Origin of the sequence: Aminobacter sp. J41, from assembly GCF_000526635.1 — a bacterium.
Classification (GTDB): Bacteria; Pseudomonadota; Alphaproteobacteria; order Rhizobiales; family Rhizobiaceae; genus Aerobium.
Genome location: NZ_JAGL01000004.1, coordinates 1 through 112,717, shown reverse-complemented (window position 1 = coordinate 112,717; position 112,717 = coordinate 1). Strand labels below are relative to the sequence as shown.

102 protein-coding genes, 3 tRNA genes, 2 pseudogenes and 1 riboswitch (1 of these 108 cut by a window edge) are annotated in these 112,717 nt (G+C 64.0%); of the genes and pseudogenes, 41 read left to right on the top strand and 66 right to left on the bottom strand.

What is annotated here, in order from left to right; genetic code table 11:
• The 4 genes in view from hisA to coaA are tightly spaced (at most 13 nt apart) and all read left to right on the top strand, a layout consistent with a single transcriptional unit that may run on beyond the window.
• Window positions 1-56 carry the final stretch of a 1-(5-phosphoribosyl)-5-[(5-phosphoribosylamino)methylideneamino]imidazole-4-carboxamide isomerase gene (hisA, locus tag L630_RS0104685; protein WP_024847121.1) on the top strand. Its footprint begins 679 nt before the window's first position, so 56 of the gene's 735 nt are visible here — the last part of the coding sequence; its start codon lies beyond the left edge, outside the window; its stop codon occupies window positions 54-56.
• A complete protein-coding gene (gene hisF / locus L630_RS0104680) occupies window positions 53-838 on the top strand; it encodes an imidazole glycerol phosphate synthase subunit HisF (RefSeq protein ID WP_024847120.1) in 786 nt (261 codons plus the stop codon). Before hisA ends, hisF begins: the two co-directional genes overlap by 4 nt.
• Before the next feature lie 12 nt (window positions 839-850).
• Window positions 851-1,174, top strand: a complete 324-nt coding sequence (locus L630_RS0104675) for a phosphoribosyl-ATP diphosphatase (protein ID WP_024847119.1) — start codon at window positions 851-853, stop codon at window positions 1,172-1,174.
• Window positions 1,175-1,187: 13 nt separating this feature from the next.
• Window positions 1,188-2,159: a type I pantothenate kinase gene (gene coaA / locus L630_RS0104670; protein ID WP_024847118.1), complete on the top strand. Its 972-nt coding sequence runs from the start codon at window positions 1,188-1,190 to the stop codon at window positions 2,157-2,159.
• On the opposite strand, the gene L630_RS21010 is transcribed toward coaA, so the two are convergent.
• The 6 genes from L630_RS21010 to L630_RS0104630 form a co-directional block, all read right to left on the bottom strand.
• On the bottom strand, window positions 2,123-3,322 hold the full coding sequence (locus L630_RS21010) for a glycosyltransferase family 87 protein (RefSeq protein ID WP_144708601.1): 1,200 nt from the start codon (window positions 3,320-3,322) through the stop codon (window positions 2,123-2,125). The genes coaA and L630_RS21010 overlap by 37 nt on opposite strands.
• Before the next feature lie 57 nt (window positions 3,323-3,379).
• Window positions 3,380-3,997 carry an alpha-ketoglutarate-dependent dioxygenase AlkB gene (locus tag L630_RS21005; protein WP_034329400.1) on the bottom strand — a complete coding sequence of 206 codons (618 nt, stop codon included), beginning with the start codon at window positions 3,995-3,997 and terminating at the stop codon, window positions 3,380-3,382.
• Between the two features lie 58 nt (window positions 3,998-4,055).
• A complete protein-coding gene (gene lysM / locus L630_RS0104650; RefSeq protein WP_024847115.1) occupies window positions 4,056-4,514 on the bottom strand; it encodes a peptidoglycan-binding protein LysM in 459 nt (152 codons plus the stop codon).
• A gap of 82 nt (window positions 4,515-4,596) precedes the next feature.
• A complete protein-coding gene (gene arfB, locus L630_RS0104645; protein WP_024847114.1) occupies window positions 4,597-5,028 on the bottom strand; it encodes an alternative ribosome rescue aminoacyl-tRNA hydrolase ArfB in 432 nt (143 codons plus the stop codon).
• A gap of 82 nt (window positions 5,029-5,110) precedes the next feature.
• Window positions 5,111-7,354, bottom strand: a complete 2,244-nt coding sequence (locus L630_RS23535; protein ID WP_024847113.1) for a methyl-accepting chemotaxis protein — start codon at window positions 7,352-7,354, stop codon at window positions 5,111-5,113.
• A 262-nt stretch (window positions 7,355-7,616) separates the two neighbouring features.
• On the bottom strand, window positions 7,617-9,227 hold the full coding sequence (locus tag L630_RS0104630; protein ID WP_024847112.1) for a phosphoenolpyruvate carboxykinase: 1,611 nt from the start codon (window positions 9,225-9,227) through the stop codon (window positions 7,617-7,619).
• Window positions 9,228-9,580: 353 nt separating this feature from the next.
• Here L630_RS0104630 and L630_RS0104625 point away from each other — a divergent pair, with 353 nt between their 5' ends.
• The 4 genes from L630_RS0104625 to L630_RS0104610 all read left to right on the top strand — a co-directional run bounded on the left by L630_RS0104625 (window position 9,581) and on the right by L630_RS0104610 (window position 12,665).
• Entirely contained in the window at window positions 9,581-10,282 is a 702-nt protein-coding gene (locus tag L630_RS0104625; RefSeq protein ID WP_144708600.1) for a response regulator transcription factor, read from the top strand.
• A gap of 16 nt (window positions 10,283-10,298) precedes the next feature.
• Window positions 10,299-12,074, top strand: coding sequence for a sensor histidine kinase (locus L630_RS0104620; protein ID WP_024847110.1), 1,776 nt, complete (start codon window positions 10,299-10,301; stop codon window positions 12,072-12,074).
• Window positions 12,074-12,499 carry an HPr kinase/phosphatase C-terminal domain-containing protein gene (locus L630_RS0104615; RefSeq protein ID WP_024847109.1) on the top strand — a complete coding sequence of 142 codons (426 nt, stop codon included), beginning with the start codon at window positions 12,074-12,076 and terminating at the stop codon, window positions 12,497-12,499. The genes L630_RS0104620 and L630_RS0104615 overlap by 1 nt, the downstream gene beginning before the upstream one ends.
• Before the next feature lie 89 nt (window positions 12,500-12,588).
• Window positions 12,589-12,665 (top strand) — tRNA-Thr (locus L630_RS0104610).
• Between the two features lie 7 nt (window positions 12,666-12,672).
• On the opposite strand, the gene L630_RS0104605 is transcribed toward L630_RS0104610, so the two are convergent.
• Complete coding sequence (locus tag L630_RS0104605; protein ID WP_024847108.1) at window positions 12,673-13,842, bottom strand: FAD-binding oxidoreductase; 1,170 nt, start codon at window positions 13,840-13,842, stop codon at window positions 12,673-12,675.
• Window positions 13,843-13,965: 123 nt separating this feature from the next.
• Here L630_RS0104605 and L630_RS0104600 point away from each other — a divergent pair, with 123 nt between their 5' ends.
• Both L630_RS0104600 and L630_RS0104595 read left to right on the top strand, forming a co-directional pair.
• Window positions 13,966-14,838, top strand: coding sequence for a CoA ester lyase (locus L630_RS0104600; protein WP_024847107.1), 873 nt, complete (start codon window positions 13,966-13,968; stop codon window positions 14,836-14,838).
• A gap of 12 nt (window positions 14,839-14,850) precedes the next feature.
• The gene (locus L630_RS0104595) at window positions 14,851-15,057 is read left to right on the top strand and encodes a DUF1737 domain-containing protein (RefSeq protein ID WP_024847106.1); all 207 of its coding nucleotides are present in this window, start codon (window positions 14,851-14,853) and stop codon (window positions 15,055-15,057) included.
• A 34-nt stretch (window positions 15,058-15,091) separates the two neighbouring features.
• Here the strand turns inward: L630_RS0104595 and L630_RS0104590 are convergent, their stop codons facing one another.
• From L630_RS0104590 to L630_RS0104575, 4 genes are all read right to left on the bottom strand, one after another.
• A complete protein-coding gene (locus L630_RS0104590; protein ID WP_024847105.1) occupies window positions 15,092-15,514 on the bottom strand; it encodes a metallopeptidase family protein in 423 nt (140 codons plus the stop codon).
• A gap of 85 nt (window positions 15,515-15,599) precedes the next feature.
• A complete protein-coding gene (locus L630_RS0104585) occupies window positions 15,600-16,013 on the bottom strand; it encodes a Fur family transcriptional regulator (RefSeq protein WP_024847104.1) in 414 nt (137 codons plus the stop codon).
• On the bottom strand, window positions 16,010-16,822 hold the full coding sequence (znuB, locus tag L630_RS0104580) for a zinc ABC transporter permease subunit ZnuB (protein WP_024847103.1): 813 nt from the start codon (window positions 16,820-16,822) through the stop codon (window positions 16,010-16,012). Before znuB ends, L630_RS0104585 begins: the two co-directional genes overlap by 4 nt.
• Window positions 16,812-17,705, bottom strand: coding sequence for a metal ABC transporter ATP-binding protein (locus L630_RS0104575; RefSeq protein WP_024847102.1), 894 nt, complete (start codon window positions 17,703-17,705; stop codon window positions 16,812-16,814). The genes znuB and L630_RS0104575 overlap by 11 nt, the downstream gene beginning before the upstream one ends.
• Before the next feature lie 95 nt (window positions 17,706-17,800).
• Here L630_RS0104575 and znuA point away from each other — a divergent pair, with 95 nt between their 5' ends.
• Window positions 17,801-18,778 (top strand): zinc ABC transporter substrate-binding protein ZnuA, encoded by a 978-nt coding sequence (znuA, locus tag L630_RS0104570; RefSeq protein WP_024847101.1) that lies wholly within the window; start codon window positions 17,801-17,803, stop codon window positions 18,776-18,778.
• A gap of 225 nt (window positions 18,779-19,003) precedes the next feature.
• Here the strand turns inward: znuA and leuB are convergent, their stop codons facing one another.
• The 3 genes from leuB to leuD all read right to left on the bottom strand — a co-directional run bounded on the left by leuB (window position 19,004) and on the right by leuD (window position 21,750).
• A complete protein-coding gene (leuB, locus tag L630_RS0104565) occupies window positions 19,004-20,110 on the bottom strand; it encodes a 3-isopropylmalate dehydrogenase (RefSeq protein ID WP_024847100.1) in 1,107 nt (368 codons plus the stop codon).
• 87 nt (window positions 20,111-20,197) lie between these two features.
• The gene (locus tag L630_RS0104560; protein ID WP_024847099.1) at window positions 20,198-21,013 is read right to left on the bottom strand and encodes a hypothetical protein; all 816 of its coding nucleotides are present in this window, start codon (window positions 21,011-21,013) and stop codon (window positions 20,198-20,200) included.
• A gap of 131 nt (window positions 21,014-21,144) precedes the next feature.
• Window positions 21,145-21,750, bottom strand: coding sequence for a 3-isopropylmalate dehydratase small subunit (gene leuD / locus L630_RS0104555; RefSeq protein ID WP_024847098.1), 606 nt, complete (start codon window positions 21,748-21,750; stop codon window positions 21,145-21,147).
• 331 nt (window positions 21,751-22,081) lie between these two features.
• Here leuD and L630_RS0104550 point away from each other — a divergent pair, with 331 nt between their 5' ends.
• Entirely contained in the window at window positions 22,082-23,068 is a 987-nt protein-coding gene (locus L630_RS0104550; protein WP_024847097.1) for an amidohydrolase family protein, read from the top strand.
• A gap of 51 nt (window positions 23,069-23,119) precedes the next feature.
• Here the strand turns inward: L630_RS0104550 and L630_RS0104545 are convergent, their stop codons facing one another.
• The 3 genes from L630_RS0104545 to L630_RS0104530 form a co-directional block, all read right to left on the bottom strand.
• Window positions 23,120-25,234, bottom strand: a complete 2,115-nt coding sequence (locus tag L630_RS0104545; protein ID WP_024847096.1) for a TonB-dependent siderophore receptor — start codon at window positions 25,232-25,234, stop codon at window positions 23,120-23,122.
• A 214-nt stretch (window positions 25,235-25,448) separates the two neighbouring features.
• Window positions 25,449-25,523: transfer RNA gene (locus tag L630_RS0104535), tRNA-Gly, on the bottom strand.
• A gap of 140 nt (window positions 25,524-25,663) precedes the next feature.
• Window positions 25,664-25,738 (bottom strand) — tRNA-Gly (locus L630_RS0104530).
• 247 nt (window positions 25,739-25,985) lie between these two features.
• Here L630_RS0104530 and L630_RS0104525 point away from each other — a divergent pair.
• From L630_RS0104525 to L630_RS0104505, 5 genes are all read left to right on the top strand, one after another.
• On the top strand, window positions 25,986-26,483 hold the full coding sequence (locus tag L630_RS0104525; RefSeq protein ID WP_024847095.1) for a prolyl-tRNA synthetase associated domain-containing protein: 498 nt from the start codon (window positions 25,986-25,988) through the stop codon (window positions 26,481-26,483).
• Between the two features lie 86 nt (window positions 26,484-26,569).
• Window positions 26,570-27,526 carry a thioredoxin gene (trxA, locus tag L630_RS0104520; RefSeq protein ID WP_024847094.1) on the top strand — a complete coding sequence of 319 codons (957 nt, stop codon included), beginning with the start codon at window positions 26,570-26,572 and terminating at the stop codon, window positions 27,524-27,526.
• A gap of 31 nt (window positions 27,527-27,557) precedes the next feature.
• Window positions 27,558-28,232, top strand: a complete 675-nt coding sequence (locus L630_RS0104515) for an LON peptidase substrate-binding domain-containing protein (RefSeq protein WP_024847093.1) — start codon at window positions 27,558-27,560, stop codon at window positions 28,230-28,232.
• Window positions 28,229-28,471: a Trm112 family protein gene (locus L630_RS0104510; protein ID WP_024847092.1), complete on the top strand. Its 243-nt coding sequence runs from the start codon at window positions 28,229-28,231 to the stop codon at window positions 28,469-28,471. The genes L630_RS0104515 and L630_RS0104510 overlap by 4 nt, the downstream gene beginning before the upstream one ends.
• A complete protein-coding gene (locus tag L630_RS0104505; RefSeq protein WP_024847091.1) occupies window positions 28,468-29,076 on the top strand; it encodes a TetR/AcrR family transcriptional regulator in 609 nt (202 codons plus the stop codon). Before L630_RS0104510 ends, L630_RS0104505 begins: the two co-directional genes overlap by 4 nt.
• Window positions 29,077-29,082: 6 nt before the next feature.
• Here the strand turns inward: L630_RS0104505 and ybaK are convergent, their stop codons facing one another.
• The 8 genes and pseudogenes from ybaK to L630_RS0104460 form a co-directional block, all read right to left on the bottom strand.
• Window positions 29,083-29,556: a Cys-tRNA(Pro) deacylase gene (gene ybaK, locus L630_RS0104500; RefSeq protein WP_024847090.1), complete on the bottom strand. Its 474-nt coding sequence runs from the start codon at window positions 29,554-29,556 to the stop codon at window positions 29,083-29,085.
• A 63-nt stretch (window positions 29,557-29,619) separates the two neighbouring features.
• Window positions 29,620-32,907, bottom strand: coding sequence for an error-prone DNA polymerase (locus L630_RS0104495; protein ID WP_024847089.1), 3,288 nt, complete (start codon window positions 32,905-32,907; stop codon window positions 29,620-29,622).
• Entirely contained in the window at window positions 32,904-34,442 is a 1,539-nt protein-coding gene (locus L630_RS0104490; protein WP_245263654.1) for a DNA polymerase Y family protein, read from the bottom strand. Before L630_RS0104490 ends, L630_RS0104495 begins: the two co-directional genes overlap by 4 nt.
• The gene (locus tag L630_RS23360; protein ID WP_024847087.1) at window positions 34,354-35,256 is read right to left on the bottom strand and encodes a hypothetical protein; all 903 of its coding nucleotides are present in this window, start codon (window positions 35,254-35,256) and stop codon (window positions 34,354-34,356) included. The genes L630_RS0104490 and L630_RS23360 overlap by 89 nt, the downstream gene beginning before the upstream one ends.
• A 235-nt stretch (window positions 35,257-35,491) precedes the next feature.
• Window positions 35,492-36,244, bottom strand: a pseudogene (locus L630_RS0104480) (D-alanyl-D-alanine carboxypeptidase family protein); the annotation flags it as partial.
• Between the two features lie 368 nt (window positions 36,245-36,612).
• Window positions 36,613-37,272, bottom strand: a complete 660-nt coding sequence (locus L630_RS0104470; RefSeq protein ID WP_024847084.1) for a peroxiredoxin — start codon at window positions 37,270-37,272, stop codon at window positions 36,613-36,615.
• 188 nt (window positions 37,273-37,460) lie between these two features.
• Window positions 37,461-39,278: a DEAD/DEAH box helicase gene (locus tag L630_RS20995; RefSeq protein WP_034329350.1), complete on the bottom strand. Its 1,818-nt coding sequence runs from the start codon at window positions 39,276-39,278 to the stop codon at window positions 37,461-37,463.
• 149 nt (window positions 39,279-39,427) lie between these two features.
• Complete coding sequence (locus tag L630_RS0104460) at window positions 39,428-41,011, bottom strand: peptide chain release factor 3 (protein ID WP_024847083.1); 1,584 nt, start codon at window positions 41,009-41,011, stop codon at window positions 39,428-39,430.
• A gap of 137 nt (window positions 41,012-41,148) precedes the next feature.
• On the opposite strand from L630_RS0104460, the gene dut reads away from it, so the two are divergent.
• The 5 genes from dut (at window position 41,149) to L630_RS0104435 (ending at window position 46,215) form a co-directional block, all read left to right on the top strand.
• Window positions 41,149-41,628, top strand: coding sequence for a dUTP diphosphatase (dut, locus tag L630_RS0104455; protein ID WP_024847082.1), 480 nt, complete (start codon window positions 41,149-41,151; stop codon window positions 41,626-41,628).
• 1 nt (window position 41,629) lies between these two features.
• A complete protein-coding gene (locus L630_RS0104450) occupies window positions 41,630-42,283 on the top strand; it encodes an HAD family phosphatase (RefSeq protein ID WP_024847081.1) in 654 nt (217 codons plus the stop codon).
• Window positions 42,284-42,667: 384 nt separating this feature from the next.
• A complete protein-coding gene (locus L630_RS0104445) occupies window positions 42,668-43,627 on the top strand; it encodes a TAXI family TRAP transporter solute-binding subunit (protein ID WP_024847080.1) in 960 nt (319 codons plus the stop codon).
• Window positions 43,628-43,726: 99 nt separating this feature from the next.
• Window positions 43,727-45,847, top strand: a complete 2,121-nt coding sequence (locus tag L630_RS0104440; protein ID WP_024847079.1) for a TRAP transporter permease — start codon at window positions 43,727-43,729, stop codon at window positions 45,845-45,847.
• A complete protein-coding gene (locus L630_RS0104435; RefSeq protein ID WP_024847078.1) occupies window positions 45,847-46,215 on the top strand; it encodes a DUF1850 domain-containing protein in 369 nt (122 codons plus the stop codon). Before L630_RS0104440 ends, L630_RS0104435 begins: the two co-directional genes overlap by 1 nt.
• On the opposite strand, the gene L630_RS23125 is transcribed toward L630_RS0104435, so the two are convergent.
• From L630_RS23125 to L630_RS23355, 11 genes are all read right to left on the bottom strand, one after another.
• Window positions 46,212-46,349, bottom strand: a complete 138-nt coding sequence (locus L630_RS23125; protein ID WP_186441296.1) for a hypothetical protein — start codon at window positions 46,347-46,349, stop codon at window positions 46,212-46,214. The genes L630_RS0104435 and L630_RS23125 overlap by 4 nt on opposite strands.
• A gap of 350 nt (window positions 46,350-46,699) precedes the next feature.
• Entirely contained in the window at window positions 46,700-48,394 is a 1,695-nt protein-coding gene (gene rpsA / locus L630_RS0104425) for a 30S ribosomal protein S1 (RefSeq protein ID WP_024847077.1), read from the bottom strand.
• 216 nt (window positions 48,395-48,610) lie between these two features.
• Window positions 48,611-49,261, bottom strand: a complete 651-nt coding sequence (cmk, locus tag L630_RS0104420; RefSeq protein WP_024847076.1) for a (d)CMP kinase — start codon at window positions 49,259-49,261, stop codon at window positions 48,611-48,613.
• Between the two features lie 6 nt (window positions 49,262-49,267).
• Window positions 49,268-49,972 carry an SDR family oxidoreductase gene (locus L630_RS0104415; RefSeq protein ID WP_024847075.1) on the bottom strand — a complete coding sequence of 235 codons (705 nt, stop codon included), beginning with the start codon at window positions 49,970-49,972 and terminating at the stop codon, window positions 49,268-49,270.
• A 23-nt stretch (window positions 49,973-49,995) separates the two neighbouring features.
• Window positions 49,996-51,336, bottom strand: coding sequence for a 3-phosphoshikimate 1-carboxyvinyltransferase (gene aroA / locus L630_RS0104410; RefSeq protein WP_024847074.1), 1,341 nt, complete (start codon window positions 51,334-51,336; stop codon window positions 49,996-49,998).
• Window positions 51,337-51,424: 88 nt separating this feature from the next.
• Window positions 51,425-52,210 (bottom strand): ABC transporter ATP-binding protein, encoded by a 786-nt coding sequence (locus L630_RS0104405; RefSeq protein WP_024847073.1) that lies wholly within the window; start codon window positions 52,208-52,210, stop codon window positions 51,425-51,427.
• Entirely contained in the window at window positions 52,207-53,208 is a 1,002-nt protein-coding gene (locus L630_RS0104400) for an iron ABC transporter permease (protein ID WP_024847072.1), read from the bottom strand. The genes L630_RS0104405 and L630_RS0104400 overlap by 4 nt, the downstream gene beginning before the upstream one ends.
• Window positions 53,205-54,086, bottom strand: a complete 882-nt coding sequence (locus L630_RS0104395; RefSeq protein WP_024847071.1) for an ABC transporter substrate-binding protein — start codon at window positions 54,084-54,086, stop codon at window positions 53,205-53,207. The genes L630_RS0104400 and L630_RS0104395 overlap by 4 nt, the downstream gene beginning before the upstream one ends.
• Window positions 54,086-55,936 carry a TonB-dependent receptor gene (locus L630_RS0104390; protein ID WP_024847070.1) on the bottom strand — a complete coding sequence of 617 codons (1,851 nt, stop codon included), beginning with the start codon at window positions 55,934-55,936 and terminating at the stop codon, window positions 54,086-54,088. Before L630_RS0104390 ends, L630_RS0104395 begins: the two co-directional genes overlap by 1 nt.
• A gap of 171 nt (window positions 55,937-56,107) precedes the next feature.
• Window positions 56,108-56,310: riboswitch (cobalamin riboswitch) on the bottom strand.
• Between the two features lie 34 nt (window positions 56,311-56,344).
• Complete coding sequence (locus L630_RS0104385; protein ID WP_024847069.1) at window positions 56,345-57,724, bottom strand: leucyl aminopeptidase family protein; 1,380 nt, start codon at window positions 57,722-57,724, stop codon at window positions 56,345-56,347.
• A gap of 42 nt (window positions 57,725-57,766) precedes the next feature.
• Window positions 57,767-57,952, bottom strand: coding sequence for a hypothetical protein (locus tag L630_RS23355; protein WP_245263665.1), 186 nt, complete (start codon window positions 57,950-57,952; stop codon window positions 57,767-57,769).
• On the opposite strand from L630_RS23355, the gene L630_RS0104380 reads away from it, so the two are divergent.
• On the top strand, window positions 57,936-58,649 hold the full coding sequence (locus L630_RS0104380; RefSeq protein WP_245263661.1) for a tetratricopeptide repeat protein: 714 nt from the start codon (window positions 57,936-57,938) through the stop codon (window positions 58,647-58,649). The genes L630_RS23355 and L630_RS0104380 overlap by 17 nt on opposite strands.
• Window positions 58,650-58,660: 11 nt before the next feature.
• Here the strand turns inward: L630_RS0104380 and L630_RS0104375 are convergent, their stop codons facing one another.
• The 9 genes from L630_RS0104375 to hpaR all read right to left on the bottom strand — a co-directional run bounded on the left by L630_RS0104375 (window position 58,661) and on the right by hpaR (window position 65,844).
• Window positions 58,661-59,944: a TRAP transporter large permease gene (locus tag L630_RS0104375; RefSeq protein ID WP_024847067.1), complete on the bottom strand. Its 1,284-nt coding sequence runs from the start codon at window positions 59,942-59,944 to the stop codon at window positions 58,661-58,663.
• Between the two features lie 20 nt (window positions 59,945-59,964).
• A complete protein-coding gene (locus tag L630_RS0104370) occupies window positions 59,965-60,480 on the bottom strand; it encodes a TRAP transporter small permease (RefSeq protein WP_024847066.1) in 516 nt (171 codons plus the stop codon).
• 73 nt (window positions 60,481-60,553) lie between these two features.
• Entirely contained in the window at window positions 60,554-61,549 is a 996-nt protein-coding gene (locus L630_RS0104365; protein ID WP_024847065.1) for a TRAP transporter substrate-binding protein, read from the bottom strand.
• Between the two features lie 242 nt (window positions 61,550-61,791).
• On the bottom strand, window positions 61,792-62,634 hold the full coding sequence (locus L630_RS0104360) for a class III extradiol dioxygenase family protein (RefSeq protein WP_024847064.1): 843 nt from the start codon (window positions 62,632-62,634) through the stop codon (window positions 61,792-61,794).
• A complete protein-coding gene (locus tag L630_RS20990) occupies window positions 62,634-63,011 on the bottom strand; it encodes a hypothetical protein (RefSeq protein WP_024847063.1) in 378 nt (125 codons plus the stop codon). The genes L630_RS0104360 and L630_RS20990 overlap by 1 nt, the downstream gene beginning before the upstream one ends.
• Window positions 63,012-63,016: 5 nt before the next feature.
• Window positions 63,017-63,817: an alpha/beta fold hydrolase gene (locus tag L630_RS0104350; protein ID WP_024847062.1), complete on the bottom strand. Its 801-nt coding sequence runs from the start codon at window positions 63,815-63,817 to the stop codon at window positions 63,017-63,019.
• Window positions 63,814-64,269 (bottom strand): nuclear transport factor 2 family protein, encoded by a 456-nt coding sequence (locus tag L630_RS0104345; protein ID WP_024847061.1) that lies wholly within the window; start codon window positions 64,267-64,269, stop codon window positions 63,814-63,816. The genes L630_RS0104350 and L630_RS0104345 overlap by 4 nt, the downstream gene beginning before the upstream one ends.
• Window positions 64,270-64,275: 6 nt before the next feature.
• A complete protein-coding gene (locus L630_RS0104340) occupies window positions 64,276-65,244 on the bottom strand; it encodes a fumarylacetoacetate hydrolase family protein (RefSeq protein WP_024847060.1) in 969 nt (322 codons plus the stop codon).
• Between the two features lie 75 nt (window positions 65,245-65,319).
• Entirely contained in the window at window positions 65,320-65,844 is a 525-nt protein-coding gene (gene hpaR, locus L630_RS0104335) for a homoprotocatechuate degradation operon regulator HpaR (protein ID WP_280940233.1), read from the bottom strand.
• Window positions 65,845-66,210: 366 nt separating this feature from the next.
• On the opposite strand from hpaR, the gene L630_RS0104330 reads away from it, so the two are divergent.
• From L630_RS0104330 to trxA (L630_RS0104290), 9 genes are all read left to right on the top strand, one after another.
• Window positions 66,211-66,612, top strand: a complete 402-nt coding sequence (locus L630_RS0104330) for a PTS sugar transporter subunit IIA (protein WP_024847058.1) — start codon at window positions 66,211-66,213, stop codon at window positions 66,610-66,612.
• Window positions 66,609-66,890: an HPr family phosphocarrier protein gene (locus L630_RS0104325; protein WP_024847057.1), complete on the top strand. Its 282-nt coding sequence runs from the start codon at window positions 66,609-66,611 to the stop codon at window positions 66,888-66,890. The genes L630_RS0104330 and L630_RS0104325 overlap by 4 nt, the downstream gene beginning before the upstream one ends.
• A 129-nt stretch (window positions 66,891-67,019) precedes the next feature.
• Window positions 67,020-68,417 (top strand): adenosylhomocysteinase, encoded by a 1,398-nt coding sequence (gene ahcY / locus L630_RS0104320; RefSeq protein ID WP_024847056.1) that lies wholly within the window; start codon window positions 67,020-67,022, stop codon window positions 68,415-68,417.
• A 204-nt stretch (window positions 68,418-68,621) separates the two neighbouring features.
• The gene (locus L630_RS0104315; RefSeq protein WP_024847055.1) at window positions 68,622-71,135 is read left to right on the top strand and encodes a PAS domain-containing sensor histidine kinase; all 2,514 of its coding nucleotides are present in this window, start codon (window positions 68,622-68,624) and stop codon (window positions 71,133-71,135) included.
• 6 nt (window positions 71,136-71,141) lie between these two features.
• Complete coding sequence (tsaE, locus tag L630_RS20985) at window positions 71,142-72,623, top strand: tRNA (adenosine(37)-N6)-threonylcarbamoyltransferase complex ATPase subunit type 1 TsaE (RefSeq protein ID WP_034329346.1); 1,482 nt, start codon at window positions 71,142-71,144, stop codon at window positions 72,621-72,623.
• A complete protein-coding gene (locus L630_RS0104305) occupies window positions 72,620-73,342 on the top strand; it encodes a nucleotidyltransferase family protein (protein ID WP_034329343.1) in 723 nt (240 codons plus the stop codon). Before tsaE ends, L630_RS0104305 begins: the two co-directional genes overlap by 4 nt.
• Window positions 73,339-76,452, top strand: a complete 3,114-nt coding sequence (addB, locus tag L630_RS0104300; protein ID WP_024847053.1) for a double-strand break repair protein AddB — start codon at window positions 73,339-73,341, stop codon at window positions 76,450-76,452. Before L630_RS0104305 ends, addB begins: the two co-directional genes overlap by 4 nt.
• Complete coding sequence (gene addA / locus L630_RS0104295) at window positions 76,449-79,964, top strand: double-strand break repair helicase AddA (protein ID WP_024847052.1); 3,516 nt, start codon at window positions 76,449-76,451, stop codon at window positions 79,962-79,964. Before addB ends, addA begins: the two co-directional genes overlap by 4 nt.
• Window positions 79,965-80,037: 73 nt before the next feature.
• Entirely contained in the window at window positions 80,038-80,361 is a 324-nt protein-coding gene (gene trxA, locus L630_RS0104290; protein ID WP_024847051.1) for a thioredoxin, read from the top strand.
• Window positions 80,362-80,583: 222 nt separating this feature from the next.
• Here the strand turns inward: trxA (L630_RS0104290) and L630_RS0104285 are convergent, their stop codons facing one another.
• The 13 genes from L630_RS0104285 to L630_RS0104220 form a co-directional block, all read right to left on the bottom strand.
• Complete coding sequence (locus L630_RS0104285) at window positions 80,584-81,171, bottom strand: urease accessory protein UreE (RefSeq protein WP_024847050.1); 588 nt, start codon at window positions 81,169-81,171, stop codon at window positions 80,584-80,586.
• 104 nt (window positions 81,172-81,275) lie between these two features.
• Window positions 81,276-81,683: a RidA family protein gene (locus L630_RS0104280; protein WP_024847049.1), complete on the bottom strand. Its 408-nt coding sequence runs from the start codon at window positions 81,681-81,683 to the stop codon at window positions 81,276-81,278.
• A gap of 47 nt (window positions 81,684-81,730) precedes the next feature.
• A complete protein-coding gene (locus L630_RS0104275; protein WP_024847048.1) occupies window positions 81,731-82,414 on the bottom strand; it encodes an ABC transporter ATP-binding protein in 684 nt (227 codons plus the stop codon).
• Between the two features lie 267 nt (window positions 82,415-82,681).
• Entirely contained in the window at window positions 82,682-83,431 is a 750-nt protein-coding gene (locus L630_RS0104270) for an ABC transporter ATP-binding protein (RefSeq protein ID WP_024847047.1), read from the bottom strand.
• Window positions 83,424-84,410: a branched-chain amino acid ABC transporter permease gene (locus L630_RS0104265; RefSeq protein ID WP_024847046.1), complete on the bottom strand. Its 987-nt coding sequence runs from the start codon at window positions 84,408-84,410 to the stop codon at window positions 83,424-83,426. Before L630_RS0104265 ends, L630_RS0104270 begins: the two co-directional genes overlap by 8 nt.
• A 4-nt stretch (window positions 84,411-84,414) precedes the next feature.
• Window positions 84,415-85,338, bottom strand: coding sequence for a branched-chain amino acid ABC transporter permease (locus tag L630_RS0104260; RefSeq protein ID WP_024847045.1), 924 nt, complete (start codon window positions 85,336-85,338; stop codon window positions 84,415-84,417).
• Between the two features lie 239 nt (window positions 85,339-85,577).
• Complete coding sequence (locus tag L630_RS0104255; RefSeq protein WP_024847044.1) at window positions 85,578-86,723, bottom strand: ABC transporter substrate-binding protein; 1,146 nt, start codon at window positions 86,721-86,723, stop codon at window positions 85,578-85,580.
• A gap of 126 nt (window positions 86,724-86,849) precedes the next feature.
• The gene (locus tag L630_RS0104250; protein WP_024847043.1) at window positions 86,850-88,478 is read right to left on the bottom strand and encodes an AMP-binding protein; all 1,629 of its coding nucleotides are present in this window, start codon (window positions 88,476-88,478) and stop codon (window positions 86,850-86,852) included.
• A gap of 249 nt (window positions 88,479-88,727) precedes the next feature.
• Window positions 88,728-89,873: an acyl-CoA dehydrogenase family protein gene (locus tag L630_RS0104245; protein ID WP_024847042.1), complete on the bottom strand. Its 1,146-nt coding sequence runs from the start codon at window positions 89,871-89,873 to the stop codon at window positions 88,728-88,730.
• 476 nt (window positions 89,874-90,349) lie between these two features.
• Window positions 90,350-91,162 carry an enoyl-CoA hydratase family protein gene (locus L630_RS0104235; RefSeq protein ID WP_024847040.1) on the bottom strand — a complete coding sequence of 271 codons (813 nt, stop codon included), beginning with the start codon at window positions 91,160-91,162 and terminating at the stop codon, window positions 90,350-90,352.
• The gene (locus L630_RS0104230) at window positions 91,159-91,632 is read right to left on the bottom strand and encodes a MarR family transcriptional regulator (RefSeq protein ID WP_024847039.1); all 474 of its coding nucleotides are present in this window, start codon (window positions 91,630-91,632) and stop codon (window positions 91,159-91,161) included. The genes L630_RS0104235 and L630_RS0104230 overlap by 4 nt, the downstream gene beginning before the upstream one ends.
• The gene (locus L630_RS0104225) at window positions 91,632-92,387 is read right to left on the bottom strand and encodes an SDR family oxidoreductase (RefSeq protein ID WP_024847038.1); all 756 of its coding nucleotides are present in this window, start codon (window positions 92,385-92,387) and stop codon (window positions 91,632-91,634) included. Before L630_RS0104225 ends, L630_RS0104230 begins: the two co-directional genes overlap by 1 nt.
• A gap of 34 nt (window positions 92,388-92,421) precedes the next feature.
• The gene (locus tag L630_RS0104220) at window positions 92,422-94,716 is read right to left on the bottom strand and encodes a bifunctional salicylyl-CoA 5-hydroxylase/oxidoreductase (RefSeq protein WP_024847037.1); all 2,295 of its coding nucleotides are present in this window, start codon (window positions 94,714-94,716) and stop codon (window positions 92,422-92,424) included.
• Between the two features lie 160 nt (window positions 94,717-94,876).
• On the opposite strand from L630_RS0104220, the gene L630_RS0104215 reads away from it, so the two are divergent.
• Together L630_RS0104215 and L630_RS0104210 are read left to right on the top strand one after the other, a co-directional pair.
• Window positions 94,877-95,707, top strand: a complete 831-nt coding sequence (locus tag L630_RS0104215; protein WP_024847036.1) for an alpha/beta hydrolase — start codon at window positions 94,877-94,879, stop codon at window positions 95,705-95,707.
• A 56-nt stretch (window positions 95,708-95,763) separates the two neighbouring features.
• Entirely contained in the window at window positions 95,764-96,000 is a 237-nt protein-coding gene (locus L630_RS0104210; RefSeq protein ID WP_024847035.1) for an Lrp/AsnC ligand binding domain-containing protein, read from the top strand.
• 4 nt (window positions 96,001-96,004) lie between these two features.
• Here the strand turns inward: L630_RS0104210 and L630_RS0104205 are convergent, their stop codons facing one another.
• From L630_RS0104205 to L630_RS0104195, 3 genes are all read right to left on the bottom strand, one after another.
• Complete coding sequence (locus L630_RS0104205) at window positions 96,005-96,823, bottom strand: 3-keto-5-aminohexanoate cleavage protein (RefSeq protein ID WP_024847034.1); 819 nt, start codon at window positions 96,821-96,823, stop codon at window positions 96,005-96,007.
• 31 nt (window positions 96,824-96,854) lie between these two features.
• Complete coding sequence (locus tag L630_RS0104200; RefSeq protein WP_034329341.1) at window positions 96,855-98,075, bottom strand: MFS transporter; 1,221 nt, start codon at window positions 98,073-98,075, stop codon at window positions 96,855-96,857.
• Window positions 98,076-98,191: 116 nt separating this feature from the next.
• Window positions 98,192-98,749, bottom strand: a complete 558-nt coding sequence (locus L630_RS0104195) for a thioredoxin family protein (RefSeq protein WP_024847032.1) — start codon at window positions 98,747-98,749, stop codon at window positions 98,192-98,194.
• Between the two features lie 212 nt (window positions 98,750-98,961).
• On the opposite strand from L630_RS0104195, the gene L630_RS0104190 reads away from it, so the two are divergent.
• The gene (locus L630_RS0104190; protein ID WP_024847031.1) at window positions 98,962-99,306 is read left to right on the top strand and encodes a septal ring lytic transglycosylase RlpA family protein; all 345 of its coding nucleotides are present in this window, start codon (window positions 98,962-98,964) and stop codon (window positions 99,304-99,306) included.
• Between the two features lie 3 nt (window positions 99,307-99,309).
• Here L630_RS0104190 and L630_RS0104185 read toward each other — a convergent pair whose 3' ends face one another.
• Both L630_RS0104185 and L630_RS0104180 read right to left on the bottom strand, forming a co-directional pair.
• A complete protein-coding gene (locus L630_RS0104185; protein WP_024847030.1) occupies window positions 99,310-100,662 on the bottom strand; it encodes an EAL domain-containing protein in 1,353 nt (450 codons plus the stop codon).
• Window positions 100,663-100,757: 95 nt separating this feature from the next.
• Window positions 100,758-102,512: a hypothetical protein gene (locus tag L630_RS0104180; RefSeq protein WP_024847029.1), complete on the bottom strand. Its 1,755-nt coding sequence runs from the start codon at window positions 102,510-102,512 to the stop codon at window positions 100,758-100,760.
• Between the two features lie 145 nt (window positions 102,513-102,657).
• Between L630_RS0104180 and gshB the strand changes: the two genes are divergently transcribed.
• The 4 genes and pseudogenes from gshB to L630_RS0104155 all read left to right on the top strand — a co-directional run bounded on the left by gshB (window position 102,658) and on the right by L630_RS0104155 (window position 107,220).
• Complete coding sequence (gene gshB / locus L630_RS0104175) at window positions 102,658-103,596, top strand: glutathione synthase (RefSeq protein WP_024847028.1); 939 nt, start codon at window positions 102,658-102,660, stop codon at window positions 103,594-103,596.
• A 294-nt stretch (window positions 103,597-103,890) separates the two neighbouring features.
• A pseudogene (locus L630_RS0104170) lies at window positions 103,891-104,538 on the top strand (magnesium chelatase domain-containing protein); the annotation flags it as partial.
• 197 nt (window positions 104,539-104,735) lie between these two features.
• Entirely contained in the window at window positions 104,736-105,086 is a 351-nt protein-coding gene (locus tag L630_RS0104165; protein WP_024847026.1) for a hypothetical protein, read from the top strand.
• Between the two features lie 454 nt (window positions 105,087-105,540).
• Window positions 105,541-107,220: a DEAD/DEAH box helicase family protein gene (locus L630_RS0104155; RefSeq protein WP_024847024.1), complete on the top strand. Its 1,680-nt coding sequence runs from the start codon at window positions 105,541-105,543 to the stop codon at window positions 107,218-107,220.
• 30 nt (window positions 107,221-107,250) lie between these two features.
• Here the strand turns inward: L630_RS0104155 and L630_RS20980 are convergent, their stop codons facing one another.
• Together L630_RS20980 and L630_RS0104145 are read right to left on the bottom strand one after the other, a co-directional pair.
• The gene (locus tag L630_RS20980) at window positions 107,251-108,921 is read right to left on the bottom strand and encodes a DNA cytosine methyltransferase (RefSeq protein ID WP_051473092.1); all 1,671 of its coding nucleotides are present in this window, start codon (window positions 108,919-108,921) and stop codon (window positions 107,251-107,253) included.
• Between the two features lie 429 nt (window positions 108,922-109,350).
• Window positions 109,351-109,983, bottom strand: coding sequence for a recombinase family protein (locus L630_RS0104145; protein WP_024847022.1), 633 nt, complete (start codon window positions 109,981-109,983; stop codon window positions 109,351-109,353).
• Between the two features lie 678 nt (window positions 109,984-110,661).
• Here L630_RS0104145 and L630_RS20975 point away from each other — a divergent pair.
• Window positions 110,662-111,881 (top strand): IS3 family transposase gene (locus L630_RS20975; RefSeq protein ID WP_144708978.1). Its coding sequence is split into 2 segments (ribosomal slippage): window positions 110,662-111,001 and window positions 111,001-111,881, totalling 1,221 coding nucleotides; the frame shifts between segments, so codons are not numbered across the junction.
• A 299-nt stretch (window positions 111,882-112,180) separates the two neighbouring features.
• Window positions 112,181-112,468, top strand: coding sequence for a hypothetical protein (locus L630_RS22755; RefSeq protein ID WP_144708976.1), 288 nt, complete (start codon window positions 112,181-112,183; stop codon window positions 112,466-112,468).
• 39 nt (window positions 112,469-112,507) lie between these two features.
• On the opposite strand, the gene L630_RS0104120 is transcribed toward L630_RS22755, so the two are convergent.
• A partial coding sequence (locus tag L630_RS0104120; RefSeq protein WP_024847018.1) for a transposase occupies window positions 112,508-112,717 on the bottom strand: 210 nt, incomplete at its 5' end.

Sequence of the window (112,717 nt, the reverse complement as noted above, 5' to 3'; positions counted from 1 at the left end):
ACGGCCGCATCGATCCGGCGAAGGCGCTCGCCGTGCTCAAGGGAGCCCGCGCATGACGCTCAAGTCCCGCATCATTCCCTGTCTCGACGTCAAGGACGGCCGCGTCGTCAAGGGCGTTAACTTCGTCGACCTGATCGACGCGGGCGACCCGGTGGAAGCTGCCCGTGCCTATGACGCTGCCGGTGCTGACGAGCTTTGCTTCCTCGACATTACCGCTTCGTCCGACAATCGCGAGACGATCTTCGATATCGTCGCGCGTACCGCCGAGCAGTGCTTCATGCCGCTCACCGTCGGCGGCGGCGTGCGCCAGGTCGCCGATATCCGCAAGCTGCTGCTTGCCGGCGCCGACAAGGTCTCGATCAACACCGCAGCGGTCAACAATCCGGACTTCGTTTCGGAAGCTTCCGACAAGTTCGGCAACCAGTGCATCGTCGTCGCCATCGACGCCAAGAAGGTGTCAGGGGCGGACGAAGCGGATCGCTGGGAAATCTTCACCCACGGCGGCCGCAACGCGACCGGCATCGATGCCGTCGAGTTCGCAGTCAACATGGTAAAGCGTGGAGCGGGCGAAATCCTGCTGACCTCGATGGACCGCGACGGCACCAAGGCCGGCTACGACATCCCGCTGACCCGCGCGATTGCCGATGCGGTCACCGTGCCGGTGATTGCCTCCGGCGGTGTCGGTAATCTCGACCATCTGGTCGAGGGCATCCGCGACGGGCATGCGACTGCGGTGCTGGCCGCGTCGATTTTCCATTTCGGCACCTACACCATTGCGCAGGCCAAGGAGCACATGGCAAAAGCGGGTCTGGCCATGCGGCTCGATCCCGTGGCCTGAGGAGGAGGAGCCATGTCCGGTTTTACGCTCTCGGAGCTTGAACGCATCGTCGCGGAGCGCGGCCGTTCGGGCGACACCAACTCCTGGACGGCGAAGCTGTTCTCTAAGGGGATCGACAAGGCCGCGCAGAAGCTGGGCGAGGAGGCGGTTGAGACCGTCATCGCCGCAGTGCGTGGCGACCGCGCCGGCGTTGTCAGCGAAAGCGCGGACCTTCTTTATCACCTCATGGTTACGCTCGCGCTCGCTGGCGTCCCTCTCGATGAGGTGTTGGCTGAGCTGCAGCGCCGCACCGGCCAGTCCGGTATTGCCGAAAAAGCGGCACGTCCCGCTGACTAGCCGCCGAGGCACCATGTCGATCGCTCTGGACCACCTCGTCGCGACCGAAAAATACTCGCCCTATCGCTTGTTCACGGCCGAGCGCTGGGCGGAATTTCGCGCCGACACGCCGCTCACGCTGACCGAGGACGAGGTTCGCCGGCTGCGCTCGCTGAACGACCCGATCGATCTCGACGAGGTGCGGCGCATCTATCTGTCGATGTCGCGCCTGCTCTACGCGCATGTCGAAGCAACTCAGCTTCTCTACCGCCAGCGGCAGCTGTTCTTCGGCGCCAACGGTTCGGTGAAGACGCCGTTCATTATCGGCATCGCGGGGTCGGTGGCGGTCGGCAAGTCGACCACCGCGCGCGTTCTGAAGGAACTGCTGCAGCGTTGGCCGACGAGCCCCAAGGTTGACCTCGTCACCACCGATGGCTTCCTGCTGCCCAACGATGTCCTGCGCCGCGAAAACTTGATGGAGCGCAAGGGCTTCCCGGAGAGCTACGACGTTGGCGCACTTCTGCGCTTCCTGTCGGCCATCAAGTCGGGCGAGCGCGACGTCAAGGCGCCGCTCTACTCGCACCTGACTTACGACGTGCTCCCCGGCGCCTATGTCACCATCGACCGGCCCGACATCCTGATCTTCGAGGGCATCAACGTCCTGCAGACGCGCGAACTGCCGAAGGACGGCAAGTTCGTGCCGTTCATCTCCGACTTCTTCGATTTCTCGATCTATATCGATGCGCCGGAGGAGCTGGTCCACCAGTGGTACATCGACCGTTTCATGCGACTGCGCGAGACGGCATTCCGCAACCCGGAATCCTTCTTCCATCGCTATTCGCAGCTGTCGGAAGACGCCGCGCTGGCAATTGCCGAGAGCCTTTGGACCAACATCAACCTCAAGAACCTGCGCGAGAACATCCTGCCCACCCGCCCGCGCGCTGACCTCGTTCTGCGCAAAGGCGCAGATCATCTGGTCGAGGAAGTGGCACTGCGGAAGTTGTAGGCAGATTCTCTCGACCTCAATGCGCTCACTGAAGTGAGCCAGGCGAGGGCGATCACCGGGAGAATGCCGATCCCGATCCCGTGCTGGCCGAACCGGTGAACGAACAGCGGGAAAAGCCAGAACAGCGCGAGCACCAGCTTTGGCACGTTGGCGTTCGAATAGACGAGCCATGCCACAGCCACGCTGGCCGGAATAAGATCGTAGGTATAGCCATATGGCGTCGCGACAATGGCGAGAGCGCCGGTTGCTGCGACTCGCGCGCGATGATCCACGTCTGATCGCCACAACCGGAAAGCCATACATAGCGCACCCAACGTCAGCGCTGCCTGCAGCAGATAGGCTGCGGTGAGATCTGCGCCCAAGGAACGGGCGAAGGCAAATCCCGTGACCGCATTTGTGTGGTAATGCTGCGGATAGGGCGCCTCCAATATGGCAGTCATCAAGGCGCGAGTTTCGGTCAGGAATAAAGGCCAGACCTCGAAGCCGAATACCGTGCCGGTGATGAAGATGAGCGCGAGCGTCACCACGGTGGCGGATGCAGCTGCGCGCCAGTGTCCGCCGGCGAGAAGGCAGCAGGGTAGCAGCAAGCCGAGATGCGGCTTGACAGTCAGAAGGCCGATCAGGATTCCCGCGGCGATTGGTTTGGCGGGCGCCAGCATCATACCGCCTAAAAGCAGTGCTGCGGTGAGAGCCCCGTTCTGACCGAATAGAGCATTCATGAACGCGGCCGGGCCGAAGATGATGGCCAGAGTTAGTTGTAGCGGAAATTTGAATGGCCGCAGGGCCAACCAGAGTATCCCCAGGATGCCCAGCGTCCAAACCGCATACGCCACCTGGATGGGCAAGAGTGAGAGCGGTACCCCGATCAGGAGGAGGCTGGGCGGATAACTCCATTCCTGATCCGGTAGCTTGGGATGCAAGATCGAACGCAGAATCGTTCGATATGCCTCTGCATCAAACAGTGCCTGAACACCGCCGTGCCGGGCGATGTAGCCTCCTGCCCAGAGGTTCGAAAAGTCCCAGTAAGGCAAGCGGTCCATAAGTAAGGAGAACCCGACATTGTCCAAATTCCAAAGTCTGAGATGGTAAGAAACGGAAACCAGAAGGCCGCATAAGAAGATAAAATAGTAGAACCGCGTGCCTTGTGCGCTTCCTGTAGTCATCGTCACACCGACCAATTTAATTGATCTAGCGTGGTCTATAATTTATTTCGAAATCGTTCATCCCACCTTCCTCACCCGCCTCAGCGTCAGATTGATCCGACCGCCGTTCTTCAAAAGCGTCGAGGTGGCGGGATAGATGCGGTCGACGCCGTGGAAGGCGAGGCGGCCCTCGCCGCCGAGGACGACGATGTCGCCGCTTTGAAGGCGAAATGACACGGTGCGGCCGGAGCGGGTGGTTTCGCCGACGCGAAACAGGCAGTCATCGCCAAGTGAAACCGACAGAACGGGTGCCGCTAGATCCTGCTCGTCGCGGTCCTGATGCAGGCCCATGCGCGCGTCGGGCTCGTAGAAGTTGACGAGGCAGGCCTCCGGCTCGTGTGGGTATTGCGCGATCTCGCGCCAGATATCGAGCAGCATGGCGGGGATCGGCGGCCAGGGAGCGCCGGTGACGGGGTGATGCGGCTGGTAGCGGTAGCCGCCTTCCTTGTCGGTGACCCAACCGAGCGCGCCGCAATTGGTCATCCGTACGCTCATCGGCTTGCCGGTGCGCGGCATGGTCGGCACGTAGAGCGGCGCGGCCTTGACGACGGCGCGGATCTCCTCGAGCAGCTTTTCCTGCTGCGGCCGGTCGAGATAGCCGGGAATGTGGCGCACGCCGCGCGGCAGAACCTGCACCATCATCGCGCCTCGGGATGGCGCCCGGCAGCGCTTTGCGCCGGGCGCATCAAGAAAATTAGTCGAGCGGCGGGATGCGCAGCACTTGACCCGGGTAGATCTTGTCCGGGTGCGTCAGCATCGGCGTGTTTGCCTCGAAGATCAGCGTGTGCTTGGCGCCCTTGCCCTTGCCGTAGTGCGCCTCGGCGATCTTCCAAAGGTTGTCGCCCTTCTTGACGGTGTAGAAGACCGGCTCCTTCTCGGCTTTATCCGGAGCTTCCTCGACCTCGACCTTGGTTTCCACCTCGGCGATGCCGATCGTGTTGCCGACAGCGACGATTGCCTTTTCCAGCGTAGCCTGATCCGCGACCTTGCCCTTCAGCACCGCCTTGTTGCCGACGATCTCGATCTTGACGTCCTCGGTGCCGAGCTTGTGCGAAGCGAGCTCCTGCTCGATCGCGTCGACCTTCGGCTCTTCCTCATCGTCACCGAAACCGAGCTTCTTGCCGATGGACTTTGCGAAACTGAACAGACCCATACCGCCTCTCCTTGCGCTGGTAGTTGATGCTTACGCCCCCATGCGAGTTGTCGCATCGGAAACTGCAAATGGGAAGCATCAATCAGTCGGCAGCAACCTTGCCGCGCATCTTCTTGATGCTGGAGCGCCCCGCCTTTTCCTTGAGACGTCTTTCGACCGCGCCCTTCGACGGCTTGGTCTTCTTGCGCGGCTTCGGTGGCGGCTCGGCGGCTTTGGCGAGAATTTCGATCAGTCGGGCGCGCGCGTCGGCGCGGTTCTGTTCCTGGGTGCGGAAGCGCGAGGCCTCGATGACGATGACGCCATCCTTGGTGGCACGATAGCCGGCGAACTTGATTGCGCGCTCGCGGACGCGCTCTGAAAGGCCGGGAGAGGAGGCGGCATCGAAGCGCAGCTGAACTGCGGTGGCCACCTTGTTGACGTTCTGGCCGCCGGGACCGGACGAGCGGATGAAGTTTTCCTCCAGCTCGTCCTCGCTGATGACGGCCCCGGGGCCGATTCTGATCGTCTTATCCATTTCGGGCCGTTCCATGCACCGGGCGAACCTCTCCTAGATAGAGTAGCCCGGTGCCGGACGAAACCCGCAGGGAAGGAGTTGCTTAGAACTCTTCCCAGTCGTCCTCCTCGCTGGCGGCGAGGAGCGCGGCAGCCGATGAACCACCGCCGGCGACCATCCGTGCAGGCTCTGCCCGCGGCTCAGCCGATGCAGCGTAGGAAGAAGGCCGCGCCGGCGCACGGGTGCGCGTAGCAACCGGCTGGACGTGTTCCCGATCGTTGCCGAGCTTGAACTGGGCGAGGAGGTCCTGAAGCGCCGATGCTTCTGCGGCGAGCTTATGGCTGGCGGCAGTGGTCTCCTCCACCATGGCCGCGTTCTGCTGCGTGCCCTGGTCGATGCGGTTGACGGCGATGTTGATCTCCGAAAGGCCGGTCGCCTGCTCGCGTGCTGCCTCGACAATCGCCGTGACGTTGGTGCTGATTTCCTGCACTTCGGCAACGATCGTCGCCAGCGCTTTCCCGGCCTCGCCGACGAGGGAGACGCCCGAGCGGACGTGTTCGCCCGACTGGCTGATCAGTGCGTTGATCTCCTTGGCGGCATTGGCCGAGCGCTGCGCAAGCTCGCGCACTTCCTGGGCGACGACCGCGAAGCCGCGGCCGGCGTCGCCCGCACGTGCGGCCTCAATGCCGGCGTTGAGGGCAAGCAGGCTGATCTGGAAGGCGATCTCGTCGATGACCCCGATGATGTTGCTGATCTCGTCGGAGGACGCGGCGATGCGGTCCATGGCGGCGATGGCATCCTGGACGATCACGCCCGAGCGCTCCGCGCCTTCGCGGGTATGGGAGACGAGCATGCCTGCCTCTTCGGCCCGGCGGCTGGAGTCCTGAACGGTTGCGACCATCTGCTCGAGTGCAGCAGCCGTTTGTTCGACCGAAGCAGCCTGCTGCTCGGTGCGGGTGGACAGATCATCGGCCGCCTGGCGGATTTCCTCGGAGCCCGCGTGGATGGCCGTGGCGTTTTCGCCAACCGCGGCAAGGGCAGCGCGCAGCTTGGCGACCGAGTTGTTGAAGTCGTGGCGCAGCTGCTCCATCGACTCCGTGAACGGCTCGTCGATGCTCTGGGTCACGTCGCCATCGGCGAGCCTGCTGAGGCCCTCTGCCAGGCGATGGACGGCATCCTGCAGCATCTGTGCCTGCTGAACCTTCTCCGCATTCTCCCGCGCCTCGCGCTCCAGGGCGGCGCGCTGGCGTGCTTCCTCGGCCTCGCGCTCCTCGCGGACGCGGCGGATGGTGTTTTCGCGGAACCGTTCGAAGGCGGTGGCGATTTCGCCGATCTCGTCGCGGCGGCCGAGGCCCGGGACCTGGATGTCGAGCGCGCCATCGGCAAGCTCACGCATCGAGCGCGCGGTCAGGGTGATCGGCCGTGCAACCGAGCGCCACGACAGGAAGCCGGCGGCCGCGATCAGGACCAGCAGGGTGCCGATGACCACGATCAACAGCTGCCGGATGGTCTCCGAGGTCGCCGCCTGCTGCTGGGCAACTTCCTCGCGGATCTTCTCGACCTCGGTGTGGATGCGGGCAAAGATCGGCTGGACCTGCGTGAAGGAACTCGCAACGTCCCTCTGCAGCACGACGCTGAGCGCTGCTTCGCGAGCGAAGTTCTGGAAGATCTTCTCGTAGGTATCGAGCGTCGACATCGCGGCGGCGTGCGCCTCGGGCGAGCCGAACAGGCTTGCGGGCCGCTTGCGCAGCTGCTCCATCGCCTTGTTGAGCAACTTCTCGTTTTCGCTGGTCGGGTTCAGGATGAAGTTGCGCTCGTTCAGGAAGATTTCCGTCGCATCGAGCTTCAGCTGGGTCAGCGGCACGCGCTGGAGCTTCTCGGCGAGGTAGCCGCCGGCGGTGCGCAGGCCGCGCTGCAGGCCCTGGTCCGGGCTGAGGCCAAGCCGCTTGTAGGTATTGGCGGCAAGCGCGAAGGCAGCCTCATAGTCCTTGAAGACATCCATCAGGCGGCCGGCCTGCGGGAAGTTACGCCCCTCATGCGTGGCGATGACAGCCTCGATCTCCTTGATCTCGCCCCTGAGCTCGTCGACCTTGCGCTTGTGCTCCTTCAGCACCTCTTCCTTCTTGTTCAGGAAGAAATCCTTTTCGAGACCCTGTAGATGGATGAAGTTCCTCTGCAGCTGGTCGGCGAGAGCCTCCATGGCGCGCGCTTCCGCTTCGGTCTGCTCGAGCGCATTCAGGGCGTAGCGCTCGTACACGAACATCCCTGTGACAGCGAGCATGCCAAGTACGCCCGCAGCCGCAATAAGCCCGATGCGATGGGAAATACGAAGTGACGGCAACTTCATGCGAGAACCCACGACGCACATCCTGCCCGGCCAAAATGGGCAAATGCGCTCTGAATGAACCTGATGGAAATGCCGGACCGGCTGAGGGAAGACGTCATGTCCCTCGCCGAAGCAAGGCCCCCGGCGCAACAGGAGCGCGAGAACTGTTAAGGCTGACTTAACGTCACCGCCTGCGTATACATTTTGCGGGATGGTCTGCGCAGAAACAAAAGAGGCCTGTGCGTGAACACGGGCCTCTCCTGATCGAATTGTGTGCGATTGCCTATTCGGCAGCCTCGACGATGCGCGGCGCAGCCTCGAGCGTGGTCGCATCGACATGGGCCTCGAACTTGGCGAAGTTGTCGATGAACATGCCGACGAGCTTACGGGCCTGCGCGTCATAGCCGGCCTTGTCGGCCCAGGTCGAACGCGGGTCGAGGATCGAGCTGTCGACGCCCGGGACCTCGACCGGAACCTCGAAGCCGAAGTTCGGGTCGATGCGGAAGTCGGCGTTGTTGAGCGAGCCGTCGAGGGCCGCGGTCAGCAGCGCGCGGGTCGCCTTGATCGGCATGCGCTTGCCAACGCCGTAGGCGCCGCCGGTCCAGCCGGTGTTGACCAACCAGCAGGTCACGCCGTGCTTGGCGATCAGCTCCTTGAGCAGGTTGCCGTATTCCGACGGATGGCGCGGCATGAAAGGCGCGCCGAAGCAGGTCGAGAATGTCGCTTCCGGCTCGGTCACGCCCTTTTCGGTGCCGGCGACCTTGGCGGTGTAGCCGGACAGGAAGTGGTACATCGCCTGCGCGGGGGTGAGGCGCGCGATCGGCGGCATCACGCCGAAGGCGTCGGCGGTCAGCATGATGATGTTCTTCGGATGACCTGCTTGGCCCGTCTCGCTCGCGTTCGGAATGAAGTCGAGCGGGTAGGCGCAGCGGGTGTTTTCGGTCAGCGAGCCGTCATCGAAGTCCGGGACGCGGTTCTCGTCGAGAACGACATTCTCGAGCACCGTGCCGAAGCGGCGGGTGGTGGCGAAGATCTCTGGCTCTGCCTCGGCCGACAGCTTGATCGTCTTGGCGTAGCAGCCGCCCTCGAAGTTGAAGATGCCGTTCTCGCCCCAGCCGTGCTCGTCGTCGCCGATGAGCGTGCGCTTCGGATCGGCGGAAAGCGTCGTCTTGCCGGTGCCCGATAGGCCGAAGAATACGGCCGCGTCGCCAGCCGGGCCGACATTGGCCGAGCAGTGCATCGGCATCACGCCTTTGGCCGGCAGCAGGTAGTTGAGCGCGGTGAAGACCGACTTCTTCATCTCGCCGGCATAGGAGGTGCCGCCGATCAGGACGAGCATGCGAGAGAAGTCGATGGCGATGACCGTTTCGGTGCGGGTGCCGTGGCGGGCCGGATCGGCCTTGAACGACGGCAGGTCGATGATGGTCATCTTCTGCTGATAGGACGCCAGCGCCTCGCGGGCGGGGCGGATCAGCAGGTTGCGGATGAACATCGAGTGCCATGCGTACTCGGTGATGACGCGGGTCGGCAGGCTGTTGGACTCGTCAGCGCCGCCAACGAGGTCCTGGACGTAAAGGTCCATGCCCTGTGCGTGCTTAAGGAAGTCCTCGTAGAGCACCTGGAAGTGTTCGGGGCTGAGCGGCTTGTTGTTGTCCCACCAGACATGCGGCTCGGTGGATGCGTCGCGCACCACGAACTTGTCCTTGGGCGAACGACCGGTGTGCTGGCCGGTATAGGCAACGAGCGCGCCATGCGCGGTCAGCTTTGCCTCGCCGCGGCGCAGCGCATGTTCGACAAGCTCGGCTGGGCCGAGACTGTAGTAGACGTTGCCCGAAGTCGTCAGACCGCAGGTCTCAATCCCATTGTTAGGATTGCGAAGGCCAGTTTCCGTCATCCTCACCACCAAAGAACGGAGCAACACAAAAGCGACGCCTGGTGATGACGTTGCGTCCCCGACCAGAAGCCTTGCTGGCCTCAAAACAGAAAAAATCAGCAATATCAAATCATTAATCGATTTAAAAAAAATTCAAAGATTTTTAAATCGGTTGTATCGGCGTGAATCCGTGGCAAGGGCGTGTCCGAATGTGGAAAAGGAAGGCGCAGCATCCCTATTTGGGAGGAGGGCGGCTTGCTGACGCAACTGGACGCGCGGGGGTGGCCGTGCCACAATTTGTACCTAATTTGTCCGCCAAGTGCCGCAACTTGCAGCAGCAGGAAGGACACCCGCTTATGAGGGAGACGCTTGATATGGCAACGATCGTGCTCGTCGACGACGACCGGAACATCCTCACTTCCGTCTCCATCGCGCTTGAGTCCGAGGGATATCGCGTAGAAACCTACACGGATGGCGCCTCCGCTCTTGAGGGTTTGATGGCCCGTCCGCCGAACCTTGCGATCTTCGATATTAAGATGCCGCGCATGGATGGCATGGAGCTGCTGCGCCGCCTGCGCCAGAAGAGTGACATTCCCGTCATCTTCCTGACGTCGAAAGACGATGAGATCGACGAACTGTTCGGTCTGAAGATGGGCGCGGACGACTTCATCCGTAAGCCGTTCTCGCAGCGCCTGCTGGTTGAGCGCGTGCGTGCCGTGCTGCGTCGGGCAAGCGCCCGGGACGTCAACGCCAAGGCGCCCGGCCAGCCGTCGCGTTCGCTCGAGCGCGGCCAGCTTGTCATGGACCAGGAGCGCCACACCTGCACCTGGAAGGGCGAGCCCGTCACGCTGACGGTGACCGAGTTCCTTATCCTGCATGCGCTGGCCCAGCGCCCGGGCGTGGTAAAGAGCCGCGACGCGCTGATGGACGCGGCCTATGACGAGCAGGTCTATGTCGACGACCGCACGATCGACAGCCACATCAAGCGCCTGCGCAAGAAATTCAAGGCGGTTGACGAAACCTTCGACATGATCGAAACGCTTTACGGGGTAGGCTACCGCTTCCGCGAGGCGTGAAAGCCCGAAGGAAAGCATGACGGATACCAGCAGAACAGGACCGGCGTCGGCGCGCGCCGGAACGACGGGCGGTTTCAGGAGATGGGGCCGGCTGCTGCTGCCCTTCCGCCGCGTGCTGGGCCACTATGTCTTTTCCAGCCTGACGCGCCGCATCCTCTTCCTCAACCTCGCCGCGCTCTGCGTGATGGTTGTGGGCATTCTCTACATCAATCAGTTCCGCGACGGCCTGGTGCAGGCGCGTATCGACAGCCTGATGACGCAGGGCGAAATCATCGCCGGCGCGATTGCCGCGTCGGCGACGGTGGAGACCGACGCGATCACCATCGACCCGGAAAAGCTGCTTGAGCTGCAGGCGGGCGAAAGCCTGCCGCCGGGCACCAACAATCTCGACCTGCAGTTTCCGATCAATCCCGAGCGTGTCGCGCCGGTCCTGCGCCGGCTGATTTCGCCGACGCTGACGCGTGCGCGCATCTTCGACCGTGACGCCTCGCTCCTCCTCGACTCCCGCCACCTTTATTCACGCGGCCAGATCCTGCGCTACAGCCTGCCGCCGGTGGCGGACGAGGAAGTTGGCGTCCTCAAGCGCATCGAAAAGTTCATCATCGGCCTGTTCCAGCGCTCCAACCTGCCCGTCTATCACGAGCAGCCGGGCGGGAGCGGCACCGCCTATCCGGAAGTGATGAGCGCGCTGCAAGGCAGTGCCGCGACCATGGTGCGCGTCAGCGAACAGGGCGAGCAGATCGTCTCGGTCGCGGTCCCTATCCAGCGCTTCCGTGCCGTCCTTGGCGCGCTGATGCTGTCGACCCAGGGCGGCGACATCGACAAGATCGTTGCGGCCGAGCGCAGCGCGATCCTGCGGGTGTTCGGCGTTGCGGCGCTGGTCGTGACCATCCTCTCGATGCTGCTCGCATCGACCATCGCCAATCCGCTGCGCCGTCTTGCGGCGGCAGCCGTTCGCGTGCGCCGCGGCGTCAAGAACCGCGAGGAAATACCGGACTTCTCCGACCGCCAGGACGAGATCGGCAATTTGTCCGTGGCGCTGCGCGACATGACCAATGCCCTCTACGCGCGCATCGAGGCGATCGAGAGCTTTGCCGCCGACGTTTCGCATGAGCTCAAGAACCCGCTGACGTCCCTGCGCAGCGCGGTCGAGACCCTGCCGCTTGCCAAGAACGAGCAATCGCGCGCCCGGCTGATGGAAGTCATCCAGCACGACGTGCGCCGCCTCGACCGGCTGATTACCGACATTTCCGACGCCTCGCGCCTTGATGCCGAGCTTGCCCGCGAGGACGCTTCGCGCGTCGACCTGCTCAAGCTGATCAACGACATCGCCAGCGCCTCGCGCGAGGCAGGCCGCAACCGCAAGGCGGTCGACATTCAGGTCAAGACGCAGAAGAAGGGCCAGAACGGCCGCGACTTCTATGTGTCCGGCCATGACCTTCGCCTTGGCCAGGTCTTCACCAACCTGATCGAGAACGCGCGCTCCTTCGTGCCGGATGATACCGGCCGCATCACGGTGACGCTTGCGCGCCATGGCCGTCACGTCGTCGTCACCGTCGACGATAACGGGCCCGGCATCCGCGCCGAGAACATCGACCGCATTTTTGAGCGCTTCTACACCGACCGACCGTCCAACGAGGCGTTCGGCCAGAATTCGGGTCTCGGCCTGTCGATCAGCCGCCAGATCATCGAGGCACATGGCGGCCGCCTGACGGCGGAGAACCGCGCCGGTTCCAAGCCCGGCGAGATTGCCGGCGCACGCTTCATCGTCACCCTGCCGGCTGAAGCCTGATGCCGGCGAAGAACCATCATGCGACGGTCGTGGTGGTGGGGTCGAAGGGGGTTTTGCTCCGGGGCCCTTCCGGTGCCGGCAAATCGGAACTGGCGCTGGCGCTTCTGAAGCAGGCGAAGGCCGAGGGAATGTTCGCCATTCTCGTGGCCGATGACCAGGTCTTTTTGAGTGAGCACGCCGGGCGTCTCGTCGCCCACGTTCCCGAGGCGATCGCGGGTCTGGTCGAAATCCGCGGGCTCGGCCCCGTCGGCATCGGCCATGAGCCTGCGGCGGTCATCGACCTGATTGCCGACCTCGTCCCCGAACCGCCGCGCTACCAGGAGCCGGCGGCCGAGACCATCGAAGGGGTGACCCTGCCGCGGTTCGAGGTTGCCGGGCGCAACCTTCCGCAGGCGACCCACGTCCTGCTTTCGCTGCTGCGCTGAGTTACCGACGGATATCCACAACCGAAAGTTTAGAATACCGGCGCTTCGCTACTTTCTGTTAGTATTTCCAGTGATAGTCATTAGCGCGTGGACCGGTAGCTCAGCGGCAGAGCAGGCGAGTTGTAATCGTCAGCGCGGAAGGTTCAACTCCTTCCCTGGTCCTCCATTCTCCGTCAGATGACGTTCAGCTCGCGGAACGGCCGCTCCTCCACGATGCGCTGGTAGCCGAAAGTGCTGCAGTCGATCGACTTGTAGCTGCCGTGAATGATGAGCTCCGCGAGCGCCTTGCCGACTGCCGGCGCCTGTTGCAGGCCGTGGCCGGAGAAGCCATTTGCGAAGATGAAGTTCGACACTTCCGGATGCGGGCCGATCACCGCGTTCTGGTCGAGCGTGTTGTAGTCGTAGTGCCCGGCCCAGGCGCGGGTGAGCTTGATCGCCTCGAAGGATGGAACTCGGTTGGCGAGCGCGGGCCACACGACCTCCTCGAACAGGTCCCAGGCCGGTTCGAAATCGTTGGGATCTGCCGCAAGCTCGTCGTGCTCGTGTTCGGCACCGCCCGCAATGTAGACCGAGCCCTCCGGGCGCACCCAGACGCCGCCAGGATCGACCATCAGCGGCATGTCGTCATAGATGTCCCTTGCTTCGAAGACGAAGATCGTGCGCTTGCGCGGTTCGACCGGCAGGTGGATGTCGGCGAGTGCCGACACCTTGCCGGCATTCGGCCCGGCGGCGTTGATGACGCGCCCGGTTTCGATGCGGCCGCCTTCGGCCAGCGTGACGGAGACGATGCGGTCGCCCTTGCGCTCGATGGCGATGACTTCGTCCTTGATGAGGTCGACATTCTTGCTGCGCAGCGCCTTGCGGATAAGGCCGAGCAGGGCGTGCGCGTCAAACCAGCCTTCGCCTGAGCGGCCATAGGTGCCGGCGGTGATGCCTTCGGTAGAAAGCCAGGAGAAGCGCTGGCGCAGCTCGTCCGGTTTCTCCAGCACCACGTCGGCGCCCTCGTGGATCTGCACGGCGTAGTTCGCCTCGAGGATCGGCAAACCCTCGTCACCGGCAAGGATCAGATATCCCTTCTCGCGAAAGCCGATGTCCGCATCATCGCCAAAGCGCTGCTTGAGGTTGCGGAACAGGTCGAGCGTGAAGCGCGACAGGCGGATGTTTTCGGGGATCGAGAACTGCTGGCGGATGGAGGCAGCTGAGAGGGTGGTCGAGGAGCCGGTGAACTGCGGGTCGCGTTCGATCACCGCAATCGAGCCGGTAAAACCTTCCTCGCGCAGAAAATAAGCCGCGGAAGCTCCCATGATAGCGCCGCCAATAATGACGATATCGTAGCCCGCCATGTCGCACCTTTCGAATGTGATACTTGCAGCTGCAAGGAATCAGCTTCGTTTGGCAGCCGCAAGAGGCAACCTGAGGCAAAGCTGGTGCTTGCGCCGGAGAATCCGTTGCGCCAGAAAGCTTACATGACCGCACAGCCCTTTCGCCGCCGCCGCTCCGTCCTCTACGTACCTGCCCTCAACGAGCGGGCGCTGGCCAAACTTCCGGGCCTTGCCTGCGACGCCGTCGTGATCGACCTTGAGGACTCGGTCGCGCCCGCGCGCAAGGACGAGGCGCGGCAGGCGCTGAAAGCGTTTCTCGCCGCGCACGAGGATGACGGCAAGGAGATCGTCGTGCGCATCAATGCGCTGTCGACCGAGTGGGGCAGGGACGACCTTGCAGCCGCGCTTGCCTGCAGTCCTGACGCGATCCTGATCCCGAAGGTCGAAACCGCACGCGACGTTCTTGAGGTCAACGATCTGCTCGATCAGGCGGGTGCCGATCCCGAGCTGCAGCTATGGGCAATGGTCGAGACGCCGCGCGCTGTGGTCGAGATCGCCGCGATCGCTTTACTTGGCCGTGACAAGGGCGCGCGCCTTTCCTGCCTTGTCGCCGGCACCAACGATCTCGTCAAGGACACCGGCATTCGTGCTACGCCCGACCGGCGCTGGCTGGTGCCGTGGCTGATGCAGATGGTGCTGGCCGCTCGTGCGGGCGGCGTCGAGATCCTCGACGGCGTCAGCAATGACTTTACCAACCTTGAAGCCTTCGCGGCCGAGTGCGCGCAGGGACGCGAAATGGGCTTCGACGGCAAGACACTGATCCACCCGGCGCAGATCGCGCCGGCCAACCAGGCCTTCTCGCCGTCCGAGGACGAGGTCGCGGAGGCGCTCGCCGTCCGCGAGGCATTCGCCCTGCCGGAAAACGAGGCGAAAGGCGTCATCTCGATCAACGGCAAGATGGTGGAGCGTCTCCACCTCCAGCAGGCGGAGCGCCTGCTGGCCAAGGCCGGCCTTTAGACAGGAGATTTCATGAAACTCTACCGCTTCCTCACCGGACCGGACGACTCCAGCTTCTGCCACAAGGTGTCGCTGGCGCTCAGCAAGGGCTGGCACCTGCACGGCTCACCCACCTACGCCTTCGATCCGGAAACGAAGACGATGCGCTGCGGCCAGGCCGTGGTGAAGGAAGTCCACGGCAAGGATTACGATCCTGAAATGAAGCTCGGCGAGCAGTAGGGCTCGCGCTTTTTAGAGGGGTGCTTCGGCCCCCTCAGCTTTGGCCTTCTTCGATCCGCGCCATGTCGTCGTCGGAGAGACCGAAATGGTGGCCGATCTCGTGGATCAGCACATGGGCGACGATGTCGCCCAGCGTTTCCTCGTTTTCAGCCCAGTAGTCGAGGATCGCGCGCCGGTAGAGGGTGATCCGGTTCGGGCCTTCGCCCGTTGATGGGTTCCAGCGTTCCGCGATCCCGCGGCCCTCGAACAGGCCCAGCAGGTCGAACGGCGTTTCCAGCGCCAGATCGTCCATGATCTCTTCGCTCGGAAACTCGGCGACCTGGATGATTATCTCGCCGGTCAGCTTCCTGAAGTCCTGGGGAAGATGCGCGTAGATGTCCATCGCCAGAAGTTCGAACTCTTCCAGCGAAGGTGAGAGCTGATCGCTCCAGTCTCGGGTCTTGAAAATGCGGGCCATGCTTGTTCCTTTGGCCGCCATATAGACCGTTCAGGGGGGACTTTCGACCCCTGACACGGAATCATGACTCAAGAAGATGGTTGGGTCAGCTCTGCAGGCAGGCCGCGCAGGTGCCGCGCAGCTCGATAATCGTCTTCTCGGCCTTGAAGCTGTTGTCGCGCGCCCAGGAGCCAAGGCGGTCCTCGACGACATCGTCCGCGAACTCGTCAACCTTGCCGCATTCGCTGCAGATCGCGAAGGCGATCATGCCCTGCTTGTGGCAGTTGGGGTGGGCGCAGGCAACGAACGCATTGAGCGATTCGAGCCGGTGGACGAGGCCGGCTCCGAGCAGCTTTTCGAGCGCGCGGTAGACCTGTAGCGGCGCGCGAAAACCGTTGTCGCGCAGCCGGTCGAGGATCGTGTAGGCGGAAAGTGGACCGTCGGCCTTCTCCAGCGTGTCGAGCACGAGCGACTGGTTGCGGGTAAGTTCGTGATGGTGGTGATGGTGTTCGCTGGTCATGATGCCGATCGCCCCGTCTCGCCGCGCCTAGCATAGAAAATCATCGTCAGGAGGAACAGGCCAAGTGCCGCGACCACGATCGATGGCCCGGACGGCGTGTCGAATTTCAGCGATCCGAACAGCCCGCCGGTAACCGCCAGCGCGCCGATGATCGAGGCAAGCACCGCCATCTGCTCTGGCGTGACTGCAAGTCGGCGCGCGGTGGCTGCGGGAATGATCATCAGCGAGGTGATGAGCAGCACGCCGACCAGCTTCATGGCGATCGCAATCACCAGCGCCATCAGCAGCATGAAGATCAGCCGCGTGCGCTCGGGCGCCATGCCTTCGGCAAGCGCGATCTCGTCGCTCACGGTTGCCGCCAGCATCGGCCGCCACAGCCAGGCAAGGATGCCAAGCACGGCCGCGCCGCCCGCCCAGATGAAGGCGATATCGGTCTTCGACACTGCAAGGATGTCGCCGAACAGGAAGCTCATCAGGTCGACGCGCACCCAGCTCATGAAGGCGATGATGACGAGGCCGAGCGCGAGCGCCGAATGCGACAGGATGCCGAGCAGTGCGTCGGCTGACAGCCCGCCGCGCTTCTGCAGTCCAATCAGCGCCAGCGACACGAGTGCGGCAATGATGAAGACGCCGACGGTGAGGTCGATCTCGAGCAGGAAGGCGAGTGCGATGCCGAGCAGAGCCGAATGGGCCATCGTGTCGCCAAAATAGGCCATCCGGCGCCAGACGATGAAGCAGCCGAGTGGGCCGGCGGTGAGGGCAAGCCCGATGCCGGCGACGAGCGCGCGGGTAAAGAAATCATCGAGCATGGCTGCCGTCGCCCTCCGGATGCGCGTGGTCGTGGTGCTGGTGGTGATGATGATCGTGCCCGTCGCCATGGTGGTGATGGTGCCCGTCATCCGGATGGCAATGGTCGGTGATCGACCCGTCCTGATGCAGCACCCGCCCATCCGGCAGGTGGGTGTGGTCATGGTTGTGGCGGTAGAGCGCGAGCGCTCCTTCCGCCCGCGCGCCGAACAGCCGCATATATTCCGGGCTGGTGACGACCGAGTGCGGCGTGCCGCGGCAGCAGACATGGCCGTTGAGGCAGACCACCGTGTCGGTCGCCGCCATCACGACATGCAAATCGTGCGAGATGAGGAGGATACCGCAGCCGGTCTCGTCGCGAATGCGCCCGATCAATTCGTAGAGCGCAATCTCGCCGGAGAAGTCGACGCCCTGCACCGGCTCGTCCAGCACCAAAAGGTCTGGCTTGCCGAGCATGGCTCGGGCGAGCAGCGCCCGCTGGAACTCGCCCCCGGAAAGTGCCTGCACCTGCGCGTTGGCAAGATGCTCGGCGCCGACCGCCTCGAGTGCCGTATTGATCGCGGCCTGCGAATGCGGCTGCGTCAGCGTCATCAGCCGGCGCACGGTGAGCGGCAGCGTCCAGTCGATTGCGAGCTTCTGCGGCACGTAGCCCACTTTCAGGCCGGGATGGCGGAAGACGGTGCCTTCCGAGGGTTTTAGCACGCCGATCGCGGTGCGCGCAGTGGTGCTTTTTCCCGAACCGTTCGGCCCGATCAGGGTGACGATCTCGCCGCGCGAGATCGACAGATCGACGCCGCGCACCAGCCAGCGGCCGTCGCGCTCGACGCCCACTCCCCCAAGCCGTACGAGCGGCCCATGCGGCGAATGATGATCGCGTAGCTGCATTCGCGTTTCCGATCCCCGGGTTGCCAAAGGCGTATCGCACACGTTATACCGTTTCGCAATGTAATACCATTACATGACTTGAGAGGAAACCCTGCATGGCAAACCACCTGCGCTCCCTGCTCATCGCTTCGGCTGCGCTTGTCACGGCTTCACCCGCCTTCGCGCTCGACGTGGTCGCATCGATCAAGCCGGTGCATTCGCTGGTGGCGGCGGTGATGGAAGGCGTCGGCGAACCGGATCTGATCGTGTCGGGCAGCGGCTCGGAACACGTCCACTCGCTGCGCCCCTCAGACGCGCAGGCGCTCCAGAATGCTGACGTTGTCTTCTGGATCGGCGAGGGGATGGAGACCTATCTCGTCTCGCCGCTTGGCACCCTGTCGTTCGACGCGAAGGTTGTTGCGCTGGCTGACACCGACGGCCTCGAGAAGCTGCCGTTGCGCGAAGGCGGTCCGTTCGAGGCGCATGAACACGATCATGACGGTCACGAACACCCGCACAGTGACCACGACCACGACCATGACCATGACCATGACGCCGGTCATGCGCACGAGGAGGGACACTACGACCTCCACTTCTGGCTCGATCCGCTGAACGCGAAGGTTCTGGTCCAGAAAATAGAGACTGTCCTCAGCGAGGCCGATCCGGAAAACCGCGCCGCCTATGCCGAGAACGCGCGTCGTTATGGCGAGCGGCTCGACCAGCTGGTCGCAGAGGTCGGCAAGGTGCTGGATGGCGTCAGGGAAAAGCCGTCGATCGTCTTCCACGACGCCTACCAGTATTTTGAACACCGTTTTGGTGTGAACGTCGCCGGCTCGATCACCGTCAGCCCGGAAGTCATGCCCGGTGCGCAGCGCCTCAACGAGATCACTGAGCGGGTAAAAAGCTCTGGTGCGACCTGCATTTTCGCCGAGCCGCAGTTCGAGCCGAAGCTGGTGACCGTCGTCGCCGGGGGAACCGAAGCGCGCACCGGCGTGCTCGATCCGCTGGGCGCGGAGCTGGCGGACGGACCGGAGCTCTACATCGAACTCATCCGCAACATGGCAAAGTCGTTCAAAGACTGCCTGTCCAAATGAAAACGGCTCCCGAAGGGGAGCCGTCAGACTGCTGACAAAGTTCTACGAGCCCTCAAATTACGCTTGTTGATTCCGATCCGTTCTCACTTTGAATCTGAGACGTTCCGTGAATCTCGGCCTCCGGGAAGGTGCGTCAAGGGTTTGTCAACAAACTGACGGCTCCCGAAGGGGAGCCGTCTGGAAGGTTGAGGCGTGCCAGCCGGCACGCTTCATTTTTCGCAGCGCTTAGAGCGCGCGGAACTTGGCGATGATGGCGTCGCCCATCTGCGCGGTACCGATCTTGGTCATGCCTTCCGACATGATGTCCGGCGTACGCAGGCCGTCGTTCAGAACTTCCGCGATCGCCTTCTCGAGGCGGTCGGCTTCCTCGATCATGTTGAACGAGTAGCGCAGGCACATTGCGAACGAGGCGATCATCGCGATCGGGTTGGCGATGCCCTGGCCGGCAATGTCCGGAGCCGAGCCGTGCACCGGCTCGTACAGCGCCTTGCGCTTGCCCGAAACCGGATCCGGCGCGCCGAGCGAAGCCGACGGCAGCATGCCGAGCGAACCGGTCAGCATCGCGGCAACGTCCGACAGCATGTCGCCGAACAGGTTGTCGGTAAGGATCACGTCGAACTGCTTCGGCCAGCGGACGAGCTGCATGCCGCCGGCGTCGGCCAGCATGTGGGTCAGCTCGACGTCCTGATACTTGGCCTTGTGGGTCTCGGTCACGACCTCCTTCCACAGCACGCCCGACTTCATCACGTTGTGCTTTTCCATCGAGCACACCTTATTGCCGCGCGTGCGCGCCAGCTCGAAGGCGACCGATGCGATGCGCTCGATCTCGAACGTGTCATAGACCTGCGTGTCGACAGCGCGCTTCTGGCCGTTGCCGAGGTCGGTGATCTCCTTCGGCTCGCCGAAATAGACGCCGCCGGTCAGCTCGCGCAGGATGAGGATGTCGAGGCCTTCGACGACGTCCGGCTTGAGCGAGGAGGAAGCAGCCAGCGCCGGGTAGCAGATTGCCGGGCGCAGGTTGGCGAACAGCTCGAGGTCCTTGCGCAGGCGCAGCAGGCCGGCCTCAGGGCGCACGTCATACGGCACGCCATCCCACTTCGGGCCGCCAACGGCGCCGAACAGCACGGCGTCGGCCGCCATCGCCTTGGCCATGTCTTCCTCGGAGATCGCCTTGCCATGCGCGTCGTAGGCGCTGCCGCCGACGAGGCCTTCTTCCGTCTCGAAGCCGGCGCCGAGGTCGGCATTCATTGCTGCGATCAGCTTTTTCACCTCGGTCATGGCCTCAGGGCCGATGCCGTCGCCAGGAAGAAGGAGAAGTTTACGCGAAGCCATGGACGTGCCTTTCGAAAAGCGATGCATGAAGAATGCGAAGTGACGCCTTGCTAGCCGCCAGAATGCCGCTGCGCAAGGAAAAGAAGCTCAGAAACCTTGAGGAAGCAGTGCCGCCGCGGCATCGGGCCACCGGGCGCGATCGGGCCAGAACCGGGTGACGCCATCCTCTCCCATCTGGGCGATGAAGATCGCTTTCGCCGCCTTGTCGACGACGATGAAGCCGTCGGCCGAGCCGCAGGCATGCGGCACGCAACCGCGCGCCGAAAGCAGGTTGCCGGAAAGATCGGGCTGACCGGAGACAACCAGGCTGGTGACAACCGAACTCAGCTCATCGCCGAGCAGTTTCTGGGCGGCGGCGTAAATGCCGGCATTGCGGAAAAGGTCGATCGGATGGCCGATCTTGTCGAGGTCGAGTGTCTCCCAGCCGGTGCCGGGTTCCGGCGTGTAGGTCGTCGCCGCGAACGTCTTCATGCCCTCGTCGGGAGACCAAAACATCATGTCGGCGCTTTCGCCCGGCAGCAGGTAGCGGATGAAGAAGACGCCGTAGTCGCTGACCGCGACGGTGGGCGCGTCGCACTCCTCGCCCGCCTTCTGCGTCTGGAGCCTACCGTCCGCGTCCTTCCAGAGCATCAGCGTACCCGGAGAGCAGGCATTTCCGCCCGGCCCGACGCTGACGAAGGCAACCTCCGTTCCGGCCACATCGGCGATCTGGTCGATATGAACGAAATAGTCTCGCGCGAGCTCCTGCCCGTCGAAGGCGAGCACCCGGTCCATGTCCTCGGTTTCGGTGATGGTCAGCACGCCGCCAGCAAATTCCGCCCGCTCGTTTTCTTGCGCCAGCGCGGGCAGCGCGCCGAGCATGGTAACGGCAGCGAGAAGCGAACGGCTAAGCGATATCGGCATGAATTCCTCCCGGATGCTTCGCGAAATCTAGCCGCTTTCGCGGTAAGCCGGAACCGGGATGCGCGGCTCGTCAAAAGCAAAAAGGACGGGCTTGCGGCCCGTCCTTTTGAAATCGTGGTGCCCCGTGGGGCTTAGAGCCAAGGGCGGTTTTCGGCCATCTTCTGCTCGAAGGAGGCGATCGACGGAGCCTTCTCCATGGTCAGGCCGATATCGTCGAGGCCGTTCAGCAGGCAGTGACGGCGGAACTCATCGATCTGGAACTTGATCACGCCGCCGTCCGGGCCGCGGATTTCCTGCTCCTCGAGGTCGACGGTCAGCGTTGCGTTGGCGCCGCGCGAAGCGTCGTCCATCAGCTTGTCGAGTTCTTCCTGGCTGACCTTGATCGGCAGGATGCCGTTCTTGAAGCAGTTGTTGTAGAAGATGTCGGCGAACGACGTCGAGATGACGCAACGGATGCCGAAGTCGAGCAGCGCCCACGGGGCGTGCTCACGCGAGGAGCCGCAGCCGAAATTGTCGCCGGCGACCAGGATCTGCGCATTGCGGTAGGCCGGCTTGTTCAGCACGAAGTCCGGGTTTTCCGAGCCATCCTCGTTGAAGCGCATCTCGGCGAACAGGCCGACGCTGAGACCCGTGCGCTTGATCGTCTTCAGGTAATCCTTCGGGATGATCATGTCGGTGTCGATATTGACGATGGGCAGCGGCGCGGCAACGCCCGTCAGCTTCGTAAACTTGTCCATGGTCCTGCCTGTCTCTCGGCCTCGGAAATCTTTCCGCCTCGCTTTACACATAAAGCTGCGAATTTCAAAGCCGTGTCGTAACGCCCGGTACACTTAGCCGCCGAATGGCGGAAATCGCCACTTTGAGCCGATGAGCGCATCTTGCAGTCGACACAATATCAGGAAACCTTTTAAACAATGCTCGTCCGGCTCTCTGGGAGGTGGAGTTCGGACCGGTTGACCGGCTGGCGAGGGAGTAGCGCTGGCTTGCGGCATCGATGCGGCACCCGTCCGCATGCCTGCTCACCGACAAAACCTTCCGACTGGTCATTTCTAGGGAGGCGGAAGTCACATGAGCATTGTCGTCGATGTCCACACCCACATGGTGACGCGGGAGTATCTCGCGCTGCTGCGTGAAAAGGGTGCCCCGAAATACACGTTCCGCACCTTGCCGTCGGGCTTCGAGTGCATCGACAAGTTCGGCACGCCGTTCTTCACCTTGCTGCCGGACATGTGGAATTTTCCCGCCCGCATCGCCGCGATGGATGCCGCGGGCGTAGACGTCGCCGTCGTGTCGCTGACCTCGCCCAATGCCTATCTCGGCGATCTCGACATTTCCGTGCAGGCCGCGCAGCTGATGAACAACGCCTTTGCGGAAGCGCAGGCAACCTGGCCCGACCGCATCCGCTGGTTTGCCTCGCTGCCGTGGCAGCACGCGGACGCCGCGATTGCCGAATTGAAGCGCGCCCGCGCGATGGGCGCGGTCGGCGTCATGGTCATTGCCAACATCGAGGAAGAGTCGCTCACAGCCGACCAGTTTGCCCCGATCTGGCAGGCGATCGACGAGATGAACATTCCCGTCTTCATCCACCCGTCCGTACCGCCGGGCGGCGACGTGATGGACATGAAGAAGTATCAGCTGTCGCCGCCGATCGGCTTCACCTTCGACACGACGCTGGCTGTCTCGCGCATGCTCTATGATGGCTTCTTCGAGCGCTACAAGAACATCCGCATCATTGCTGCCCATGGCGGTGGCGCGCTGCCGTTCCTGATCGGCCGTCTCGACTTCTGCTACGAGCGCATACCGGCCTGCGCCTCAGGCGCGCCGAAGCCGCCATCGGCCTATCTCGACCGCATCTTCCTCGATGCAGTAGTGTTCACGCAAGGCGCACTCAACCTCTGCGTTGAAACCGTCGGCCCCCAGAACGTCCTCTACGGCTCCGACTACCCCCACAACATCGGCGACATGACCGGCATTTTGGCCCGCGTCGACGCCCTCGACCCGCAAACGGCGAAAAAGATCCGGGGCGAAAACGCCGTCCGGCTATTTAGTCTCTAGGCGTTCCTGGTAGAGCAAGAAGGGCCGCGGGTGACGCGGCCCCGTCGTTCATCAGAACGTGCCGGTTAGCTTGAAGTTGAAGCTGCGCGGCTCGCCGTAGAAGTTGAACACCGACGTGCCGCCGACGCGTTCGTAGTACTTCTTGTCGAAGACGTTGTTGACGCTCAGCACTGCCGTCAGGTGCTCGTTGAACTTGTAGCCGGCCTGCAGGTCGACGACGGCATAGCCCGGCGCCTCGATGGTTGTCGCGCCGCCGGCCGCTGTGCGGCTGATGTTCTTGAACGAGCTGTAGGCACGCAGGCCCGCGCCGACGAAGGCGCCATCGAGGACGCCGTGGTTCTCGTCGAAGCTGTAAGTGGTCCACAGGTGGAACATGTGCTCCGGCGTGTAGAACTCGGAGCCGGCCGCATAGCGCGTGTTGACGAACTTGGTATCTGTGTAGGTGTAGCCAGCCGCGACCTGCCAGTTCGGATTGATCTGGCCGTTCACCTCGAGCTCGATGCCTTGCATGCGCGCTTCGCCAAGCGCCAGCGACGAGCCCGGATTGTCCGGGTCGCTGACGGCGCGGTTCTTGTCGCGCAGGTTGAAATAGGCAACGGTCGCATTCACGTCGTCGAACAGCTCTGCCTTGAGGCCGACCTCGAACTGGCGGCCGCTGCGCGGATCGAGCAGGTTGCCGCCGGCGTCGAGTGCCGACTGCGGCTGGAAGATTTCCGTGTAGCTCGCATAGGCGGAGACGTCGTCGGTGAGGTCATAGACGACACCGGCATAAGGCGTCCATTCGCCGTCGGCCGAGACCTCGCTGGTGCTCGACGTTGTGGCGTACCAGGTGACGCGCGCGCCGCCGATCAGCGTCAGCCTGTCGACCGGCTTGATGCGCCACTGGCCGTAAATACCGGTCTGGGTGAGCTTCGTGTCCGTCGCCGCGCCATAGGTAACCGTGGGCTTCGCAACCGCAGTGTTCCAGTCGAGCAGGTGCCAGGTGCCGGTGATCACGCCGGTCGCATTGTAAAGCGTCGAATCAACCCGGCGATGGTCGGCGCCGAGGATGATGTTGTTCTCCATCTCGCCGATCTCAAACGGCTTGCTGACATGAAGGTCGAGCGCGAGCGAATTCTCGTCGTAGTCGCGCGACAGCCAGCGCATGCCGTTGACCGTCAGCGCCGGCGAGGCGGCGTTGGCGGCATAGGCATAGAGGAAGTCGACATCGCGTGTTGAATAGCGGGCCGAGGCCTTTACGTGACCGCCATCATCGAAGCGGTGCTCGAGCTCGGCGATGTAGTCGGTAACGGCGCTGTTGAAGTCGTTCCAGACCGCGCCGGTGAAGGTCGAGCGGTCGAGGTCGAGCAGCGTGCCATCCGCCAGCGTCGGCAGGCCGTTGAACGGGGTGATGTCGCGCTTCTGATGGCTGATCGAGACGGTCGCGGTGGTGTTTTCGGTTATGTCGAATTGCAGCGTGCCGTAGCCGACCGCGGCGCGGTTATCGACGACATCGACAAAACTGTCCTTCTGGCCGAGCGCGCCGACGATGCGGCCGCGAATCGTGCCGGCCTCGTTGAGCGGGCCGCCGACATCGACCTCGCCGCGCCAGCTGTTCCAGGAACCGCCCGTGCCGGTGATGCGGGCCATGAACTGGTCGCTTGCCTGCTTGAGCCGCATGTTAATCGCACCGGCGGGCTCGCCCGCGCCGCCGAACAGGCCTGCCGGGCCGCGCAGGATCTCGATGTGGTCGACGATCGCCATGTCGGGCTGCGTGCCGTAGATCGACGACAGCGGTGCCGGCAGGCCGTTGAAATAGAGCGTGTCGAACTCGAAGCCGCGCGAATAGAGGCTCGAGCGGCCATCATCATTGGTCAGCACCATCATGCCCGGCGTCTTGCGCAGCGCCGTGTCGAGCGAGGTGAAGCCGCCGTCGTCGAGGCGCTGGCGGGTCACGATCGTGGTCGACTGCGGGATCTCGCGCTGTGGCAGCACGTCCTTCTCGCCGACGCTGACGAGGTCGCTGGCATAGCTGCCGGTGCTTTCCGTCTCGTAGCTGGATCCTTCGACCGAGATGGTCGGCAGCACCGTCGTTCCGGCCTCGTCCTGAGCCCGCGCCGCCTGGGCTACGAGCACGCAGGCAGTGGAAACCAGGAGCGATGCGATTCGATTGCGTCCCCTCGACATTCAAAATCCCCGACGTCAATAAATAAAGATGAGAAACTAACTCAACTTTATTCGGAAACACACGCGTGTCAATGGCGTGCACTGCCAGCGAAGGTTGCGAAGCAGTCGCAGGAATCGGAAAACCCGATGGTGGTTGCTGCAGGAGTGCGATGAGCCGCAGCGAGGCCCACAAACACGAAAGCCGCGCTTTCGCGCGGCTTTTCGTATGAGAAACTGGAGCGGGCGATGGGATTCGAACCCACGACCCCAACCTTGGCAAGGTTGTGCTCTACCCCTGAGCTACACCCGCTCACTTGCGTCGCGGCGTGGCCGCCGCAGACGGGAGCTATATGGCTGAACTCCAATCGGAATGCAATCGAAATCGACGGGAAAAATCAGCCCAAAAACACGAAAGCCGCGCGTTCGCGCGGCTTTTCGTATGAGGCAAACTGGAGCGGGCGATGGGATTCGAACCCACGACCCCAACCTTGGCAAGGTTGTGCTCTACCCCTGAGCTACACCCGCTCACTTTTGCTGCGCCGCAGCGTGGCGCTGCGGACGGGGGGCTATATGGCCGAACTCCGATTTGAATGCAACAGGAAAAATACCGTTCCTTTTCATTTCGCTGCAGCGTGTGGAAATGCCCGCTCGCGACGTACGGCGAGCTCCTCTCGTCGCTCGGGCCGCCGGGTTATTCGTGCCTGGCCGGCCTCACACTGGACAGGAAGGGCGCGCATCAGCTACCGACGTGCATCAACTTTCGGGGGCAGGCATGGCGAAAACCCAGCAGGAACTTCTCGACTTTCTCGCAGGCCTGGGGATCCAGACCAGCACGGTCAGCCACCCGCCGCTCTTCACCGTTGCCGATTCGCAGAAGCTGCGCGGCGAGATCGCGGGCGGCCACACCAAGAACCTCTTCGTCAAGGACCGCAAGGACCGCTACTTCCTGCTCGTCGTCGAGGAGGATGCCGAGGTCGACCTCAAGCAGATCCACCACGTGATCGGCGCGTCGGGAAAGGTGTCGTTCGGCAAGCCGGAGAAGCTGATGGAGTATCTCGGGGTGATTCCGGGCGCGGTGACGGCGTTCGGCGTCATCAACGACACCGACAGGGTGGTGACGATCATCTTCGACGAAGAATTGCTGAAGCATGATATCATCAACGCGCATCCGCTGACGAACGAGGCCACAACCTCGATCGCGCGCGATGACCTGTTGCGCTTCGTCGAGGCAACGGGTCACGAGCCGCGCGTCTTGAAACTGACAGTCTAGAAGCCACATTTACCAACAGGTTGCCCTGCCGCGCGAGCCAATGACCGGCGTGGCGGGAGCCCTACAGAGGCAAGCAGGGGACTTTGATGAGCGCTGACAACAATTCCTTCGGCGGCGGCTACACCGTGCAGTACGGCGCGCAGCCTACTTCAGTTCCGTCAGGGGGCGCTGCCGATGTGATCAAGGACACGACGACCGCGTCTTTTGCGGCCGACGTTATCCAGGAATCGCGCCAGCAGCCGGTCCTCGTCGACTTCTGGGCGCCGTGGTGCGGACCGTGCAAGCAGCTCGCTCCGGCGCTCGAAAAGGCGGTCCGCGAGGCGGGCGGCCGCGTCAAGCTGGTCAAGATGAACATCGATGACCATCCGGCGATCGCGGGCCAGCTCGGCATCCAGTCGATCCCGGCCGTGGTCGCCTTCTCGAACGGCCAGCCGATCGACGGCTTCATGGGCGCCATTCCCGAAAGCAAGATTCGCGAGTTCATCGACCGCGTCGCTGGCCCCGGCAGCGCGGAGCTTGCCGCGGCCGAGGCACTGGCCGCTGCGGCCGAGCTCAAGGCCGAGGGTGACCTTCAGGGCGCGATGCAGATCTATGCGGCAGTGCTGCAGCAGGATCCGGAAAATCTCGACGCGATTGCTGCGCTTGCCGAGACGCTGATCGACGCGCGCAACGTCGACGGTGCCCGCGAAGTGCTTGCGCGCGTTCCCGAAGGCAAGGACAATGCCCCGCAGTTTGCCGCGGTGAAGGCCAAGATCGCGCTTGCCGAACAGGTCGCCGCACTTGGCGACCCGGTCGAACTGCAGCGCAGGCTCGAACAGGATCCTAACGACCATCAGGCGCGCTTCGACCTTGCGCTGATTCAGAACGCGCTTGGCGACCGCATGCAGGCCGCCGAAAGCCTGCTCGCGATCATGAAAGCCGACCGCAGCTGGAAGGACGATGGCGCCAGGCTGCAGCTGCTGCAGTTCTTCGAGGCTTGGGGCATGACCGACCCGGCAACGGTGGCCGCGCGGAGAAAGCTTTCGTCGCTCCTGTTCGCGTAAGGGGCGGCACATTCGGTAGCTGGAGATGGGTGTGCAGGCAGGAAACGCTCGCTATCGCACGGCGGAGGATCTTCCGGAAACGGTGGCTGTCTTCCCGCTGGCGACTGCGCTGCTCCTGCCGGGCGGCCGCATGCCGCTCAACATCTTCGAGCCGCGCTATCTCGAAATGGTCGACCACGCGCTCAAGCACGACCGGCTAATCGGCATGATCCAGCCGCGCCTCGATGGCGCGCTGCGTGCAGACGGCGAGCCGGAGCTTTGCGACGTCGGCTGCCTTGGCCGTATTACCTCTTTCGCCGAGACCGGCGACGGGCGCTATCTCATCTCGCTGCAAGGTGTGTGCCGGTTCCGTGTTGCGTCGGAACTGACGGCGAAGACGCCGTTCCGCCAGTGCCGGATTTCCACCTTCATCACCGACCTCGATCCCGAGGCCGGCGCGTCGGAAGTGGACCGTCCGGCGTTGCTTCGCGCCTTCCGCGCTTACCTGAAGGCAAACGAACTCGATGCAGACTGGGACAGCGTCAGCCGCGCCGAGAATGCGACGCTGGTTAACGCGCTGTCGATGATGGCGCCCTACGGCCCCGCCGAGAAGCAGGCGCTGCTGGAAGCTCCGGATCTGAAAACGCGGGCGGAGACGCTGATCGCCATTACTGAAATCGCCCTTGCCCGCAGCGATGACGACGAATTCGGGTCGAGCCTGCAATGACGGCGAAGGAAGGGGCACGCGAGGTTCCGCAGGCCCGTTCCGGCGGGCGCGGCAGCGTCGACCCTAAGCTTCTTGAAATGCTCGCCTGCCCGCTCACCAAGGGCAGGCTGATCTGGAAGCCGGAGACCGGCGAGCTCATTTCGCCGGTGGCGAAGCTTGCCTATCCCGTCCGCGACGGCGTGCCGATCATGCTGCCGTCGGAGGCGCGGACGCTCAACGAAGACGAGCTTGGCAAGTGAACACGAGCGCCCAATCCGAACGGCAGGCCGAAGATGGCCGCGTCCGGAAGGGCAAGGCCAACCGGGAAGCAATCGTCGCGTCCGCCGCCGGCCTGTTCTGGCAGAACGGCTTTGCCTCGACTTCGCTGGCTGATGTCGCCGCGCATGCGCGCATCCCGTCCGGCAACCTGTTCTATTATTTCCGCAGCAAGGCTGACCTTGCCCATGCCGTGGCCGACGTCTTCGTCGTCGAGACGAAAGCCATGCTGGAAGAAATCGAGGCAGAGGAGAGCGAACCGCGCAGGCGGCTTGCCGCGCTGGTCGCGCGGCTTGCCCGCAGCCAGCGCAGCCGCGTCGCGCATGGCTGTCCAATTGCGCTCTGCGTTCGCGACTTTCGCGCCACCGCCCCGCAGGCGTCGGAACGCGCCGCCGAAAGCTTTGTCCTCCTCATCAGCTTCATGGCACGTGAGCTGGGCCGTGCCGGCCTGCGCCCGTCGCTGGCGCTTGCCCAGGCCCGCGCCGCACTTGCCGAATGGCAGGGCGGCATGATGCTCGCGCATGCGATGAGGGATGCGACGGTGCTCGCTGAAAGCTTTCGCAGGCTCGAGAGGCTGCTGGCGGGTTAAGGAAACTCAGCGCGTGAGGTCGGCGACCTTGCAGTTGAGGACCGATACCAGGTCTGCCGGCTTGATGCGGATCTGCAGGCCGCGCTGCCCGCCATTCAGAAAAATCTCTTCGTAGAGCATCGCCAGTTCGTCGAGGGCGGTAGGCACGCGCTTGCGCTGGCCGAGCGGGCTGATGCCGCCGACCTTGTAGCCGGTAAGCCGCTCGGCGTCGGCCGGCTTCATCATGTGCGCCGACTTGCCGCCGAGGGCCGCAGCCAGCTTCTTCATGTTTACTTCCTCGTCGGAAGGCACGATGGCGCAGACCGGCTTGCCGTCGAGTTCCAGCATCAGCGTCTTGAACACTTCTCCCGGCGGCACACCGATCGCTTCGGCCGCCTGCAGCCCCACGCGCTCGGCGTTGGGGTCATAGTCATAGGTGGCCAGCATGAAGGGGATGTTGGCCTTGCTGAGAACAAGCGTGGCGGGCGTGGTCTTTGACATGACGGTGTTTTAGCCGAAGGACGGCGGCAGGCAAGATCACGGGCAGGGCGGTCCGCGCGGGCCTCAGTGAAAATTCCGGCCTTTCGGCATGGCTGCGACGGACGGGTGGCGGCTGCGCCGGTCTTCGACCACCGGGCGCTTGGTTTCGTCGACCGGCGAGCGGAAGTCGACCTGCTGCCCGGCCTCGGAAAGCTTTTCCAAGCGCCAGCTGATGTCCTCGATCCGGTCGGCGACGACGTGGATCACACCCGAGGCCGACTGCAGCTTGCCGGTCACCCGCACCAGCCTTGCCCCGAGCACGATGGGGCGGAAGGTCTCGAACACTTTTGGCCAGACGATGATGTTGGCGGTGCCGGTCTCGTCCTCGATCGTCATGAAGATCACGCCCTTGGCCGAGCCGGGGCGCTGGCGGATCAGCACCACGCCGGCGACCGTGATGCGGCGGCCGTTGCGCACCTTGTCGAGTTCGCCGTTCGGCACGATGTCCTCGCGGGCAAGCTCTGCGCGCAGGAAGGCGAGCGGATGCGCCTTGAGGGAGAAGGACTGAGCCCGGTAGTCGCGGATCACATGCTCGCTGAGCGGCATGACGGGCAGCTTCGTCTTAGGCTCTCGGTCGGGCAGGCGGACCTCCGGCCGATCAAACAGCGGCAGGCCTTCCGCCGCCTGCTTGCGGTCGAGCGCGCGGGCGGCCCAAAGGGCAGCACGCCGGTCGAGCCCCATCGAGCGAAACGCGTCGGCCTCGGCCAGCCTTTCGATGACGGAAGGAGAAAGGTTGGTGCGCAGCCAGAGATCCCGCACCGAGGTATAGCCGCTGCCGCGCTGTTCGATCAGCCGCAGCATGTCGGCCTCGGCGAGGCCCTTCACCTGCCGCAAGCCGAGCCGCACCGCATGGCTGCTGCGTATGACATCCTTCATCTCCCGGTGTTTTGGGGCGATGCGCGCGGGATCGAACGGGCTTTCCTCCAGCGTCGCGTCCCACTGCGATAGATTCACGTCCACGGTCCGGACCTCGATGCCGTGCTCGCGCGCGTCGCGCACCAGCTGGCCGGGACCGTAAAAGCCCATCGGCTGCGAGTTGAGGATCGCGGCGCAGAAGACGTCCGGATAGAACGCCTTGAACCAGGCCGAGGCATAGACGAGCAGCGCGAAGGAGGCGGCGTGGCTTTCGGGAAAGCCATATTCGCCAAAGCCTTCGATCTGCTTGAAGCAGCGCAGCGCAAACTCCTCCGGATAGCCCTTTTTGACCATCGCCCGCACCATGCGTTCCTTGTACATGGCGACGCGCCCCGTGCGCCGGAAGGTGGCCATTGAGCGACGCAGCTGGTCGGCCTCGCTCGCGCTGAAGCCGCCGATCTCGATCGCGATCTGCATCACCTGTTCCTGGAACAGCGGCACGCCCTTCGTACGCCCCAAAATCCGCCTCAGCTCTTCGCGGGGATACTCCTCGGGCTCTTTCCCCTCGCGCCGGCGCAGATAGGGATGCACCATGTCGCCCTGGATCGGGCCGGGCCGCACGATCGCCACCTCGATGACGAGGTCGTAGAATTCTTTCGGCTTCAGCCGCGGCAGCATCGACATCTGCGCCCGGCTTTCGACCTGGAATACGCCGATCGAGTCGGCGCGGCAGAGCATGTCGTAGACCGCCTTCTGCTGGTCGCGGTGAAGGTCAGTGAGTTCCAGCCGCCGCGGCCAGTGGTGGCCGTAGTGCTGCTCGAGCAGGTCGAAGCAGCGGCGCAGGCACGACAGCATGCCGAGCGCCAGAATGTCGACCTTGAGGAGACCGACGGCGTCGAGATCGTCCTTGTCCCATTCGACCATCCGCCGCTCCTCCATCGCAGTCCGGATGATCGGCACGAATTCGTCGAGCCGGTCCTGGGTGATGATGAAGCCGCCGACATGCTGGGTCAGGTGCCGCGGGAACTCGAGCAGCTCGTTGGCGTGGCGCACGATATGCGCCGTCACCTTATCGGCTGTGTCGAGCCCGCCGGCGCGCGCCTCGTCCTCGCCGACATCGTTCGACCAGCCCCAGATCGAGCCGGACAGCGCCGCCTGCGCGTCCTGCGACAGGCCGAAGGCTTTGGCGACCTCGCGCAGCGCCGAGCGCCCGCGATAGGAGGTGACGGCCGCCGCCAGCGCCGTGTGGCTGCCGCTGTATTTCTCGTAGATGTAGGCCATCACCTCGTCACGCCGCTCATGCTCGAAGTCGACGTCGATGTCGGGCGGCTCGTGCCGCTCGACCGACATGAAGCGCTCGAACAAAAGCTGGTGGATGGCGGGATCGACCTCGGTGATGTGCAGGCAAAAGCAGACGGTGGAGTTCGCCGCCGAGCCGCGTCCCTGGCAGAGGATACCGCGCTCCTCGCGCGCGTAGCGGACGATGTCATGGACGGTGAGAAAATAGGGCGCGTAGCCGAGCTGCGCGATCAGCTCGAGCTCGGTGACGATGCTTTGACGGACCTTCTCCGGCAGCCCGCCCGGATAGCGCTTCCGCGCGCCCTCCCAGGTCAGGCGCTCGAGCTCCGCCTGCGGGTCCTTCGTCGTCTCGTCGGGATAGAAGTGCGTGAGCTCGCCGAGCGAGAATTTCAGCGTCTGCGCAAAGCGGATGGTTTCGGCGATCGCCTGCGGATGGCGGCGAAACAGCCGCGCCATTTCCGCCACCGGCTTCATGTGCCGCTCGGCATTGACCGACAGCTCGTAGCCCACCTCGGCGATAGGCCGGTTGAGGCGGATCGCGGTGACGACGTCGAGTAGCGAGCGCCGCTCCGCATCGTGATAGAGCACGTCATTGACCGCCATCAGCGGCAGCTGGCTCGCGCGCGAAAGTGCCGCCGCCTGTTCCAGCCGCCAGCGGTCGTCGCCATGGTAGAGCGGCGCGTGCCCGAGCCAGACCGCATCGCCGAACCGCTGCCGCGCGCTTCGCAGGAAGGCAAGCAGCGCGTCTTCCGGCTGCGACAGGTCCGGCAGCACTGCGAGCGACATGCCGTCGGCCCATTCAAAGAAATCATCCTGCCTTAGGTCCGGCGCGCCCTTTTCGCCGCGCTCGTTGGCCACGGTCAGCATGCGGCAGAGCCGGCCCCAGCCAGCGCGGTCGCGCGGATAGGCGAGGACGTCCGGCCCGCTATTGGAAAAGACCAGCCGGCAGCCGGGGTGGAAGTCGAGTCCTTCCACCTTTGCCTTGCTCCATGCCCGCACCACGCCCGCCACCGTGTTGCGGTCTGCCAGCCCCATCGCCTTGTATTTGTAGAGCCTGGCCGTGATGACGAGCTCTTCCGGGCGCGAGGCCGCGCGCAGGAACGAAAAATTCGACTGCACGGCGAACTCGGCATAGGCGGGCGGGCCGGCGGTGCTCATGCGAACAGCCCGTGCAGGTACCAGCGCGGCAAATCCGGCGTTGTGCCGTAAAGACCCTGCCGGAACAGCCAGTAGCGGCGGCCTTCCTCGTCCTCGACGCGGAAATAGTCGCGCGTTGGCGCGTCCTTCCGGTCGCGCCACCATTCGGGCGCGATCCGCTCCGGTCCTTCCGCCCGCGCGACGCGATAGAGAACCCGGCGCCAGCGGAAACTGGCCGGCGGGCCTTCCGGGATCTCGGCCGCCGCGACCTCGACCAGCTCGGGTCGCGCCAGAAGCCGGATCGGCCGCTCGATGAGGGGCACCGGCGCCTCGCGCAGCCTGACCGCTGCATTGCCCGCCCGGAACGGCATGAAGGAAACCGCCCGCTCCGGCAGATGGCTTGCCACCAGCCGTGGCTGGACGAGGGCTCCCTGGCCGAGCCGGGCGCGGACGCGATCGGCAAATTGGGCGAGATCTTCCTCCACATTCTCGTTGCGGCCGGTAAGGGCGGTCTGCTCGTCCTCTAACGGAGCGGTGGCGAGGGCGGAAAGGCGGATCATCTCGAAGCCGAAATCGGCCTCGATCTGCGACACGGCCAGCTTTTCGCGGAACAGCCGCTGGATCGCAGGCGGATCGCGCAGCGGCCGCGACAGGCCAAGCTTCAGCCGGAACACGAAGCCGTCGACGCGAAACAGGGCCAGTTCGAGCGCGCGCACGCCTTCGCCGCGCCGCTCGAGATCCCCTTTCAGCGTCTCAGCGAGCGAAAGCACCAGCCGCTCGATGTCGTCGGTGGCCGAGACCGGCTCGATCAGGTGCCGCTCGACGCCGAGCGTCGGCACCGGCAGGCGTGGCGAGATCGCCTCCTCAACGTTGCCCAGCGCCTGGTCGAGGCGCAGGAGAAGCTGCGCGCCAAACCGGCGGGCAAGTGGAGCGCGCGGCGCCGCCATCACCATGCCGACGGTGCGCAGGCCGACACTTTCGAGCCGCGCGCAGGTCTCCGCATCGAGCCGAAGTGCAGCCAAGGGGAGAGCGATCAGCGCCTCGCGCTCGCCGCCAGCGGGAATGCGGGCGCCGTCGAGAAATCGCGCACCCGCCCAGGCCATGCCGGGCGTTGAGGCAAGCGCCGCCAGCGCGCGAAAGCCTTGTCCTGCAAGCCGCGCGACCACGTCCTTCAGCATTGCCTCCTCGCCGCCAAACAGGTGCGCGCAGCCGGTGATGTCGAGGAACAGCCCGTCCTCGCCGCAGATTGCCACCAGCGGCGTGTAGCGGTCGCACCAGTCGGCGAGGGCGGCGAGCAGCCGCCGATCCGCCTCGGGCTCGGCTTCGACGATCTCGATCTGCGGGTGCATGGCGCGCGCATCGGCAATGCCGAGGCCGCGCTTGAGGCCAAGCGCCTCGGCGCGCTCGTCGAGGCAGGCAATGACGCGCCGGTTGCCCTCGTGGCGGCTGACGACGAGCGGCGCCCGCTCAGGCACTTCGCCGGTGCGCCAGCCCCGGCCGAGCCGTGTCCGCAGGATGCGTTCGACCGGAAGATAGGGGAACCACAGCGCCAGCATCCTGCCCCCGGCCGGCGGCTGCCCCGGCCTGTCGTTCGCGAAAAGAGTGCTCATCCCGATTCCATTCGAGCGTAAGAGTTGCAGGGATCGATGTGCGGCTTCTGGAAACCGTGACGGTGAAGGCAGGCGGCCCGAGCGAACCCGCCAGCGCGCCGGAAACGGTCCGGCGCTCGCCGGCAGGGGCGGGGGCAACGATCAGCCGCACCGGTGCGGCGGTGGGTTCCGGCTCGCCTGACTGGCGCAGGAGATAGAGCGGCCGCCCGGCCGTTCGCGTTCGGTGGTGCAGCCGGCGCGTGGCGGTGAGGTCAAGACGCGTCGAGACACCGCGCACCTCGAGCAGCACCGCCGACAAAGCAGAAAGGCCTGCGGCTTCTTCCGCGATCCACAGCGCGTCCTCGGTCTTGCGGGCGCTGGCAAGAAGAAGGTCGGAGGGCTGCAGAGCAAAGCGATGCAGCAGGCCCGGCGCATAGGGTTGCCCGGCCTCGTGCAGTGCCTCGCCGGTGGCGATCCAGAGGATCGGACAGGGCTGTTCGTCTCCCTTGCGGCCAAGGGCGGCAAGCGCCAGTGCAAAGCCCGCCACCGCTCCGGCATCGCGGCTCTGGCGGCCATGGATTTCCGTCAGTGCCGCGCGCGGCAGCCCGCCGCCCAGAACCTCGTCGAGCCGGGCAGCACCCGTTGGCAGATACTCGCCGCCAGCATCCGCGCGCGCCTTGTCCGCAGGCATGTCCAGTCGAGCGGGCAGGGAGCCTTCGATGCGTGCGATTTCCTGGCGCAGAGCAAAAAAAGCCTCACGCGCCATGGCGGCCTTCGCCATGATGCCGTTACCTTCAACGATTTTGTTCTTGTTATGTTCTTATAGATTCCCGAGGGCGAAGGAGGAGTCAAGGGAACTGAGAGGAGATTTTATTCCTATCCGAGGGATTGATGGGAGGGAAGCTGGCCGAAGGCGCCGGGTCTGGAAAAGCCCCTCGTTCGGGACAAGGGGGCCGCAGGTTCGTCAGCTGCGGGCTGCTTAGCGGACGAAGAGACGATTACACCCCTGCGGGCGTCGCTTTCGGCAGGTAGAGCTCGATCAGTTCTTCCATGTGTGCGTCGCGGGACTTGGCGGTTTCGCCGCCCATGACGACGGCGACAATGCGGCGGCCGCCGCGGCCAACCGAGGTGACGAGGTTGAAGCCCGAAGCGCGGATGTAGCCGGTCTTGAGGCCGTCGGCGCCGACGACCTTGCCTAGCAGATTGTTGTGGCCGCGGATGACCTTGCCCGCGAAGGTGAACTCGCGGTTGCTGAAATAGTGGTAGTGGTGCGGGAAGTGGCGGCGCAGCGCCATGCCGAGGATCGCCATGTCATGCGCGGTGGTGCGCTGGCCCTCGTCGGGTAGGCCGGAGGCATTGCGGAAGGTCGTCGATTGCATGCCGAGCGCGCGGGCCTTCGCCGTCATCATCGCCGCAAAGCGCTCCTCGCTGCCGCCGAGAAATTCGCCCACGGCCGCGGCGACGTCATTCGCCGAACGCACCGCCAGCGCAAGGATCGTCGAGCGCACGTTGATGGTCTGGCCCGGCTTGAAGCCGATCTTCGATGGGGGGCGCTTTGCCGCATAGGCCGAAACCGGGATCTGCGTGTCGAGGCTGACGCGGCCGGCGTCGAGTGCCTCGAACAGCAGGTAGAGCGTCATCATCTTGGTGAGCGAGGCGGGATAGCGCGCATCGCGGGAGTTCTTCTCGAACAGCACCCGGCCAGTATTCGCGTCAACGACGATCGCCGCGTATTTTTCCGACTGCAGCGGCCGCACGGATGTCTGCATCACCGACTGCGTGGTGCAGGCGGAGACGAGGATCACCAGGAACAGGGAAAGGATGCGAAGGAAGATGCTCCTTGCGGCGTGTGCTGCGGCGTCCAAAGTCCCACCCGTTGCTGCGATTCACCCAAGCCGGTGCGCATCATGCCCTGCATGGTCGCGGGCGGCAATGCAGAGCGGGGCTTAAATGACCGCCTGCCGGCGAGCGAGGCAATAGCGGGCGTGGGCCGCAAAGTCGATGCCGCGGATGCAACGGTGGGGATTTTTCGGAAGAGATCCGGCGGGGCGGACAAGCACACTGTGGTGCGCAAGCGGCTACTTGGCAGCGAGGTCCGGCGCCGACAGATCGTTCGGCGCCGGAGCTGAATGTATGATTAAGCAGTCGGCTGCTTGGTCTTGCGCAGATAGGGCAGGATCGTCTCGAACGAGCCGAAGCGCTTGATGGCATCCTCGTTCGACACGGCAGCCGTGATGATGACGTCGTCGCCCTGCTTCCAATTGGCCGGGGTGGCGACCTGGTGCTTTGCGGTCAGCTGGATCGAGTCGATCGCGCGCAGGATCTCGTCGAAGTTGCGGCCGGTGGTCATCGGGTAAGTGAGGATCAGCTTGATCTTCTTGTCCGGGCCGATGACGTAGACCGAACGGACGGTCGCGTTGTCAGCAGGCGTACGGCCTTCCGACGAGTCACCCGCGGCTGCCGGCAGCATGTCGTACAGCTTGGCGACCTTGAGGTCCTTGTCGCCGATCAGCGGGTAGTCGACGGTGAAGCCGGTCGCGGTCTTGATGTCTTCCTTCCAGCGGGCGTGGTCGGAAACCGGATCGACCGAGATGCCGATCAGCTTGACGTTGCGCTTCTTGAACTCTTCCTCGAGGCCAGCCATCGTGCCGAGCTCGGTGGTGCAGACCGGCGTGAAATTCTTCGGGTGCGAGACGAAGACGCCCCAGCTGTCGCCGAGCCACTCGTGGAAGTTGATCGTACCCTTGGTGGTTTCAGCCGTGAAATCCGGCGCCGTGTCGTTGATGCGAAGGCCCATGGCGGTTCTCCCTGAATAGTGGCGCAGTGCGGTTACTGGCGCCGTCTAAAATATGTTGGCGCGATCATAGGGCAAGATGCACCAATGGCGAGCCAAGCCATGGCGATCTTACCCGATCAGAACAAATTTCCTCTAGCCGGAAAGTCTGTAGAGGAATATTTTTCAAGGAATGATGGTGTGCCCCAACGTCAGGCGTCGTGACGGTTGCGCTTGGGTTTCTTGCCGGCCCAGTCGGGCTTCTTGCCATGCGGCTTGCGCTCCTTCCAGTCGCGGCGCGGACCGCGGTCATCGCCGAACGCCTTCTTCTGCTTCCAGTCGGGCTTCGGGCCGCGATCGCCATAGGGCTTGCGCTCGCCAGGCCCGGACTTTCCGCCGGAACGGCTGAGGTCCGGCGTGCCATGCATGCGCGTCATGGTGATGCCGTTCTGCAGTTCAGCCTTGCCCACGGCCTTCTCGAAGGCATCGGCGCGGTCCGCCGCGATCTGCACGTAGGTCTCTTCCGGCTGCATCTTGATCGCGCCGATCTCGGCCTTGGTGATCTTGCCGACGCGGCAGAGCATCGGGATCAGCCAGCGCGGCTCGGCATTCTGGCGGCGGCCCGCCGACAGCGTGAACCAGACGCTTTCGCCAAATTCCTCGCGCGGGGCAGACGGCTCGCGCTTTTCGCCACGGCTAGCAGGTGCGCCGAAGGCGGAGAGTTCGATCAGCTCTTCGGGAGCCGAGCGGCCGGCGCGCCACTGGCGCACGAAGGCCGCGGCGACGCGTTCGGCGCCGTAGGTCTCGATCAGCGTGGCAACCGCCTCGGTCTCGTCTTCGCCCACCTCGTCCTGCAGGACCTGATCAGCCATCATCCGCTCGTCGTCGCGGCGCGAGACTTCCTCCGCTGAAGGCGGACGCGCCCACTCGGCGACGATCCTGGCATTTTGCAGCAGACGGTCGGCCTTACGCCGCAGGCTCGTCGGCACGATCAGGGCGCTGACGCCCTTGCGGCCGGCGCGGCCGGTGCGGCCCGAACGGTGCAGTAGCGTTTCCGGATTGGTCGGCAGGTCAGCGTGGACGACAAGGTCGAGATGCGGCAGGTCGATGCCGCGCGCGGCAACATCGGTGGCAATGCAGACCTTGGCGCGGCCGTCGCGCATCGCCTGCAGCGCGTGCATGCGCTCGTTCTGGCTGAGTTCGCCCGACAGCGCCACGACTTGGAAGCCGCGGTTGTTGAAGCGCGCCATCAGGTGGTTCACGGCAGCTCTCGTCGAGCAGAACACCAATGCATTGCGCGCATCATAGTAGCGCAGCACGTTGATGATCGCGTTTTCGCGGTCGCTCGGCGCAACCGTCAGCGCGCGATATTCGATGTCGACGTGCTGCTTGCGCTCGGAGGCAGTCGACACGCGCAGCGCATCGCGCTGGTAGTTCTTTGCCAGCTTCTCAATTGCCGGCGGCACGGTCGCCGAGAACAGCAGGGTGCGACGGTCTTCCGGAGCCGACTCCAGGATGAATTCGAGGTCCTCGCGAAAACCGAGGTCGAGCATCTCGTCGGCCTCGTCGAGGACGACGGCGCGCAGCTGCGACATGTCGAGACCGCCGCGGGTGATGTGATCGCGCAGGCGTCCCGGCGTGCCGACGACGATATGGGCGCCGCGTTCCAGCGCGCGCCGCTCGGTGCGCATGTCCATGCCGCCGACGCAGGAGGCGATCACGGCGCCGGTCTCGGCGTAGAGCCATTCGAGCTCGCGGCGCACCTGCAGAGCGAGTTCGCGGGTGGGCGCGACAGCGAGCGCGTAAGGCAGGCCGGCGGGACCGAACCGCCCGTTCTCGCCCAGCACAGTCGGCGCGATCGCCAGGCCGAAGGCGACGGTCTTGCCCGAGCCCGTCTGGGCCGACACCAGCGCGTCGCGGTCTGCCAGCTCCGGCGCAATCACGGCCTTCTGGACGGGGGTGAGGTCGGCATAGCCGCGCGCGGCCAATGCGGCAGCAAGGGCCGGAACGATGCCTTCAATCTGAGTCATTGCGAATGTCTTTCGGATTTGTGCGCGGGCGGCATTCGGGTGCGGCCGATGCGATGCCCGTGAAAATCAAGCACGAGCCGTGCGGCCTTTTAGGTCGCACGGCGGCAAAAGTATATAGGTCCGGCGGCTAAAACGCCGAAACCGCTTGGTCAGTTGCGTATCTGGTAGTCCTTGACCGCGGCGAACCTGACCGCCTTCCAGCGCTCCGCCTCGTAGTTGAGGCCGAATTCGTGCGGCGCCAGGAACACCGGATCGTCGTCGAGGTCGCGGGCAATGTCGCCGCGATGCGCCTCGATGAAGCGGTCGAGCTCGACCCTCGACTGGGCGGAAATCCAGCGGCAGACCGAGAAGCGCGCCATCTCGAAGTCGACCGGCAGGCCGTATTCGATCTTGAGGCGCTCCTTGAGCACGTCGAGCTGCAGCGCGCCGACGACGCCGACAATCGCTGGCGAGCCGTCCTCCGGCTTGAACAGCTGCACGACGCCTTCCTCGGCCATCTGCTGCAGCGCTTCCTTCAGCTTCTTCGCCTTCATCGGATCGCCCAGGCGCACGCGGCGCAGGATCTCCGGCGCGAAGTTCGGCACGCCGCGGAACAGCAGGTCCTCGCCCTCGGTCAGCGTGTCGCCGATGCGCAGCGTGCCGTGGTTCGGAATGCCGACCACGTCACCCGGATAGGCCTCGTCGGCCGTGGTGCGCGAGCGGGCGAAGAAGAATTGCGGCGCGGTCAGCGGCAGCGCCTTGCCGGTGCGCACCAGCTTGGCCTTCATGCCGCGCTGTAGCATGCCCGAACACACGCGCACGAAGGCGATGCGGTCGCGGTGGTTGGGATCCATGTTCGCCTGGATCTTGAAGACGAAGGCCGTCATCTTGTCTTCCGTCGCCTCGACCCGGCGGCTGTCGGAATCCTGCGCGGCCGGCGGCGGCGCCCACTCGCCCAGCGCCTCGATCAGATCGCGCACGCCGAAATTGCGCAGCGCCGAGCCGAAGAAGACGGGCGTCAGGTGTCCTTCGCGGAACGCCTGCAGGTCGAACGGACGGCAGGCCTCGCGGGCGAGCTCCAGCTCCTCGATGAAGTCGGCGCGCTCGTGATCGGGAAGAAGGCCTGCGACCTTGTTGGAGTCCGGGCCGTTGACCTTGGTGCGCTCCTCCTCGGCATCGCCGCGGCGCACCGCGTTTTCGGCGAGGTGATAGGTGCCGGCAAAGGTCTTGCCCTGGCCGACCGGCCAGGTGATCGGCGCCGTATCGAGCGCGAGTTTCTGTTCGATCTCGTCGAGGATGTCGAAGGTGTTGCGCGCCTCGCGGTCCATCTTGTTGACGAAGGTGATGATCGGAATGTCGCGCAGGCGGCAGACCTCGAACAGCTTCAGCGTCCGCGGCTCGATACCCTTGGCGGCGTCGATCACCATGACGGCGGAGTCGACCGCAGACAGCGTGCGGTAGGTGTCGTCGGCGAAGTCTTCGTGGCCGGGCGTGTCGAGCAGGTTGAAGACGTTGCCGCCATACTCGAAGGTCATCACCGAGGTCACGACCGAGATGCCGCGCTCGCGCTCGATCTTCATCCAGTCGGAACGGGTCTGGATCTTGTCCTTCTTCGCCTTCACTTCGCCGGCAAGCTGGATCGCACCGCCGAACAGGAGCAGCTTTTCGGTGAGAGTGGTCTTACCCGCGTCCGGGTGGGCGATGATCGCGAACGTACGGCGGCGCGACACCGCGTCGGTAATGCTTTCGGCCATGCGATGAAATCCTTAAAGTGGGCGGCTTATACAAAGGGAAGCCGTGCATGTCGAATAAAGTTTGCCTCGCGGCATCAGGATGAGTTCGGCCCGGGGACGAATTGACGAGAAACCAAACGGACGCCATAGCAGCGGGCATGAACACGTTCTCCCCCTCGACTCACCGCCCTGCCGTCGGCATCGTTCGCCTTCCGGACTCCGAAGGCCTCGAGCTGCCGTCCTACGAAACCGCAGGCGCCGCCGGCATGGACCTGCGCGCCGCCGTGCCCGCCGACCGGCCGTTGCTGCTGTTCCCCGGCCGGCGCGCCCTTGTGCCGACCGGGCTCGTCTTCGAGATTCCGGAAGGTTTTGAGGGTCAGGTACGCCCCCGCTCGGGCCTCGCCTTCAAGCACGGCATCACCTGCCTCAACACGCCCGGTACGATCGACTCCGACTACCGGGGCGAGGTGAAGGTGCTGCTTATCAATCACGGCGACGAGGAGCTCCTGATCGAGCGCGGCATGCGCATCGCCCAGCTCGTCATCGCGCCAGTGACGCAGGCAGTACTCGAGGAACGCAGCCTTGCCGGCACGACCGAGCGCGGCGCCGGCGGCTTCGGCTCCACGGGCACGGCCTGACATGCGCCCGTCCCTCGTCATCTTCGACTGCGACGGCGTCATCGTCGACACCGAGCGCGCCGCCAACAATGTTCTCTGCCGCTGGCTGACCGAGGCTGGCTACCCGGTCACCTATGAGGACTGCCGCAAGCGTTTCGCCGGGCGCAGCATGACCAGCGTGCAGGCCGAGATCGAGGCCGAGGGGCATTCGCTCGGCTTCCACCTAATGGACCGCTGGTACTCCTCGCTGGATGAGATCTTCGGCGCTGGCGTAGAGCCGGTGCCGCATATCGAATTTGTGGTCGAAGAGCTGCGCGGCGTGGGCATCCCGTGGTGCGTCGCCTCGTCGGCCAAGCTCGACAAGATGCACCTGACGCTCGGCACCACCGGGCTGATCGAGCATTTCCGCGATGTGCTGTTCAGCGCCACGATGGTCCCGCGCGGAAAGCCCTTTCCGGACCTCTTCCTGCATGCCGCCCGCGAGATGGGCCATGCGCCGGAAAACTGCGTCGTCATCGAGGACAGCGTCTGGGGCACGCAGGCCGGCATCGCCGCCGGCATGCGCGTCTTCTCCTACCATGGCGATCCGCATTCGGATCGCGAGGGCCTCGCGGCCGCAGGCGGCATCCTGTTCGATGACATGCGCGAGCTGCCGCGCCTTCTCGGCCTTTCCTGAGCCGACAGACTCTTCCCGAAATCGATGAACCAAACCACCGGGCTGGCGTTTCTCGTCAGTCCGGTAGCTGCAACTGCTCGCGCCACCATCCTCTCGTGGTTCGGTCGCGAAGTAGCGGATCAGGCTCGCGGCCGGGCGAGGCGGCGCTGGCGCCATGATGGCTGCCGCGCCGCCCCTGCTGTGAGTCAAGGCAGATTTTTCCCATAAGAACTGGTGCTGAACCAAGAAGCTTCGGAGGTTTTCGTCGCCGACCGCCAAGACACGTCTCCAATCAACTCAAATAACGATTGGATTCTTGATTTGAGCCTCTAAAACTAGCGCATCGGCCGGTTGGCATTTCGCAAAGGAAATGTGGCGGCCAGCACTCGATTTGGGAGGAACTGCATGAAACATCTGACCCGGAACCTGCTTGCTGCCGGCGCCATGGCGCTTTCCGTTGGCCTCACCGCCGGAGCGGCCAAGGCCCAGGAATTCATCAACGTGCTGACCGGCGGAACCTCGGGCGTCTACTACCCGCTCGGCGTTGCGCTTTCCGAAATCTACGGCCAGGGCATCGAAGGCGCGCGCACGCAGGTGCAGGCGACCAAGGCTTCGGTCGAGAACCTCAACCTGCTGCAGGTCGGCCGGGGCGAGATCGCCTTCTCGCTTGGCGACTCCCTGCGCGATGGCTGGGAAGGCAACAAGGAAGCGGGCTTCCCGGGCAAGCTCGACAAGCTGCGCGGTATTGCCGCCATCTATCCGAACTACGTGCAGATCGTCGCCTCCAAGGAATCCGGCATCACCACGCTGGAAGAGCTGAAGGGCAAGAGCCTGTCGGTCGGCGCGCCGGCTTCCGGTACCGAGCTCAATGCGCGCGCGATCTTCGCTGCGGCCGGCCTCACCTATCAGGATCTCGGCAAGATCGAGTACCTGCCGTTCGCCGAATCCGTCGAGCTGATCAAGAACCGCCAGCTGGATTCAACCCTGCAGTCGGCGGGCCTCGGCGTTGCCTCGCTGCGCGATCTCGCGACTTCGGTTCCGATCAATGTCGTGGCGGTCCCCGCCGAGGTTGTCGAGAAGATCGGCGCGCCATTCATGGCAGTGACGATCCCCGCCGGCACCTATGAGGGTCAGGCCGAGGATGTTCCGACCGCCGCCGTCGGCAATTTCCTCGTCAGCCATGAGGGCGTGTCGGAAGAGACCGCCTACCAGATGACCAAGCTGCTGTTCGAGAACCTCGACAAGCTCGCCGCTGCGCACGCGGCCGCCAAGGCGATCGACGTGAAGAAGGCGGTAGATGGCATGCCGGTTCCGCTGCACCCGGGGGCCGAACGCTATTACCGCGAAGTCGGTGTGCTCAAGTAAGTCGCGCTGACGGAACATGACGCCCCTTCGGCCGCAGCGTTGCGGCGCGGCCGAGGGGGTTTTCGACTCAAGATCCTGGCGGGGAGGCAAGGGTAAAGCATGAGCGCGACGAAGACCGGAACCGGCGAACATCAACTCGAAATTCCGCATTCGGCGGAAGAGCGGATCGAGGGACTTCCTGCCGGCTTCGGCGACGGAATCCTGGGCAAGGCAGCATTCTGGATCGCCTTCGCCTTCTCGCTGTTTCAGCTCTGGTCGGCCGCCTACGGCACGCTGCCAAGCCAGGTCGTACGCGCGATGCATGTCGGCTTCCTGCTGCTGCTGGGCTTTGCGCTGTTCGGCAACCTCGTCGCGAAGACCAGGTGGGGCACTGCCTGGTTTTGGCTGCTCGGTATCCTCGGCTTCCTGACCGGCATCTACCAGTGGGTGAACTATAGCGCGATCATCATGCGCTCCGGCTTCCTGACGGTGCCTGACCTCATCGTCGGCACGGTGACGCTGGTTCTCGTCTTCGAGGGCGCGCGGCGGCTGATGGGCCTGCCGCTGACGATCATCGCCGGTCTGTTCCTCGCCTACTGCTTCTTCGGCCAGCACCTGCCGCCGCCCTTCATCCACCGCGGCTATCCGGTCGAGATGATCATCGAACACTTCTCGTTCGGTACCGAGGGCATTTTCGGCACGCCGATCTATGTCTCGGCCGCCTACATCTTCATCTTCGTCGTCTTCGCCGCGTTCCTTGAGCGCGCGGGCATGCTCGCCCTCTTCAACGACTTCGCGCTCGGCCTCGTCGGCAACTGGCGCGGCGGCCCGGCGCAGGTCTGCGTGCTCTCCTCGGCGCTGATGGGCACGATTTCGGGCTCCGGCGTCGCCAATGTCGTGGCGTCGGGTCAATTCACCATCCCGCTAATGAAGAAATTCGGCTTCCGCTCCGCCTTCGCCGGCGGCGTCGAGGCAACCTCGTCGATGGGTGGGCAGATCATGCCGCCGGTGATGGGGGCGGTTGCCTTCATCATGGCCGAGACGCTGAACGTGCCTTACGTCGAAGTGGTGAAGGCAGCGCTCATCCCCGCCATCCTCTATTTCGGCGCCTGCTTCTGGATGGTGCATCTCGAAGCCAGCAAGTCGGGCCTCGGCGGTATGGACAAGGCGAGCCTGCCCGACCCGTGGGCAGCGGTGCGCCAGCACTGGCCGCTCGTGCTGCCGCTTGCCGTGCTCGTCTACCTGCTGTTCGCGGGTTACACGCCGATCTTCGCCGGCACGATGGGCCTCGCCCTCATCGTGGTCCTCATCCTTGGCACGCCGATCGCCGCCCTGATCAGCCCGTTCGCCTTCCGCATGGTGTTCTGGATCGTGGTCGGTCTTTCTGCGGCTGCCTTCGTCAGGTTCGGCGTCAACATCCTCATGCTGGTGATCGGCGTTCTGATCGTCGCCACCGCGCTGTTCAAGGGCGGGCGCGAGACGCTGGCGATCTGCCGCGACTCGCTTGCCGAAGGCGCGAAGAACGCACTGCCCGTGGGAATTGCCTGCGCCATCGTCGGCGTGGTCATCGGCACGCTGACGCTGACCGGCATCGCCTCCACCTTCATCGGTACCATCATCCGCATCGGCGAGAACAATCTGTTCCTTTCGCTGGTGCTGACCATGATCACCTGCCTCATCCTCGGCATGGGCATTCCGACGATCCCGAACTACATCATCACCTCGTCGCTGGCGGGCCCCGCGCTTCTCGAACTCGGCGTGCCGCTGCTCGTCAGCCACATGTTCGTGTTCTACTTCGGCATCATGGCGGACCTGACGCCGCCGGTGGCGCTCGCTTGTTTTGCCGCCGCGCCAATGGCCAAGACATCAGGCCTCAAGATATCGATTCAGGCGACGAAACTCGCGACGGCCGGCTTCCTCGTACCCTTCATGGCAGTCTACACGCCCGCGCTGATGCTGCAGGACGGCGGGCCGATGGCCGAGAACTGGGGCTACTGGGTCGAGGTGGTCTACATCCTCTTCAAGGCCTGCGCCGGCATCGCGCTTTGGGGCATGGCTGTGGTCGGCTTCCTGATCGGCTCGGCGACCTGGTGGGAACGGATTGGTGCCTGTGCCGCCGGCATCCTCATGATCCTCTACCTGCCTGTCACCGACGAAGCCGGCTTCGCGCTCGGCCTGATCGTCGTCGTTGCGCACTGGCTGCGCGTGCGACGCAGCCGGCAGGAAGCTGCGGCAGCCTGATGGGCATTTGCATCCTTGCCGGGGCCAAGACGGTCACGCTGGCCGTCTCCGCCTTCACGCTGGCCTGGACGCATTCGGTCGAGAAGGTCACCTGGCAGGAGGACTGGCAGGTGACGGACGCGGGCCTTCGGATCATCGAGGCGCGTGTAAAAGGTTCAGGCGCCGGCATGGAGCCGCCCGAAGGCGCGGTGCTCAAGGATGGCTGGTGGATCTACGAGCCGCAGGTGAAACCTGTCGAACGGCTCTCCCTCGCTTCGTCGGGAGCAACGGTGTCAGGCTGGGATATCTGCGGCGGTGGCGACTGCCTGACGGTGGGAACCGAACAGGGCGCGGCGATCGTCGTCGAGCCCTGCGTAAAGAGCGATTAGTGACAGTTCAGGCTGCGCATGCGCGCGCAGGCCGGGCCCGGTCCGCGCATATAGTGCTGCTCCGGACGGTAGGTCGGCGCCACGAATTCGCGTACTGCAATGATCGCCTTGATGATTTGAGCCCAGATACGCATGACTCGTATTCCCGCACTCGGTTGCCTGTTTTTCCGTCAGTTCCAACTTTAGCAATCACCGATGAATAAGCCGTGAACGCGATGTTAATAGGTGAGGGAATAAGGGCCGCGCCGCGTCGGAATTGCGGATGATTCGTGGCGGACGCCAAGGTACCGCTTCATCCGCCCAAGCTATTGCTTTCCTGTAACATTCTTCGCCGTCAACGGACCTCCACGCGGCAGCGAAATGGCGCTTGCCGACACGGCCCTGCCACATCGCTTAACCGAAGTGCGCGCGCTCCCAATCCGCCAAAGAAAAACCCCGCCGGATTGCTCCGGCGGGGTTCTTGTCCGTCAGGGACGGAAAGCGATTAATCGCGGCCCTGCTTCTTCAGCGCGGCGCCGAGAATGTCGCCGAGCGAAGCGCCGGAGTCGGTCGAGCCGTACTGAGCGACAGCTTCCTTCTCTTCGGCGATCTCGAGAGCCTTGATCGAGACCTGCAGCTTGCGGGTCTTCTTGTCGAAGGCGATGACGCGAGCGTCGACCTTCTGACCGACCGAGAAGCGCTCCGGACGCTGCTCGTCGCGGTCACGCGACAGGTCAGCGCGGCGGATGAAGGACTCGATGTCGTGGTCGACCAGACGAACGTCCAGACCGCCGTCCTTGACGTCGATCACTTCGCAGGTCACGACAGCGCCCTTGCGCAGTTCACCCGAAGCAGCAGCCTCGCCGAGCGAGTCACGGCCGAGCTGCTTGATGCCGAGCGAGATGCGCTCCTTCTCGATGTCGACGTCGAGAACCTGAGCCTGGACGACGTCACCGCGGTTGTACTCCTCGATGACCTGCTCGCCCGGACGGTTCCAGTCGAGATCCGACAGGTGCACCATGCCGTCGACGTCGCCCTCGAGGCCAATGAACAGGCCGAACTCGGTCTTGTTCTTGACTTCGCCTTCGACGACCGAACCAGCCGGGTGGTTGCGAGCGAAAGCTTCCCACGGATTCTCGAGGGTCTGCTTGAGGCCCAGCGAGATGCGGCGCTTCTGAGGATCGACCTCGAGCACGACAACCTCGACTTCCTGAGTCGTCGAGAGGATCTTGCCCGGATGGACGTTCTTCTTCGTCCAGGACATCTCGGAAACGTGGATGAGGCCTTCGATGCCCGGCTCCAGCTCGACGAACGCACCGTAGTCGGTGATGTTCGTGACGGTGCCCTTGATCTTCTTGCCCAGCGGGAACTTGGTGCCGATATCCTGCCACGGATCCGACTCGAGCTGCTTCATGCCGAGCGAGATACGGTGGGTTTCCTGGTTGATGCGGATGATCTGCACCTTGACCGTCTGACCGATGTTGAGGATCTCGGTCGGATGGTTGACACGGCGCCATGCCATGTCGGTGACGTGCAGCAGACCGTCGATGCCACCGAGGTCAACGAACGCACCGTAGTCGGTGATGTTCTTGACGACGCCCTCGACAACCTGACCCTCTTCGAGGTTCTGGACGATCTCCGAGCGCTGCTCTGCACGGCTCTCTTCGAGAACGGTGCGGCGCGACACGACGATGTTGCCACGACGACGATCCATCTTGAGGATCTCGAAGGGCTGCGGGTTGTGCATGAGCGGGGTGACGTCGCGGATCGGACGGATGTCGACCTGCGAACGCGGCAGGAACGCAACGGCGCCGTCGAGGTCGACGGTGAAGCCGCCCTTGACCTGGTTGAAGATAACGCCTTCGACGCGCTCGCCGGCGTTGAACTTCGCCTCGAGGCGGACCCAGCTCTCTTCGCGGCGAGCCTTCTCGCGCGACAGCATGGCCTCGCCGAGGGCGTTCTCGATGCGCTCGACGTAAACCTCGACTTCGTCACCGGCCTTGAGTTCCTTGGCCTGAGCGCCGAACTCCTTGAGCGGGACGCGGCCCTCGACCTTCAGGCCGACGTCGATGATCGCCATGTCCTTTTCGATGGCGGTAATGAGGCCCTTGACGACAGAACCTTCGGCAGAATGCTCGGCCGAGAACGACTCGTCGAGAAGGCTGGCGAAATCGTCACGGGTAGGGTTGGATTGGGACATAAAAGCTCCTGAAATGCCCTGACCCATAGGGTCCTCCGGGCGGGCGCCGTGTGCTAGTGTTGCGTCAGGTCCGCCAGCATCGTGACCCGCCTCCTGACGGGTCATTGCCGCTCTCGCGGCGTTCCGGCGCAATGTGATGCGGGCGGGCCGGTTCCAGAAACAGGTTGTGCGGCATCACGTGTCTTCCCGAGGGAAGAACGTGCACCGCGCCCCGCTTCAGTCTTTGCCTCGGGCGGCCATGGCCTGTTCGACCAGACTTTTCGCCGCCTGAAACGCGCTTTCTATATCCATTTCGGACGTATCGAGCAAGTGCGCGTCTGCCGCCGGCCGTAGAGGCGAATCCTCGCGGCCCATGTCGCGCGCGTCGCGCTTCTCGATATCGGCAAGGATCTGCGCGAATTCGGCGGTGCCGCCGCGCGATTCGATCTCGGCGAGGCGGCGCTTTGCACGCACGGCGGCGGTGGCGGTGACATAGAGCTTCACGTCGGCGTCGGGGCAGACCACCGTGCCGATGTCGCGGCCGTCGAGCACGGCGCCTGGCGCCGTCTTCGCAAACTCGCGTTGCTTCTCAACCAGCGCGCGCCGCACCGCGGGAATGACGGCAATCTGAGATGCTGCCTCGCCGACGGCATGCTGCGAAAGCACGTCACGGTCGAGATTGCCGAGGTCGAGCGAGCGTGCGGTTGCCTCGGCGGCCGTAGCGTCGGTGAGGTTCAGCCCCTCCTGCAGCATCTTGTGCGCCACAGCGCGGTAGGTAAGCCCCGTGTCGAGCATGTTCAGGTGAAAATGATCGGCGAGGCGGCGCGCCATCGTGCCCTTGCCGGCCCCGGCCGGGCCATCGATGGCGATGATGAAATGTGACGACATGAACTCTCAGACCGAACGCATCAGGCCGCCATCGACGCGGATGTTCTGGCCGGTGATGTAGGAAGACTTTTCCGAGGCAAGGAACAGCACCGCCTCCGCGATTTCCTCGGCGGTACCATAGCGCTGCATCGGCACGGAAGCGCGGCGCTCGTCCTTCTCCGGCAGGCTGTCGATCCAGCCCGGCAGCACGTTGTTGATGCGCACGTTCTGCGCCGCGTACTGGTTGGCGAACAGCTTGGTGTAAGCTGTGAGGCCGGAGCGAGCGACGGCGGATGTCGGGAACATCTCGCTCGGCTCGTCCACCCATGCGGTGGAGATGTTGACGATCGAGCCCGACTTCTGCGCGATCATCTGCGGCGCGACGATGCGCACGGCGCGGGCGACGTTCATGAAATAGACGTCGAAGCCCTTGTGCCAGTCCTCGTCGGAGATTTCGAGCAGCGGGCCCTTCGGGCCGTGGCCGGCGCTGTTGACCAGCACGTCGATGCGGCCGAAGCGCTCGAGGGTGAGGTCGGCAAAGCGCTTCAGATCGTCGTTCGACAGGTTGGAGCCGGTAAAGCCCAGCCCCCCGAGCTCGTTGCCCAGCGCCTCGCCCTTGCCGGACGAGGACATGACAGCGACGGTATAGCCGTTCTCGGCGAGTTTTCGGGCCGACGCGGCACCCATGCCGCTGCCGCCACCGACGATCATTGCAACCTTGCTATCAGCCATGTCCTCTCCCTCATGCCGTTCTGTCAGTCGATCTTTGCGCCAAGGCCCGTCATCAGGCCCATGAACTCCGGAAAGCTGGTCGCGATCATCGAGCGATCGTCGACCGTAACCGGCTTCTCGGCCGCAAGGCCGAGGACAAGGAAGCTCATGGCGATGCGGTGATCAAGGTGCGTGGCAACGGTGCCGCCGCCGAGTCCCTTGCCGTCCGGGCGGCCGCGCACGGTGAGCGAGGCCTCGCCCTCCGTGCAGTCGACGCCGTTGACTTCAAGGCCACGGGCAACGGCCGCAAGGCGGTCGCTTTCCTTGACGCGCAGCTCTTCGAGACCGTCCATCACCGTCTCACCCTCGGCAAGCGAGGCGGCGATGGCAAGGATCGGGTATTCATCGATCATGAACGGCGCGCGTGCCGGCGGCACAGTGACGCCCTTCAGCTCCGAATGGCGCACCCGCAGATCGGCAACTTCCTCGCCGCCCGCATCGCGGCGGTTGAGGATCTCGATCGAGGCGCCCATTTCGAGCAGCGTGTCGATGAGGCCGGTACGCGTCGGGTTCATCAGCACGTTTTCGATGACGATGTCGGAGCCCGGTACGATCAGCGCCGCAACCAGCGGGAAGGCGGCCGAGGACGGATCGCCCGGCACGGCGATAACCTGGCCGGTGAGCTTGCCCTCGCCCTCGATGCGGATGTGGCGCACGCCGTCCTTGTCGGTCTCGACCTGCAGATTGGCGCCAAAGCCCTTCAGCATCTTCTCGGTGTGGTCGCGGGTCATGATCGGCTCGATGACCGTCGTGATGCCCGGCGTGTTGAGGCCGGCAAGCAGCACAGCCGACTTCACCTGAGCGGAGGCCATCGGCACGCGGTAGGTGATCGGGTTGGCGCGCTTCGGGCCACGGATGGTGAGCGGCATGCGGTCGCCGGGCGCGGCGTCCACGACCTGCACGCCCATTTCGCGCAGCGGGTTGAGCACGCGGCCCATCGGCCGGCTCTGCAGCGAGGTATCGCCGATGAAGGTGGTGGTCATATCGTAGGTGCCGACGAGGCCCATGGTGAGGCGCGAGCCGGTACCGGCATTGCCGAAGTCGAGCGGGCCCTGCGGCTCAAGCAGCGCGCCGTTGCCGGTGCCGTGGATGATCCACTCGTCGCCCTGCTTCTCGATCTTTGCGCCCATGGCTTTCATAGCCTCTCCGGTGCGCAGCACGTCCTCGCCCTCGAGCAGGCCGGTGATGCGGGTGACGCCGGAAGCAAGCCCGCCGAACATGAAGGAGCGGTGCGAGATGGACTTGTCGCCAGGCACACGGACGGTGCCGGAAAGAGCTTCGGACTTTGAGGCGGTGGCGGGCTTCGGGGTGAGGTGTGCAGTCATAGAGATGTCCCAGCCGGCAAGCCGGCGAAAGGTGAAATCGGAAAGGCTGTAAGCCGCGCCGGTGTCGTATCACGACGCAATGCCGCGGTCATCCCCCGTGGCCGGATCCGTCCGCCAGATCAAAGGGCTGCACGATCAGCCCGCCCTCGTGCTCGCCGAGGAAGGATTTCACGCCGTAGGACGAGCGCAGCAGCTCGTCCGTCAGCACATCGCGCGGCGCACCGTCAGCCACGATGCGGCCGTCCTGCAGCAGGATCAGCCGGGTGCAGAAGCGGGCGGCGAGGCCGAGGTCGTGCAGGCAGGCGACGACGCTGGAACCTTCGTCGGCAAGGCCCGCAAAGATCTTCATCAGCGCGATCTGGTGCGCGGGGTCGAGCCCGGCCGCTGGCTCGTCGGCGAGCATCAGCGGCGCTTCCTGTGCGAGCGCCCGGGCGATCAGCACTCGCGCCTGCTCGCCGCCGGAAAGTTCGGTTGCGGCGCGCTGCGCGAAATCTTCCACTTCCATCCGCCGCATCGCCGAGCGGATCGCCGCAAGGTCAGCCTCCCCGGGAGCGGCAAAGCCCGGCAGGTGCGGCGCCCGGCCCAGCGCCACGACGCGCTCAACCGTCACCGGCCAGGCAATCTCCCGCTCCTGCGGCAGATAGGAGACGAGCCTGGCCTGGACGCGCGGCGCTGGCTTCACCTCATTGCCGATGATGACGGTGCCTTTCGAGGGCGTCAGGCCAAGGATCGCGCGCAGCAGCGTCGTCTTGCCGGCGCCGTTCGGGCCGATCAGGCCGACAAACTCGCCCTCGCTGACGGTGAAGGAGATGCCGTGCAGCACCTCGCGGCGGCCGAGATCGGCATGGAGATCGGAGACGGCAAGCAGCGTCACAGCATCGTCCTCCGCGAGCGCCAGATCAGCCACAGGAAGAACGGCGCGCCGACCATGGCGGTGAGGACACCGAGTTTCAGGTCGCGCTCGGGCGCGATCAGCCGCACGAGAATGTCGGCGGCAAGCAGCATCGCCGCGCCACCCAGAGCGCTGGCCGGCAGCAGGCGCGACGGCATACTGCCGACGAGCGGGCGCAAGATGTGCGGCACGACCAGCCCGACGAAGCCGATCGCACCAGCCACCGCAGTCGCGGCACCGACCGAGGCGGCGGTGCCTCCGACGGCAAGAAGCTGAGTGCGGCGAAGGTCAAAGCCGAGGCTGGCGGCGGCGCTCGCGCCGAGCGTCAACGCATCAAGCGCGCGGGCGGTCAGCGCCAGCATCACCCAGCCGAGCACCATGAAGGGCGCGGCGAGCGACACATGGATCATGGAGCGGTCGGTGAGCGAGCCCAGCATCCAGAAGACGATTTCCATGGCCGCGAACGGATTGGGAGAAAGGTTCAGCGCCAGCGACGTCATGGCCCCGGCGAAGGCCGACAAGGCAATGCCCGCGAGAATGATGGAAAGCGTTCCGCCTGAGCCGCCGGCCATCGCCCGTACCACCAGCACGGCAACGCCCGCGCCGGCCAGTGCCGCCAGCGGCAAGGCGAGGGGGAAGACGAGCGAGACGCCGGTATAGATGGTCAGCACCGCGCCGAGCGAGGCGGTGGCACTGATGCCGAGCAGGCCCGGCTCAGCAAGAGGATTGCGCAAATAGCCCTGCAGCACGGCGCCGGAGAGGCCGAGCGTTGCGCCGACCATCAGGCCGAGGATCGCGCGCGGCAGGCGGATCTCGCGCATGATCAGCGTGATCTCGTAGGCATCGCCGGACAACAGCGCGCGCATGGAGTCGGCAAAGCCAATCGCGGCTGGCCCGGTCGCCAACGACATCAGGAACAGGAGCACGACGGCAAGCGACAGCGCCGCCAGCACCAGCCGGTATCTCGATGTGTCGGTCAACGCGCGGCTCCGGTCGCCTCGGCGGCGGTGCGCAGGATGCGTACAGCCTCGAGCGTAAACGGCGCGCCGCACACCCAGTACTTGTCGGGCACCGAGACCTCCTTGCCGCCAGCAACATAAGCACGAAAGGCGGGATGGATGAAATTGTCCTGCGCTATGGCCGGCCGTGCGTAGGTTTCGCTGCCGGTGACGATCAGGTCCGGCTTCGCCGCGAGTAACGTTTCGAGCGGAACCCGCGCCCCGCCCTGGATCCCTTCGCGCGCCGCAATGTTGGTGAGGCCGGCCACTTTCATGACCTCGTCGGTAAACGTTCCCGCGCCCGTTGCATAGCTGTTCGACGACCAGCCAAGGGCGGTGACACCGCTGCTGCTGGTTGCGAGTTCCTTCAGCCCGCTGTCGAGTTCGGCGACGACTTCCGCCGCGCGCCCTTCGCGGCCAAGCAACTTGCCGACGCGAACGATCTGCTCGCGCACGTCGGCAAAGGTGTTGACCGGGTCGAACAGCTCAACGCGGATGCCGAGGTTCTGGAGAAGGTTGACCGTCGCCGTCGCGGTGTAGGTGCCGGCCAGCACCAGGTCCGGCCTCATCAGGAAGATTTCTTCGGCGAGGCCGTGATTGACGGGAAAGGCTTTCGCCTCGTCCACCATCGCCGAGGTTTGCGGATCGGTGGCGAGGTGCGTCACCGAACGCAGCTGTCCATCCGCCGCAACCAGCATCGCCATCTGGTCGGTGCAGACGTTCATAGAGACGACGCGGGCAGGTGCTGCCGATGCAGCTCCTGCCGCGCATACCAGTGCAAGCAGGATCGCAGGCAGCACGGCGAGCGCGGGCCCGGAGGGCCACGCCAGCCAGATACCAATGCGATCCCTTACACGCATCAGAACTTCGCCTTCATGCCAACGAACGCGGAGGCGCCCGGCGTATTGTAGCCCAACACGGTCTGGTACTTCTCGTTCAGCAGGTTCTCGCCACGAAGGTAGAACTGCATGTTGTCGTTCAGCTGATAGGCGACCTTGGCGTTGAGCAGGACGTAGTCATCGAGCGAAACATCTGTCGATGGCCAGGTCGAGAAGTCGGTGTCCAGCGTGTCGACGGCATATTTCAGGTCGGCGCTCACGGTCCATTTTTCAGCCGGACGCACCGTCGCAGTCAGCACGGTCGCATGGCGCGGGACGCGAATGGCGCGGATCCCTGCATCGTCCGCCGCGCTGGTGTAGGTGTAGGAGGCGCCAAGATCAAACCAGTCGGTCACCGCGTATTTCAGCGAGGCTTCGATGCCGCGCGAATGGGTGTTGCCGGGGATCTGCACGTAGGTCGTGCCAAATCCGATGCGGTCCTCGACCTTCACCGAGAAGTAGGTGATGTCGGCCGTCAGGCGGCCATCGAGAAAAGTCTGCTCGACGCCGACATCGTAGCTGAAGCTGGTTTCCGGCTGCAGATCCGTGTTGCCGTAGGTGGGCGCGTATAGCTCATAGAGGCTGGGCGCCCGAAAGCCAGTGCCGACCGAGGCGTGGAGGCGCGTTCCGGAATTCGGGAAGAGATAGGACGCCGTGCCACGATAGGTGGTGTGGCCGCCAAATTCAGAGTGCTCATCATGGCGAAGCCCGGCAGTCAGCACGAAATCATCAACCGGCTCGAAAATCCCTTGCGCCCAGACACCCGTGAGATGGTGGCTGTCGCTGATTGCGGTCCAGGTGGTCGCGATATCGGCCTTCTGACGCTCGTGGTCGGCGCCGTATTGCAGGGTGATGCGATCGGTCAGTTCGAACGAGCCGAGATAGTCGAACTTCAGCCGGTCGCCGACGAAGGTGTCGTTGGCCGGCGAAATCTCGCGATCCATGCGCGATGCCTGCACCGAGAAGGTGTTCTTGGCACGTCCGTCGAGAAGATCGAGGTTGAACCCTGCGCGTCCGCCCAGGAACGTGGTGAAGTTCTCGTCGCCTGAGCTGTCAAAGCCGTTGAGGTCATACTCGGCCCTGGTGTCGATGTAGAGCGCCGAGCCAAAGACGGAAAAGGCTTCGCTGAAGCGGTGCTCGACGTTCAGGTCGGCGGTGACGTTCTGGTATCCGTCCTTTTCCGTGCCGCCGGCAGCGGCGGAGAAGCCATCGGCTCGGAAGCCTGAAATATTGCCGACGATGCGGGAGGCATCATCAGACGCGTTGATGCCATAGCGGCCGCGCACCGTGCCGTAGGAGCCGCCTTCGATCTCAACGGTGTGATGAACGCCCGGACCTTCGTCGGCAAAGCTCGACAGATCGACGAGACCGGCAATGGCGTTGGAGCCATAGAGCGTGCTCTGGGAGCCCTTCAGAACCTCGATGTTCGAGATGCCGGCAGACAGCAGGTGCTCGAAATGGGTCTGAACCTGCGTGTTCGAGACGTCCGAGACGTCGATGCCGTTGTAGAGCGTCTTAATGTAGCGCACGGGCAGGCCGCGCATGTAGACGCCCGTGGTCTGGCCAATCGGGCCTGCCGGGCTCACAGACATGCCGGGCACGAACGACAGATAATCCGCTACGGCCTGAACCGTCTTTTTATCGATATCCTCACTGGTCAGCAGCTCGACCTTGGAGCCAACCTTCTGCGCCTCGGTGGGCGTGCGATTGGCGGTAGTAACCGTGATCGTATCGAGAACGGTCACGTCGTCGGAAGAAGCATCATCCTGGGCGAAAGAGGGTCCGGACAGGATAAGCGTAAGTGCGCTCGCAGCGAGCAGCGGCGATTTCATTGCAGTCCCCACATCTGTCCGATCGGCAATGCCGACCGGCGGTTACACTGAGGCTGCAAACCGATTTCGCGGCGCCCATGCGCCAAAGGTCATCTCGCCGCTTCCGGCATGCAGCACATTCTTCGAATGTCACCGCGACGGACGACCGCGCCCCGATGCACCCCGCATCGAGACATGGGTGACTGGAACGGCAGGTCTCCTGGCTTCCGTGTCTTCACCTCTCTTCCGCCTTCCCGGCCTGACCGCCAGTGGCATGTGGAAGTTGGCTCAACGGTTACAGTTGCGGGGGCAGCCACGGAATTGACCGATAGTCAGTCGCACCGTGTTCCCATTTTCACCCGCCTCACGGCGGGACCAGTTCCAAGCGGATGGATAGCCGGAGTCCGGCGCTGCGTCAACGAGACGGGGTCAGCGGACCCCGTACCTGTTGACGAGCACGTCGAGAATGGCGCGGATCGCCTGTGCCTCACCGCCGATCGGGCAGTGCGGCCGCTCGACCGGCGACCAGCCGAACACGTCGAAATGCGCCCAGCTCCTGGCGTTTTCGACGAAGCGGCGCAGGAACAGTGCCGCCGTCACCGCGCCGGCCATGCCGTCGGTGGTGACGTTGTTGATGTCCGCGACCTTGGAGTTGAGCTTGCTGTCGTAGTTCGACCACAGCGGCAGGCGCCAGAGCGGATCGGCGGTCTTCTCGGCGGCGTGGGCGAGGTGTTCCGCAAGCGTATCGTCGTCGGTGAAGAAGGGCGGCAGGTCCGGGCCAAGCGCCACACGCGCCGCACCGGTCAGCGTTGCCATGTCGATCAGCACTTCGGGCGACTCTTCGTCTGCCAGCGCCAGCGCGTCAGCGAGAATCAGCCGGCCCTCGGCATCGGTGTTGCCGATCTCGATGGTCAGGCCCTTGCGGCTCTGCAGGATGTCGCCGGGGCGGAAGGCGTTGGCGGAGATGGAATTCTCGACCGCCGGTATCAGCACGCGCAGGCGGATGTTCGCCTTCGCCGCCATCAGCATCGAGGCAAGGCCGAGAACGTTGGCCGCGCCGCCCATGTCCTTCTTCATCAGCAGCATGCTTGACGGCGGCTTGATGTCGAGGCCGCCGGTGTCGAAGCAAACGCCCTTGCCAACGAGCGTGACCTTCGGTGCGTCTTCAGCGCCCCACGCGAAGTCGATCAGGCGCGGCGCCTGCGCCGAGGCGCGACCCACCGCATGGATCATCGGAAAGTTTTGTTCAAGCAGCGCATCGCCCGAAACGACGGAGACCTTCGCGCCATGCGCGTCTGCCAGGGACCGCGCGGCCTTCTCGAGTTCCTCGGGACCGAAATCGTTGGTGGGCGTGTTGATGAGGTCGCGCACGAGGAAGACCGCCTCGGCCTGCTGGCGCACCCTTGCTGCATCCGCGCCTTCCGGCACCGCGAACTCGACGTCGCGGCCCTCATGCTTGCGGTAGCGTGTGAAGACGTAGCTGCCGAGAAGAAGGCCGAGCGCGGCAAGGTCGGGATCTTCCGGCGTGTTGGCAAAGTGCCACTCGCCGGCGGGCAGCTTCTTCGCGAGCGAGCCGGTGGCAAGCGGCGAGAAGCCGCCGCGCTTGTCGGCCACGCCAAACAGCGCGCCCGCGATTGCGCCATCGCTGCCCGGCAGGAGCACAAGCTGGCCGGCCGCGCCGCTAAAATGGTTCGCTTCCGCCCATGCACGCGCGCCGGCGTCCAGCTCCAGCCTGGAGAAGCTTTCCTTGGTGACGAGATGAACCGGGCGGGAGCCGGGCGTTGCCTTGTCTTTCAGTGTCAGCGGCATGGCCGGAAAGATCCTTTTTAACGATCCGTTAGCGTTAACAGATTATTGCTGACCCTCGATCGTGACCGGAAAAGGGTCATTGTCGGGCAGGGGAGATTCAGTGCCGATGTTCACCAACCTCGCCGCGAAGGCAACGGGGAAACGCAGCTCCGCAGTGCTGAGTGCACTCATCGTCGCCGTTTCCCTTTCGGGATGTGCATCCACCGACAAGATGACCACCGGCTCCATTTCTCGCGGTTCCTCGCCCGAGGTGGTGGAATCGATGTCAGCCCAACAGCTGGCCTCGGCAGTCGAGTCGCTCGGCAATGCGTACGCGAAGAACCCAAAGGACAGCACCACCGCGATGCGCTACGCCTCGGTGCTGCAGATGAGCGGCCGCACCGACCAGTCGCTCGCGGTGATGCGCAAGCTTGCCATCGACTATCCGTCCGACCGCAAGGTGCTCGCCGCCTATGGCAAGGCGCTCGCCGCAGCGGGCGAGCTGGAGCCCGCGCTCGATGCGGTGCGCCGCGCCCAGACGCCGGAATATCCCGACTGGAAGCTGATGTCGGCGGAAGCCGCAATCCTCGACCAGCTCGGCGACCAGAAAGAGGCGCGCAGGCTCTACATGCGCGCTCTGGAGCTGAAGCCCGGTGAAGCCTCGATCCTGTCCAACCTCGGCATGTCCTACGTGCTGGAAGGGGATCTCAAGAGCGCCGAGAACTATCTGCGCCAGGCCGTGCAGGCGCCGGGAGCCGACAGCCGCGTGCGCCAGAACCTCGCCCTCGTCGTCGGCCTGCAGGGCCGTTTCAAAGAAGCCGAGGAGATCGCATCGCGCGAACTCTCGCCGCAGCAGGCGCAGGCAAACGTCGCCTATCTGCGCCAGATGCTCGCCCAGCAGAACGCCTGGAACGAACTGCGCGAGGAAGAGCGCAAGCGGAACTAGGCCTCAGCGGCCTAGAATCCGCTCACGCGCGGCAGCCAGGTCGACACCCCCGGCACGAAGGTAATCAGCAGCAGGACCAGCAGATGCGCCAGGAGAAATGGCGGCATCTCGCGCACGATCTCGCTCACCTTCAGCTTCACCGTCGATGAGACGACGAAGAGCAGCGCCCCGACCGGTGGCGTGATCAGGCCGATCGTTAGGTTCAGGATCACCACCATCGCGAAGTGGATTGGATCGATGCCGAGCGAATGCGCGATGGGCGCGAGGATCGGCACCAGCACCATCACGCCCGGCAGCGGGTCCATGAACAAGCCGAAGATCAGCAGGAAGACGTTGATCGCGAGCAGGAAGACAACCGGCGAGAGGTTCCATGAGACGATCGTCTCGGCAAGGCGCTGCGGCACGCCCTCGATGATCAGCACCCAGGCAAAGGCGCGGGCGGCCGCCAGGATCAGCAGGACGGCAACCGAGATCAGGGCCGCGCGCAGGATGATGGCCGGAATGTCCTTCACCTTCAGCGAGCGGTAGACGAACATGCCGCACGCCAGAGCGTAGAAGATTGCCACCACCGAAGCTTCGGTTGGCGTGAAGATGCCGGCGCGGATGCCGCCAATGATCAGGACGATCAGGAACAGGGCCGGCAGCGCATAAATGCTGGTCCGGACGATCTCGGCGGTGGGCGGCTTCGGGTCGCCACCGCGGTAGCCGCGGGCACGCGAGACGTAGAAGTTGGCCGCGGAGAGCGCGAGCGCGATGATGACGCCCGGGACGATGCCGGCGATGAACAGCGCACCCACCGACACCTGCTCAACCTGCAGCGCATAGACGATCATGATGATCGACGGCGGGATGATCGGCCCCATGACTGCCGATGAGGCCGTCAGGGCTCCGGCGTAGGAGCGGTCATAGCCGCTCTTTTCCATCATGCGGATCATCATAGCGCCGGGACCGGCCGCGTCCGCCAGCGCTGAGCCCGAAATTCCGGAGAACAGTGTCGAGGCAATCACGTTCGCGTAGCCGAGGCCGCCGCGCTTGTGCCCGACGAACTGCGAGGCGAAGCGCAGCAGCACGTATGTCATCGCGCCGCCCGTCATCAGCTCGGCCGCGAGGATGAAGAACGGGACGGCCATCAGCGGAAATGAGTCGAGGCCGGAGAACATCTCCTTCACGATGACGAGATAGGGATAGTTGCTTCCGAGCGCGACGGCGACGAAGGCCGAGATCGCCAGCACGAAGGCGATGGGAAAGCCCAGCGCGAGCAGCACGACGAAGGAACCGAAAAGTATCCAGGCCACGTGATCCTACTCCGTTGGCATCATGCGCTCAGGCTGCCAGCAATATCGCCGGCCTCGGTGGTTTCCTCGAAGCGGTTGTCGCGGACATAGCTGCGCACGACGAGGAGGAGATGGATGATGAGAAGGGCGAAACCTACCGGCATCGCCGCGTAGACATAGGCAAACGGGATGCGGGTCGCCGGTGTCATCTGGAAGCGCATGCGCATCGCATAGCCGTAGCCGACCCAGATCATCACCGCGAAGAAGGCGATCAGGCAGATGACGATGAAGCCGCGCAGCAGGCGCTGCTTCTGCGTCGGCATGATCTCCATCAGGTTGGTGATCGCGACGTGCCCGCCATAGCGAAGGGTCAGGCCCGCACCAAGGAACGTCAGCCAGATCATCATGTAGCGGGCGACTTCCTCGGCCCAGTAGATCGAGTAATTCGTCGTGTAGCGCAGCGTCACATTGGCGAAGACGATGCAAGACATGGCGCCCAGCAGCAGGATCAGCGCCCACTTGTTGGCCTCGACGAAGGCGTTCTCAAGCTTTTGCAAGGAAAGTGCCCTCCTCAGTCGGCAAGGCCGGCATGACGCCGGCCCGCCAGTTCAGGTGTTTTGGACGGCGCGGTCACTTGGCCGCGATGATGCCGTCGATCAGTTCCTTGCCGTAGGTCTTGTAGTATTCCTCATAGGCGGGAGCGAGCGCCTTCTGGAACTCGGCCTTCTGCTCGGCCGTAAGCTCGCCGACTGTCATGCCTTCCTTCTTCAGCTGCTCGACGCCGGACTTCTCGACGTCATCGACGAAGGCGCGCATGGCAACGACCGCCTCGGCAGCGCCCTTCTTGAACACTTCCTTGTCCTCATCGGACAGGCTGTTCCAGAGATCCGGCGAGACCAGCAGCATCGCCGGCGAATAGACGTGGCCGGAGACGGTGAGGTGCTTCTGCACTTCCGACAGCTTCGCCGAGGTAATCACCGACAGCGGGTTCTCCTGGCCGTCGATGGTGCCCTGCTGCAGCGCGCCGATCACCTCCGGCCAGGCCATCGGCGTCGGAGCAGCACCAAGCGTGTTGAAAGCGGTGATGTGGATCGGGTTTTCCATCGTCCGCAGCTTCAGGCCGGCGACGTCATCCGGCTTCTCGATCGCATTGCGGTTGTTGGTGATATGGCGGAAGCCCTGCTCGCCCCAGGCAAGTGCGATCAGGTTCGCGCTCTCGAACTTGCCGAGGATCTCCTGGCCAATCGGGCCATCGAGCACGCCGCGGGCATGGGCAAGGTCGCGGAACAGGAACGGAATGTCGAAGACGCCGGCTTCGGGGACGAAGTTGGAGAGCGTGCCGGAGGAAACGATGGTCGCTTCGACCGTGCCGATCTGCAGGCCCTCTAGAACCTCGCGCTCGCCGCCAAGGCCAGAGGAGGGGAAGTGACGGAACACGAAGCGCTTGTCGGTGCCGCTCTCGACGACTTCCTGCCAATTGTTGGCGGCAACGCCGTAGTGCGACGTCGTCGCCAGCGCGTAGCCGATCTTGATTTCCTGCTCGGCCTTCGCGCCGAAGCTGAGGCCAAGCGTCATCGCCGTCACGACGAGCGCGGTACGGCCAAGGTTCTTTGCAAAATTGCGCATGCGGTCTTCCTCCCAAAAGACAACCGTGACGGCTGGTGCGCACGGTCATGCCAACGATGTCAGCTGATCCGGGACAGCCTCCTCGCTGGCCGGACTGGCGGGCGGCGGAAATCGCCGTTCAGCCCGTTTATAGTCGGGAGAGAACAGTTGCGCCAGCTTCTAAGACGCATGGATCAATGCATCAGAATAGTGGCGCAACGTCGCAGTATGCATCCAGAAGATGCGGAAGACTTCTCCGGAGATCAGCTCCGCTCCTCGAAGGCGATCACGCCGCAGCCGGTTATCGCCGGGAAGGTGTAGTAGCTGTAGACCTCGTCGATATTGTCGGACAGCGCGCCGCGCATCGCGAACCAGATCGCAAGTTCGGCTGCCTCGGTACCGCCAAGACGCATCAGCTCCTCCTGCGGCAGGTCGACCAGCTCCTGGACCTCGTCCTTCAGCTTGGACAGGAAGTAGCGGTCGAGCTTTTCGTTGGCGATGCCGAAGCGCGCGCCGCTGATCTGGTGCGACATGCCGCCGGTCGCGACGACGAGGATGCGGTCGTCGCCCGGGAAGCTCTCGATCGCCGCGCGGATCGACTTGCCGAAATTGTGCAGCCGCTGTGAAGTCGGGATCGGGTGACGCACCATGTTGATCGCGATCGGCACGATGGGCGTGTCCCACGGCGTGTCCTTGAGATACGGCATCCACGAATAGATGCCGTGGTCGATGGCGAGGTCCTGGCAGACCGTGAGGTCGTACCCGCCATCGCGCACCAGCTTGTTGGTCAGGTGCCAGCCAAGGTCGGTATCGCCGACGAGGCTCGGGAACGGACGCAGGCCCCAGCCTTCATCCGCCTGCCGGAACTCGGGCGCGATGCCGATCGCCAGCGTCGGATAGGCGTCGAAGTCGAAGTGGTTGAGGTGGTCGTTGTAGACGATCACCATGCGGTCGGGCTGCATCTTCGCCAGCCACTCTTTCATCGGCCGGGTGCCGTCGAACCAGGGCTGCCAGCGCGGGCTGAAGCCGTTCGCCATGCCCTTGTCGTATTCGATCCCCATTGAGGGCGTGTGCGAAATCGCGAATCCGCCGATAATCTTCGCCATCAGTCTTCTCCCCCCGGAAGCGCGCTGACCCTGCGCGGGCAAAGCTGCATCAGTTCCTCAACCTCCATGTCGGCATTGTGCGCGCCGATGTGCCAGAGGTTCTGGCCGACGGTCGCCGCGACCTTCAGCATCGCCTGCAGATGGCCGCCCGCCTTGAGGAGCCCGGTCCAGTCGCGTGCCTTGACCAGCGCGATCTCCTCATCGCTGAGGCCGGCGCCGCGCATGTAGCCTTCCTCGTCGGCGAGAAACTTTTCGCGATTTTCCGGGCGGCGCAGGCTGAGGCCGAAGCGCGTCAGCTTGTAGCCTTTAGTCGCCATCTCGCCGGTGTAGATATACGTGCCTGGCGGATCGAGGTTGAACGGGATCGAATTGCTCATCGTTCTCATGCCTCCAGCATCTGGCTCGCCGCGAAACGGCGAACCGCATCCGTGAAGATTTCCGGCTGCTCAAGGTTAAGCATGTGGCCGGCCGTTTCCAGCCGCAGCAGCGAAGCGCCCGGAACGGAATCTGCAATGCGCTGCGCGATCTCGCGATAGCCGGCAACGTCGCGGTCGCCGCTGATGACCAGCGCCGGCGCGCGGATATGTTCAAGCTGCGGGATAATCGGCTCTGCGGGCGCCTGCATGTCCGTCTCGCGCCAGTGCCAGCCGCTGTAATCAGCGACGATCTCTGCAACTTCTGCCTTCGCCTGCGGATAGTCGCCGAGCGAGGCAAACATCTCATGCCCGAGCCAGAATTGCTTTGCCGCCTCGACGCCATGGGCGCGGGCACGGGCGAGTGCCGCTTCCGGCGGGCGCATTTCCTTCCAGGCATGGCCGGGAAGGCCGGGCGATGCCAGCACCAGCCCGTGTACGTTCTCGGGGCAGAGCGTCGCGTAGCGCAGGGCGATGTTCGCGCCGAGTGACAGGCCAACCAGCAGCGGCCGGTCGATCCCGAGATGCTCGAGAAGCCGCGCGAGGTCAGCGCAATGATCGTATTCGGCGCTGGGCGCGCTGGAACGGCCGAAACCGCGCAGGTCGTAGCGGACAACCTTGAAATCGGCTGCCAGGGCCTCGAATTGCGGCCGCCACATGCGCATATCGAGCGAGAAGCCGTGAATGAGGACAAGCGCGGGGCCTTCGCCCGCGACCTCAAAGGGGACCTCGCCATTGTCGACCGGACATTTGCCGGCGCGCGTGCTCATGTCGGCTTCCCAAAACTAGTGGGCAGCGGCTTGATCGCCTTGTTGACGAAGACGGCGTCAATCTCGCGCGCGGCGAACTGCCAGCACCCGTCGGCGTCGCGCCGATAGCTGTCGCGGACGTCACCGATGACGAAGGGTTCGGTTCCCTCGATCGGCGGCTCGCCGCTTCCCGCAAAGGTCAGCCAGCTGCTGTGGCCGGTTGCCTCGTCCGGGCCGGTAAATTCCAGCACCAGCCCGCTGTAGAAATGGCGCGACAGCCTGCCGCTCGCGGCACGGGCGCGGAAGAACTCCTCCAGTTCCTGCCGCCCGTTCAGGCGCCGCTCGCCGTTGCGGTAGAACACGTCGTAGGTAAACAGCGACACGAACAGGTCGAGCTTGCCGTGGTCGAGCGCGTGCGCAAACGCGTCGTTCAGTTCGCGAATGGCCAGCCGGTCTTCGATCCTCCCCATCATGACCAGCTAGACCTTCACGACCGGATTATCGAGCCGGCCAAGGCCGGTGATCTCGACGCTGACCGGCCCGCCAAGCTCGGTGATGTTGGCAAGATGCAGGCTGCGCTTGCCTCCAGCGCTCGGACGGAAAGCCGTGCCCATTGAGATGACGTCGCCGGCCCACAGCGTGTGGTAGCGGGTGATGAAGGCGATGATCTCCGGGACCGAGTAGGTGTAGTAGGCGGTCGAGTCCTCAGCGATGATCTCGTCCTTGTGCCAGGCACGAACGTCGAGCGTGTGCGGGTCCGGCACCTCATCCTTCGTCACCAGATACGGCCCCATAGGCCCGAAGGTGTCGGTGCCCTTGTAGCGGGCGGTGTAGGAAAGGTGCTGCTCGCGCTTCTCGACGACGTCCGGGTTCTCCTTCGACGGGTAGAGCGCGTAGTAATGAACCATGTCCTGCGCGCGCATGCCGTTGCCAGTCATGTCGTTGAGGATGGTGTAGCCGAACACGCAGTCCATCGCGTCCTCGACGGCGACGTCCTTGCAGTCCTTCGCGATCACGACTGCAAGCTCCGGCTCCGGATGCACGCTGCCGTAATAATCCTTCACCACGATCGGCTCGTTGTGGCCGACAAGGCAGGAAGCAGGCTTAAGAAAAAACAGCGGATGGTCTGGCGCGCTGATCTTGCGGGCATCGCTCGCCGAATTGTTCATCGCAACGCCGCAGATCTTGTACGGCTTTCGCACCGGCGGATGCCAACGCACGTCTGAGGCCGGGACGCCGGCGATCGCATCCCGCTTGTCCAGAACATGGCGGAATGCTGCATCCGCGGCCTGCCGCCCGCGCGCGCCATCCTCAATCAGCGCGATCATGGTCGAATAGGAAACGTCCTCGCCGGCCGCCTTCAGCGCGTCGTTGAGGTCGTACAGGAGGCCGTCGATCTCGAATCCGATCCGGTCCTTCCCGTTGTGGGCAAAGCTTGCAAGCCGCATGTTTCCTCCGGTAATTAATACGTTAATTAAAACCGGTGGAGTTCGCGCTGTCAATATCGATGACGCGCGCGAAGGTTAGTCTTCGAGGCGTGGACGGCCCCGGGTGCTGTCGCCGACGATGCGCAGGATGTCCGCGTCGAGCTCGACGCCCGTATAGTCGGTGGCGGGCAGCTGCGAGAGCGAGGTGACGACGTCCCTGCAGAGCTGCTGCAGGAGATCCATCTTGTCGCGGCCGACGGTTTCGGTGATTTCCTGATAGATGCTTTCCGAATAGGGCGCGACCGCGTCGATCAGCTTGACGCCGTCCTCGCTGATCGAGATCAGCGAACGGCGCAGGTCGTCGGGCACCTGGCGGCGCTCGACCAGCCCGCGCTCTTCCATGTCCCGCAGGATACGCGAAAGCGATGGCGCCAGTAGCGACGTTGCCTTGGCGAGTTCCATCACCTCGATCTCCTTGACCGAGGAGAGCGCCCGCAGCACACGCCACTGCTGTTCGGTGATGTTAAACAGCTTCAGCGCCGGCCTGAACCGCGTCATGACGGCCTCGCGCGCCAGAAGCAGAGACATCGGCAACGAGCGGGAAAAACTCCTGAGTTTCACATTCACGCCAGCCTTCGCGCTCGTCACGGTCCCACCTATTTCACGTATTAGTTAGCTAGCAATAATGGCAGACCGGGCGGAAACTCAATTGAGTTTAGTCAATGCGGAGGCAAACTCCGCCGTGAAAAGTGCGGAATTTGATCCCATCTCGGCCGGAAATGCGTCGCTCTGCGGCAATTTGGCCATTTCGGTGGTATTTTTCGGCTTGTAAACCGTCTGCCCGTTGACAAGATAGCGCTCCCTGACGCTTGAGAGGCCTCAGGGTGGTTGTTCGACGGAGTGGTCTGTGAGCGGATGTTGTGAATGTGAGGGCGTGGACTTCGCCTGCGACCCGCTTAAATCGGCGCCTGCGTATCGGGCTCAAGCATGATCGGTATCGTTCTTGTCACCCACGGCGGTCTTGCCGAGGAGTTCCGTCTCGCTGTCGAGCACGTGGTCGGCCCGCAGCAGAATTTCGAAACCGTCTGCATCGGCGCTGACGACGATATGGAAAAGCGCCGCAATGACATTGTCGATGCGGTATCGCGCGCCGACACCGGTGCCGGCGTCATCATTCTCACCGACATGTTCGGCGGCACGCCGTCGAACCTTGCGATATCCGTGATGAGCCCCGGCAAGGTCGAGGTCATCGCCGGCGTCAACCTGCCGATGCTGATCAAGCTCTCCAGCGTGCGCCTCGGCGACGACATGGCGGCGGCCCTGCAGGAGGCGCAGGTCGCCGGACGCAAATACATCAACGTGGCGAGCCAGGTTCTGAGCGGAAAATGACTGAGGGCGTGCTCCGCAAGGAGATGATGATCATCAACAGGCGGGGCCTTCACGCCCGCGCTTCGGCCAAGTTCGTCCAGCTCGTCGGCGAGTATGACGCCAACGTGACCGTCGAGAAGGACGGTGTCAGCGTCGGCGGCACCTCCATCATGGGCCTGATGATGCTGGCCGCCAGCCCCGGCTGCGGCATCACCGTCAGCGCGCAGGGCCCGCAGGCGGCCGAGGTGATGGAAGCTCTCGAAAAGCTCATCGGCGACCGCTTCGGCGAAGAGTGCTAGCCGCCTCGATATAAAGACTTCTTTATGTGATGTTGCCCCGTTCCCGGCTTTCTGCTAGGCACCGCTCCGATACACACGTCAAAATCCAGACATCCGGCCTCGCCGGTCGGAACATTACGGAGCACACGCATGAGCGGGCAGGACTACATCGTAGCCGACATTTCGCTGGCCGACTGGGGCCGCAAGGAACTGGACATCGCCGAGACCGAGATGCCGGGCCTGATGGCCTGCCGCGCCGAGTTCGGCTCGTCGAAGCCGCTCAAGGGTGCGCGCATCAGCGGCTCGCTGCACATGACGATCCAGACGGCGGTTCTGATCGAGACTCTGAAGGAACTTGGCGCCGATGTCCGCTGGGCATCGTGCAACATCTTCTCGACGCAGGACCACGCCGCTGCCGCGATCGCCGCGACCGGCACGCCGGTCTTCGCCGTCAAGGGCGAGACCCTTGAGGAGTACTGGTCCTACACCGACCGCATCTTCCAGTGGGCCGACGGCGGCGTGTCGAACATGATCCTCGACGACGGCGGCGACGCCACCATGTACATCCTGACCGGCGCGCGCGCCGAAGCAGGCGAGGACGTTCTGTCCAATCCGGGCAACGAGGAAGAGACTATCTTCTTCGAGCAGATCAGGAAGCGCATGAAGGAGACCCCGGGCTTCTTCACCAAACAGCGCGAAGCGATCCGCGGCGTCACCGAGGAGACCACCACCGGCGTGAACCGCCTCTACCAGCTGCAGAAGAAGGGCCTGCTGCCCTTCCCGGCAATCAACGTCAACGACTCCGTCACCAAGTCGAAGTTCGACAACAAGTACGGCTGCAAGGAATCGCTCGTCGACGGTATCCGCCGCGCGACCGACACCATGATGGCCGGCAAGGTCGCGATCGTCTGCGGCTATGGCGATGTGGGCAAGGGCTCGGCAGCGTCGCTGCGCGGCGCCGGCGCCCGCGTCAAGGTCACCGAGGTCGACCCGATCTGCGCCCTGCAGGCTGCAATGGACGGTTTCGAGGTCGTGACCCTCGAGGAAGCTGCGCCGACTGCTGACATCATCATCACCGCGACCGGCAACAAGGACGTCGTCACCCTCGAGCACATGCGCCTGTTCAAGGACATGGCGATCGTCGGCAACATCGGCCACTTCGACAACGAGATTCAGGTCGACGCCCTGCGCAACCTGAAGTGGACCAACATCAAGCCGCAGGTCGACCTGATCGAGTTCCCGGACAACAAGCGCATCATCCTTCTGTCCGAAGGCCGCCTGCTGAACCTCGGCAACGCCACCGGCCACCCGAGCTTCGTGATGTCGGCCTCCTTCACCAACCAGGTGTTGGCGCAGATCGAGCTGTTCACCCGCGGCAGCGAGTACAAGAACGAGGTCTACGTGCTGCCGAAGCACCTCGATGAGAAGGTCGCCCGCCTGCACCTTGATCGCGTCGGCGCGAAGCTGACCAAGCTGAGCGAGGAACAGGCTTCCTATATCGGCGTCACGCCGGAAGGCCCGTACAAGCCCGAGCACTACCGGTACTAATTTCTTAACCATTTCTCACAATATATTGAGGCTGGGCGATTGACTTTTCGCCCGGCCATTTTTTTGCGCGGCGCGCGCCTTCACGACGATTCGGCAGCGCTGTACAGTGACGTGATTCGCGGTGTTCCCAGCGGGGAAGCAGTATGGGGACACGCGTCCCTTCGGGGCGTTTTTCGCGTCCGTGCGGCGGAGAGGACAGTTAAGATGCCTGGGGTTTTCCCACTGGGTACGGAGCAATCCGGAGCCGGCGACAACGAGGATTCCAAAAGGAAAAGGCGGCGCGGCCTGAGCGCCGGAGCCCTGCTTGCAAGCGTGGCGTGGCCGGCGGTGGCACTCGCGGAACAGGTCGAGGCGGCGATCGTCCGCCCGTTCTCGATGACGACCATCGAGGTGATCCAGCTTTCCCTCTTCCTCGGCATCACCGGCGCCGCGATGCTGTCGGCCATGCTGCTGATCCGGGAGCGCGCCCGCACCGCCGCCGAGAATGTTGATCTGCGTACGCGCGTGGCCGAGCTCGATAATGCGTTGCAGCGCGCCGACGCCCTTCTCAATCTGCGCGACCAGCGCATCCTCGTCTGGTTCGGCGATTCCCGTAAGGCGGAGCTGGTCGGCACGCTCGCCGAGGCGCCGGAAGACCGCGCGACCTTCCTTGCCTTTGGCCGCTGGCTGGCGCCGCGAAGCGCAGCCCAGCTCGAGCGCGCCGTGGCGGACCTGCGCGAACAGCGCCAGAATTTCGACCTCGTCGTCGAGACGACGAAAGGCAACCTCATCGAAGTGCAGGGCCGTGCTGCCGCGAACAACGTCGCCATCAAGTTCCTGTCGCTTTCGGAAGCCCAGCGCGAGCACGCCGAGCTGCGGCTCGAGCACCAGCAGCTGCGCCGCGACCACGACAACCTTCTGGGTCTCCTCCACTCGATCCCGACGCCGGTGTGGCTGCGCGGGCCGGAAGGCCGGCTGGTCTGGGTCAACCAGGCCTATGCCGACGCCGTCGAGGCCGCCGATCCGCTGGCCGCTGCCAGCGAGGGGGTGGAGCTGTTCGGCACCGGCGCGCGCGAGCAGATCGCCCGCGACCACCTGTCGAGCCCGGTCTTCTCCGGTAGCCTCTCGACTGTGATTGGCGGCGATCGCCGCGTCTTCAGCGTCACCGACTTCTCCGGCCGCGAGGGCTCGGCAGGCTTTGCCCTCGACATTTCCGAGGCCGAAGCCGCACGCACCGAGCACCAGCGCACGCTGCGCGGCCATGCAGAGACGCTGGACCGCCTCAACACGGCGGTGGCGATCTTCGACGCCAACCAGGACCTGCGCTTCTACAACCAGGCGTTCCAGAAGCTCTGGGAGCTCGACATCTCCTTCCTCAATAGCAAGCCGGACAACACTGTGCTGCTCGACCGTCTGCGCTCGGAATGCAAGCTGGCCGAGCAGCCGGAATGGCGCCGCTGGAAGGAAAATCTCCTGTCGGCCTACCGCTCGGTCGAGCCGCTTGAGGACATCTGGCACCTGCCTGACGGGCAGACGTTGCGCGTGGTCGGCAACCCGCAGGCTGACGGCGGCGTAACCTGGGTGTTCGAGAACCTCACTGAGAAGATCAGCCTCGAAAGCCGTTACAACACGGTCGTGCGGGTTCAGGGCGTCACGCTCGACAACCTCGCCGAGGGCGTTGCGGTGTTCGGCTCTGATGGGCGCGTTCGCCTGTCTAATCCTGCCTTCTGCAACCTCTGGGGCTTGCCGGAGGGGCTGGTCACGACCGGCACGCACATCTCGGCTATCAAGGCCGCCTGCCAGAGCCTCACCCGCTCGAACCCGTGGAGCGAGCTTGCAGCCGCCGCCACCGGCTTCGACGAGGAGCGTCGCGATGGACGCGGCCAGGTCGAGCTCAACAACGGCAACATCCTCAGCTACGCCATCGTGCATCTGCCCAACGGCCAGCTGATGACGACGTTCTTCGACGTCACCGACAGCGTCAATGTCGAGCGCATGCTGAAAGAGCGCAACGAGGCGCTGGAGCGCACGGACCGCCTCAAGAACGACTTCATCCAGCACGTCTCCTACGAGCTGCGCTCGCCGCTCACCAACATCATCGGTTTTGCCGAGCTGCTCGCGCAGGAGACCGCCGGACCGCTCAACCAGCGCCAGCGCGATTATGTCGAGCATATCGCCTCGTCGTCGTCGGAACTCGAGACGATTGTCGACGACATCATCGACCTCGCCACCGTGGATGCCGGCATGATGGAGCTCAACGTCAGCGAAGTGCCGATCGAGCGCATCGTCCATTCGGCCGCCGAGGTGGTGGAAGAGCGTATGCGCGAGCATGGTATTGCCCTTGAAATCGACTTGCGCCGTGCGCCCGCCACATTCCACGCCGATGAGAACCGCGTGCGCCAGATTCTCATCAACCTCCTCAGCAACGCGGCCAACTTCGCGCCCGACAATTCGGTGGTGAAGCTCATCTGCGAGCGCGACGCGAACGGCCTTGCCTTCTCCGTCCATGACGATGGCCCGGGCATCCCGCCGGACGTGCTCGACGGCATCTTCCGCCGCTTCGAGCCGCGCGCCAATGGCGGCCGCCGCCGCGGTGCGGGACTTGGTCTCTCGATCGTCAAGAGCTTCGTCGGGCTGCACAACGGCACCGTCGAGTTCCAGACCGATCAGGGTCGCGGAACCACCGTCATCTGCCGTTTCCCCATGGCGCCGGAAGGCTTCCGCGCCGCCGCCGAGTAGACAAGCTTGTCAGACCTGAGCCTCCATCTGGCGGACGAAACCGCCACGAACCGCCTCGGCGAGGACATCGCCATGATGCTCGCGCCGGGTGACGTGCTGGCGCTGCATGGCGACCTCGGCATGGGCAAGTCCACGCTGGCCCGCGCGATCATCCGCGCGCTTTCGAACGATCCAGAGCTTGAGGTGCCGAGCCCGACCTTCACGCTGGTGCAGGCCTATGCGACGCGCGTGCCCGTCCAGCACTTCGACCTCTACCGGCTAGGCTCGCCCGATGAGCTCGACGAGCTCGGCTTCTCCGAAGCGATCCGCGAGGGCGCGGCGATCATCGAATGGCCGGAGCGCGCCGAAGACGCGCTGCCGCGTGACGCGGTTCACGTCCGGCTCGATGAAGAAGGCGAAGGTCGCCGCATCACCATTTCCGCTCCCGATGCATTCATCGCTAAGCTGAGCCGGTCGCTTGCCATCCGCAGCTTCCTAGACAAGGCCGGCTACGCTTCCGCCCGCCGTGCCTTTCTCGTCGGCGACGCCTCGGCGCGCGCCTATGAGAGCATCATCGAGGACGGGCGCGACACCATCATCCTGATGAATGCGCCGAAGCGCCCGGACGGCCCGCCGATCCGCGACGGCCTGCCCTACAGCCGCATCGCCCACCTTGCCGAAACGGTGACGCCGTTTGTCGCCATTGCCAAGGCACTGCGCGACGAGGGCTTCGCCGCGCCGCAGATTCCGGCGGCCGACCTCGACCAGGGCCTGCTGCTCGTCGAGCATCTCGGCACGCAGGGCGTGCTGGACGCTGAGGGCAAGCCCGTGCCCGAGCGCTACATTGCCGCCGCCGAGCTGCTGGCCGAGATGCACAAGCGCAGCTGGCCGCAGAAGATCGAAGTGGCGGATGGCCTCGTTCACGAAATCCCGCCCTATGACCGCCGCGCTATGGGCATCGAGACCGAGCTGGTCACCGACTGGTACCTGCCGCATGTGGCGGGACGCCAGACCAGCGAGGCCGAAAGGCAGGAATTTGCGGAGGCCTGGAGCGCAGCCTTCGACATCGTCGCCAATGCGGAAAAGAGCCTCGTGCTGCGCGACTACCATTCGCCGAACCTCATCTGGCGTGCGGATCGGAACGGCCACGACCGCATCGGCCTGATCGATTTTCAGGACGCGGTGATCGGCCCGTCGGCCTATGACGTTGCTTCGCTGGCGCAGGATGCACGCGTCACCATCTCGCCGGAGCTCGAAGCGGAGATCGTCGAGGCCTACTGCGAGGCACGCGGCGACTTCGACCGCGCAGGCTTCGAGGCAGCCTACGCCATCATGGCGGCGCAGCGGAACTCGAAGATCCTCGGCATCTTCGTGCGGCTGAACCTGCGCGACGGCAAGCCGGGCTACATGAAGCACCTGCCGCGCATCCGCGATTATGTCAGTCGCTCGATCAGCCATCCTGCGCTCGCTTCCGTGCGCGCCTTCTACGAGAAGGCAGGCATCCTGTGAGCGCAAAGCCGACGACGGCCATGGTCCTTGCGGCGGGTCTTGGCAAGCGCATGCGCCCGCTGACCGAAACCACGCCCAAACCGCTGATCCCGGTAGCCGGCAAGACGCTGCTCGACTGGGGCCTCGACACGCTCGGCGCAGCCGGTGTCGAGACGGCGATCGTCAACGTCCACTATCTCGGCGAACAGATCATCGAGCACGTGAAGGACCGCGCCTGCCCGCGCATCGTCATTTCCGACGAGCGGGCGGAGTTGCTGGACTCGGCCGGCGGCATCGTCAGGGCGCTGCCGCAGATCGGCACGGAGCCGTTCTTCGTGCTCAATGCCGACACCTTCTGGATCGATGGGGATAGTCCCGACCTCGACCGCCTTGCGCTTGCATGGGACGGCGAGGCCATGGATATTCTTCTCATGCTCGCCGATCCGCGTCATGCCACCGGCCATTCCGGCTCGATCGACTTCCTGCTCGGCCAGGACGGGCGGCTTGCGCGCGCGAACGGCGCGAGCGAGGGCTTCATCTACGCCGGTGCCGCGATCATCCATCCGCGCATCTTCGACGGCGCTTCCGCCACGCCGCACTCGCTCAACCTCTATTTCAACCGCGCCATCGAACAGGGCCGGCTATTCGGCGCCATCATGCGCGGACACTGGATCACCGTCGGCACGCCCGACGCCATCGCCCCTGCCGAAGCAGCCGTAGCGCGCGCGAAGACGCAATGACCGCTCGGGTTCTCTCGATCCCTCCAGGCGCACCCTTCCTTCAGACACTCGCCGCCTCTCTTCTCGACGGGACCCTTATCCCCGGCTTTTCCGCTGACGGCAGTGACCCGCTCCGCCTGGTCGAGGCGACGATCTATGTGCCGACCCGCCGCGCGGCGCGCGCTCTGCGCGATGAGTTCGTCGAACAGCTAGGGGGTGTCGCGGCGATCCTGCCGACCATCCGTCCGCTCGGCGAGTTCGACGAGGACGCCGACATCTTCGAGGGCAGCGAGGAGGACGAGCTGTCGCTCAACCCGCCGATCGGCAAGCTCGACCGCATCCTCTTGCTCGCACCGCTGGTGCAGGCATGGAAGAAGCGGCTGCCGGCGCATGTCGCCGCGATGTTCGGCGAGGACGTCGTGGTGCCAGCCTCGCTTGCCGACGCGATCTGGCTCGCGCGCGATCTCGCCGGGCTGATGGACGAGGTCGAGACCGGCGGGGCCGACTGGAAGCGGCTCGCCAACCTTGTTCCCGAAGATCTCGCCAACTGGTGGCAGGTCACGCTTGAGTTCCTCGACATCGTCTCGCGCGCCTGGCCGGCGCTGCTTGCCGAGCGTGCGCGCTCCAATCCGGCCGCGCACCGCAACGCGATGATCCGTGCCGAGGCCGAGCGCCTGTTGCGCAATCCGCCGCGCGGACCGGTGATCGCCGCAGGCTCGACCGGCTCTATCCCCGCCACCGCGCAGTTGCTGAAGTCGATCGCGCTCCTGCCCAATGGCGCGGTGGTGCTGCCCGGTCTTGATCTCAACATGGACGAGGAGGCGTGGAAGGAAGTCGGCATGCCTGGCATGGCGCCCGCAACCTTCGGCCATCCGCAGTCGACGCTGAAGAAGCTGCTGGCAACGCTTGGCATCGAGCGGCGTGACGTGATCGAGATCGGTGAGGTACCCGCAGACCTTGCCGCGCGCATCGGCGTCATCAACGAGGCGCTGCGACCGGCGGAAACCACCGATCTCTGGGTCGAACGTGCCGGCAGCACCGATCCGGCGGCGTTTGCCGACGTCACGCTGGTCGAAGCCGCCAACGAGCGTGAAGAGGCGCTGTCGGTGGCGGTGGCGCTGCGGCTCGCGCTGGAGAAGGGCACCGCGGCGTTCGTCACCGGCGACCGCGAGCTTGCCCGGCGCGTGGCGATGGAGCTGCGCCGCTTCGGTATTGAGGCGGATGACTCGGGCGGCACGCCGCTCACTGCGACACCGCCGGCGACATTGCTCAGCCTGATGCTGGAAGCCGTGTTCCGGCCCGGGGACGCGGTGACGATCCTGGCGCTTGCCAAGCACCCGCTGCTGCATGCCGGCTTTGCACGCTCCGTAGCCCGGCAGGCTGCGGAAACGCTCGATCTTGTCGCCTTGCGCGGGGGCGTCGGCAGGCCGGATATTAGCCGGCTATCTGAAGAGTTCGAACGCCGCTACCAGCAGCGCTACGACGACCCGCGCAAGCCGGTCTGGTGGCTGCGCCTGAACGAGGAGCGGCTTGAGCAGGCGCGCTTGCTGGCAGCAGCACTTGAAAAGGCAATCGCCCCGCTCTGCACCCTGCGCGATACCACCGCGCCGCTCAGCGAGCTCGTGCGTCTGACGGTCGAATGTCTGGAAGCGCTTGGCCGTGACGACAAGGGCTCAGTCACCGAACTCTATCGCGGCGATGCGGGCGACCGGCTCGCCTCGTTCCTGCGCTCGCTGGCTGGCGTCGAGGCCGAACTCGAGATCGAGGCAACCGAATGGCCGGACGTGCTCAACGCCCTGATTTCCGGCGAAAGTGTCAAGGCTTCCGTCACCGGTGACAGCCGCGTCTCGATCTGGGGTGCGCTGGAAGCACGCCTTCAGAGCGTCGACACGCTCGTCCTTGGCGGGCTCAACGAGGGGTCGTGGCCGCGCAAGGCCGAGCCTGATCGCTTCATGTCGCGCTTCATGAAGTCGGACCTCGAACTCGATCCGCCGGAAAAGCGCATCGGCCAGGCCGCGCACGACTTCGTCCTCGCCATGGGCACGCGCAAGGTGATCCTCACCCGCGCCGCGCGCTCCGGCGATGCTCCCGCAATTGCCTCGCGCTGGCTACAGCGGCTGGAAACTTTTGCCGGCAAAGAAATCTTCGAACAGATGCGCCAGCGCGGCAACGCGCTGGCGCATTGGGCTCGCGAGCTCGACGTTGCGCCCCCAGTGAAGTTCGCCACCCGGCCGAACCCGACGCCTCCGCTCGACATGCGCCCGACGCGCTTTTCGGTCACCGAAATCGAGACGCTGCGCCGCGACGCCTATGCGATCTATGCACGGCGTATTCTCGGGCTGGAGGCGCTGGAGCCGCTGCTGCGAGATCCCGGCGCGGCAGAACGCGGCAACCTGTTCCACGACATCGTCCACGAGTTCACCGTTTCGGGCATCGACCCGGACGCGCCGCTCGCCGAGGAACAGCTGCTGAAGATCGGCCGCAAGGTATTCGACGAGGCGGAGCTGCCACTCGACGTCGATGCCGTGTGGTGGCCGCGCTTTGCCCGCATGGCGACGCACTTCATCGAGTGGGAGCGCAACCGCCCGCCGATCAAGCGCCGCATCTCTGAGACGCGCGCCAGCGAAACGCCGATCGGCAGTACGGGCGCGACGCTGCGCGGCCGCGCCGACCGGATCGATCTTCTCGCCGGTGGCATGGCCGACATCATCGACTTCAAGACCGGATCGTCGCCGTCGAAGGCGCAGGCGCACACGCTCCTGTCGCCACAGCTGGCGCTCGAAGGCGCGTTGCTGCGCCGCGGGGCGTTCACGGAAGTTGGCACGGCCGAGCCGTCGCAGCTTGCTTATGTTCGCATGAAGCCGAATGGCGAGGTGATCGAGGAATCGATCCTCGAATACAAGCCGACCGGTCAGGAGAAGTCGATAAAGTCGGGCGTCGAGCTGTCCGAGGAAGCCTGGGCGCGGCTGGAAGAGTTCATCGCCCACTTTGCAAAGGAAACGACCGGTTACCTGTCGCGCGCGCTCCCCTTCCGCGAGGGCGATGTCGGCGGCGACTATGACCATCTCGCCCGCGTGCTCGAATGGTCTGCGGGCGGCGACAACGATGCCGGCGGGGGCGACGGCGAATGAGCGCACCGATCATCGTTCCGGACGATACGCGCAAGGCTCAGGGGCTCGCTTCCGAGCCAAAGCTATCGGCGTGGGTGTCCGCCAATGCCGGCTCGGGTAAGACGCATGTGCTGGCAAGCCGGGTGATGCGGCTCCTGCTCGAAGGTGCCGACCCGTCGCGCATCCTTTGCCTTACCTATACCCGTGCCGCCGCCGCCAACATGGCGACGCGCGTGTTCAAGAACCTGTCCGGCTGGGCGACGCTGCCCGACGCGGAGCTTGCCAAAGCGATCGAGGAGCTCGATGGCAAGACGCCGACGCCATCGCGGCTGAAGCGCGCCCGGCGGCTGTTTGCCCGCGCGCTCGAAACGCCGGGCGGCCTGAAGATCCAGACCATCCATGCCTTCTGCGAGGCGGTGCTGCATCAGTTCCCGCTCGAAGCCAACATCGCCGGCCATTTTGAGCTGCTGGACAGCCAGATGGAGGAAGCGCTGGTCGCCGAGGCGCGGCGCGAGATGATCGCGCGCGCCACCGAAGGCAACGAACCGGGTCTGGCGGACGCCTTCGCGACGGTCCTGCAGCGCGGCGGCGAGGCGGGGCTGGAAACGCTGCTCGCCAACATCGTCGGCAAGCGCGATGCGCTGCGCCGCTTCATCGAGCAGATCGGCACCGGCGACGGCCACTTCCACGCCCTGTTCGAGGAGTTCGGCTTCGGCCCGAGCGATACCCGCGCCGCGCTGGCGGCGAGCCTCTGGCCCGACCACTATTTTACGCCGGTCCTCTGCGGCAACATCGGTTCCAAAGCATCCACAGCCGGCAAAACAAACGCACTTTCGTTCGCGGAAAACTTCGGCAAGGCGTGCGGGACGACCGACGCGCTCGACCGGCTGGAATATCTCAAGAAGGCGTTCTTCTCGGGCTCCGGCTCTTCCTTCAAGCCGCGCGCGGCAAAGACCATCATGGCGAAGGGCGTCGGCGAGCATTTCCCGGAGTTCCCGGACGAGTTCGAGCGCTACTGCCAGGAAATCACGCGTGTGCTCGACCGCGTCGAGCTGCTCGGCATGCTGGAGGACACGCGAGCCGCCCTTGTGCTGGCCGACTGGCTGATCCACCGCTACGAGCGCCTGAAGAGCGCGCGCGGCTTCCTCGACTTCAACGACCTGATCGTGCGCACAGCCACGCTGCTGTCGCGCACGGACGCCGGCGCATGGGTGCAGTACAAGCTCGACAAGGGTATCGACCACATCCTGCTTGATGAGGCGCAGGACACCAGCCCCGACCAGTGGGCCGTGGTGCGGGCGCTCGCTGCCGAATTCTTTGCCGGCGAAGGATCCCGCGAAGGGGTGGTGCGTACCGTGTTCGCGGTGGGCGACGAGAAGCAGTCGATCTACTCGTTCCAGGGCGCGGAGCCGGAGGCCTTCGACCGCAGCGGCCGCGAGTTCCGCGAGCGCGTCGCCAACGCGCTGCAGCGCTTCGAGCACGTGCGCCTCACCCGCTCGTTCCGCTCGACCGAGGACGTGCTGGCTGCTGTCGACCTCGTCTTCTCTGAGCCTGAGCACCGCGACGGTCTCACGCAGGATCCCGAGCCGATCCAGCACCTTGCCATCCGCGCCAACCAGCCCGGCCATGTCGAACTGTGGCCGTCGCTCGGCCCCGTCGATGTCGAGGAGCCGGAGGACTGGACGCAGGCCGTCGATCACGCCTCGGCGCCAGCGGTGCGGCTCGCCGAACAGATCGCGCGCACCATTGACCACTGGCTGCGCACCGGCAACCGGATCGAGGGACGCGGGCGCAAGGTGCGGCCCGGGGACATCATGGTGCTGGTGAGGAAGCGCGACCGCTTCATCCATGCGCTGTCGCGGGAGCTGAAGAACCGGCAGATCCCGGTCGCGGGCGCCGACCGCATCCTGCTGACCGGCCATATCGCCGTGCAGGACCTGCTCGCCGCCGCGCGGGTTGCGCTGCAGCCCGACGACGACCTTTCGCTCGCGGCACTGCTAAAAAGTCCTGCCTTCGGTCTCGACGAGAACGAGCTGTTCGAACTCGCCGCAAAGCGCCAGGGGGTGGAGTCGCTGCTGATCGCGCTGCGGCGCGCGGAACGGCACAAGGACGTCTGGGACACGCTGGCGCGCTGGCGCAACGAAGCCGGCTACCGCAAGCCGTTCGAGTTCTTCTCCAACCTGCTCGCGCGCGATGGCCTGCGGCGCAAGCTGATCGCCCGTCTCGGTGCCGAAGCCGGCGATGTGGTGGACGAGTTCCTGAACTTCTGCCTTGCGGCCGAACGCACCGGCGTCACCCAGCTTGAGGCGCTGGTCGCGCTGCTCGACCGTGGCGGCCCGGAAGTGAAGCGCGAGATGGACCAGACGCGCGGCGAGGTCCGCATCATGACCGCGCACGCCTCGAAGGGTCTGGAAGCGCCGATCGTGTTCCTCGTCGACAGCGGCGGCGAACCCTTCGTCGACAGCCACATGCCGCGGTTGATGCCGTTCAGCGCCCCGACGCGTGGCTGGCACGGCGACGGCTTCCTCTGGCGCGCCGGCTCCGGCCGCGCCAATTCGTTCTCGGCAAAGCTTGCCGACGAAGCCAAGCGCAAGGCCGAGCAGGAATACCGGCGCTTGCTCTATGTCGGCATGACCCGCGCCGAGGACCGGCTGATCGTCTGCGGCTATCATGGCAAGCGCGGCCAGAAGGACGGCAGCTGGCACCAGATGGTGCAGAAGACGCTGTGCAAGTCACCGCACACAAAGGAGATCCAGCATCCGGCAACGAACGAGACGGTGCTGCGCTATCAGGTAACACCACCGCTGCAGCAGCACGAGCCGGATAAGCCGGAGGAGGCCGCCGTCGCGGAGCTGCCGCCGCTGCCAGCTGAACTTTTGTCGACGCCGCCCGCCCCACCGCCGCTGCCACGGCCACTGTCGCCCTCGGGTGCCGGTGCGATGATCGAGCCGGAACCGGTCGAGATGGTGAAGCTGCGCTCGCCGGTTCTCGATGCAGTCAACGAGCCATCCTTTGCCATTGAGCGCGGCACCGCTGCCCACCGGCTGCTGCAGATACTGCCCTCGATCGAGCGCGAGCGCCGCGCGTCCGCCGCCGAACGCTACCTCGCGCGCATCGGCCAGTCCTGGCCGGAGGGCGAGCGCGAAAAGCTCTGGGCGTCTGTCGACGCGATCCTCGAGACGCCGGAATTCGCCTCGCTGTTCTCGCCCGGCTCACGGGCGGAAGTCTCGGTCACGGGCCGGGTGAAGCTCGGCGAGACCGAGCGCGCCATCTCGGGCAAGATCGACCGGCTGATCGTCGATGGCGAGAGCGTACTCATCATCGACTACAAGACCAACCGGCCGCCGCCGTCGGTTGCGACAGAACTCCCGCAAGGGCACGTGGCGCAAATGGCGCTCTATCGCGAACTGCTCAAGCCGATCTATCCCGGCAAGCAAATTCGTGCTGCTTTGATCTACACAGAGACACCAATACTTATCCCCGTGCCGGACGAGATGATGGACGGTGCGCTTGCTCGACTCACGTCAGCGTGAGACAAGAGGCGTTGAAACACGCTGACGCGTGCCCCACATTCCAGCCTCACGAATTGTCTCAGGGAGATTCCCCATGGCCACCGTCACCATCGACAAGAACAACTTCCAGTCCGACGTGCTGCAGGCTTCCGAGCCGGTCGTCGTCGACTTCTGGGCCGAGTGGTGCGGTCCGTGCAAGATGATCGCTCCGGCGCTCGAGGAGATCGCAACGGAACTCTCCGGCAAGGTCAAGGTTGCCAAGATCAACATCGACGAGAACCCGGAACTGGCTGCCCAGTACGGCGTCCGCTCGATCCCGACCCTGATGCTCTTCAAGGACGGCGAAGTGGCTGACATGAAGGTGGGTGCGGCTCCGAAGACCGCCCTGTCGGCCTGGATCGGCAGCGCCGTCGCCTGATCGGCAGCATACGGAACAGGAAAAAGGCGGGTCAAAAGCCCGCCTTTTTCTTTGCCGCAAGGTGAAGTCCCGGCCTGACGATGCTCGTCTCAGGATGCCGAGTGCATCGGGTCCATGCCGCGAGGTCGAAGCTGCCATGTGCCGCAGCATGCCGAAATGGCGCCGCCTCGCCGGGGTGAATCGCGGTCTCAATCTCTACGACGGAAGCCGCAACGTCAGGCTTTAATGATGGTGGCCGCAGCCGCAGTTCGGACCATGATAATGATGGTGATGATGGTCATGGCCGTGATCATGGTCGTGGTGATGATGCCCGTGGTCGTGCGCATGAACGTGGCCATGGCCGCGGTGGGTGTTGGCAAGCGGGTGGAATGGCGCGGCTATCTCGCGCACCTGTGCGCCCAGTTCGCGCAGCTCGTCGGCCATGCCGCTTTCGCGCAGGATCAGGATCCGCTCGGCGGTGATGTCGACGGCAAGATGATGATTGCCGATGTGCCAGCCGAGTTCGATCAGGTGCGCGGCGTCGCGGCCGGTGACCTCGATGAGTTCCTCGTCCGCATCCGCGATCTCGACGGTACTGTTGTCTTCCATCACCAGCCGGTCGCCAGCACGCAGTTCGACGGGCTGGAGCAGGTCGACCAGAACCTTGTCGCCATTGGTCAGCGCCAGCACCTTGCGGCGCAGGTGCCGCTCGTCATGCGCCAGGGCGATCGTGCCGCTGGCTGGCGCGGCATTGGCCGGAACCTCGGCTGAACGCAGCACCTTTTCAGCACGCGGAAGCTTGGTGAAGTCCGTCTTGATGTCGAGTTTCATGTGCCTTGCGCGCCTCTCTGGTCGTCCGCCCGCCGGATGCGGGCACAGACTTGGAGATATGCCTTCGCGGCGCGCAAGTCGATAGCGAGCGTGTTTGCCTGACGTCAGGCAGGCAGGACGGCCGTTGCCTCGATCTCGACCTTCGCCTCGTCCTCGATGAGGGCAACTACCTGCACCATGGTCATCGCCGGGAAATGCTTGCCCATCACCGTGCGATAGGCCTCGCCGATGCCTTTCAGGTTGGCGAGGTAGTCCTTCTTGTCGGTGATGTACCAGGTCAGCCGCACGATGTGCTCCGGCTTGCCGCCGGCCTCCGCCAGCACGTCGACGATGTTCTGCAGCGCCTGGCGGATCTGCCCTGCAAGCTCCTTTTCCTCGAACACCTGCTGCCCGTTCCAGCCGATCTGCCCGCCGATCCAGACGGTCCGGCCTTCGGCAAGGACCCCGTTGGCGTAGCCCGAGGCCTTCTTCCAGCTGGCCGGATGCAGGATCTGATGCGGGCATTCAGTCATGGTTTCTCCTCCGATAAGCAGGTCTACGCCTGCTTCTCTAAATGTGGTCAGACGCCGAGATAGCGGTCCTGAAGTTCTCGCGTGAGCTGATCGGGCGTGCCGCGCCACACGGTCGTGCCTTTTTCCAGCACGAAGCAGCGGTCGGCGCAGGGCAAGAGCTCGGACAGGGTCTTGTCGACGATCAGGATCGACTGTCCTTCCGCCTTGAGGGTGCGGATCACCGCCCAGATATCGTTGCGGATGACGGGCGCCAGGCCCTCAGTCGCCTCGTCGAGAATGAGCAGGCTCGGATTGGTCATCAGCGCGCGGCCGATCGCCAGCATCTGCTGCTCGCCACCCGAAAGTGTCTTCGCCATCTGGTCACGGCGCTCGGCAAGGCGCGGGAACAGGCGATTGATCTCGTCGAGCGTCCAGCGGCCCGGCCGCGCGGCGGCGACGAGGTTCTCCGCGACCGTGAGGTTGGGGAAGCAGCGCCGCCCCTCCGGCACCAGTCCGAGGCCGAGACGTGCGATCTTGAACGGCGCCATGGTGCGGATTTCGCGCCCCTGGAAGCTCACGCTTCCCGCCCGCGCCGGCGTCAGCGCCATGATCGAGCGGATGGTGGTGGTCTTGCCCATGCCGTTGCGGCCCATGAGGGCGACGACCTCACCCTCGGCTACGTCCAGCTCGACGCCGAACAGCGCCTGGCTCGCGCCATAGAAGGTTTCGAGGCCTTTGATCTCAAGCAGCATGGCGTGCCTCGGTCTGGAAATGTCGGCGGGATTTTCTACCCCCACCCCTTACCCCTCCCCACAAGGGGGAGGGGGATTCTGGGAAGTCTCGGCCGTCCTGAATGTCTTGGTTGCGGGCCACGGTCACCTTGGCCTGCCGTTCAACCAGATAAGCCAGGCGAATTCCTTTGCCCGGGAGAAACGCCGCATCAAGGTCTCCCCTCCCCCTTGTAGGGAGGGGTATGGGGTGGGGGTAAACCGCGCCCGGCATAAAGGTCGTCCTGCGGCTCATTCCATATCCCCCAGATAGGCGCGGCGGACTTCCGGATTGTTGCGGATGTCGTCGACGCTGCCGGAGGCAATGATGCGGCCGTAGACCAGCACCGAGATGCGGTCGGCAAGAGCGAACACGGCGTCCATGTCGTGCTCGACCAGCAGGATCGGCGCTTCGTGCCGCAGGCCGTCGAGGAAGCCGGTCAATTGGCGCGAGCCTTCCGGCCCCATGCCCGCCATCGGCTCGTCAAGCAGGAATGCCTTGGAATCCAGCGCCAGCGCGATCGCGATCTCGAGCTGGCGGCGTTCGCCATGCGACAGTTCCGCGGCCGGGACATGCGCGCGGTCCTTGAGGCCGACGCGCTCGAGCGCCGCCATCGCCGGCTCGGTCAGGCTCTTGTCGCGCATCACCGGCTTGAAGAAGCGGAAGCTCGAGCCCTGCTTCGACTGGACGGCCAGCATCACGTTGCGCAGCGCCGAAAATTCGGTGGCGAGCGACGAAACCTGGAACGAGCGGCCAAGGCCCATGCGGGCGCGCTCGGCAACGCCAAGCTGGTTGACCGTCTGACCGAGGAAGCGGACTTCGCCGGCATCCGGCTTCAGCGTGCCAGCGATCTGGTGGATCAGCGTCGATTTGCCCGCGCCGTTCGGGCCGATCAGCGCGTGGATTTCGCCGGGCCGAAGGTCGAGCGACACGCCGTCGGTTGCCTTCAGCGCCCCGAAGGTCTTGCGCAGGTCGCGGATGTCGAGAACGGGCTCAGCCATGGCGCTGCCTCCCTGCAACAAGGCCGATCAGGCCGCCGCGCGCAAACAGGACGACGCCGAGGAGGAGCAGTCCGAGGAAGAACTGCCAGCGCTCGGTGAGGCCCCCAAGCAGGAACTCGAACATCACGAACAGCATCGCGCCGGCCAGCGGCCCGGCAAGGCGCCCGACGCCGCCGAGGATGATGAGGACGATCAGCTCGCCCGACATGTGCCAGGACAGCATCGACGGGCTGACGAAGCGGTTGAGGTCGGCATAGAGCGCGCCGGCAAGCGCCGTGATCATGCCCGAGACGATGAAGGCGACTAGGCGGATGCGGAACGGAGCAATGCCGACCGAGGCAACGCGCACTTCGTTCTGCCGTGCGGCCTGGAGTGCAGCCCCGAAGCGCGAGTTCTTGATCAGCGCGAAGAGGATGAGCGCCACCACCAGCACCCCGAAGCAGATCAGGAAGTAGTTGATCGGCACCATGGTGTTCACGCCCGGAAACTGGTTGCGCACCAGGATCGACAGTCCGTCCTCGCCGCCATAGGCCGGCCAGGAGATGGCGAAGTAGAAGGTCATCTGCGCGAAGGCTAGCGTGATCATGATGAAGTAGACGCCCGAGGTGCGCAGCGAGATCGCGCCGATCGCAGCCGCGAGCACTCCCGCCACCAGCATCGCGACGATCCAGATCGCCAGCATCTGGTTGGAGGCGGGGAGGGCAAACAGGCCGAAGTTGAGCGGCTGCATCGACATGGCGTGGCTCGCCATGATGCCGGCGATGTAGCCGCCGACGCCGAAGAAGGCGGCGTGGCCGAACGAGACCAGCCCGCCGAGGCCAAGCGCGACATTGAGGCCGACCGCGGCAAGGCCGAGGATCGCCATGCGCGTCGCCAGCGTCACGTAAAACGGGTTGCCGAAATTGATCGCCGCGTAAGGAATCGCGAGCAGCAGGGCGAGAAGGGCAAGGGAAATCCAGTTTTCGCGCGAAAGGCTCATCGCATCACCCTTTCGCTGCCGGGAACAGGCCCTGCGGACGAACCGCGAGCACCACCGCCATGACGATGTAGATCAGCATCGAGGCGAGCGCACCGCCGACGATGCCGGCCTGAGAAGCATTCATGAACAGTCCGAAGAGCTGCGGCAGCAGGAAGCGGCCCATCGTGTCGACGACGCCGACGAGCAATGCGCCAACCAGCGCGCCCTTGATCGAGCCGATGCCGCCGATGACGATCACGACGAAGGCGAGGATCAGCGCCGGCTCGCCCATGCCGACCTGCACCGACTGCAGCGCGCCGACCATGGCGCCTGCAAGGCCGGCGAGCGCGGCACCCAGCGCAAACACCACCGTGTAGAGCGTGCGGATGTCGACGCCGAGCGCGCCGATCATCTCGCGGTCGGACTCGCCGGCGCGGATGCGCATGCCAAGGCGGGTCCGGGTGATGAGAAGATAGAGGCCGATGGCGACCAACGCGCCGACGCCAATGATGGCGAGGCGGTAGAGCTGGTAGCGCGAGCCGCCCGGCAGCGGCACCGTGCCCTGCAGCAGCGGCGGAATGTCGAGATAGAGCGGGAACGAGCCGAACAGCCAGCGCGTGCCTTCGGAGAATATCAGGATCAGCGCGAAGGTCGCCAGCACTTGATCGAGGTGGTCACGCTGGTAGAGCCGCCGGATGACGAGGATCTCGATGATCGCGCCCGCGGCTGCGGCGGCTGCCAGGCTGGCGACCAGGCCGAGCCAGAACGAGCCGGTTTGCGCGGCGACGATCGCGCAGGCGAATGCGCCGACCATGTAGAGCGAGCCATGGGCGAGGTTGATCAGGCCCATGACGCCGAAGATCAGCGTCAGTCCTGCGGCCATGAGAAACAGCATCACGCCGAGCTGCAGCCCGTTGAGAAGCTGTTCGATGAAAAGCGCGGTTTGCAAGGGTCGAATGTCCCTTCGACTGCAGGTCTCGTTTTTGTCGGCATCGCGGCGCCCCCCACCCCTAACCCCACCCCACAAGGGGGAGGGGGATCAGGTAGGTGCATGTCAGCCGCGATGACCGGTCAGGCATGTCTCCCAGTTCCCTCCCCCTTGTGGGGAGGGGTAGGGGTGGGGGTATCTGTCACGCGATATCCTTCGCGGATGACACTCCCAACGCCTGTACTTTTGTCAGCCCTCGCTTACTTCATCGAGCACTGGTCGACATAGGCGTCGCCGTGATCGGTGAATGCGGTGGCGATGATCTTGTTGGTCAGCACGTCGCCATCCTTCACAACCTCGCGGACATAGATGTCCTGGATCGGGTGGTTGTTGGTGTTGAAGGAGAACTTGCCGCGGACCGACTCGAACTCGGCAGCTTTGAGCGCTGCACGGAACGCGTCGGCGTCCTTGACGCTTGCTTTCTGCGCGGCGGAGACGACGAGGAGGCCGGTATCATAGGCCTGTGCCGCATAAATCGACGGCAGGCGGCCGTACTCGGCCTTGAAGGTGTCGACGAACTTCTTCGAAGCCGGGTTGTCGAGATCCTGCGACCAGGAAGCCGAGTTCTTCACGCCCAGCGCTGCATCGCCGATCGCCGGCAGCACGTCCTGGCTGAATGAGAAGCCCGGGCCGATGACCGGAATGTCGACGCCCGACTGCGCGTACTGCTTCATGAACGAGATGCCCATGCCGCCCGGCAGGAAGATGAACAGCGAGTCGGCGCCCGAAGCGCGGATCTGCGCGATCTCGGCGGCGTAGTCGGTCTGGCCGACCTGGGTGTAGACCTCACCGGCGAGCTCGTTCTTGTAGTAGCGCTTGAAGCCGGTCAGCGAGTCGGTGCCGGCCGGGTAGTTCGGCGCCATGATGAAGGTCTTCTTGTACGTCTGGTTGGCGTACTGACCCATCGCCTCGTGGAAGTTGTCGTTCTGGTAGGCGACGTTGAAGTAGTTCTGGTGGCACTGCGCGCCAGCGAGCGGCGACGGACCGGCATTGACCGAGATGTAGAACTTGTCCTGCGCGACGGCGCTCGGCACGACCGCCATGGCGAGGTTCGACCAGATGATGCCGGTCAGGATGTCGACCTGGTCGGACTGGATCATCTTGTCGGCGATCTGGACCGCGAGCTCCGGCTTCTGGCCGTCGTCCTCGACCACGACCTCGATTTCCTTCGCAGCGTCGCCGGCGTTCTTCAGCGCCAGCAGAAAGCCGTCGCGTGCATCGACGCCGAGACCTGCGCCGCCGCCCGAAAGCGTGGTGATGACGCCGACCTTGATTGGATCAGCGGCGGCCACCCCGGCGACGCTGATGGCAAGCGCGGCTACGCTTGCGGCAAGAAGCTTTTTCATTCTCAACTCCCGTTGTTACCTGGCACCCTCTGGGGTCCCACACGATGCTCAAAATTTGGCCGCAACGCCAGTCTGCGGCAGTCTTTTTGTTGGGCTGTTATGCAGCCAGGTTCCCCTTGTCCAGCTTCATGTTCCGCCCAGCTCGCGCAGGCGGAAGCGCTGGATCTTTCCGGTTGCTGTTTTTGGCAGCGCGTCGACGAATTTTATCGACCGAGGATATTTGTAGGGCGCGATGGTCGCCTTCACGTGCTCCTGCAGGAGCCGCATCGTTTCGTCGGTGCGCGGCGCCCCTTCCGCCAGCACCACATGCGCCTGGACGACCTGCCCGCGCTCCTCGTCCGGCGCGCCGATCACCGCGCATTCGACCACAAGGTCGTGCGAAAGCAGCGCGGCCTCGACCTCGGGGCCGGCGATGTTGTAGCCGGCCGAGACGATCATGTCGTCGGCGCGCGCGGCGAAGTGGAAGCGGCCGTCCTCGTCCTGGTAGAAGGCATCGCCCGTGAGGTTCCACCCGTCGCGGACATACTCGCGCTGGCGCTCGTCTGCGAGATAGCGGCAACCGGTCGGCCCGCGCACCGCGAGACGCCCCACCGTGCCGCGCGGCACCTCGTTCATGTCGAGATCGACGATCTTTGCCTCGTAGCCGCCGACCGGACGACCGGTGGTGCCGGGCGCGTGGTCGTTCAGCCTGTTGGTGATGAAGATGTGGAGCATCTCGGTCGAGCCGATGCCGTCGAGGATCGGCTTGCCAGTCTTGCGGGTCCATTCCTCGTAGACCGGGGCGGGCAGCGTCTCGCCCGCGGAAACCGCGATGCGCAGCGACGACAGGTCCGCTCCTTCGTCCATTGCCTTCATCATCGCCCGGTAGGCGGTCGGCGCGGTGAAGGAAATCGTCGCCCGGTACTTCTCGATGATCTCGATCATGTTGGGCGGTGTCGCGCTTTCGAGCAGCGTCGCGGCGGCGCCGAAGCGCAGCGGGAACACGGCAAGCCCGCCGAGGCCGAAAGTGAAGGCAAGTGGCGGCGAGCCGACGAACACGTCGTCCGGCGTCACGTTCAACACTTCCTTTGCGTAGCCGTCGGCGATGATCAGCACGTCGCGGTGGAAGTGCATGGTCGCCTTGGGAACGCCCGTGGTGCCGGAGGTGAAGCCGAGCAGGCAGACGTCGTCGCGTCCCGTCTTCACCGCCTCGAAGGTGACCGGCTTGTCGAGAGCGACGCGGTCGAGCTCGGCGTCATGGTTGGCGGTGCCGTCGAAGCCGACAACCTGCTTCAGGAAGCGGCTCTCCTTGGCGCAGGCGATCAGCTCGTCCTTGATGCGCGTGTCGCACAGGGCGAGCGAGATCTCCGCCTTGTCGACGATCTTGGCGAGCTCGCCCGCGCGCAGCATCGGCATGGTGTTGACGACGACCGCGCCCGCCTTCGTCGCGGCCAGCCAGCACGCCACCATCGCCGGATTGTTGGGTGAGCGGATCAGCACGCGGTTGCCGGGCTTCACGCCATAGTTCTCAACCAGAGCGCGGGCGAGGCGGTTGGTCCAGTCGGCCAGCTCCTTGTAGGTGCGCCGGCGCCCGTTGCCGATCAGCGCGGTGCGATCGCCAAAACCCTTCTCGACCAAACGGTCGGTGAGCTCGACGGCGCAGTTGATGTATTCCGGATATTCAAACCCCGCCTGCGGCAGCTCAGGCCACTGCGCGAATGGCGGGAGGTTGTCGCGACAGAAGGTGTCTACGTGCGCGCTGGGGCCAAGGTTCATGCTCGCCCCCCTGCTGAGGCGTGCGAGCGAGGCGACCCCCACCCCTTACCCCTCCCCACAAGGGGGAGGGGGATTCTGGGATGCCGAACCCGATTCTTCAGCGTTGTGAGAGGTGCTACCTCTCCCAATTCCCCTCCCCCTTGTGGGGAGGGGTAAGGGGTGGGGGTATTGCCGCGCCCAACCGCCGCCGTCTCGCGCAACCCGTCCTCGGTGATGCAGCCTACCTGGCTGCCAAACTGGCTCATTTCGTCATGCTCCCATTGTTTGCCGGGCGATCACCACCTTCTGGACGTCTGACGCGCCCTCGTAGATGCGGAGTGCCCGGATTTCCCGATAAAGGCTCTCGACGATGTGCCCCTTTTTCACACCGTCGCCGCCATGAAGCTGTACCGCCTTGTCGATCACGGACTGGGCCCGGTCGGTGGCGTAGAGTTTTGCCATTGCCGCCTCGCGGGTAACGCGCGCAGCCCCAGAATCCTTCGTCCACGCGGCGCGGTAGACGAGAAGTGCCGCCGCATCGACGTCGAGCGCCATTTCCGCGACATTGCCCTGCACCATCTGCAGGTCGAACAAAGGCGCGCCGAACAGCTGGCGCTGGCTGACGCGCGCCAGCGTCTCGTCGAGCGCGCGGCGGGCAAAACCGAGCGCCGCCGCGCCCACGGTCGAGCGGAACACGTCGAGCACCGACATGGCGATCTTGAACCCTTCGCCCGGCTTGCCGATCATCGCGGAGGCGGGAAGGCGCATATCATCGAAGACGAGCCGCGCCAGCGGATGCGGCGCAATCGTCTCCAGCCGCTCGGCGATCTTCAGGCCGAGCGTGTCGGCCGGCACGAGGAAGGCGGAAATTCCCTTCGCACCCGGGGCTTCGCCGGTGCGGGCAAAGACGCAGTAGAGATCGGCGATGCCGCCGTTGGAAATCCAGGTCTTTTCGCCGGAAAGGATGTAGTCGCCGCCATCGCGTGTCGCGGTCATTTCCATGTTGGCGACGTCCGAGCCCGAGCGCGGCTCGGTCAGCACGAAGGCGGAGATCGCCTTGCCGGTGCGGGTCTTTTCCAACCACCTCTGCTGCTCGGGCGTGCCGAACAGGCTGATCGCGCCGGTGCCAAGTCCCTGCATGGCGAAGGCGAAGTCGGCGAGCCCGTCATGCCGCGCCAGCGTCTCGCGCGAGATGCAAAGGGTGCGCACGTCGAGCGGTTGCGGATTGTTGGGGTCGATCGCCGTCGGCAGCAGGAACCCCGCCTCGCCGAGGGTTTCGACCAGCTTGCGGCAGGCCGCATCAACGTCATGGTGATCGACGGGAAGATTGGCCGCACACCATTCCTCCAGCCTTTCGGCATGCTCGCGATGGCGCTCCTCGAAGAACGGCCAGGAAAGGAAGCTGCGATCAGCCATGGGCAAGGCTCCTCGGGACGCCTGTGCGCGCTTGCCGGCGCTGGATCCTCCCCAGTTTACGGGGGAGGGGGACCATGCGCAGCATGGTGGAGGGGGCGAGGGTGAGCGCCAACGTGTCCGCTATCTCTCGTGCATTGCACGCCCCCTCCGGCGCTTCGCGCCACCTCCCCCGCTGCGCAGGGGAGGATCCGGGCGTCGCGCATGTGAGCATCGTCCGTGCCCATGTCATCGGCGTTCCGGCATGGATGCCCCGGTCAAGCCCGGGCATGACGAAGAAAGTCCGGTGCTCAGCCCAATCGCGACGCCCTTCGTTGTTCCGCAAACCTTCCCGCCTCGTCATCCTCGGGCTTGACCCGAGGATCCAGGCCTGACCGTTTCCGGCTTCGCGATTTCCTTGCCACCAGCGCTGGATCCTCCCCCGTTTACGGGGGAGGGGGACCATGCGCAGCATGGTGGAGGGGGCGGCGGTTCGCATCTCAGTTCCCTTCGAACACCGGTCGTTCCTTGGCGACGAAGGCGTGGTAGGCGCGCTCAAAATCCTTGGTCTGCATGCAGATCGCCTGCGCCTGCGCTTCGGCTTCGATCGCCTGTTCGAGCCCCATCGACCATTCCTGGTTGATCTGGGTCTTGGTGATGCCGTGCGCGAAGGTCGGGCCAGCGGCGATCTGCCTAGCCAGCCTGATCGCCTCGGCTTCGAGCTCGCCTGCCTCGATCAGCCGGTTGTAGAAGCCCCAGCGCTCGCCTTCGGCCGCGCTCATGGTGCGGCCGGTGTAGAGAAGCTCCGCGGCGCGGCCCTGGCCGATGATGCGCGGCAGCATCGCGCACGCGCCCATGTCGCAGCCAGCAAGGCCGACGCGAGTGAATAGGAATGCCGTCTTTGCCTCCGGCGTCGCGAGCCTCAAGTCCGAGGCCATGGCGATGATGGCGCCTGCGCCGACCGCCACGCCGTCGACCGCCGAGATTACCGGCTTGCCGCAGGCGATCATCGCCTTGACGAGGTCGCCGGTCATGCGGGTGAAGGCGAGCAGGCCCTTCATGTCCATGCCGACCAGCGGGCCGATGATGTCATGCACGTCGCCGCCCGAGCAGAAATTGCCGCCGTTCGGCAGGAAGACGACGACGTCCACATCATCCGCATAGGCCAGCGCGCGAAACGTGTCGCGCAGCTCGGCGTAGCTGTCGAAGGTCAGCGGGTTCTTGCGTTCCGGCCGGTTGAGCCGGATCGTCGCGGCACGGTCCTCGACCTGCCAGATGAAATGCTGCGGCTTGAGGCCGGCCATGTTGGTCAATGTTCGCTCTCCCAGTTGCTGCGGAACGCCTTCAGCATCGATGACAGCTCGCGCGCGTCGTCCTCGCTGATGTCGTGCAGGAGTTCCTCCACCCAGCTGCGGTGGGCTTCCGCCATTGCGGCAAAACGTTCGACGCCGGCATCGGTCAGCCGTACGATCGAGGTGCGGCGGTCGCCCTCGCGGCTCGAGCGGACAACGAGTCCCTCGCTCACCAGCCGGTCGACGATGCCGGTCACGTTGCCGTTCGAGACGAGCAGGAAGCGCGACAGGTCGCTCATCAGCATGCCCTCGCGTTCGCGGTAGAGCGCGGACATGACGTCGAAGCGCGGCAGCGTTGAATCGAACTCGCGCTTCAGCCGCTCGCGCAGCTCGCCCTCGACGATGCGCGCAACGCGCAGCAGCCGGATCCACAGGCGTAGCCGCTCGCGGTTGTTCTGCTGGGCAGCCGGCTCCGCAGCGGGTGCGTCCATCACTGCTCGCCTCCGGTGATCGCGATGGTCTGGCCGGTCACGGAGCGCGCGCCGTCCGAGCACAGCCACATGACGGCGTCGGCAACTTCCTGCGGCTCGATGATGCGTCCCTGCGGATTGCCGCGGGCGACTGCCTCCCGCGCGGTCTGCTCGTCGCGGCCGGTCTTCTCGATGATGTTGGCGATGGTGCGCTCGAGCATCGGCGTCTCAACATAGCCGGGGCAGACGGCGTTGACGGTCACCGGCGTGCGCGCGAGCTCGGCAGCCATTGAGCGCATCAGCCCGACGACGCCGTGCTTGGAGGCGGTATAGGCGGCGATGTACGGCGCGCCCTTGAGCCCGGCGATGGAGGCGATGAACACGATGCGTCCCCCACCAGCCCGCTTCATCGTGTCCATCGCCGGACGGACGGTCAGAAACGCGCCCGTCAAGTTGACCGCCAGTGTCTGCTGCCACATCGCCAGCGAGGTCTTGCCCACCGGCGCGCTGGTGGCGATGCCGGCATTGGCGATGATGACATCGAAATTGCCGCGCGCCGCCTGTGCGGTTTCGTAGAGCGCGGCAACGGAGTCTTCGTCAGTGACGTCGCAGGTGAGCGTATGGATGCGCGGATTGCGCGATGCCACCTTTTCGAGCGGCTCTATGTTGCGCCCGCAGATGGTGACTTCCATTCCGGCGCCCGCAAGGCTTTCCGCGATCGCCTGCCCGATACCGGTACCGCCGCCCGTTACCAATGCGTGCTTGAATCTCGTCATGCGGAAATCTCCGAATTGGGGCGGCTGGCCATCATCACACCTTCCCCGTCATCAGCTCCGGCCCGCGTTCGGCGAGGCGGTAGAGCTGGTCGCGGCCGGGCAGGTACGGGTTCGGCCAGGTCACGCCCTTGTCGCCGAGCTTCGCGGCCGCATGCAGCGTCCAGTAGGGATCCGCGAGGTGCGGGCGGGCGAGGCAGACGAGGTCGGCGCGGCCGGCCATCAGGATCGAGTTGACGTGATCCGGCTCGTAGATGTTGCCGACCGCCATGGTCGCCATGCCGGTCTCGTTGCGGATCCGGTCGGAGAACGGCGTCTGGAACATGCGGCCATAAACGGGGCGCGCGCGCTTCGAGGTCTGGCCGGCCGAGACGTCGCAGATGTCGACGCCGGCAGCCTGCAGCATCCGGGCGATCTCGACCGCCTCCTGCGGCGTCACGCCCTCGTCGCCGACCCAGTCATTGGCCGAGATGCGCACCGAAATCGGCTTGTCGTCGGACCAGACGGCGCGCACAGCGTGGAACACCTCTAGCGGGAACCGCATGCGGTTTTCCAGCGAGCCGCCATATTCGTCGGTGCGCAAATTGGTGAGCGGCGAGATGAAGGACGACAGCAGGTAGCCGTGCGCCATGTGCAGCTCCAGCATGTCGAAGCCGCAGCGGTTCGCCATCTCGGCGGAAGCGACGAACTGGTCGCGCACCATGTCCATGTCGGCGCGGTCCATCGCCTTCGGCACCTGGTTGCCTTCCTGCCACGGTGTCGCCGAGGCTGAGATCAGCGGCCAGTTGCCTTCGGGCAGCGGGCAGTCGGCATCTTCCCAGCCGACCTGAGTCGAACCCTTGGCGCCGGAATGACCGAGCTGCGCGCAGACTTTTGCGGTCGTCTCGTTATGGACGAAGTCGACGATGCGCTTCCACGCCGCCTCGTGCTCCGGCTTGTAGAAGCCGGGGCAGCCCGGCGTGATGCGCCCCTCGGGTGACACGCACGTCATCTCGATGGTGACGAGGCCAGCGCCGCCCTTGGCCCGCTCGCCATAATGGACGAGGTGCCAGTCCGTCGGCGTGCCGTCGACGGCCTTGTACTGCGCCATCGGCGAGACGACGATGCGGTTCTTGAGCTCCAGCCCGCGCAGCCGGAAGGGTGCGAACATCGGCGCGCGCTGCGTGCAGTGCGGGGCACCGGCCTTCTGCTGGAACCATTTTTCGGCGTCGCCGAGCCAGCTGGCGTCGCGCAGGCGCAAATTCTCGTGGCTGATGCGCTGCGAACGCGTCAGCAGCGCGTAGTTGAACTGCACCGGGTCGAGGTCGAGATAGCGTTCGACCTCCTCGAACCACTCCATCGAGTTGCGCGCCGCCGACTGCAGCCGCAGCACCTGCGTGCGCCGTGCGTCCTCATACTTGGCGAACGCTGCCTCGAGCGTGGGCTCCGAGTGGAGATAGTCGGCAAGCGCAATGGCTGATTCCAGCGCGAGCTTGCTGCCCGAGCCAATCGAGAAATGGGCGGTCGCTGCCGCGTCGCCCATCAGCACGACGTTCTTGTAGGACCATCGCTCGCACAGCACCCGCGGAAAGTTGATCCAGGCCGAACCGCGAATGTGGTTGGCGTTCGACATCAGGCTGTGGCCGCCGAGGTGGTCCCTGAAGATCCGTTCGCAGGTGGCGATCGACTCTTCCTTGGTCATCTCGCCGAAGCCGAACTTCTCCCAGGTCTGCTGCGTGCACTCGACGATGAAAGTCGCCGTGTCGGCATCGAACTGGTAGGCGTGCGCCCACACCCAGCCGTGCTCGGTCTTCTCGAAGATGAAGGTGAAAGCGTCATCGAACTTCTGGCGCGTGCCGAGCCAGACGAATTTGCACTTGCGCACGTCGATGTCCGGCCTGAAGTGCTCGGCAAAGGTGGCGCGGGTTTTTGAGTTGAGGCCGTCGGCGGCAAGGACGAGGTCGTAGCGCGCCATCAGCTCTTCGTGGTCCTCGACCTCCGTCTGGAAGCGCAGGTCAACGCCGAGCTCGCGGGCACGCTCCTGCAACAGGATCAGCAGCCGCATACGGCCGATGCCGCAGAAGCCGTGGCCGGTCGAGACCGTGCGCACGCCCTTGTGAACGACCGCGATGTCGTCCCAGTAGGCGAAGTGTTCGCGGATTGCTGCTGCGCTCTTTTCGTCGTTGGCGGCAAGATTATCGAGGGTCTCGTCGGATAGAACCACACCCCAGCCGAAGGTGTCGTCGGGCCGGTTTCGCTCGAAGACTGTGACCTCATGCGAGGGATCACGCAACTTCATCGAGATGGCGAAATACAGACCCGCAGGCCCGCCGCCAAGGACGGCAACCTTCATTCTCCGCGTTCCCCAATATTGTGTTTTTTATTCTGTAAGGCAGGATGACACTGAAAAGGGCATCCTTCAAGCATAAAACTTCAAGGTTGAAATATTTCTGGCTGGACAGGAATGCGGCGTCTGCGCGATTGGTCTTGCGGTTCAAGGGGAGCAGCGCCGCATGATCTTTCACCGCATTACCGACTGGGATGACGCCTACGCGAATGCGCCCAACATTCCGCGCGGCGAGGAATGGCCGCAGCGCTGGGCCGACCTCTCCGGACCCTTCCGTACCAAGATGGAGGAAGCAGGCCGCGCCAAGCTCGCGCTGAGCTATGGCGAGCGTCCACGCAACCTGTTCGATCTGTTCCTCCCGGAAGGAGCACCGAAGGGCCTGGTCATCTTCATCCATGGCGGCTTCTGGATGAAGCTCGACGGGACGATCTTTTCGCATCTCGCTGAAGGGCCGATGGCACATGGCTTTGCGGTGGCGGTGCCCAGCTACACGCTCTGTCCCGACATCCGCATTTCCGGCATCGTCAAGGAGATCGGCGCGGCGGTGGAAGCTGCGGCGGCGCTGGTCGAAGGTCCCATATATCTTACCGGCCATTCCGCGGGTGGGCATCTTGCAACACGGATGATCTGCACCAATTCGCCGCTCGGCGAAGAGACACGCGCGCGCATCGCCGACGTCGTCTCGATCTCGGGCGTGCACGACCTTCGCCCGCTCCTCAACACGAAGATGAATGCGAGCCTTCACCTCGACGCGGCAGAGGCGCGGGCCGAAAGCCCGGTGCTGCTCGAGCCGGTCAGCGGCGCAAAGCTCTGCTGCTGGGTCGGCGCGGGCGAGCGCTCCGAATTCATCCGCCAGAACGCGCTGCTTGCGAATGTCTGGACTGGCCTTGGTGCGACGGCCATGACGGTGGAGGAACCCGACCGCCATCACTTCAACGTCGTTGATGGTCTTGCCGACCCGGAGCATGCGCTGACGCGCACGCTGCTGATGGGGTGACGGCGCACGTCAACTCTGGCAGATAGGACTGAGCAGTTTTTACCGGAGCAGGTTTGATGAGAGCGGTTTTCGTGCAGCTTCAGGTTTCGCCGGGCCGGACCTACGAGGTCGCCGACGAATTGTTCAAGCGCGAGGTCGCGTCGGAGCTTTACTCCACCAGCGGCGACTACGACCTCCTGATGAAGATCTACATCGAGGACGGCGTCGATATCGGCAAGTTCATCAACGACAACGTCGCCAACGTGCCGGGCATTGTCCGTTCGCTGACGACGCTGACTTTCAAGGCCTTCTGACGCGTCAGGCTGGCAGCCGCCAGCCTCTGCGCAGGTCGTCCGCGGAGGCGAGCGGACGGCCGGATGCCGCGCACCCGGCGGCAGTTGCGGCAACGATCGCCGCATTCGACGGCGCAATTGAGCCGTCGGGCAGCCAGAGATTGTTCTCGAAGCCGACGCGGGCATTGCCGCCGGCATGCGCCGCGCGGATCATGAACTGCGTTTCCTGCGGCCCGAAGGCGCACATCATCCACTGGTGCCGGGAAATGTTTGCGGCGATGTAGGCGTTGAGCTCGGCGTCGGTCGCGCCCTGCTCGGTGTAGCGGCCGGCGACCGCCAGCACCGCGAGCGGCCCCTCGGGGAGGATGCCGCGCGCGGCCAGCTGATCGAGCCGCGCCAGCTCGGCCGCCTCGTAGATGATGATCTGGTAGAGCGTGCCGGCCTTTTCGATCCGTTCGAACAGTGCCGCCGCCTCGCGCTCATCCTGACCTTCGGGCAGGATTTCGCGCAGTGCGATCGATACTGATTCCGGCGTCAACGCATCGATCACCGCAATCTGCTCCTGCGGCGTGTAGCGGCCGACGGCTTCTGTGGTGATCTGGATGACGAGACGGTCGCCGACGGTTTCCTTCACCGCCGCCACCGCCTCGCGGTAGAGGTCGGCATCCAGCGTATGGGCACCGTTTGTGTCGCGCACATGCAGGTGGATCATCGCCGCCCCTGCTTCCAGCGCTTCGGCGGCGTCGCGCGCGATTTCTGATGCAGTCATCGGCAGTCGCGGGTGATCGGCCTTGGTGCGGCGCGCTCCGTTGGGCGCAACGGCGATGGCAAAGGGCTTCGTCATCGGGACGTTCCTGTATTTCTGTTTGGTAACTTCAGGCGGTGGCGGCGCGAGGCAGGCGCGTGCGCCACAGGATCAACAGCATGATCGCGATGTTGAGCACGTTCCAGCCAATGCCATTGAGGAAGGCTGCGGCATACGAGCCGGTGACGTCGTAGATCCAGCCAGACATCCAGCCGCCGACCGCCATGCCGACGATGGTGGCGAGGATCACCAGACCAACGCGCTGACCAGCCTCGTGCGCCGGCAGATATTCGCGAATGATGATCGCATAGGCCGGAACGATGCCGCCCTGCGACAGGCCAAACACCAGCGAAACGATGTAGAGCGAGGCAAGCCCGTCGAATGGGATGTAAGCGGTGAGCGCCAGGCACTGCAGCACCGAGCCGATCAGCAGCGTCTTCACGCCGCCGATGTAGTCGGCGAGGAAGCCTGAGGCGAGGCGGCTGAACACGCCACCGACCAGCATCAGCGCCAGCATCTCAGCGCCGCGCGCGACGCCGAAGCCGAGGTCGACGCAGTAGGCAACGATGTGCACCTGCGGCATTGCCATAGCCATGCAGCAGCCGATGCCGGCAATCGCCAGCAGGAGCTGCAGCGCGCGCGGCGAGAGGTCGATCTGCCGTGGCGGTGCAACCTGAGGGGTGCCAGCCGGGGCGCCGACATGCGGCGCGCGCCGGCGCAGCATCAGGGCAAGCGGCAGCATGCCGACGAGGCAGGCAATGCCGATGACCGCATAGGTGAAGCGCCATCCCTCGCTGGTTATTGTCATCTGCATCAGGATCGGCCAGATGGCGCCGCCAAAATAGTTGCCGCTGGCGGCCGCCGCGACGGCAACGCCGCGGCGCTTGTCGAACCAGTGCGAAAGGTCGGCCATCAGTGGGCCGAAGGTCGCGGCAGCACCAAAGCCAACCAGCGCCTGCAGAATGGCAAACAGCCAGATGGAGGTGACGACCGCAGCAGCGATGTAGCCAAGGAACAGCGCTGCGGTTGCCAGCAGCAGCGGCACGACAATGCCGGCACGGTCGGCGAAGCGGCCAAGCCAGACATTGCCGATCGCGAAACCCACCATCGTCATCGTGTAGGGCAGCGAAGCCGAGGCGCGGTCGACGGCAAATTCCGCCTGCACTTCCGGCAGCACCACGACGACGGACCACATGCCGACGCTGCCGATGGTGCCGATCAGGATCGACAGGATGAGTCTAAGCCAGGCGTAGCGGCCGTCGATGTCCGGGTGGCGGGATGACTGAGGCATGAGGTTTCCTGTCGCAGCCTTAAACTGCTTCACAAATTTTCTGCTTTGATTAGGGCCCATCAATCCTGAGCTCGACAGCGCCACAGAAGGCTATCGACCGCGCCAGAAGGGAAGCGCTATTGCGGGTTCTTCCATTTGATGGAACAGCCGATCGAAGGGATTTGCTCCGCCGGGCCCTTGCCCGTGCGGGCGATTTCGATCATCGCCTCGACGAGGTCGCGCCTGAGATCCGCCGGCGCGTCGCGATGGCGTGAGGCATCCAGCCGTCCGCGATACTGCAGCCGCATGTCGGCGTCGAAGCCGAAGATGTCGGGCGTGCAAACCGCCCCGTAGGCGCGGGCGACCGACTGGTCTTCGTCGTAGAGGTAGGGGAAGCGCATGCGGTGTTCGCGTGCGAACAACTTCATGTTTTCAAAGGAATCTTCCGGGTAGGCGGTCGCATCGTTCGAGTTGATGGCGACGAAGCCGACGCCGTGTGCGTCGAGAAATGCAGCGTCCGCGACCATGCGTTCGATCTGCCCCTTCACATAGGGGCAGTGGTTGCAGATGAAGGCGATGACGAGACCGCCCGGACCGCAGTGGGCGGAAAGCTGGTGATCGTTACCGTCGACGCCGGGCAGGATTGCGTCGATCCCTTTCCAGCCGATGTTGCCGGCTTCTGCCGTCACTGCCATCTCGTCCTCCCTCCGGATGAAGTCGGACGCATCTTAGAGAAAAACGCGCGGCTGCGAACCTCTCCGCGGCGGGAAATCCCCGGCATGCAACCGGGCATTGCACGGCCGCAATGTAACATTGTGACTCGATAATTGTCCGGCAGGGTCCGATCCCTGCCTGATTCCCTTTCTACGCGCGGGTCCAGGTTCAACAATCAGGAGCACCCCGGCGCATGAAGGCATCAAAGGCCGTTACCCTCGCAGCAGCATTTCTCTCTCTCTCGGTGGTTCAAGCCGCGGCCCAATGTGGTGGTGCATCCTGGTATGCGCTCGGGTCCAAGACGGCTTCCGGCGAACGCATGAACCCCTCCGCCATGACGGCGGCGCACCGCTCTCTCCCCTTCGGATCAAAAATCAAGGTCACCAACCAGCGCAACGGCAAGTCGGTCGTGGTGCGGGTCAACGATCGCGGCCCGTTCATCAGCGGCCGGGTGATCGATCTGTCGAAGGCAGCCGCGGCGGAACTCGGGTTCATCCGGGCCGGGCACACGAAGATCTGCCTGCAGAAGGTCGGCTAGGGGTCAGACCGCAATACGGGAACGTTTCTTGACGCCATAGACTTCGTGAAGGAAGGCCATGGTGAGTTCCGAGTTGTTCGGTTTTCCGAACAGGTAGCCCTGCCCGCCGGTGCATCCGAATTCCGTCAGCCGCGCAGCCTGGGCATCGGTCTCGATGCCTTCGGCCACTACGTTCATGCCGAGCCCCTCGCACATGGCAAGAATGGCGCGGATGATGTGCTCCGACGGCTTGTCCTCGAGGATCGACGAGACGAAGGCGCGGTCGATCTTCAGCTTGTCGAACTGGAAGTCGCGCAGGCGTCCGAGCGAGGACTGACCGGTGCCGAAATCGTCGAGCGAGATGCGCATGCCGACGCCGCGCAATTCGCTGATGATCTTCTCGGCGGAGCTCGCGTCGGTCATCAGGCCGGTCTCGGTGATCTCGATCTCGAGCCGGCGCGGGTCGAACTGGTTGCGGGCGAGCATCGACAGCACCTGGTAGGCGGTGTTCTGGTCGACCAGCTGCGAGGGCGACAGGTTGAACGACAGGAATAGCTCGTCAGGCCACTGATTGGCGGCGCGCGTCGCCTTCTCCAGGAGCAGCTGGCTCAGCGATCCGATGATGCCGCGCTCCTCGGCAATCGGGATGAATACGTCCGGCGGCACGAAGCCGAGGTCGCGATCGGTCCAGCGTGCAAGTGCCTCGAAGCCGATGACGCGGCGGCTGCGCAGATCGACGATCGGCTGGAAGAACGGCTCGACCTCGCCGGCGGAAACGGCGCGGCGCAACGCCTGCTCGATGCGGGTGATGCGCTTGGCGGCTTCTTCCATCTCACGGGTGTAGACCACCACCTTGCCGCGCCCGGAGCGCTTGGCGTGGTAAAGCGCGGTTTCCGCCTTCGAGACCAGCGTCTCGGTGTTTTCATCGCATGAGAACAGGAGCGAGCAGCCGGCGGAGGCGGAGAGCCGCGCGGTGCGGTTGCCGACATCATAGGGAGCCGACAGGATCTCGATCAGCATGTTGGTGCGCTCGACGACTGCTTCTTCGCTGAACACCATCGGAAACAGGAAGGCAAACTCGTCTGCGCCTACGCGCGAGACCGTTGAATGCGGATCCATTGCCGCGCGCAGGCGCATCGCCACCTGCTGCAGGATGTCGTCACCCGCCTTGCGGCCGAACAGGTCGTTGATCGGCTTGAAGCCGTCGAGGTCGAGGATGCCGATCGCAAACGGCGCCGGGTCGTCGGCGCGCTCGACGATGAGGCGGTCGATCTTGTCGAAGAACCGCCGCAGATTGCCAAGACCCGTCAGCGGATCGGTGAAGGCAAGATCTGTACCCTCCGAAGCAACTGGTCCTATGGCAAACGGGTTCGGCATTGTCTCCCCTGACGCTAGGTACGTTTGGTTTCCCCCAGTGAGACCCTCTCACAAAAGTGTTTAGGAAGCGTATCGTTGCCGCAGATTTCCCTTTATTACCTGTCGCTTACATGAACCTGCCATATCAGCAGGGGTCCCGTTGCGGCAGATTGGAGCCAGTCGGGAGCCTGCCCGCCCGCAAGGCCGGCAACGAGCCCCTCGGGCGCCCATTCCACGAGCGCATTCGTCTCCGGATTACCGGGGCAGAGCGCGACGTAGTCGACACCCGCTTTCAGCGCGAGCTCCGCTGCTTCGTCAGCCTTCGCCATCATCAGGTCGAGATTGGCGAGATTGCCCTGCTGGTTGCGATGATAGGGGCCTGCAAGTACCCGGTGCGGAGTGTTGGCAAGCACCGATGAACCGAGATTGGAGATGACGGCGATGGTTCCCGGCGGCAGCGCGGCAGCGGCCGCATAGTCGGCATGGGCATAGCATTCCGACGCGGTTTCCCCGGCGGCCGCTTCTTCTTCCGACAGAAACGGCATCGCGACCAGCTGCCAGACGAGGTTCGCCGAGACGATCCACGACAGCACCATTGCGAACTGCGCCTTTTGCGTCTTGTCCCGCTCGGCGCGGGCGCGCGCGCCGCCAATCCAGGCCGCCAGCGCGATGGTTGCGAGGGGCACAGAGAAGGTCGAGCCGCGCACCTGCCAGATGCTGACGGCGAACGCCATGGCGAGGAAGGCGGTGACGATGAGCGCCTCGCGCCGCTTCTCTGCCCGCAGGATCATTCCGGCAAGCACCAGAAGGCCAAGCAAGGGCGTCACATAGACGGTCAGCAGTTTTGCCGGTTCGTCGTGCAGCAGCGCGACGAACGACTGCGCCTCGACCACGGAGCCCAGCCAGAATTCCTTCAGGCGCGGATCGAGACCGGCATAGGGATCTCCGAGGCACTGCGGAAATCCCGCAACGAGGATCGCGCCGCAAACCGCGCCCAGTGCCGCCAGCGCCATAAGCTGGCCAATCCACCGCGACTGCGGTGCCGGCGCAGAGGCAATGGCCGCGAGCCCCGCCCCGCCAAGGACGCCCAGCAGCGCCTGCGGCAGCGAGAAGGCGTCGCACGCTGCGGCGAAATAGGACTGCGGCGCGATCGTGCCGAAGAAGACGGCGGCGCAGGCAGCTGCAAAGCCCGCCCCGAAACGTCGGGCAATCCGTGCGCCGCTTTCTCCATCAAACAGGAACCATACCGCCGCGATGACGCAGGCCGCGGCCGCGTAAGGTGCGGCCTCCATGCCGACCGCGAGCATTCCCGCCGCACAGATTCCTGCCCATGCCGGGCGCTTGCCGTCGATCAGGCAGGCGATCGCGGCAAGGGTCAGCACCAGCTGAACGTTGTGATGGTCGAGCGCGCCGGGCCGGAACACGCCGACGAAATAGAGCGAAAGCCCGCCGAGGATGAAGCCGGGGAGGATCGCTGCTTCCCCGCCGAGCGCGCGGGCGGCACGAAAAATCAGGTAGAGCGAAGCCGCAAACAGGAGGCTCGGCCAGATGATGAGCGCCACCGTTTCGCCGAACAAGGTGACCAGCAGCGCAATCGGCGCGTCGACCAGCCGCGACCAGTGCATGGCAAAGCCGCCCTCGAGCCCCATCCGGTACTGCGTCGGATCGAACCAGCCTTGACCGGCAAGAAGATCGCGCACCTGTACGAGCCGCAGCACGCTGTCATTGTCGCCGCCGCTGTCAGCCAGCGAGGGAAATCCGCGTGCTGTATGGAAGGCTAGCATCGCGGCTGTGCCGGCAAGCGCCATCGCGGCATGGCCGAGGGCATTCGAGCGGGAATTCCCGCCTGCACAGACATTGGCAATATCCATACTGCTCCCCCACCTTTCCCGCTGCGAAGCCTAGCCCGCACCGCTTCAGAAAGGGTAAAGCCGCCGCCCGCCCTTGCCCGCCGCTCTAGGCAAGAGCGCCGCAAGCATCTAAATGCGGAGAGCATCAGGAACACGGGAAGGTCACATGTCGCTCAAGGTCGCGGTCCAGATGGACCACATCTCTACGGTCAACATCGCCGGGGATACCTCGTTCGCCCTGTCCCTTGAGGCGCAGCGCCGTGGCCACAAGCTCTATCACTACACGCCTGACCGCCTGACCATGCAGGATGGCCGCGTCTTCGCCCGCATCGAGGAGATGGAAGTCCGCGACGTGAAGGGCGACCACTACACGCTCGGCGAGCCGGTTCGCACTGACCTCTCCGAGATCGACGTGATCCTGCTGCGCCAGGACCCGCCCTTCGACATGAACTACATCACCACCACCCACATGCTGGAGCGCATTCACCCGAAGACGCTCGTGGTCAATGACCCGGCCTGGGTGCGCAACAGCCCGGAAAAGATCTTCGTCACCGAGTTCCCCGACCTGATGCCGGAGACGCTGATCACCAAGGATCCGCGCGAGGTCATGGAGTTCCGCGAAAAGTACGGCGACATCATCGTCAAGCCGCTCTACGGCAATGGCGGCGCAGGCATCTTCCACCTGCCGGAGGCTGACCGGAATCTCTCGTCGCTGCTCGAGATGTTCGGCCAGATGTTCCGCGAGCCGTTCATCGTCCAGCGCTACCTCAAGGACGTGCGCAAGGGCGACAAGCGCATCATCCTGATCGACGGCGAGCCGGTCGGCGCCATCAACCGCGTCCCGGCCGAGCATGATGCGCGTTCCAACATGCACGCCGGCGGCCGCGCCGAGCCGACCGAACTCACCGAGCGCGAGCGCGAAATCTGCGCCCGCATCGGCCCCTCGCTGCGCGAGCGCGGCTTCATCCTCGTCGGCATCGACGTGATCGGCGACTACATGACCGAAATCAACGTCACCTCGCCGACAGGCGTGCGCGAGGTCAAGCGCTTCGGCGGCGCCGACATTGCGGCGCTCTTCTGGGACGCGGTCGAAGCCAAGCGCTGAACTTTTCTTATCCGGGCAGGCGCGCCGTAAGGCGTCGCCCGCCGCCGTCCTTTCGCATCTCCCGCGCTGACCAGTAGAAATGCTGGAGACGTTGCTGCTTCAGAAGCAACGCATCAATAGTCGCGGCCAAATTTCCGAATGCATCAGGAACAAACGTTCCGCTAATGCAACCTCCTGCAACCTGCAAACAAAGTGTTCTGCAAATGTTCTTGTAAATTGGTTGTGCTTGTGCTTCTCTGAAGGCGTAAGGTTCCGTTCGGGGACACGCCGCCATGCGGCGAGGCAGGGGGCAGCATGATCGCACGCGTCACCACTGTCGCCTTCGAGGGCATCGAGGCCATTCCGGTCGATGTCCAGGTCATGGTCGCGCCCGGCAAGGTGGGCATGCAGATCGTCGGCCTCGCTGACAAGGCGGTGGCCGAAAGCCGCGAGCGGGTGCAGGCGGCGCTCCATGCCTCCGGCCTTGCCATGCCGGCCAAGCGCGTGACCGTGAACCTTGCGCCTGCCGATCTGCCGAAGGAAGGCAGCCATTATGACCTCCCGATTGCACTCGGCCTGATGGCCGCGCTCGGCGCGATCCCGCCGGATGCGCTCGCCGACTATGTCGTTGTCGGAGAACTCGCACTCGACGGCACCACCGCGCCGGTCGCCGGCGCTCTGCCTGCCGCGGTGGGCGCCAATGCGCTCGGCAAAGGGCTGATCTGCCCGCATGCCGTCGGTGCGGAGGCCGCATGGGCCGGCGCCGACATCGACATCCTCGCCCCGCGCAGCCTGATCGCGCTTGCCAACCACTTTCGCGGCCTGCAGGCGCTCTCGCGCCCCGAGCCCGCAATCCAGCCGCCGGCGTCGAACCTGCCCGACCTTGCCGACATCAAGGGGCAGGAGAGCGCCCGCCGCGCGCTGGAGATTGCGGCCGCTGGCGCGCATAATCTCTTAACGTTATGCACAAAAGACCCCCCCCCACACACACCTGGTTACCTGAGGCCATAGGGACAGGCTGACAAGTCGATACGTCGAGGGGGAGGTGCCCTTCCGCCAAACAGCCCACAGTCGTGCAAGGTTACCATTGACCATTGGGGGGAATTTAGTCACGCTTTAATACAGGGGAGAAAGTTTACTGCGGCAGGGTGGAAAACAATGTGAAACAATCTTTGCTTGTTCGTCAGATATTTGCCGAACTGCGGGCGGCACTTGGGCCAGAGGTTCCAACTAAGGAAGTTGCTCGGCTCACGGCAACAATCATGCGAGCTTACAAAGCCGCGCAAGATGGCTTCCCCGATGACTACGGCGAGCATGATGAGTCCAGGGCGCTCCACTATATGCCGGTCGACCAGGCATTCAGACAAGGATGGCGGCTAGTTCGCCTGGAGCGAGAGACGTTCGACTCCCGTGACGACTTTGATCCGGTTCGGTTTTCGGCTATCAGGCCTGTTATAACTAAATACTTGGGGTCCGAATGGCTGCAAAAGAAACAAGAGGGACAACTGTAAACGCCAGCGCGGTGGCCGCAGTAAAGGAGCACCTCCTTTCCGGTTTGCCAATTACACGTATGGAAGCTCTGGTTTTGTTTGGATGTTCAAATCTTCCGGAAGTGGTATATGAGCTTCGTCAGCAGAAATTTAAGATTCTGCAGAGGAAAGTTAACTACGCTACCGCTATGGTGCGGATAAACAAGCATGCGTCTCTTACTCCTCCGCCCAACCTTCCCATCCGGGACATCCTCTTCACGGAGTACTGGGTCAGCCGGTGAGACGCTTCTTTGGGGCAAGACAGAAGTGGATTTTGGCTCTCTTTGCTGGCGGCCGATGCCAGAGGTGTGGAGTAAAGCTTACCCGCGGCTTTCATGGCGACCATGTCAGACCCTTCTCGCGCGGCGGAAAAACAGTTCTAAACAACGGTCAGGCACTCTGCCCGAAATGTAATTTGCGGAAAGGTGCAAGTCACATGGAACTTCGGGATTGGCAGTCAAAAGCTCTACGTAAGGCAATCAATTGGCTTGTTGAGAAAGGCAGCGATCGCCACTTCCTGATCAATGCTGCCCCAGGGGCAGGTAAGACAATTGCGGCCTGCGCAATCGCTGAAGAACTCCTTAGGCGCAGGCTTATAGACCGGGTCTTTGTAATAGCGCCGCGCGTTGAAGTGGTCCGTCAATGGGCTTCTGACTATCAACTGGTGACGGGACGCCACATGTCGAAGATCACCTCCGCCGACGCAGATGATATAGACGTTGATGTGTGCGCCACTTGGAATGCAATTCAAAATTTGGCTGACGGATTTCACGCCGTCTGCCAGCGTGAGCGTGTCCTGGTTATTTGCGACGAGCACCACCATGCCGCGGTTGAGGCAGCGTGGGGCAGTAGCGCCGACGCCGCCTTCGCGGGCGCGAAGTTCGTCCTCATCCTTACTGGTACCCCGGTTCGATCTGATGGCAAGAACTCCATCTGGCTTCCGCGAAGACACGGCAAGATCGAACATCCGGAGGAGGGTACCTATACCTTGACGTACGGAGAAGCCGTCGACCTTCATTACTGTCGGCCCGCCACCTTCCATCGTCACGAGGGGAAGTTCACGGTCGACCTGGAGGATGGTTCATCCGCTAAAATTTCGAGCAAAGAACCTGCCGACCTTCCGAGAGAATTCAAACGTATACCTGGCCTTCAGAAGGCACTCGATTTCTACGTTCTAGCCTGCACCCCCCAGTATGAATCCGACGGCTCACCGAAGTTAGACGGCTATCAAGGCACAATGGTACAGTGGGCATCATCCAAACTCGATGATCTTCGGGAACGTATGCCCAATGCTGGCGGTTTGGTCATCGCTCCCTCTATTGAGGTGGCCGAGTACTTCGTTGATCTGATAGAGGCGATGGAAGGGGAGCGACCGGCGATCGTTCATAGTAATTTGCCCCACGATGGACGAATCGAGCGGTTCCGGGCCACTGATCGAAGGTGGATTGTATCCGTCGGAATGATCTCAGAGGGGGTCGACATCCCACGTCTGCGGGTGCTGGTCCTGCTTCCAAAGGCGCAGACGGAGCTTGCATTCCGACAGGCACTTGGACGAGTGGTGCGGAACTATGGCCCTGGGGACGATACACGTGCCTACGTCGTTATGCCGGCATTCCAGATTTTTGAGGAGTATGCTCGCCGGGTAGAAGGCGAGATGTCCGCGCTAGCACGTGAGGACAAGCAGCCTACCACCCGGCGGTGCCCCTCATGCACCAGCGAGGTCGATAGAGGCGCTAAAGAGTGCCAGGTGTGCGGGTACGAGTTCCCGGCGCCCGTTCAGCGACTGCGAACGTGTGATGAATGTGGGCTACAAACCCCCGCTCGGTCATCAACCTGTCAGCATTGTGGACACAAGTTTGGTAACGACTATGTCATCTCACTGAACGAAGCGCTGCGTGTCGGTGCAATTGTCAGGGGTATTGATGTTGATGAAGAGGAGGTGAGGGACGGGGAAGCCATAGCGGGTGATGTTCGCGAGTTTGTGCTTAGGACAGGGGACGCTCAGATGCTGAAGCTTACCAAATTGGTTCCCGACGAACTGTGGGGCCGACTTGCGTCATTCATGGAAGCGCGTCGAAAGGGCGATGGCGGCGATGCATCGGATAAAGACAGCTAGGCTCGGGCACATCGGTCGACTAAAGCCCCACTAGGCGCCTATCCTATGCGCAGCATAGTCGGACGGTGGTCCGTCGGACCGTAGAAAGGGCGCGAGAGGTGATGTTTTGACCTGGTCTGCAATATGGCCATTAAAGACCCCTGAAACCAGCATCCCAGCAGCAACTTTTGTCGCATTCTTGAGAAGCTTCGCTGCGCCACGAGGTGAGCCGGTTTCGGCGAACGCATAATCGACTTCTGAGGCCACCAAGCGACATGAAAGCTCTTCATAAGGGTTCAGATCAGTGGCAAGTTTGCTCGCTGCATAGTCCAATCCGTCTAGCAGATCGAACGGGCGAGTGCCTCCCGGTCCTTGGTGAGCCCAAACATCCTGGAGACGCACAAAGTCCACTGATGCTAAGAACCTCTCTAGCTCCATCACGCGGTGACTGAGGCAGAGACCGGCTCGGAGGAATGCGCCGCCAAGCCGGCCTGCCAGGTGCCTGTCAGGCCGTAGGCGGCTGATGGACTTGGAGGGGCCGAACCATAGATCGACGGCCCACTGAATAGTGGATTGCTCAGCGCGGTTATGGAGTTCGAAACGAACACCGCTTTTGAAATGAAGTGCAGGAATGGCAAAGCGGAAAGTCCGAGTCGGCGGGAAGCGGCGTGCTACAGTCTCGATCGGCTTGGTCGACATGGGCCTTGATTGGGCGATCTGGCGTGGATGGTAAGCCTTTCTCAAGGGCATCACTTTGGTTGACAGCACTCCCTTTGCTGCCTGCCCTACCAGATATGTGAAAACCGGCGGTATGGCGTTGCCAACCAGCCTTGCCTTTTGCGCGTAGTTGACCCCCTCGAACTCGTAGTCGATCGGAAAGCCCTGCAAGCTTGCGCGCTCCCTTACTGACAGCCGCCTAAATCCGGCACCTCCATCCACGATGATGCTCTCACGAGAAACGCGCGTGCAGACCGCAGTTATGGTCCGAACTGGTTTGTCGAGTGGCTCCGGAAACGGCATTCGGTTGTAAACCGGATGCAGCTCCTTGGACGATCTATTGATACGCAGCTCCTCCTCGGAAAGGGGCCTCTCAAGCTCGTGGTCGCTCACTTGGCTCCTGTGGCGGGAGAAGCCGTAGAGCGGATCGACAACAGTTTCGCCTCCAAGAGCGCGAAGTACCTCGCCAAGGGCAAGCGACGGCTGCTGTCTTGTGTAAGAGTGCAGAAGATCAAAGTTGATGTTTCCAATTAGGCAGCGTCGCCTCCGCTGCGGAATGCCGAACTCCTCGAGACGAAAAACCTCAGAGCGGGGTTCAAGATGTCGAAATCGTTCTAGACATCCCCCCTCTTTGAGCTCCTTCTCTACGATCGAGACAACCCGCGGGACGTTCTCCATTACCCACCACTTCGGCCTCAGATATTCAACAATCTCCAAGAAGCGGGCTATGTCCTTCAGACCGTCCTCGATATCGCCGCTTCCTCCTCGGTTTGCGTAAGAGAACTGTGTGCATGGAGGGCTACCTACCACCAGATCAATATCTCGGGGCAGCGCATCCAGCGGCATGGTTCGAATATCGGCTTCAACGACGTCGTGCTGATTATTCCTGCGGTTGGTAGCGATAGCCGGCCGCCACCGTTCATAAGACGCTACGACGCTGATATCCGCGAGATTCAGGCCCAGTGACCATCCTCCCACGCCCGCGTAAAGGTCAATCGCTCTCACTCTCCGCCCTCGCATTTCCACGCGGCCGCAGGTTAACTGATGAACCTTGCGCAGGGAAGATCCATTGGGTCACTTAGTAGCCGGGGACCACATAGCGGTCATGGTCAGCACCCCCCCTCGGATAGCTACGGCACCCAGAGGCGAACTTTGTTCACGCGGATGAGCCACTATTCGCTAGTGGAAGCGAAAGTCGCTCCCCTAAGGCTTACCATAATTGCCAGCGAGCTACCGGATGTAGTCGCCACTGGAATGGCAGAAGTTTTATGCTTCCGGTGTAGGATGCATTCACAGCGTAGGGGGTCCCGCTCACTGGCTCAGCATGACAGGGGGAATGAGGGAGTACCAATGGCAGTCTCGCGCGGACATGGAGCCGCGTAGCATCCTGGCCTCTTGTGCAAAACAGGGAAGAAAACCAATAGACGCCCCGGCTCACTCCCATGCCGCTAGAACCGCCTCCGCCTTGGCGGGGTCTGCCTTGATCCTCAAGACGGTCTGCCGAGTCAGGCCTGTAGCCTTGGCGATATCGCTTGTTCCTGCCGTGCCCATTGCCAGCATGTTCTTGACGGTCTCCAGTGTCGCCCGGTCATAACTGGGCTTCCTGCCGAGGTACGACCGGCCTTTCGCCTTTGCAGCTTCAATGCCCGCCCTCTGGCTGGCCTTGGTTGCCTCGTATTGCGCCTGTGCGGTCGCCGCCATAAAGGCGATGAGGGCATCTCGCACCGCCATCTGAACAGGGTCTGCGGTTGCTCCGTCGAACGTCATGTTGTTGATGACCGTTCTGATGATGACGCCTCTACGCATGAACTCCCGGATGGTATCTGTCACATCCTGATAGTTGCGTCCCAGCCGATCTACCCACCGGACGACCAGTGTGTCGCCCTTGCGTAGCATGTCGAACAATCTCCGGCCTTCTGGTCGCTCCCGAAGGGTCGTAGAGACGCCAGATACCCCTTGGTCTGCGATGACCGTATCAATCGTGAAGCCCGCCTGTTCGGCTTGGGTGAGCTGATGATCCAGCGTCTGGTCGGCGGTCGAAACGCGGGCGTAGAGAACCGTTACCACGAGCGTGTCTCCGAGTGTCCATATGGGTGATGTACGAAATTATGCGTGTCCGCAGAATCCTGTCAACCCTAGCGGACAGGCCCTGAGCGGGGAACGGTCGTGCCCGTATGGCTATACCCTAGCGGACAAGCGGCAACTTTTACAGGTGATCCCTCGTAGGGTCGATAACGACGGCCCCTGATTCTGCCCGATGTGGGCATGACGCAAAATTGCGTTCTGCTACCGCTAAAACTATGCGTGTAGGGGGGAGCGCAGCATGAATTGTCTAAACCCTCGTTCGGCAGGGGCTTCATGAGGCCGTCAATCGCCATGGTAACTCAGCGATGCCAGCGGGGTGGCAGGTTGCTAGGTGTGGCAGTCCTAATCGAAGTCGCGGCGATAAGGTCAACTTTTCGCGTCAGCGAGACCGCAGATGTCAAAGTTGATGACAATAACGTCGCGTTGGCTAGACTGCTGTGACTGGGGAACGGGGGGGGGGTGTCTTGCAGAGAATTATTCATTATCGAGCGGTTGAGTGGTTCAATGAAGATGAGGACCTCGTAGAGCTACTACGCCAAACGCTGAACCAACGGCCAAGTGTTAACGCCACAGCGTTTCCCATGCAGGGTCATGTAGTGGCCCCCTAATTGCCCGGACACGATCTCCCACTTGTTAAGTGTTAGGAGTAATGTGCCCATTATGACCAGTCACATACCGAAGATAGAAGTGCTGTCCGGCCCGGAGCGCCGTCGTCGCTGGTCGACAGCGGAGAAGCTCGCGATAGTCCATGAGACCTACGAGCCTGACATCACCGTCAGCATCGTTGCGCGACGGCATGGCATTCAGCCGAACCAGTTGTTCGCCTGGCGCAAATTGGCGGCGCAAGGTGCGCTGACGGCGACAGCATCGCAGGAAGAGGTCGTCCCGGCATCCGAATACAGGGCGCTTCAGAACCAGGTGAAAGAGCTGCAGCGCCTCCTCGGCAAAAAGACTATGGAAGGCGAAATCCTCAAAGAAGCGCTTGAGATGGCATCAGGGTCAAAAAAACACCTGTTGCGCTCGCTCTCGTTGCCGAAGGATGGTTCGCGATGACGGCGGTGTGCGAGACCTTGGGCGTCGCCCGATCCAACATTGCGGAACGTGTGAAGCAACGTCCTTCCAGAGCCAGAGGGCGGCCGCCGCTCGATGAGCGGGAACTGCTGGAAGAGATCAAGTCGATCATCGACGATATGCCGACCTACGGATATCGCCGGGTTCACGCGATCCTGCGCCGTAAAGCCCGCAGCGAAAACCGCCCATGGCCCAATGCCAAGCGCGTCTACCGGGTGATGAAGGTGCATGGCCTGCTCCTTCAGCGCCACACCGGTGCAACCGACACGCGCCGTCACGATGGCCGCGTCGCCGTCGAGCAATCGAACCTGCGCTGGTGTTCAGACGGGTTCGAAATCGGCTGCGACAACAAGGAGAAGGTCCGCGTTGCCTTTGCCCTCGACTGCTGTGACCGCGAGGCCATTGCCCATGTCGCGACAACCGAGGGCATCAAGAGCGAGGACGTCCAGGACCTTGTCATCACGGCTGTTGAGAACCGCTTCGGTCTCATCAACACCCTTCCAAAGCCAATCGAATGGCTGACGGACAACGGCTCCTGCTTCATCGCAAAGGAGACCAGATCGCTGCTTATCGATATCGGCATGGAGCCTTGCTCGACGCCCGTCCGAAGCCCCCAGTCGAACGGAATGGCCGAAGCCTTCGTGAAAACCTTCAAGCGCGATTACGTCTCGGTCAACCCCGTGCCAGACGCCGTGACCGTTATCGCGCAACTGCCCTCATGGTTCGAACACTACAATACCCTTCACCCGCACAAGGCCTTGGGGTATTGCTCGCCTCGTGAGTTCTTAAACCGTCAAACAGAAACCTGATCCTGTCCGGTTTTTAAGGGGCAACTCCAGGTCAGGTGTGTGAGGTCCGGCATCGTTTGATGGGGGAATTTGAGATACGACTTCATCTATCTCTTCACGTTCCCGGAGCCCACCGAAGCATACGTCCAAACGTTGTTAACGTTCTCGAAGCCGATCTCAATGCGGTCCCGCCGCCGCAAGGGGCTGAGTACACTGAGCGCGAGCTCGCCATTGTAGTCCGCTCCGATAGGGTCGGCTACGTGGCTGCTGGGCGCACCCACGGTAGTACGGTGGCTCAAGCGCTTGCGGGGCTAGTGCGGTTGCAGCACGGCGATGATTTGGCAAGAAGGTTGGTGCTGTCAGCTCGTGCAGATCCAGCAGCAATTGCTCAGATGCTGGCTGAGGGCGTTGATAAGTTTGATCTCGGCCTTTCCCTGCCGCATGTGGATGCGGCTCAAGTGGTCAATGACCAACCCCTTTCGATGTCGCAAAGCATTGGCCGGGCGATAATGGATGGGTTGATGACGCGATTGCATGCGGACCATGACGAGGCGTCTCTGAACGAGCTGGCAAATATGGGATGGTGTCCCACCGCGTGGTGTAACTGACGGCATTGGTCGCCGTGCTGTCCGGCTTGGCCGGGTTGGTCAGCGTGCTGCTACTGCTGGCAGGCTGATGAAGGGATCATCGCTCAATTGTCCGACGCTTTCCAGCGTCATGTAGCGGGCACGCTGAACGGCCCATTCATCGTTCTGTTCGAGCAGCAGGGCTCCGACGAGACGCACGATGGCGTCGTCATTCGGGAATATGCCGACGACATCGGTGCGCCGCTTGATCTCCCCGTTAAGGCGTTCGAT

What these genes read in the sequence shown, in the direction of transcription:
- hisF (WP_024847120.1), top strand. Translation starts at nt 53, where the DNA reads ATGACGCTCAAGTCCCGCATCATTCCCTGTCTCGACGTCAAGGACGGC.
- L630_RS0104675 (WP_024847119.1), top strand. Translation starts at nt 851, where the DNA reads ATGTCCGGTTTTACGCTCTCGGAGCTTGAACGCATCGTCGCGGAGCGC.
- coaA (WP_024847118.1), top strand. Translation starts at nt 1,188, where the DNA reads ATGTCGATCGCTCTGGACCACCTCGTCGCGACCGAAAAATACTCGCCC.
- L630_RS21010 (WP_144708601.1), bottom strand. Translation starts at nt 3,322, where the DNA reads ATGACTACAGGAAGCGCACAAGGCACGCGGTTCTACTATTTTATCTTC.
- lysM (WP_024847115.1), bottom strand. Translation starts at nt 4,514, where the DNA reads ATGGGTCTGTTCAGTTTCGCAAAGTCCATCGGCAAGAAGCTCGGTTTC.
- arfB (WP_024847114.1), bottom strand. Translation starts at nt 5,028, where the DNA reads ATGGATAAGACGATCAGAATCGGCCCCGGGGCCGTCATCAGCGAGGAC.
- L630_RS23535 (WP_024847113.1), bottom strand. Translation starts at nt 7,354, where the DNA reads ATGAAGTTGCCGTCACTTCGTATTTCCCATCGCATCGGGCTTATTGCG.
- L630_RS0104630 (WP_024847112.1), bottom strand. Translation starts at nt 9,227, where the DNA reads ATGACGGAAACTGGCCTTCGCAATCCTAACAATGGGATTGAGACCTGC.
- L630_RS0104625 (WP_144708600.1), top strand. Translation starts at nt 9,581, where the DNA reads ATGGCAACGATCGTGCTCGTCGACGACGACCGGAACATCCTCACTTCC.
- L630_RS0104620 (WP_024847110.1), top strand. Translation starts at nt 10,299, where the DNA reads ATGACGGATACCAGCAGAACAGGACCGGCGTCGGCGCGCGCCGGAACG.
- L630_RS0104615 (WP_024847109.1), top strand. Translation starts at nt 12,074, where the DNA reads ATGCCGGCGAAGAACCATCATGCGACGGTCGTGGTGGTGGGGTCGAAG.
- L630_RS0104605 (WP_024847108.1), bottom strand. Translation starts at nt 13,842, where the DNA reads ATGGCGGGCTACGATATCGTCATTATTGGCGGCGCTATCATGGGAGCT.
- L630_RS0104600 (WP_024847107.1), top strand. Translation starts at nt 13,966, where the DNA reads ATGACCGCACAGCCCTTTCGCCGCCGCCGCTCCGTCCTCTACGTACCT.
- L630_RS0104595 (WP_024847106.1), top strand. Translation starts at nt 14,851, where the DNA reads ATGAAACTCTACCGCTTCCTCACCGGACCGGACGACTCCAGCTTCTGC.
- L630_RS0104590 (WP_024847105.1), bottom strand. Translation starts at nt 15,514, where the DNA reads ATGGCCCGCATTTTCAAGACCCGAGACTGGAGCGATCAGCTCTCACCT.
- L630_RS0104585 (WP_024847104.1), bottom strand. Translation starts at nt 16,013, where the DNA reads ATGACCAGCGAACACCATCACCACCATCACGAACTTACCCGCAACCAG.
- znuB (WP_024847103.1), bottom strand. Translation starts at nt 16,822, where the DNA reads ATGCTCGATGATTTCTTTACCCGCGCGCTCGTCGCCGGCATCGGGCTT.
- L630_RS0104575 (WP_024847102.1), bottom strand. Translation starts at nt 17,705, where the DNA reads ATGCAGCTACGCGATCATCATTCGCCGCATGGGCCGCTCGTACGGCTT.
- znuA (WP_024847101.1), top strand. Translation starts at nt 17,801, where the DNA reads ATGGCAAACCACCTGCGCTCCCTGCTCATCGCTTCGGCTGCGCTTGTC.
- leuB (WP_024847100.1), bottom strand. Translation starts at nt 20,110, where the DNA reads ATGGCTTCGCGTAAACTTCTCCTTCTTCCTGGCGACGGCATCGGCCCT.
- L630_RS0104560 (WP_024847099.1), bottom strand. Translation starts at nt 21,013, where the DNA reads ATGCCGATATCGCTTAGCCGTTCGCTTCTCGCTGCCGTTACCATGCTC.
- leuD (WP_024847098.1), bottom strand. Translation starts at nt 21,750, where the DNA reads ATGGACAAGTTTACGAAGCTGACGGGCGTTGCCGCGCCGCTGCCCATC.
- L630_RS0104550 (WP_024847097.1), top strand. Translation starts at nt 22,082, where the DNA reads ATGAGCATTGTCGTCGATGTCCACACCCACATGGTGACGCGGGAGTAT.
- L630_RS0104545 (WP_024847096.1), bottom strand. Translation starts at nt 25,234, where the DNA reads ATGTCGAGGGGACGCAATCGAATCGCATCGCTCCTGGTTTCCACTGCC.
- L630_RS0104525 (WP_024847095.1), top strand. Translation starts at nt 25,986, where the DNA reads ATGGCGAAAACCCAGCAGGAACTTCTCGACTTTCTCGCAGGCCTGGGG.
- trxA (WP_024847094.1), top strand. Translation starts at nt 26,570, where the DNA reads ATGAGCGCTGACAACAATTCCTTCGGCGGCGGCTACACCGTGCAGTAC.
- L630_RS0104510 (WP_024847092.1), top strand. Translation starts at nt 28,229, where the DNA reads ATGACGGCGAAGGAAGGGGCACGCGAGGTTCCGCAGGCCCGTTCCGGC.
- ybaK (WP_024847090.1), bottom strand. Translation starts at nt 29,556, where the DNA reads ATGTCAAAGACCACGCCCGCCACGCTTGTTCTCAGCAAGGCCAACATC.
- L630_RS0104495 (WP_024847089.1), bottom strand. Translation starts at nt 32,907, where the DNA reads ATGAGCACCGCCGGCCCGCCCGCCTATGCCGAGTTCGCCGTGCAGTCG.
- L630_RS0104490 (WP_245263654.1), bottom strand. Translation starts at nt 34,442, where the DNA reads ATGCTGGCGCTGTGGTTCCCCTATCTTCCGGTCGAACGCATCCTGCGG.
- L630_RS23360 (WP_024847087.1), bottom strand. Translation starts at nt 35,256, where the DNA reads ATGGCGAAGGCCGCCATGGCGCGTGAGGCTTTTTTTGCTCTGCGCCAG.
- L630_RS0104470 (WP_024847084.1), bottom strand. Translation starts at nt 37,272, where the DNA reads ATGGGCCTTCGCATCAACGACACGGCGCCGGATTTCACGGCTGAAACC.
- L630_RS20995 (WP_034329350.1), bottom strand. Translation starts at nt 39,278, where the DNA reads ATGACTCAGATTGAAGGCATCGTTCCGGCCCTTGCTGCCGCATTGGCC.
- L630_RS0104460 (WP_024847083.1), bottom strand. Translation starts at nt 41,011, where the DNA reads ATGGCCGAAAGCATTACCGACGCGGTGTCGCGCCGCCGTACGTTCGCG.
- dut (WP_024847082.1), top strand. Translation starts at nt 41,149, where the DNA reads ATGAACACGTTCTCCCCCTCGACTCACCGCCCTGCCGTCGGCATCGTT.
- L630_RS0104450 (WP_024847081.1), top strand. Translation starts at nt 41,630, where the DNA reads ATGCGCCCGTCCCTCGTCATCTTCGACTGCGACGGCGTCATCGTCGAC.
- L630_RS0104445 (WP_024847080.1), top strand. Translation starts at nt 42,668, where the DNA reads ATGAAACATCTGACCCGGAACCTGCTTGCTGCCGGCGCCATGGCGCTT.
- L630_RS0104440 (WP_024847079.1), top strand. Translation starts at nt 43,727, where the DNA reads ATGAGCGCGACGAAGACCGGAACCGGCGAACATCAACTCGAAATTCCG.
- L630_RS0104435 (WP_024847078.1), top strand. Translation starts at nt 45,847, where the DNA reads ATGGGCATTTGCATCCTTGCCGGGGCCAAGACGGTCACGCTGGCCGTC.
- L630_RS23125 (WP_186441296.1), bottom strand. Translation starts at nt 46,349, where the DNA reads ATGCGTATCTGGGCTCAAATCATCAAGGCGATCATTGCAGTACGCGAA.
- rpsA (WP_024847077.1), bottom strand. Translation starts at nt 48,394, where the DNA reads ATGTCCCAATCCAACCCTACCCGTGACGATTTCGCCAGCCTTCTCGAC.
- cmk (WP_024847076.1), bottom strand. Translation starts at nt 49,261, where the DNA reads ATGTCGTCACATTTCATCATCGCCATCGATGGCCCGGCCGGGGCCGGC.
- L630_RS0104415 (WP_024847075.1), bottom strand. Translation starts at nt 49,972, where the DNA reads ATGGCTGATAGCAAGGTTGCAATGATCGTCGGTGGCGGCAGCGGCATG.
- aroA (WP_024847074.1), bottom strand. Translation starts at nt 51,336, where the DNA reads ATGACTGCACACCTCACCCCGAAGCCCGCCACCGCCTCAAAGTCCGAA.
- L630_RS0104395 (WP_024847071.1), bottom strand. Translation starts at nt 54,086, where the DNA reads ATGCGTGTAAGGGATCGCATTGGTATCTGGCTGGCGTGGCCCTCCGGG.
- L630_RS0104390 (WP_024847070.1), bottom strand. Translation starts at nt 55,936, where the DNA reads ATGAAATCGCCGCTGCTCGCTGCGAGCGCACTTACGCTTATCCTGTCC.
- L630_RS0104385 (WP_024847069.1), bottom strand. Translation starts at nt 57,724, where the DNA reads ATGCCGCTGACACTGAAAGACAAGGCAACGCCCGGCTCCCGCCCGGTT.
- L630_RS0104380 (WP_245263661.1), top strand. Translation starts at nt 57,936, where the DNA reads ATGACCACCGGCTCCATTTCTCGCGGTTCCTCGCCCGAGGTGGTGGAA.
- L630_RS23355 (WP_245263665.1), bottom strand. Translation starts at nt 57,952, where the DNA reads ATGGAGCCGGTGGTCATCTTGTCGGTGGATGCACATCCCGAAAGGGAA.
- L630_RS0104365 (WP_024847065.1), bottom strand. Translation starts at nt 61,549, where the DNA reads ATGCGCAATTTTGCAAAGAACCTTGGCCGTACCGCGCTCGTCGTGACG.
- L630_RS0104360 (WP_024847064.1), bottom strand. Translation starts at nt 62,634, where the DNA reads ATGGCGAAGATTATCGGCGGATTCGCGATTTCGCACACGCCCTCAATG.
- L630_RS20990 (WP_024847063.1), bottom strand. Translation starts at nt 63,011, where the DNA reads ATGAGCAATTCGATCCCGTTCAACCTCGATCCGCCAGGCACGTATATC.
- L630_RS0104350 (WP_024847062.1), bottom strand. Translation starts at nt 63,817, where the DNA reads ATGAGCACGCGCGCCGGCAAATGTCCGGTCGACAATGGCGAGGTCCCC.
- L630_RS0104345 (WP_024847061.1), bottom strand. Translation starts at nt 64,269, where the DNA reads ATGATGGGGAGGATCGAAGACCGGCTGGCCATTCGCGAACTGAACGAC.
- L630_RS0104340 (WP_024847060.1), bottom strand. Translation starts at nt 65,244, where the DNA reads ATGCGGCTTGCAAGCTTTGCCCACAACGGGAAGGACCGGATCGGATTC.
- L630_RS0104330 (WP_024847058.1), top strand. Translation starts at nt 66,211, where the DNA reads ATGATCGGTATCGTTCTTGTCACCCACGGCGGTCTTGCCGAGGAGTTC.
- L630_RS0104325 (WP_024847057.1), top strand. Translation starts at nt 66,609, where the DNA reads ATGACTGAGGGCGTGCTCCGCAAGGAGATGATGATCATCAACAGGCGG.
- ahcY (WP_024847056.1), top strand. Translation starts at nt 67,020, where the DNA reads ATGAGCGGGCAGGACTACATCGTAGCCGACATTTCGCTGGCCGACTGG.
- L630_RS0104315 (WP_024847055.1), top strand. Translation starts at nt 68,622, where the DNA reads ATGCCTGGGGTTTTCCCACTGGGTACGGAGCAATCCGGAGCCGGCGAC.
- addB (WP_024847053.1), top strand. Translation starts at nt 73,339, where the DNA reads ATGACCGCTCGGGTTCTCTCGATCCCTCCAGGCGCACCCTTCCTTCAG.
- addA (WP_024847052.1), top strand. Translation starts at nt 76,449, where the DNA reads ATGAGCGCACCGATCATCGTTCCGGACGATACGCGCAAGGCTCAGGGG.
- trxA (WP_024847051.1), top strand. Translation starts at nt 80,038, where the DNA reads ATGGCCACCGTCACCATCGACAAGAACAACTTCCAGTCCGACGTGCTG.
- L630_RS0104285 (WP_024847050.1), bottom strand. Translation starts at nt 81,171, where the DNA reads ATGAAACTCGACATCAAGACGGACTTCACCAAGCTTCCGCGTGCTGAA.
- L630_RS0104280 (WP_024847049.1), bottom strand. Translation starts at nt 81,683, where the DNA reads ATGACTGAATGCCCGCATCAGATCCTGCATCCGGCCAGCTGGAAGAAG.
- L630_RS0104275 (WP_024847048.1), bottom strand. Translation starts at nt 82,414, where the DNA reads ATGCTGCTTGAGATCAAAGGCCTCGAAACCTTCTATGGCGCGAGCCAG.
- L630_RS0104270 (WP_024847047.1), bottom strand. Translation starts at nt 83,431, where the DNA reads ATGGCTGAGCCCGTTCTCGACATCCGCGACCTGCGCAAGACCTTCGGG.
- L630_RS0104265 (WP_024847046.1), bottom strand. Translation starts at nt 84,410, where the DNA reads ATGAGCCTTTCGCGCGAAAACTGGATTTCCCTTGCCCTTCTCGCCCTG.
- L630_RS0104255 (WP_024847044.1), bottom strand. Translation starts at nt 86,723, where the DNA reads ATGAAAAAGCTTCTTGCCGCAAGCGTAGCCGCGCTTGCCATCAGCGTC.
- L630_RS0104250 (WP_024847043.1), bottom strand. Translation starts at nt 88,478, where the DNA reads ATGAACCTTGGCCCCAGCGCGCACGTAGACACCTTCTGTCGCGACAAC.
- L630_RS0104245 (WP_024847042.1), bottom strand. Translation starts at nt 89,873, where the DNA reads ATGGCTGATCGCAGCTTCCTTTCCTGGCCGTTCTTCGAGGAGCGCCAT.
- L630_RS0104230 (WP_024847039.1), bottom strand. Translation starts at nt 91,632, where the DNA reads ATGGACGCACCCGCTGCGGAGCCGGCTGCCCAGCAGAACAACCGCGAG.
- L630_RS0104225 (WP_024847038.1), bottom strand. Translation starts at nt 92,387, where the DNA reads ATGACGAGATTCAAGCACGCATTGGTAACGGGCGGCGGTACCGGTATC.
- L630_RS0104220 (WP_024847037.1), bottom strand. Translation starts at nt 94,716, where the DNA reads ATGAAGGTTGCCGTCCTTGGCGGCGGGCCTGCGGGTCTGTATTTCGCC.
- L630_RS0104215 (WP_024847036.1), top strand. Translation starts at nt 94,877, where the DNA reads ATGATCTTTCACCGCATTACCGACTGGGATGACGCCTACGCGAATGCG.
- L630_RS0104210 (WP_024847035.1), top strand. Translation starts at nt 95,764, where the DNA reads ATGAGAGCGGTTTTCGTGCAGCTTCAGGTTTCGCCGGGCCGGACCTAC.
- L630_RS0104205 (WP_024847034.1), bottom strand. Translation starts at nt 96,823, where the DNA reads ATGACGAAGCCCTTTGCCATCGCCGTTGCGCCCAACGGAGCGCGCCGC.
- L630_RS0104200 (WP_034329341.1), bottom strand. Translation starts at nt 98,075, where the DNA reads ATGCCTCAGTCATCCCGCCACCCGGACATCGACGGCCGCTACGCCTGG.
- L630_RS0104195 (WP_024847032.1), bottom strand. Translation starts at nt 98,749, where the DNA reads ATGGCAGTGACGGCAGAAGCCGGCAACATCGGCTGGAAAGGGATCGAC.
- L630_RS0104190 (WP_024847031.1), top strand. Translation starts at nt 98,962, where the DNA reads ATGAAGGCATCAAAGGCCGTTACCCTCGCAGCAGCATTTCTCTCTCTC.
- L630_RS0104185 (WP_024847030.1), bottom strand. Translation starts at nt 100,662, where the DNA reads ATGCCGAACCCGTTTGCCATAGGACCAGTTGCTTCGGAGGGTACAGAT.
- L630_RS0104180 (WP_024847029.1), bottom strand. Translation starts at nt 102,512, where the DNA reads ATGGATATTGCCAATGTCTGTGCAGGCGGGAATTCCCGCTCGAATGCC.
- gshB (WP_024847028.1), top strand. Translation starts at nt 102,658, where the DNA reads ATGTCGCTCAAGGTCGCGGTCCAGATGGACCACATCTCTACGGTCAAC.
- L630_RS0104155 (WP_024847024.1), top strand. Translation starts at nt 105,541, where the DNA reads ATGGAACTTCGGGATTGGCAGTCAAAAGCTCTACGTAAGGCAATCAAT.